This is a genomic window from Nitrosococcus halophilus Nc 4, assembly GCF_000024725.1.
GTDB lineage: Bacteria > Pseudomonadota > Gammaproteobacteria > Nitrosococcales > Nitrosococcaceae > Nitrosococcus > Nitrosococcus halophilus.
The window spans coordinates 3,002,342-3,116,546 of the sequence record NC_013960.1 but is presented as its reverse complement, the minus strand read 5'-3'; the positions used below and the strand labels follow the sequence as shown (position 1 = coordinate 3,116,546).

Sequence of the window (114,205 nt, the reverse complement as noted above, 5' to 3'; positions counted from 1 at the left end):
CCAAAGGCGCTAAGCTCGGCGACAATCCCTAAGATAGTTGCCGTGACAGGGTTTTGCATGAAATAAATCAGTATGGCTAATCAGGAGTGCCGATCAGAAAATCGAGGCAGTCGTATGCATTACACCGGGATGGATTTAGGGTCATAACTTATATTTAGTTGAGTATACGCCCTTCAGTTTAGACGATAATTTTGGTTTAGGATAAGAATTCGGGCAGAACCGGAAGTCGCGTTCAACTTACTAGCGCTCTTTAAATGTTCACTGAAGCCATCCCCAAAATGTTCCTTAACTAGGCCTCTTCCCCACAATACCGTATTTCTACCAACACCATAGCCATTACTGTTGTTTTTCAGCACACACCCCCCTTTTCAATAGGCAACGAAAAAGGGTGAAACGCTCTCGCACCAAAATTTCTATAACATTAAAAAACAGATACTTGTGCTTTTTTACCCCTTATTAAGGGCATTTGGCACAGGAACTGCAATCTGTTGGATGAGCGCCGGAAAAGTTATCCCGGTTCGAGTTTGAAACTAAATTCACCATCCCATGATTGAGGAGTAAAGACCATGAGCAAATTGATGATTATTGACCTGAGCGAGAGCAAAACCCTAGATGGGGAAGCCATGAGCAGCGTCCGTGGCGGCATGAAAGCCATGACCAGCCTATCCTGGTACCCCTACGGCGGAGACCGCTACCTGGAAGTCAGCCCTACCCAAGCTATCTCACAGTTCCAAGGGCTAGAGAACATGGTGGGCAACAACGTAGCGAACTTTGGCCACTACAATGTTCACAACACCAATACCCAGAACCAAGACGCCTACAACAACGTCAATGTGGGCAGACTTTGGTAAGTCAACAGGTGGAAGGGGTCTGCGGACCCCTTCTTTCTTTATCTACCCAATCTACCCATTTAACTGCCACAGCTTCCAATTTAAAACTGCGGCAAACGACACCCACACCAAATAGGGCAGGAGAATCGCCCCCGCCAACCATGTCTTCTTCCAAAACAGGAAAATGGTCACGAGAATGGCCATCCATAGCAGCAAAATCTCGCCAAAGGCGATGCCGGGCCTATGGAGGCCGAAAAAAAGCCAGGACCAAGTCCCATTCAAGACCAATTGCAGAGCGAACGCCGAGAAGGCCGCCGGGGCAGCCGAAAAACCAGCACGTCGCCAAACAAGCCAGCCGCTGACCCCCATCAGCACATAAAGCAGCGTCCAAACGGGGGCAAACACCCAATTTGGCGGAGTCCAGGGAGGCTTAACGAGCTGTTCATACCAAGAACCGGGAGGAAATAATGCACCGAAGGCTGCCGCGCCAAAGGCGGCCACAAGAAAGAGAACGAGCACTGCTACCGATTTCATGACTGCCTCCTGCCTCGAATGATTTCGTATTTCAAACACTGGGGTGCCTATCGCCATGGGGTCCCCCAATCAGCCCCTTTTTCCAGCGTGAAGGAATATCTATAAGTTTGTTTAAGTATCATTGTGGTTCAACACTTGTTTTCTACTGTTACCATCGTCAACCGTTAAACCTGCTTTACAGAACGACTAGAAACGTAGCGCGGTATTTTCTATGCTTTCTTTTATGTAATAAGAGAAAGCAACGTGAATTGAAAGTTGACAACCTCCCATAACGTCGAATTATCAAAAATAGCGCTAACTTAGGATTCATGAATGACACAGGTTGAACATCTGGCTGAATTTGTCACCCAGGCATCCTATGAAGACCTCTCAGAAGCAGCCCGCCAACAGCTCAAAATTCGGGTTCTAGATTCCCTGGCTTGCGGAATCGGCGCCCTGGAAGGCGAGCCTATTCAGATGCTGCGCGCCTATTTACGTGAAGTGGGAGGGACGGAACACTGCACTTTAATGGCGACTAAGGCACGGACTTCTCCCGATCGGGCTGCTTTTTACAACGGGGCCTTAATTCGTTATCTCGATTACAACGATAGTTATCTAGCCTCCGGCGAGACTTGCCATCCCAGCGACAACTTAGGCGCCGTATTGGCGGCGGCTGAATCCGCTGACCGCCATGGCCGGGAATTGCTGGAAGCCCTAGCAGTGGCTTACCAAGTTCAGTGCCGACTCAGCGATGTCGCCCCCGTTCGGGCGCACGGTTTCGACCACACCACTCAAGGAAGCTATGCCGTCGCCGCAGGAGTTTCCAAAGCACTGGGCCTCGAGGGGAATAAAACCGCTCACGCGATTGCCATCAGCGGCACCGCATTCAATGCCCTGCGGGTAACCCGAACCGGGACCTTGTCCCACTGGAAAGGTCTGGCTTATCCCAATACCGCCTTTGGCGGTACCCACGCCGCCCTGCTCGCTAAACAAGGGATCACAGGCCCACCGGAAGTGTTTGAAGGCAACAAAGGATTCATGGACTCCATTGCGGGACAGTTCTCCCTGGACTGGTCAAAAGAAGACCTGGAGCGAGTCACCCAAACCATTATCAAGAAATACAATGCTGAAATCCATTCCCAATCGGCAACCGAAGGGGTGCTGGAACTGCAACAGGAACACGGCTTCTCCACGGAAGACATCAAGCGGATAAACATTGATATCTTTGATGTGGCCTATCACATCATCGGCGGGGGTGAAGAAGGGACCAAAACAGAGGTGCATACCAAAGAACAAGCCGATCACAGCCTGCCCTATATTGTGTCGGTGGCCCTGCTTGATGGCAATGTACTTCCCGAACAGTATTTACCCCAACGCATCCAACAACCTGATATCCAAAGCTTGCTGCAAAAAGTGACCGTGCGGCCTATAGAATCCTTGAGCCAACGCTTTCCACAAGAAATGCCCTGCCGGTTGACCATCACCCTCCAAGACGGGCGGGAACTGGTGAAAGAAAAACAGGATTACGAAGGGTTCCATACCCGCCCCATGACGTGGGAGACGATTACCCAAAAATTCCACCGGCTCACACAATCTTACACGGATACCTCGCTCCGTGAGACCATTATCCAAGCGGTCGGTAACCTTGAAACCATCAAGGTAAAAGAATTAACCGAATTGCTAACGCAGATCCAAACACCCGAAGGAGGCATCCACCATGGCAAATGAACGCGGATACCCGTTTCTACGGCTCAACCAACGTCAGACCAAGCCGAGAACCCAAGGTATCACCGAAATCCGGGGCCCCTACTACAGCGTCATGGGAAAGCGCTATTTACGGGACGTCTTGGAAACCATGGGCGCTTATGTGGACTCCGTTAAATTTGCCGGAGGCTCCTTTACCCTTATGCCCCGCTCCGCCCTAGAGGAAATTATTGCCACCGCCCACGAGTTTGACGCCTTGGTATCAACAGGCGGATTTATCGAGCATGTCTTGACCCAAGGGCCCGAAGCGGTTGAAAAATACATCCAGGAATGCAAAGCCGTAGGCTTCGATATCATCGAGATATCCTGCGGTTTTATCACCATTCCCACCGACGACTGGTTACGCTTGGTAGAGAAAGTCCAACAAGCCGGTTTAAAAGCCAAACCTGAGGTAGGAATTCAATTCGGCGCCGGTGGTGCTACTACCGCCGAAGCGCTGGAAGCTGCCGGAACCCAAGATCCCGAATGGATGATCCAGCAAGCAAAACGGTTCATTGACGCCGGTGCTTATATGATCATGATCGAGTCTGAGGGAATCACGGAAAGCGTCAAGAGCTGGCGCACTGATGTGGTGGCTAAGATTATTAATGAACTGGGTTTGGAAAAAATCATGTTCGAAGCCGCCGAACCAGAAGTCTTTTCCTGGTATATCAAAAATTATGGCCCCGAGGTGAATTTGTTTGTGGATCACAGCCAGATCGTCCAACTTGAGTGCCTGCGGGCCGGAATCTGGGGGACCCAGGAAATTTGGGGCCGGGTACTCACCTACAAAGAAAAATAACCAAAAAGAAATTAAATTTCTGAGTATCCACCCCCTGCATTCTGGGAAAGATGATCGAAATCAATATCACGAAAAATAATTTTAATGGGCTATAGGAGCTACAATTTATCAATGTAAGCTCAATTTAGGAGTCAATCCCATGACTGAGCCACATGACCGAGACCCACGAGTATTTTCCAGCGAACCGAAACTCAACTGCGAGATTTGCTTTAAAGAAATTCCTGAGTCAGAAGCCAAAAGCCATGAAGCAGACGAATATATTCTCTGGTTTTGTGGCTTAGAATGCTATGACGAATGGAGAAAAGCTCAAGAGAAAACAGAGGAAAAAAAGGAGCCTTAATCTCGACTTTGTATAAAAGGTATTCTACACGCTAATAAACAGATTGGTCATTATCCCTAATTTCCAGGGATTTTCTTCTCGAATAGCAGAATGGAATCGTATGCCCGTTGCCGAATGCCGGCATCAATTTCAGCTGTCACCTTCTCAGCGAGGGTCTTGTCATCTGGCTTTTCTTTCGCCTTTTCATCAGCCTTCTTGAATCCCTCTTTAATTCCGACAGAAAGCTTCTTTTGTATATCCTGACACATATTCTTCACTTTGTCGTCGGAGATTAGGCGGCGACGAACGATCGCCGGCCCAAAGTCTCGGTCCTTGGCCCATTCCTCCACTCTTCCCCTGGCTTCATCTTTGCCAATCGAAAAGACAAAGAAAGCGATTACCCCTGCAGCCACTTGACCAAATAAGGGAAGGTGAAGAAGGGCCACTCCACTCCCCCCCACAATCAGCGCCACTACCGTTGAGACAATCAGATTAAGGACGTCGGCAAAATCATCAAAGTCTTTTCCTAGGAATGTGCTAGTAAGTCCTTCGAGTTCTGGCATATCACTCGAAAGATGGGTCTCGGGCTTAAGCTCCAGGGCCGCAGTGTCCAACCCATAACGTAGACAAATGGGATCGGTAAGGGTCTTAATGTCGGGGATAAGTCTTTTAAGCCAATCGGCAACCACCTTCGTGATGCGCTCCTTGGTCCTGCTACCCTTGAGCCAAGCCTTAGCATCGGCCTCGATTTGATTCTCGAGCTGCCGCATCGTTTTGATATGGTTATTACGCCATTTCTCCACCTTGCTGTATATGACCTCTTGAACGATGCCCTCGGCAAGGGTTGTCGCCAGCTTGGAATAAAGCAAAGGAATGGCGGACAATACGAGGTCGTCGACCTTATTTTCTTTGATTAACTTAGTAACATCGTTTTGAAAACGACTGGAACGGAGATGGGCCCGTCCAAAATACGCAAGTCCGCGCGAGATAGCTAACTCGGGCTGCTTACCCATAACTATCTTAGCCTCTGGGAACATCGCTTTCACCAGATCCTGAACGATAGGCATGCGGGCAGCCCCCCCCGTCACGATGATGTGGTCGGGCGATCCTCCCATGCTCTCTCGCGCCTTGTTTAAGTACTGGCGGAAGGAGGACCTCCAGGAGAGGCCACCGAGCTTGTCGATCGGCGCCTCCAACAACTCTGCCATAACTGCATCATTCAGGACGATAACAAGAGGGGTTTGGTCGGCTAAGAAGACGTCGTTGACACTCTCACCTGTGCCGGCGAATTCATTAAAGTACTCGTGTTTAGCCTGTCGGCACTTCACATCAAGTTCCACGCCCTTGACTGGATGGGTCTCCAGATAGTTTTTGATCTCATCAGGATTCGGGCTCTGAACCACCACCCGATCAAAAATGAGCTGATCGAGCAGACCGGCACCCAGCACATTATGTCCGAGATCGATTGGATGCTCGTTGAGTCCATCGCTGACCGTGAGATCGGTAGTTGATGAACCCACATCGATAAGCAACACCTTTTGTAACAACTCCTCTTCATCGAGTTCCCCCACCTCACGGGAAAACATGAAGGCCGCCCGCGATTCCGGTACCACCTTGACATTTGGAAGCCCGCTCTCCTTCAGCAACGCACGGTACTTCTTTTGTGTACGGTTGCTCCATTCCGACGGGCAGCCGACATAGAAAAGGGCCTGATCGAAATTGGATAGCTTGGCCGAACCGTCCCTCAGCTTTTCAGCGATGCCGCTGACGAAGAGGCGCGTCGCCTTTCCAGCAGTGGGGTGATTATCGAGTTCAGGATCTTTGAATCGTACATAGCTCTCTACAAGCTGGTGCGCCAACCTTATGGCTTGGTTTCCTAAGCGAATTTCTCCCTTTTCCGTGCGTCCGACGGCGGTAATCATATTGTCGGTATTAGTGACTTGCAGCGGCATCGGTTCACTCTCTTGCGACATTCGCGTGACTGTCAGCGCACTCTCGCCGTGGCCTAGATCAAAACCGATGATCTCAGGATCATTTGACATGCCGTACCTCTCACTTCCTCACCGCTCACCTAGTTCCTGGAAACCGTCAAAGTTTTTAATAGTCGTTATGTCCTAACCCCCGATCTTGCGAGAAAGCGCCATTAGCTCACCTGTCTAGCGTAACCAGGCAGTAAGCATTCACCATCGCGCATGATTGCTGGTTTGATAGTCTGGGTACCTGGTATTTCGCCTTCCCCGCTCATGGCGGTATCCACTACGAAGCATGCCGCTATCTCGGGCGAATACTCACAGAGGTCGAGATGGAGGCTCGAAGCCACTGCTCCGAGCCGACTGTGCACCAACTGCAGCGCAAAGGCCCCATTCTCTTGTTGTGCCGCCTCCGCCAAGTCCTGCATGAATTGCAAGGTCGTCTCGCTTACAGGGATTGACGCCCTTAACGAAGGCGTAGGAACAGCCTTGTGTATCATCTCCAGTATGACATCCATCCTCCGCAACAGACTCTCAAATCCTGCGATATAAGCGCGAATCTGAGCCTCCCGTTCATCTTGCTCTTGCTCGGCATCTAGATTATTTGCGAAGGTTTTCCTCGATGTTTTACGCTTTATCATAAGGTTGAAAGGCCAACTCTTGACTACCTCCGACCACTTTCCAGACAAAACAAGATAAGCCGTTAAGGCGATGACAATAGCTAAAAGGGCGCTGAGCACCGTGAGCTCAAGGAGGATAGAGAGAAATAACGCGCTTGCCATGGCGAACGTTGCCTTCCATAGCAGGCCTTCCCCCTCGCTAAGGGGAGCTTCCATTCTAGATGATGCCGCCTGATCCTCTGCGAGCATGTCTTCAGAAGGGCGATCACGCTCAGACTGATTTACAAGATTCGAGAGGGTGGATGCATTCTGTACCGCGTCAGCCACAAGGCCAAAAAACACCTTGATTATATTTTCAAACGCAGGCGATTGCTCCTCTTGAGAAAGGTAATCATTGTATAAAACCCACAACGTCTCTTGCGTAACCTGAGGAATTTCCTTCGGATCAGCCGATAAGATAGCATTATGAAAGCCCTGTTTTCTGGACACGAAAAGCGTGGAAATTGTTTCCATCATGCTATAAAAACCGAAAAAAATGTAAATAGCTTCTCATCGCCTAGAGTATCTTAACCAGAGTCTTCAATCAACTAACTTTCGCCGCAGGACGGCCGAATGAGAAGTAGAGCGAATGCAATGAATTATGTAACTTAACTCTCAAGTGATAAAATGATGCAAGGTCCGAAGCCGCAATGGCGGAGTTACTTCAATACCCCGTCTCGAAACTTTCTAGTTGAACTGCGTGATATTCGTCACGGTCAAAAAATTTACAAGCCCACTGCCAGTGAGCACCACCGATGAGCGTACAACTCAATCACACCCTTGTTTTGTGCTATGACAAGCAAAGGTCGGCCACGTTCCTCACTGAAATCCTTGGCCTGCCGGTCCCCCACCCCTTTGGACCATTCCTCGTCGTTGAACTTAGCAATGGCGTTTCACTTGATTTCTATGAAACCCAAGGCGAGATCGCAGGGCAGCACTATGCCTTTCTCGTCAGTGAAGATGAGTTCGACCCGATTTTTGATCGTATCCGCAAGCATGGGCTCCAATACTGGGCCGACCCCGGCCAGCACCGTCCGGGCGAGATCAATCACAACGACGGCGGTCGCGGGATGTACTTCAAAGATCCTAATGGTCATCTTCTTGAAATCATCACCCGTCCTTATGGCAGCGGTGGATAGCACAGCGATGAGGGGGTTATCCCCTCCTGGCAGACGGCTAGCCACTGACCAACATGTTTAAGAGTAAGGATACCCCTACCTAGGCCATGGGATAGGCTTCAAATCCTGAGCCGAAGGGAAGGTTGGGGGCGGCGTTGTCCCGGTGGAATTTACGCTTGCGGGAGGGCCGGGCGGCGTGGCCCTTGAGGGCCGCCTGGGGAGCAAAGTATTCCACCAATTTATCGATGGGATTCAAAATTGTAGGCCATGTTGACAATGACCCCTTGGCGGGTCTTGTTCATCACCAGAAACCAGGAATACTTGGACAGCCGGCGCTGGAAGTCGAGCACATCGTTGACCAGCGGCATTTCCGACTCTTGCTTGGTGATGCTCCTGTCCTCCTAATGGTGAGCTTGCCGAACTTATCCTGATAAACCTTCAGCCGCAGGCCCTCATAATGATAGCAAAATATGCTATCATTTTTACCATGAACACAAAGCACCGCAAGACCCTAGAAGCTATTTTCCACAATCCAGTCAACAGCAATCTGGAATGGAAAAAAATAGAAGCGTTACTGGTGGCGCTAGGGGCTAAAGTGGTGGAGGGAAACGGTTCTCAGGTGTCTTTTTACCTGGGCGGCAAGCGCCTTGATGTTCATAGGCCACACCCGAGAAAAGAGGCGCTGAAATATCGGGTAAAACTCGTCCGACAGTTTTTAGAAAATGCAGGAGTCAACCCATGAGCGTGATGACATACAAAGGCTATGTTGCCCGCATCGAGTACGACCCCGACGATCGTATCTTCGTCGGGAGATTGGTGGGAATCACCGATATCGTCGGTTTCCATGGTTCTACCGTGGATGAGCTGGAGGAGAGCTTTAAAAAAACCGTTGAGGGCTATCTTGAGCTTAGTGAAAAGGCAGGCGTAAAACCACAGAAGCCCTACTCCGGAAACTTGATGTTGCGTATCCCGCCAGAAGTCCATGCCCATTGTGCGATGATGGCGGAGGCGCACGGGAAAAGCATCAACCAGTGGGTGACCGAGGTCCTGAGGAATGCGAAATAGGATTTTGAAATGCCCCGCCGCGTGGGCGGCGGGGCTGGTTTGTCAAACAGTTTGGGTTTTGTCAAGCAAGCGACCCCGCCGCCCACGCGGCGAGGGCCGCCTGTTCATCAGTAGTGCAAGTACACTTTAGTCTGGAAGATACTCCATGTCCTGCACCTGCTCCCAGGTCCAGCCCGTTTCCTCGAAGGTGGCGGGGAAGGCGCTCTCATCCAAGCCGGTCTCCCGTGCCGCGGCAACCACCGCGACCAAATAAGCATCTTCTCCAAGTTCAGGCAATCGCGGCTTTAGGCTCGGGCTTTTTTTGAGGCGGATCTTTATTTTCAGCCGCTGCTCTTTGAGGGTTAGCTGCCAACTCCGTCCTCTGTAGTTCGGCTGATACTTCCACTTGAGCAGGTGCATCAGTAGCACGGTCAAACGGTTCTCTAGCTCGTTGCGCTCGCTGCCCCCCATATCTTCTAATTCCTCGATCAAGTCCTCCATATTGACCTCGCTAAACTTGCCCTGGCGTAGCTTCTCAATAGTCTCTTGGGTCCAGGCATAATAGTCTTGGGTAGGATTTGTCATCATCCCTCCAGTCAGTTTTTCAGTATTACGGTGGAAGTATAACTATTATATTAGCCCCACCACCGAAGCAGCGGGGCCGGAGTGGAGGGATTTTAGTTTTCCTCGGCTTGGCGCAGTAGTTTTTCGCGCATCAACAGCCAATCGGGGCGGGGCGGCACGGCCTGCTTCAGCTCCGCTTCCAATTGCTTGACCAAATGGGGAGTCCAAGGCATGCCTCCACCGATAATCTCCTGGCAAAGAATCTTCCGCTGCTTGGCGCGAAAGCTACAATAGCCGGAGACGTCTTGCTTCAACTGTTTCACTTCCGTCATGGCCTCGGGAAATTGGTCCGGGTGCATGTCCTCGCTGTGGCGAAGGTGCAACTTTATCCGCAGCCGGTTGTAAACCCATTGCTCGGCGCTCTTATTGCCGAATTCATAGCCCGTTCCCGCGAGGGCTAGGCCAATGGCTTCATGGAGTTCCTGGCGTTGGGCGTGGGAGATGCGAGGTTCGGGATCAGGATAAGGGGCGTCATCCTTGCCGATGTACTCCCCTTCCAGAACCACCCGCTCCAGGATTTCCCCCACCAGGGTCATGGCCTTGGGGATTTGCTCCAGGGTGAGGGCCTCCACACTGTCCACGCCCATTTTCAGATTGATGATGCTGTGGGCGTCCTCAAAGCTGAGGGGCTTGCCCTTGGCGTGGGAGACGCTGACCAGACGGCGCACGGCTTTGATGAGGGGTTTGCGTTGTTCTTTGGTGGCGTAGGTCAGGTGGGGTGGTTCGGGTTGGGTTGCTTCGGCTTTGCGGGTGAAGTAGAAGGCTTCCAGTTTATCTTGCACTTCCCAGGCTTTGTCCGTGCCTAGCATCTTGGCATAGCGTACCGTGCCCCGTTCTGTCCAAAGCGTTAAGTGATGCGCAAATTTACCAACTTATAGGTAAATCGAAAATTTCGACTTTGCTCCTAAATTCCTTTAAATCTGAGCCGGTTAGCTTAAAATGGTGGATGCCTTCAACAAATCGGTCGGCATTGTTGTTGAAGTTTTGGCGGATTTGGTGTCCTTCAACGCCATACACCGACGCCAGTAATTCACTGGTGATGACCGGCTGGTTTTTCCAGCAAATCAGAGGAAGGGTTTCGACGGTTTGAGCACGAGAGTTCATAGCGGACTCCTTCTGGTTGGGTTAGGAGCCGTCGCTTCCGGTTCTGACGCCGGAAAGTGGCGACGGACTGCACGGGGGTCAGAAACCGGCCCAAAAGGCAACCGGCCACCCCGAAGGGTGCCCCGCACAGCCCGCCATAAATCGTGGGCACAAAAAAAGCGCCTGTGGCGCTGCGCGCCTTCCGGTATTGCGGGTTCTGACGCCCGGCAACGGATTTTGCCGTTGCGCTTTTAAAGCTAGTCGAGAGTGGAGATGGTGTCAACTGCGTCGGAGGGTTAAAGATGGTAGTGGGGGAGTCGATAGGGTACCAGTAAAATGGCGAACACGGACGGTTTGACGAACCTGCTCTAAAAAAGGGGATTTAGCCATGCAGAAATTAAGCTGTGTTATTGGAATAAATAATTCGTATTATATGGAGAAAAACTTTCTGTTATAAGGGAGATTTTTTATATCTACTCTATGTTAGCCATTTGATGGAAAGCTTGTGGATACGGCAAAGATCGCAGCGCCAATCTCGGGGGACAAGCTCTATCAGACTAGAGCGAGGGCGGTGCTTCCGATTTTGGTGCGCCAAGCTGAGGCTGGCACACCCATCGTTTACTCCGCATTAGCGGAAGAAGTCGGAATTCCGAATCCAAGAAACCTGAACTTCGTGCTTGGCAGCATCGGTACTACGCTCGAAAATCTGTCCAAGGCATGGAAGCAGAAAATCCCTCCTATTCAATGCTTGGTCGTTAACAAGAGCACGGGGCTGCCTGGTGAGGGCATTGGCTGGTTTCTTGTCAAGAAAGAGGCATTCTCATCCCTCAGTAGGCGCCAGCAACGAGCTATCGTCGAGGCAGAGTTGCAGCACGTATATGCATACAAGCGTTGGCGCGAGGTGCTGTCTGTCCTTTCTCTAGCACCTACAGAGGTAGATTTCTCAGTTCAACTCAAGAAGGCCGCAGCCTTCGGAGGTGGCGGCGAGAGCGACACCCACAGGCGCCTCAAAGAATATGTCGCTAAGAATCCCTCTATTGTCGGCTTGCCCACTGGCACACCAACTGGTGTCACCGAGTTCGCGCTCGCATCAGGAGACGCTGCCGACATTCACTTCCAAGATAAGAAAGATTGGGTAGCAGTGGAGGTCAAGTCAGCAATCTCAAACCACGCAGACATTACAAGGGGGCTTTTTCAGTGCGTGAAGTACAAGGCTGTGCTGGAGGCAATGCAGTTGTCTTCCGGGCTGCCGCAGAATGCACGCGCTATCCTGGCACTTGAGTCTGAGCTACCTTCAAGGCTTATTCCGCTCAAGAACGTGCTAGGCATCGAAGTTGTCGAGTCGGTGCGAGAAAATGGCTAAACATCGCATCCAGCCGACGTATTTACCTTCGCTTCGCTGCGGTAAATCCGCGGCTGATGCGGAGCGTTATACGGCCCCAGAAACGCTACAATGCTCAATGCCCGATTTCGTATGAAGACAGTTTCGATTGAGTACAAAGTCGAGCTGAGATCTCATTGATTCAAGATTGCTCATGACGCCACTAACTATTGAACAAAAACGGAAAGAAGCGGTTGCCAATCTAATAAAAAATATGGAAACAACTGCTGCCGATATGCGTGCCTTAATAGTAGGCATGCCTCCTGAAGATCTTCTTGGATACATCTACGCACAACGCTTTATGAAAATGATGGCCGGCAGCGGTGATGCTACAGCAGAACAAGACACTAATGGTCCAGATGACACGATTAATGAAACCCAGTTTCTGCTTGAGTACGTTCATGCCGTTCTAGCATCAGATGTAGCCCCAGACAAAGTTGAATTCGATGAAGCGAAATGCGCAGAATTGTTCGCAAAGAGTTGTAAGCTGAAAGAACAAGCCATGTTTTTCGCCATGGGCTCATCTGCTGATACAGACAATGAGGAATTTGGGCCTGACACGGCGGATATAGAATTCCACATAAAATCGACATGGGTTTTGCTCAGAGGTAACCGTTACCAGGTTTTAGAAGGTGAATTTTACAACTACGTACTTGCGCCCCACAATGATGTCTTGAAAGAGGTCTATGGAGTCGGAGCCACTGAGATTGCAGAAGGCTTCCAAGATATGGCTAATGCTACCCGTGCGGGTCACGCGAACGCCATGGAAGAAATGATGAAACAGTTTGAAGCTGTTCAGAATTTTGCTATGGAGCAGGAAAAACCTCTTGAAGATGTTATGGAGGCGTGGGTTGCGGCAAATGCAGATCAATCTCGAGCCGCTGGACAAGCGATGGACGATATGCTCCGAGCTGGTATTGCCAATGTCAGTCGTCACACGAAATTACCACCAGATCTATTAGCTGATCTGGCGTATCAACGTGGTGAAGAGACTGAGTTTTTCGCTAAAGGCGACTTCGCAGGAACCCCTTACAGGACACTACCCGCCCGTAAAAAGCCCTTAATCCAACTTGGATCGGACTACTACGCTGTTGACCCCTGTTTTACCCGCGACGCAGGGTATCGTGCACTTCTTTTTAATCTGTTGCAGAGAAAACCGGACTATAAGAAATCTTTCGAAGACCGTCAGAAGATAATGAGTGAGGGAGCGTTTCCAGACATTCTCTCCGATCAGCTGCCGGGAGCGACAGTCTACCAAGAGGTTTATTATAAGGACCCAGTGACTAAACAGTGGTCCGAAAATGACACCCTAGTACTAGTTGATGATGTGCTCTACCTCGTTGAAGCTAAAGCGGGTGCAGTAGCAACTATTGCTTCGCCTGCACTCGATTTTAAGCGGCACGCCCAGTCAGTGCAGGACTTGGTTCTTAAGGCTTACAGACAGTGCGAGCGTTTCTTTAATTATCTAAATTCTGCGGATGAGGTTCCGCTCTACAAGCGTGCGGACGGCAAATATGAAGAGTGTGGTCGAATTCGTCACTCTGACTATCGTGTAATGTTGCCCATTGGATTGACAGTCGAGTCATTCTCGCCATTTTCTTCTTTTTGCAAGGAATTGCCTCAGGTTGAACCGCTTCTCGGAAAACATGCTTTTGTATCAATGTCTATTGATGATCTGTTTGTCCTAAAGCGTATTCTGCCTACACCTGGGATGTTTGCACACTACATGGAAGTGCGCCAGGCTGTTGCTGGAATTAGGCGCGCTCATCTGTTTGACGAGTTTGATCATCTTGGCGCGTACATAACCAAGAACCGCTTTGATGAGGACATTGCTGACCAATTTAGGCACGGCGAAGCTAACTTGGTGGTGTGGGATGGTATGAGTAATGTTATCGATAGAAGCTTCGAGGGTGAGAGTTGGGAAGACAATCCAATTCCAACACAGAAGTTTCCGAAAGAGTTGTTGAATCTGCTTGGAGCACTCGATGCTACCCGTGCGCAGGGATGGCTTTTAGCCGAAAGTCTTATCCGTAACTATGGTGAGCAAGCACGTAATGACCTTGCCAAGTTGTTGTCGGATTTAGGAAAAACTATAGGACAGCACCCTGAACGCTACTTCGCATTTGCTGGCGATGGTCAGCCGCTATTCGTTTGGATGCAAAGCTCAAAGCACCCTATCGAATGGAAAAAGATCAATGACAAAGCAAGCGCAATTGCACTGTGTACTGAGTCTCCTGATGTTGTAGGCGTGCTTATTGAAGTTGGTAATGGATGTACCTATGAAAAGGCTCAATACTTCAAGGTTGATACCCCTTCTAAGCAGTCTAAGGAAAATCGGTCGTAATGAACCTTGCCCGTGTGGAAGTGGTGTGAAGTACAAGAAATGCCATGGTCGCTAGCGAATGACGAATTCAATCGGGAGAGAGTTAGAATTGTTCCCTAAATTAAATGGATTTAGAGCCGCTATTTTTGTTTCATTAGGGAAAATCAGGCATATCAAGATGCCGAAACAAAGGGGTCAGATCTTGGATCTTGTGCCGAAACAAAGGGGTCAGCCGAAACAACAAAGGGGTCAGATCTTGTGTTGTCGAACAAAGGGGTCATCCATCGAACAAAGGGGTCATCCATCGAACAAAGGGGTCATCCATCGCATCGAACAAAGGGGTCAGATCTTGTCTATTGCTATCTAAACATCAAGCTCCCAGAGAAACTCTGAACAAGGCTAGGCCCTTTACCTATGCAGGGTCCAGGATGTACAGATTTAGTATCGGAAAGGGAGGGGGTTGTCAACTGGAAAAGACGCGAAACCACAGCGCCGAATTAAGCATACATCAGCCTTCCCTTCGGCTCAGGAATAGCGCGGCCTAACGCTTGAGCCGTTTCGATCCACTCCTGGATGACCGTTTCAGCATTGGCAACGGCTTCTTGGTAAGTGGAGCCATCGGCCATACAACCGGGCAGCTCTGGCACTTCCACAATGAAGGCGTTATCTTCATTGCTCCAGTAGATAATCATTTCGTATTTAATCGACATCTTGTTCACCAAGCCGGTATTTGAGAATCCTTGCCATATTTTCCCAATAATTAAATCCCCGCCCTTAGCAGCAAAAACAGCACGGCGACCGACAACGCCAGGTTAAAGCCGAGCATCCATTGGAGCAGCCGTTGCGTACCCTTGACCTCCATGATTTGCTTGTCGGTGTCATTAAAGCGGCGATCCATCTCCCGCTCTATCGCGTTAAACCGCTGATCGACTTCATGGAAGCGCTGATCCACTTGGTTGAATCGGCGATCCATTTCCCGCTCCATCTCGTTGAAACGCTGACCCACCTCATTGAAGCGACGGTCCATTTCCCGCTCCACATCATGGAACCTGTCGCCATAGCCGGTGAGCGCCTCCGCGGCGCTTCGAGCGCTTTCCTCGCTGACCCCCGCTTCCTTGAAAGCGGTGTACACTTCCTGGACGATGACCGTCATCACACACCTACCGAAGTATCCAAAAAATCAAGCTCTTGCCTTCAATCTGGAAAACAGTCCTCAGCTAACACTTGCTCCAAGGTCCAACCGGTTTCCTTGAAGGTGCTCGGAAAGGCTTTTTTGCTCATATTGGTTTCTTCCACGGCTTTCTGTATGCCTCTTTTGTAGGCTTTTTCTAGGTAGTCAGGAAGATCGGGCTTAAGGCTGGGGTTTTCTTCCAGTAATTCTTGAAGGTCGCTTCGTTGCCCGTTGATTGTCCCTTCCCAACTGTAGCTTCGCTCCTTAGGTTGGTATTGCCATTTGAGCAGATGAGCCAGCAATATAGCTAATCTATTTTTAAGCTCCCTCCTTTCGCTTTTTGCCATATCCTCCAGTTCCTCAGCCACTTGCTCCAGCTCCTGCGGGGTTAATAGACCAGCTCTAGCCCGTTGGGCAGCGTTCAATGCCCAGGCATGGAAGTCCTGCTCAGGGGAAAGCTCTTGGTGTGCCATATCTGCTCTCCTTAACATTAAGTCACCAATGACTAGTATAAAGGTAATTCCCCTCCCGGTGGGCGTGGAGTCCCTCCAGTTGGATTTGCGGCCATACCCCACTCTACCCCAAAATCCGATAGAACTGCCTTTTTGATATCCCATGCCGGCGGCATTGCGACCATTGAACTGCTCCCGAATGGCGGCATTGCGCCGTTGCCGGTCCAATTTGGGCACGTATAGCACCTTTATGGCCCTAATTAATGTATATACAATTATTCTATGAGCACGAAATATACCTGGGATGAAGTCAAGCGGCAGGCTAATTTGGAGAAGCATGGCCTTGATTTCATTGATGCCGATCTCGTGCTCGAGCACCCCTACCGTCTGGAGATCGACACCGAACGCAATGGGGAGAGGCGTAAGCAAGCGTTCGCCTATGTGTTCGACATTCTGATGGTATTGACCGTGGCGTATTTGCCGGGCGAGACAACGCGCATCATCAGCTTCCGCCCGGCTAAACGTAGAGAAAAAGAGGCTTACTATGACTGGCTCGAAAACGACTACGATGACAGTTGAGGAAATGCGTGCAGCACGCGAACGCGGCGAAAGCCAATCGGACTGGAAGACTGTCCGAGAGCGTATTGAGGCGGGAATCGAACCCGAGGAAGATGAGGATTCCCCAGAGGGTACGGGGGCAATACGCGAGGCGATCGCTAAGCGCCGGGCTGGACGACCCGCCGGATCGAGCACCAAGGAGCAGGTATCGTTACGCATCGATCGTGACGTACTCGCTGCTTTCCGCGCGACTGGCCCGGGCTGGCAAACCCGCCTCAATGCAGCCTTGAGAGATTGGCTGGAAACACATTCTTCAGCCCCCTAATCCGCCAGAGGCAGCGGCCCCTACCCCAAAATCCGATAGAACTGTCTTTTCGATATCCCATAGCGTGTACAGGGTCCAGAGTACACCCGCCCCGCTAAACCCCAAGCGGGTTGCAAGTAGGAGGATACCAATCGCCTTGTTAAGGCTGGTGATGGGTTGCCGATAGGCTACCCATATATTTTTACTAGGGGCGAAATAGCTCTTGTTTTTGAAGAAAGGTGAGGGCCGCCGGCGCAAATGCGCGGGTAGGAGGAAAATCGACGGCCCTCAAAAGGGAAACGCTTTTTTAATTGTAGAAGGTGGTAAACGCTGAGAGCCCCCTTTTTTTGAGAACTCGTTCACATTTTGGTTGATCGCTCGACGCTATATTGCCCTTTATCACGTCCTTAACGACTTCTTCCGTTCATTGCTTCATCTTGTGGTGGGGGGCCAAGGATACCCGTGCCGCTATATCCCAACGCTGGTTGCAGGCGGATGGTGCCTATAGGCTATAATCTTTGCAAATTTTTAATAAGGTAGCGTTTAAGCTAGGCGTCCACCTCATGGCGTCCCCATATTAAGGCGCTTCTCTCTCGTCGCGACGTCTCGCGGACACTGCGTCGTGATTGTGCCTTGTGCTGGCGGTACGCTCATTCTGATTGCCTGATCCTCCGCCTAGGGTGCCCGCTTAGCTCCTGGCCGTTGGGAATATAAGAAGTGGATATATGCAAGTGTTCAGTGATATTAAGTGATGGCCTGGTAGTGATCTGCGATGGAATAGTCTACGAAGGGAAGCTTTGGCTCGTTCCAAAGTGGGTTAGATATCCGAGCAAACCCGTGGTCATACCCGAGCGAATAATCCGCTTCGATTCGTTCCCGCATCAGAAGACAGAAGGGGGTGATCTGGATTACCAAAATATCCAACTCCCCATATCCAAGCCCGCCCTTCGTGGCAAAATGCCGCCAGGTATCGAATACATCGATCGCCCACAAAACCTTCAGGTTTCAATTCACTTACTATGCCGTAAGCGGTAATACTCGGCTCATGCACCTAGGGCTCAAGTTGCATCTTGCCACTTGCATAAGGAATAAACAACAACACCAAGCCCCCAGGAAAATACAGCTTTAAGTATCTGTTTATAAAATATTTAAATGGTGCCGGATATAGGATTCGAACCTACGACCTTCGCATTACGAATGCGCTGCTCTACCAACTGAGCTAATCCGGCAAAATACTCTAAACCGAATAGGGTACTAAGCCAGTTCGGGCTTAGTATAAAGAAATTTTCCTCTTGCTGTCACGGTGATATTCACCCCCACAACAATCGGGATATCTTAGGACTTACCTCTAAACCACGATGACTTCGGGCCTTTCCTTAAAAAATATAAGGAAAGGCCCGATCTCTTACAGCAAGGGCGCGATGGTCAAACTCACAATAGCCATCACATTGATGAGAATGTTCATAGAAGGTCCTGAGGTATCCTTGAAGGGATCTCCTACAGTATCCCCCACGACACAGGCTTTATGAACATCGGAGCCTTTACCGCCTAGATTTCCTTTCTCCACGTACTTTTTGGCGTTGTCCCAGGCCCCTCCGGCATTAGCCATCGTCAAAGCCAAGAGCACGCAGCCTAAAAGGGCCCCGCCTAGCATCCCCCCTAAGGACTCTGGCCCCAGTCCAAAGCCCACAACAACGGGGGCAAACACTGCAATCACGCCAGGAATGATCATCCGCCTCAAAGCCGCCGTGGTGGCAATATCCACACAGCGGGCCGTATCCGGTTTTCCGGTGCCTTCCAATAGCCCCGGTATCTCCTTAAATTGGCGCCGGATTTCTTTGATCATATCAAAGGCCGCATCGCCTACCGCAGTCATGGTAATGGAGCCAATAAGAAAGGGAATAACCCCCCCAATCAGCAACCCTATCAATACCTGGGGGCTGTTAAGATTGAGCAGAAATTCTGGGTTATTATGGCCCACGGTTTGAACATAGGCGGTGATAATGGTTAAGGCCGCCAGTGCCGCCGCGCCAATGGCAAAGCCCTTTCCAATAGCTGCGGTGGTATTCCCCAGCTCATCCAGGGAGTCGGTAATTTTTCGGGTATCCGGTCCTAGTTCCGCCATTTCTGCAATACCGCCAGCATTATCGGCGACCGGTCCGTAGGCATCAATCGCCATAGTGATCCCCACCGTAGCCAGCATACCTACCGCGGCAATTCCCACGCCATAGAGCCCGGCAATCTCACTGGCAAAAAAGATAATTGCCGCAATGGTCAGCAATGGCACGACAACCGACTGCATACCGACGGACAGGCCCGAGATCATTACCGTAGCAGCGCCAGTCTCACCAGAATCAGCAATTTTACGGATGGGGGCTCCCCCGGTGTAATATTCGGTAATCAATCCAATAATGATTCCGCCCACGGCCCCGGTGATGACGGCGCCCCATACTTGAGTATCCACCCCCACGATGAGAATCACCAAATAAGCAACGAGGATAAACAAAACCGAAGCCCCAATGGTTCCTAGGCGTAAAGCCACATCCGGAGATTTATCAGAGAAACGCCGGACCAGAGCAATCCCCCCAATGGAGCAAAGCAACCCGACCGAGGACAGAGCTAGGGGTAAAAACATCAGCCCCCCTTGATCTCCCCCCAATGACTCAATTTCGACCAAAGTCAAAGTCGCGGCAATGGCGATGGTGGCAATCATGGCGCCGCAGTAGGATTCGAAAATATCGGAACCCATACCGGCCACGTCCCCCACATTATCGCCCACGTTGTCCGCAATCACGCCAGGGTTGCGAGGATCGTCTTCGGGAATTCCCGCCTCGACTTTACCTACCAAATCAGCCCCCACATCGGCGCTCTTGGTATAGATACCCCCGCCCACGCGGGAGAATAAAGCGACCGAGGAAGCCCCTACACCAAACCCGTGAATGGCATGGGCAGTCTCCGGATCGCCCCCGAAGAACAGATAGAGAATACCAAGGCCCAGAAGCCCCATGGAAGCCACCGTAAGCCCCATGACGGAACCGCCAAAGAAGGCGACCGTCAAAGCAGCAGCGGCCCCCTCCTTGTTAGCCGCCACGGTGGTACGGACATTAGCCCGCGTCGCCGCGTACATCCCCGCATAACCCGCCACCGATGAGCTCAGTGCGCCGATCAGAAAGGCAAAAGCTGTGCCTACCCCTAAGTAAATATAAAGCAGCACTAAGACCACCGCGGAAAAAATCCCGAGGGTCATATACTCACGCTTCAGGAACACCATGGCGCCAAGCTGGATTTGCTCGGCAATTTCGGTAACCCGCCCTTCACCAGCAGGCCGTTCCATGATCATCCCATACAAGCGATAAGCGGCATAAAGTCCCAACCCACCCAGTAAAGGCGGAATTAGATATGCAACCGACATTAACTCCTCCCCGAATTTGTACTCGAATTTGACGGCATGTGATTTATTAAGAGGGCGAAATAGATAAGTTTTCTGCCGTCGGCGCATGGTACAGGGCTACCGCTGGGCCTGCAAGCACAAACCAGTGTAGGGTTCGTTAAAATGGCCCTATTCAGAACTTGGGCATTCATTCATGAGCCGTAAAAAAAAATCGATTTCCATTCACGATAGAGAACTTTTCCGAGAGGCGGTGAAAGATGTCTTGCCGTTAAATCAGGATAAGGTGATGCCCTTTCAGCATCGCCTCCCCCCCATACCCCAACAGCGGGAGCGGGACGAAGCCCTCGTGATTCGGGACATGATGTCCGAGACCTTTGAGGCGGCTGAATTGGAAACCGGCGAGGAATTACTCTACCTTCGACCCGGGGTGCCAAAGCGGCTGCTCCGCCAATTACGGCAGGGAAAGTATAGTATTGGCGCCGAACTTGACCTCCATGGCATGAATGTTCCCATGGCCCGCCAGGCCCTCGCTAGTTTCCTAAGAGAGTGCGAGAGAAACGACATTCGTAGCCTCCGCATCATTCACGGCAAAGGGCGGGGCTCCTACCAAAAGGAACCTATTCTTAAGGGGAAAGTGAACGCCTGGCTGCAACAAAAGGACGAAGTGCTGGCCTTTTGCTCAGCCCGATCTACTGATGGGGGCACAGGGGCGATTTATGTTCTCCTCAAACGGCGCCGATAACCCCCTTTTTAATCTACCCACCGGCGAGCATTTCGGAACATTCGCAACCAGGGGCCTTCCTCCCCCCAATCTAAGGGGTGCCAAGAATGCTGAACGCTCAGGAAAACCCGCTCGGGGTGGGGCATCATGATGGTGAAGCGCCCATCCTCGCTGGTCAGGCCGGTAATCCCTCCCGGCGAACCATTGGGATTGGCAGGATAGTGCTCAGTAGGTTGGCCGTAGTTATCAACAAAACGTAACCCTGCAATGCCAGCAGTAAAGGCTTCTTCAGCCGCACCGGTCTCCCCAAAATAAGCTTGCCCCTCCCCATGGGCCACTGCGATAGGAAGACGGGAACCGGCCATTCCTTGCCAGAACAAAGAAGGAGAGTTGAGCACTTCCACCGTCACCAAGCGGGCTTCAAACTGCTCTGATTGGTTACGCAAAAACTTTGGCCATAGGTGAGTTCCAGGAATCAGCTCTCTCAAGTGAGAGAGCATCTGGCAGCCATTACACACCCCCAGGGCGAAACTATCCTGACGGGAAAAAAAGCCGGTAAACTCATCCCGGGCACGGGGGTTCATCAGCACCGTGCTCGCCCAGCCACGCCCTGCTCCAAGGACATCCCCATAGGAAAACCCGCCGCAGGCCACTAAGCCCTTGATCTCAGCCAAGCTCACCCGTCCCGCCAAAATATCGCTCATGTGGACATCCATGGCCGCAAAACCAGCCCGTTCAAAAACCGCAGCCATCTCCACCTGACCATTCACTCCTTGCTCTCTCAAGATCGCCACTGGAGGACGGACCCCGGTGGCAATATAAGGGGCGGCAATGTCTTCCGCAGGGTCAAAGGCCAGGGAGGGATTAATGCCAGGATCGGCCTTATCCAGCAGGACCTCAAATTCCTGTTGAGCACACTCCGGGTTGTCCCTCAATGATTGCAGCCGATAGCTGGTCTCTGACCATAGCCGTTGATAGTAGGTCCGACTTTCCGCCAACAGCTCTTGATCCTGAAACGAGACCCGGATCTGATCCTGACAGTCTAGCCCCCCAAGGACATGGCAATAGCGGCCTAATCCGGCCCCCTGGAAGCAAGCCAAAACTTGTTCCTGATCTTGGCGCCGCACTTGAATCACCGCCCCCAACTCCTCACTAAACAAGGCAGCGAGGGGATCGGCGCCCAGGGCATCTAAATCCACCTGGATTCCGCAATGGCCCGCAAAAGCCATCTCGCAAAGAGTCACCCACAACCCGCCATCGGCACGATCATGATAGGCCAGTAAGAGACCATCCCCATTCAACCCTTGAATCGCCGTGAAGAAACGAACCAAGGCCTCCGGATCATCCAAATCGGGAGGGTGGTGGCCCAACTGCTGATAAACCTGGGCTAAGGCCGTTCCCCCCAGGCGATTTTTGCCTTTTCCCAAGTCGATCAGGATCAAGACGGTCTCCCCCACATCGGTGCGCAGCTGAGGAGTCAAGGAGCGGCGAACATCCAGCACCGGGGCAAAGGCGCTGACGATCAAAGAAAGGGGAGCCGTCATCACCTGTTCTTCGTCCCCTTCCTGCCAGACGGTCTTCATGGACAGGGAGTCCTTCCCTACCGGGATGGCAATCCCCAGCCGGGGACAAAGCTCCATGGCCACGGCCTTGACCGTATCGAACAAAGCCGCATCTTCACCGGGATGACCGCAAGCAGCCATCCAATTCGCCGACAGTTTTACCTCCCCCAGGGATTGAATAGGGGCACTGGCAATATTGGTAATCGCCTCCCCCACCGCCATGCGTCCGGAAGCCACCGGGTGGATGAGCGCCAAGGGGGGACGTTCTCCCATGGCCATGGCCTCACCTTCATAGGAACGATAGCCAGAAAGCGTTACCGCACAGTCGGCCACCGGGACCTGCCACGGACCTACCATTTGGTCACGGGCAACCAGCCCCGTAATAGAGCGATCCCCAATGGTGATCAAAAAATTCTTGCTGGCCACCGCCGGCAAACCCAATACCCGCTCGGCGGCTTGAGGCAGGGTTATGTCTTTACAGTCCAAATCCGGCTTATGAAAAGGCCGATGCTGAACTTCCTTGAGCAGCTTGGGGGGTTTGCCAAAAAGGAGCTCCATGGAGATGTCCACGGGCAGATTATCAAAATAGCCGTCCCCGACGATCAGTTGTCCCTCCTCCGTGGCTTCACCCACCACCGCCCAGGGACAGCGCTCCCGCTCACAGAGGGCTTGGAAGAGTGACAATCCCTGGGGATCAACGGCCAAAACATAGCGTTCCTGGGCCTCATTAGACCAAATCTCCATGGGGGAAAGTCCTGGCTCGTCGCTGGGAATGACCCGCAACTCAAACCGGCCACCGCAGCCGCTATCGTGGACCAGCTCCGGTAGGGCATTAGAAAGTCCCCCCGCCCCCACATCGTGAATAGAAAGGATGGGACTCCCCTCCCCCAAGGCGAGACAACGGTCAATGACCTCTTGGCAGCGCCGCTGCATCTCCGGATTACCCCGCTGCACCGAAGCAAAATCCAGCGCCTCCTCACTCTCCCCCGAGGCCACACTAGAGGCGGCTCCCCCTCCTAAGCCAATGAGCATGGCAGGGCCGCCGATCACCAATAGCGGTGTTCTCGGCGCTAAAAGGGTCTTTTTGACCTGCCCAGGGCGGATATTGCCCAGGCCTCCCGCAATCATGATGGGCTTATGATAGCCCCGCAACTCCCAACCCCTAGGCCCCGGCACCCGGGCTTCATAGGTACGGAAATAGCCGCACAGATTAGGACGCCCAAATTCATTGTTGAAAGCAGCGGCACCAATCGGCCCCTCCACCATGATCTCCAAGGCCGAGGCTATCCGTCCGGGTTTGCCATGATCCTGCTCCCAAGGCTGTTCAAATCCTGGTATCCGCAGGTTAGAGACGCTAAATCCAACCAATCCGGCTTTGGGTTTCCCTCCCCGTCCGGTAGCTCCTTCGTCTCGGATCTCTCCCCCCGCCCCGGTCGCCGCTCCTGGAAAGGGGGAAATGGCCGTAGGATGATTATGAGTCTCCACCTTCATCAACAGGTGGCGCTCTTCCTCCCAATAACCATAACCCGAATCACCACCGACACCGGTCATAAAATGGGCCACCCGAGGACCCGCGGTGACTGCCGCGTTATCCCGATAAGCGGACAAAATGCCCGCCGGGTGACTCTCATAAGTGTGGCGGATCATGGCAAACAGGCTGCGGTCTTGAGCTTTGCCATCGATGATCCAGCTAGCATTGAAGATCTTATGACGGCAATGCTCCGAGTTGGCCTGGGCAAACATCATCAATTCCACATCCGTGGGATTACGGCCCAAAGCCTGGAAGTTCTCTACCAAGTAGTTGATTTCGTCCTCCGCCAAAGCCAGCCCCATTTGGCTATTGGCCAGATCCAGGGCCACCCGCCCTCCACCTAAGATATCCACTGTGGTCAAGGGAGCCGGTTCCTGGTGGTAAAAAAGAGCCTCCGCTTCCTCTAGGCGCTCGAGGGTTTTTTCCGTCATCCGGTCATAAACACAGGGCGCAAGACCCTGGCGCTCAGTGGCTGAAAGAGCACCACCATTGCGCTTGCGGATCCAATAGCCCACGCCGCGTTCCACGCGCTTGATTCTTTTCAGACCACAGAGATGAGCAATATCGGTCGCCTTGCTTGACCAGGGGGAAATGGTGCCGGGACGAGGCACTACCAACAATAAATTGTCTTCGGGCGTCTCCTTGGAGGTGAGATGGTCAGCCTCCAAGAGATGGGCTAAGGAGCGGGATTCTTCCGGGGCAAGGGACTGACTCAAATCCACGAAATAAAAATTATCCGCCTCCACGGAGACCACTTCCGCCACCGCCCCTTGCAATCGGGTAAGCAACCTTTTAAGCCGAAAAGAGGATAAAGCCGACTGGCCACGTAACTGCAACATCTTTACTATACGGTTTCCTTAATTAACAGGCATGATACTTTACCCTCATGAAAGCCACCAGCCATCCCCCATCCTCCCCAGCAGGACTATTCCGTCGCCTAGGAGCCATTTTCTACGACAGCTTATTACTCGTGGCCACCTGGTTTTTACTCACCATCTTTGCCTTGCCCCTCACCGCGGGCCAGGCTATTCCTGCAGGCAACGCTATCTACCGCTTTTATCTTCTACTGATAGCTATAGCCTTTTTTGGAGGCTTCTGGACCCATGGGGGACAAACGCTGGGAATGCGCGCCTGGCGCATCAAGGTCCAACAACCCAATGGCCAAACCGTTACCTGGCGCCAAGCACTGCTTCGCTTCGGATTCGCTATAGTTTCTTGGCTTCCCCTGGGCGCGGGCTTTTGGTGGGCGCTCATCGATAAAGAAGGCAAAACCTGGCATGACCGTTTCTCAGAAACCGAACTCGTCCTGGTGCCAAAAAAAGCTCAGAAACCTCAATAAATCCGGCGCAGCATCACCATACCAAGACCAAAAAACAGGAGTGAGGGAAAAGCCGCCGCTAACCAGGAAGAAAATTCAAAGACCAATCCTAACTGATTAAAAAGCCGATTAAAAAGAAAAAAACCAATGCCCACCAAGGCACCAACTAAGATCCGCTGCCCCATACTGACCGAGCGCAGCGGACCAAAGATAAAGGGAATGGCCAAAAACATCATGATCAAAGTATTGAAAGGGGCAAATACCTTACTCCAAAAGGCCTGTTGGTATTGCTCCGTGGCTTGTTTATTCTCCTCCAAATAGTCGATGTAGCGGTATAACCCCCAAGCAGAAAGCTGCTGGGGGTCCACCATGACCACATCCAACATTTCCGGGCTTAGGCTTGACTCCCAAAGGGCCTCAGGCAATCTGCGGGTGGTAATGCCTTGGCTGCTAATAATCCGCTGGGTAATATCACTCAAATGCCAACCATCCCTATGATAGGTCGCGCCGGCAGCTCGGCTGATGACCCGAAGGCGATGTTGTTCATCAAACTCAAAAATTTCAATGTCTTGGTATTGTCCATTGGGCAATACCCGGCCGATGCGATTAAAATTGTTATTATTGCGGGTCCAGAAACCTCGCTCTGCTTGCTCACTCAAATGCCCCGTTTTAGCCAAGGAACGGAGCGTATTGGCCGCCTGCTTTGCGGGCGGCGCCAGGACTTCCCCCATGAGAATCGTCACCACCACAAAGATCATTCCCGTTGCCAAGGCGGAACGGGTAATACGACCCACGGAAAAACCGGCGGCTCGCATGGCCACCAATTCACTTTGACCGGCCAGGGAGCCCAACCCCAGCACACTCCCTAGCAGGGCAGCCACGGGCAATAAGTCATAGATATATTGAGGGATGGAATAGGCGGTATAACGCAGTGCATCCATTACTCCGTAGTTCCCTTCCCCCACTTCCTCCAGCTCAGTGATAAACTCCACAAAGGTATAAAGGGCAATTAAGACCAGCAGCACCAGCAAGGTATTGCTGATCACCGCTTTCGCCACATAACGGTCTAAAATTTTCATCGCTTCACCCAAGCAAGGAGCCGGCGCAGTTGGTGTAACACCCGCCACAAAGGCTGAGGCCAGAGCAAGACCAGCACCACCAAGAGCATCTGCCCATGGACCCACCATAAACCAAGGGAGGCCGGGATCACTTCATGCTCCACCCAGTTACGGGATATCCCGAGCATGTTGCTATAAATCACATACACCAGGACGGCGGGTACCAACCCTGCATAGCGCCCTTGACGGGGTTCCAATCGGGCCAAGGGGACCGCCAGCATCACTAATAGGAGGGTCGCAATGGGCATGGAAACTCGCCACTGCACTTCTGCAATATCTTTGGGAGCTCCCATCTCCCAAAGGGTCAAGGTGGGAAGGGTTTTATGGCGGATGCGGAATTCTTGCGCCCCCCCCTTTTTCACCAAAATGCCATGGCGCTCAAAGCGAGAGATCCGTATCCCCACGTCATTACCAACCAGGTCATAACGGTAACCTTCCTCCAGTATCAAGTGCTTGTCACCGGTGATCCCATCTGTTTGAAGGCGGCCTCTCGAAGATCGGAAAAGAATTTTCTGGGTGGGCTCTCGCACCTGGATAAAGACATTTCTCATTCCCAGTCGATCTTCCGTTAAGCTCTCGGCATAAAATACCCATTGTCCTCCCTTGGTTTTCTTGAAATTGCCGGCCACCAAACCACTGGTCTCAGCGGCAAGTATGGCCTCTTGCTTGAGACGATAGCCCTCTGCCGAAGCCAAAGGCCCCAGATACAAGGAAATGCAGCCTACACCTATGGCCAATACCAACCCAAAGGCCAACACCACCCGCAACAAATGGCCCCGGCTTATGCCGCAGGCAAATAAGACGACAATTTCACTGTCATTAGCCATCCGGCCCAGCACCAGAATCACCGCCAGGAAGGCGGCTAACGGCAGCAGCAATACCAAAGCCCCTATGGCCTCGTACGTGGAAAGCGCTAAAATGGTCTCCCCTGGGACCTTCCCTTCCGTTGCCTGGCCTAAAAAACGGATGAAGCGAATCCCACCAAAAATAAGCAACAAGACTAAAGTGATTGCCGTCACATTGAGGCTCAATTCCTTGAGAATGTAACGATCAACAATACGAAATTTGAACATCCGTTCCATCATCTATCCGGATAAATTACGAGATCACCACAAAGACACGCAGGATACAAAAAAATCACATTTTAAAGGGTATCGCAAAAACTTGGGGCAGAGCGCTGGCGAGGGGGGCGCCATCTGAGAAAATCAGTGGAACAACCTAGATTCGGTTTTTAGCCGCAAATGCACGCGAATAAACGCTTACAGAGGCGAGTTTTGCCGTACCCAATTCATCCTAAAAGAATTTTCTAACGGCTTCTGAGGCCTTTAGCTCCCTGTCCCTTCATCCCTAGCGGGAGAAGGCTGAGAACCTTCAACTCCCCGTTCCTTCTCCCCTGGCGGGAGAAGGCTAGGATGAGGGGGAAATAGAAAACGTTATCTACAGAACCTACGCAAAAGGCCCGGAGTTGTCATACCTCCGGAGGCGGGTATCCAGTTTTTTCAGGCAGCGACTAGACTCCCACCTACGTAGGAATGACAAACGGCGTAAGTCCAGTTTGTTCAGATGGATATTATCCCTGTGCCCTTGCCACAACCCCAAAAAATGAAAAACTATGCGAGCAATTCCTCGCCACCAGGTTTTTATCAGCTACAGCCACCAGGATAAGGAATGGCTGAGAAAGTTGCGGACCATGTTAAAGCCCTTGATCCGAAAAGGCAAAATATCAGTCTGGGATGATACCCATATCCAACCCAGCCAACAGTGGCGAAATGAAATCAAACAGGCTCTGGCCCAGGCCAAAGTGGCTGTGCTCCTAGTCAGTCCAGATTTTCTCGCCTCTGATTTTATCGCGGAGGAAGAACTGCCTCCCCTATTGGATGCGGCCGAGAAAGAAGGTTTGAAAATCCTCTGGATACCTATCAGAGCGAGTTGGTATGAAGAAACCGAGATTGAGAAATATCAAGCCGCCCACGATCCGGCCAACCCCTTGGCCAGTTTGAATCCGGCCGAACAAGAAATGGCCTTAGTCAAAATTGCTAAAGTCATAAAGGCCGCCTGCGAACCCTCAGCAACAGAGGCGTTGCAGCCCATGGCTCCGCGCCCCTTACCCCAAAAAGCCACCGGCGCCCGGTTGCAATTTTTGAAAGGCTCCTCGGTGTCGCTGACCCGCCTTTTTGCTCGTCCCCAAATCATTTTAGGCCGGCCCAAGCTCACCGCCGACCTTTGGCTGGCCCTGTTTCCCCTGGATGAACCCGACAACCAAACCCGGATGGATAGCTTTAGTGAGACTCATGCTGTGGTGAGTATGAATGCACAGGCTAAGATTCGGGATGACCACTCCAAAGGCGGCACCAAGGTCAATGGCACTACCCTTAAGGGCGGGAAGTGGCAAGCCTTACACAATGGAGATCTCATTAGCTTCTGTCATGAGGCATTACAACTGCGGGTCCGCCTTGAACCTACTCGGTGGTTGAGGCTGGATCGGGTCAATGACAGTCCCCAGGTGGAAAATTATCTATTTCTTCGGGGTACTGGTACTGCAATGATGGGAAACAGTGAAGAGGCCGCTATCAAAGTAAGTGAGACGGATGAAAACCATCTTGCTGAGCTAAGCTACCAGGAAGGGGGTTTTGTAATTGTAGGACAAAACACGCCTGTGACGATTAATGGCCAGTCTATCTCACCGGGAATGAGAGTTGGGCTTCGGCAGGGCGACTTGGTAGAAGTGGGTCCATTGCTATTTGAGTTCCAAATAGGGGCCTATCCGGGAGAGCAAGTAGGCTAATACCAAGTTGGGCATCAATCCATATGCTTCACATGGCAATCACCGGATGATCTAGATGGCGGGTGGCGTACCGAAGACATGCTTGGATATCTTCCGCCTCCAGATCGGGCATTTCATCGAGTATCTGTTGCTGAGACAGCCCTGAAGCCAGGAACTCCAACACATCCGTTACGCGAATCCTCATACCACGAATACACGGCCTGCCCCCGCACTGCTCGGGATCTATAGTAATGCGTTCGGCTATTTCTACCATTTCAGTTTCCTCGTAAAGGGTAAAAGAATAAAACCCGAAGGGTTACATAGCGTTTCCCGAATAAATTAGGACACAAATATCAACCTACCAGGATCTTAACCTCTTAATCTAACTGTATCTCTCCTAATAAGGGAAACGCTATAGGACGCGACCAGGGGGCTTCGCCCCCTGGACCCCCGTAAAGGGTAAAAGCATAAAGAACAAAGGGTTATAAATCCCTGGCAAGACGAAACCCCAGGTCGTTGTTCCGGTAGTCTGGCCAGTCCCCGAATCGGTTAGCTGAACGCACATTGTGCGGGAAGCTGTCCCAGGAACCGCCCCAGAACACCCGAGGGCCGGCATGATTTTTGCTTATACATCGAGTCTCTGCACCAGAATAATTCTCATCATACTCAGAGCACGTCCACTCCCACACGTTGCCTAAGGCATCGTGCAACCCAAAATTATTAGCACGAAAACTCCCCACACGAGCCGTATAAACATAGCCATCTTGACAGTCCATCACCGACCATCCTGAAAATTTCTCTTTTGCCGTCCGATCCGCTGCATTAGCATATTCACACCCTTCACCAGAATTCTCCCCCCAATAGCGCGCCGTAACCGTCCCCGCACGCGCCGCATATTCCCATTCTGCTTCCGTCGGCAGGCGGTACTTTTGTCCTGTCTGCTCCGATAACCACGCCGCATACGCCGTGGCATCATGCCAGCTCACGTTAATTACGGGCCGCCGGCCACGGCCCCAACCTTCATCATCAGGTTTATCCCGCCCTGTCGCTACTGCAAAGCGATCATAGTCTTCAAAGGTAACTTCGTAGCGGCCTATGGCAAAAGGCCGTGTAATCTGGACACTATGCTGCTCTTCACCATCATCTCGACCTGCTTCACTCTCTGGCGAACCCATTAAGAACTCCCCCGCCGGGATGATGACCATCTCCGGACCACGACTGCCGTCCCCCAACCGGTCTTGAAACACCACCGGCTGCTCTAAGGCTTCCGCAGTCTGCCGCTGCAACGCCTCAACCTTGGCTGACGACCAACCATGGATGTTTTGCATCGGCGGCAGTTTGGGTTCGGCAGAGGACCTTGGCGCTTTCTCTTCCCGCTGTTGCCGAGCCGCCGCCATCAACTGTTCATAGGTGGCTTGTGTAAGATCCCCGGTAGGTTCTAATCCCTCGGCTCGCTGCCAGGAACGAATCGCGTCCTCTGTCTTGGGCCCAAAAATTCCATCCACCCCCTGTGGATCATGACCGAGTATATCGAGCGCACGTTGCACCTGTACTCGTTGAGAAGTACTGAGATCAAACTCGGCTTCCACTTTTTGCGGAGAGGGCAGTTCGGGCTTTGACGGCACCTTTGGCTTCGGTTCCTCCCTCTCCCTTGGTGGTGATACAGGAGGGGGACTAGGCGCTTCCGGTTCCCAAAGGTAAAAAACCCCTCCTCCCATCACCAGAAGCACTAACCCAATCAGCCAAGGCCGACCACTGCCCCCAGGAGAATGTTCGGGGGCTTTCTCTGATGGCGATTCAGGAGCGGCTGTCTCTCGAGCTGGCGCTTCCTCCGGCTCTCCGGTTTCTGGGGTGATGGCTTGTGCTGCTTCCAAACGCTGCACCAACTCCCCCGCACTTTCGGGACGATTTTCCTTATGGTAAGCCAATCCCGATTGGAGCACTTCCCAGGCCGCGTCGGTTAATCCTTCCGGCTTACCGGGCATCAAATCCGGCTGGCGCTGCACCGCCGCCTGGGGGTTATAGGGCGGCTCGCCAGTGAGCATCTCATAAGTCAAACAGGCTAGGGCATAAATGTCCCGGCTCTTATCCGGCTCTCCTGCCACAAAAGCTTCCGGGGGCATATATTCTGGGGTGCCGCTAGTATCGGGTTCCTCCACCTTCATTAAGGTGCTAGCCTGATGCAAGCGATAGGCCAGGCCAAAGTCCAATAACTTCACCTGGCCTTCATGGGTGATAAACACATTACCCGGCTTGAGATCCCGGTGCAGAACTCCCTGGGTATGGGCATAATCCAGCCCCTCGGCCAGAGGCTTGAGAAGTTCCCGAGTCCGTTCCCAGGACAACCCTGGCTTTCCGTCCTCTAGCAGCAACCGGTCCAAATCTCGGCCTTCCAAATAGTCCATGACTACGAACAGCCAGCCGTCTTTCCCCTGCCGGCAGCCGCGAACATTGATAATATTGGGATGGGTCAATTGGGAGGCCCGCACCGCTTCCCGCTTGAGCATCTTCAAGGCACGGGCTAAGTCCTGCAATTGGGGATGGATGACTTTTAGCGCCTTATAGCGCTCGCCGCCCTCCAGTTCTTCTTCGACCAGATCGTGGGCTTGCCATACCTGCCCCATGGCCCCTCCGCCAATTTTGCACACCAACCGAAACCGGTGGTCTTCGGGGCCTATCTCCAGCCCGGGCGCCAAGTTCGTCAGTCGGGTAGAAGGGGGCGGGTGATAAACTGGAGTCTCAAAAGGATCAGCAGACTGGCCCTGACCAGCGGATTCCTCCAGGCGCTGCCGTTCCTTTTCATACTCGGCTGGCGTCATCTCGCCCCGTTCCAGGCGCTCTTTTAAGCGCTGATGTTCTTGGTTGAGGGGGTCCATTGTCATCGCCCGGTCTCTGCTCCTACAGAACCCTTATCATAAAATTGAATCCCCAATTCTTGAACTATTGGTCGTCAATCCCTTTAAAATGTCTTACCATCCTGAGCTTTTATTTTGTGAAGACAAAACACCAATGATAATCCCTCTTCAGGAGTCGCTATGAATTACACCGTTGCCAGTGGTACCCCGGAAAAACAACGCACCGGTGCCCTTGTGGTGGGCATCTACGAAGGGGGGAAATTGTCCCCTTCCGCCCAACGAATTGACAAAGCCAGTGAAGGCTATTTGTCTAAACTCATCAAGCAAGGTGATTTTTCCGGCAAAAAAGGACAAACCCTCCTGCTCTTCGCCCTTCCCGGAGTTAAAGCCGAACGAATCTTATTGATGGGGTGTGGCCAGGAAGAGAAACTGGAGGCCAAACATCTGCGCCAGAGTTGGTCGAGCGCTGTTAAGGTATTACAAGAGTGTGGCACTACCGATGCGGTAGTCTGCCTGCTGGATCTTAAACTCAAGGAGGATGAGGATATCGCCCAGCAGGCGCGGCTCCTGGTAGAGACCGCTGAACAGGCCTCCTATCGCTATGATCAAACCAAGAGCAAAAAAGAACCGCCCCCACAGCCCCTTAAGAAGCTCACCTTGCTGCTAGAGCAACGCTCCCAACAGCCGGCGGCAGAACAGGGGACCCACTGGGGCCAAGCCATAGCCAAGGGAGTGAGTCTAGCCCGAGATCTGGGCAACCTGCCTGGAAACGTTTGTACGCCCACCTACTTGGCCGATGAGGCCCGTAAGTTAGCCAAGGAATATAAACCCCTAAAGGTGAAAATCCTGGAACAGGAAGACATGGAAAAATTGGGGATGGGGGCGCTGCTTGCCGTGGCCCGGGGTAGCCGGCAACCACCTAAACTCATCACCCTGGAGTACAAAGGGGCTTCCAACAAACAAAAACCCATCGTCCTAGTAGGAAAAGGATTAACTTTCGACTCAGGAGGTATTTCTATTAAACCTTCTGAGCGCATGGATGAAATGAAATATGACATGTGCGGTGGGGCGGGTGTTCTCGGAACCATGAAAGCTTGCGCCGAGCTGGAATTGCCCCTCAATGTGGTCGCGGTCGTGCCTAGTTCAGAAAATCTCCCCGATGGTGCCGCCAACAAACCTGGAGATGTCATCACCAGCTTATCGGGCCAAACCATTGAGGTCCTGAATACGGACGCGGAAGGTCGTTTGATTCTTTGTGATGCCCTCACCTACAGCAAACGCTACAGTCCGGAAGTGGTCATTGATGTGGCCACGCTGACAGGAGCTTGTGTCATCGCCCTAGGCGCCCAAGCCACTGGCCTGTTGAGTAATGATCAAACCCTGGCGGAGAGCTTGCTTGCCGCCGGACAAACCAGCAATGACCGGGCTTGGCAACTCCCCCTATGGGAAGAGTACCAGCAGCAACTGGACAGCAATTTTGCGGACATGGCCAATATTGGTGGAAGGGAAGCCGGCACCATTACCGGCGCTTGTTTCCTGGCCCGCTTTACGGAAGAGTTTTCCTGGGCCCACTTGGACATTGCCGGCACCGCCTGGCTCAGCGGCAAGGAGAAAGGGGCCACTGGACGCCCCGTGCCCCTCCTTACCCAATACCTGATTCAGCGCGCCGAGGGAGCAGAAAGTTAGAATTCATCGCCCCTTTCCAATGTTTCTAAACGGTCAACTGCCGTTTCCAGGATAATGACCCATGGCAAAGGTTGATTTTTATTTACTTACGAGCCGTCAGCCTCAAATCCGGGAGCGATTTGCCTGCAAGTTAACGGAAAAGGCCTATCGGCTTGGCCATCGGATCTATATCCAGGTGGAAGATCAGGAGCAAGCGCAGAAAATGGACGACCTCCTATGGACCTTCCGTCAAGGTAGTTTCGTCCCCCATGCCCTGATGAATACCGAGGAAGCATCCGAAACCCCCGTGCTCATTGGCTATGGGGGCGAACCGGAGAGTGAGATGGATCTCTTGATTAATCTCTGCGCGGAAGTGCCGCGGTTTTTTTCTCATTTTCCACGGGTGGCGGAAATTATCGACCAAGATGAGAACAATCGACATGCCGGACGGCAACGTTATCGTGACTACCGTGACCAAGGTTGTTCACTGGAAACTCACGAACTCAGCATTTAACGCCCTGAGGTCAAGAAGAGGCTTGTTGTTATGGGGGAAATAGCCATCAAAGCCTATTTCCCCCTAGCTGCTCATTTACAGGGTAATTATCGAGACTCAAGGTGTTCTTAAAGCCGACTGTAATAAATTAGCCATCGCTTGCCCGCTCGTGTTCCTCACATAGTCCGTCACTACGGGAATAAATTGGCCAACCATATCGGGAGAAAGGTTCAATTGCTTAAACGAAGCGGCCAATGAAGCCATGCTTCCCAGCGCATTATTCGCATCTCCCATCATGGAAGAAATGCCACTGGTCACATTAGACATCTTAGGCGCTGCGCTCAGCATCTCATTCATTCCCGGCACCGATTGAGATAAATTTGTGAACGCTTTGGAGTCCATGTTGGTTTTCGCCGCTTGGAAAATAGCGCCGGCACCTCCTAAGGCTTGTTGCTGGGAGACGCCTAATTGATTCATCAAAATATCCGTCAAACCCGTTTGGCTAGTCCCCATACTTCTAGCGGCAGTCGTCCCTGCTTCAATCGCTTGCCTCCCGCTTTGCGCTGTTTGTTCAACCGTTGCTAAGCCACTATCCACGGAGCCAACGACATTTCCACTTCCCCCATTGGTCGCGCATCCCATGCCGGAGAGGGTCAATATTAAAATACCCATTTTTATGTAATTTATTTTTTTCATCTGCACCTCTATGCGTAAAAGGAATCCATTGGGTAAACCCATTATAGTATGCTTGCTCCAACTCAACCCCAAACACCCGATTAAAGTTTAGACTAGTGGCAAGCTCTGTTCATCAATGCAAAGAATGACCCTTTCGAAGATTATTTCAGGAGGACAAACCGGCGTTGACCGTGGGGCTTTGGACGCGGCCCTCGACAATCATTTCCCCTGTGGAGGCTGGTGTCCTGCCGGACGGGCCGCAGAGGACGGACCGATTCCTGCTCGATACCCCCTTATTGAACTCCCAGAGGGCGGCTACCGAGAACGGACCCTGAAAAATGTTGAAGACAGTGACGCCACAGCAATCATCTATTTCGGTGAACTTGAGGGAGGGACCGAACAGACTCTTTTGCATTGCCTCCGGCGGAAAAAGCCCTACAAGCTCATTGACGCGACTGAAGTTATGGCTAGCCGGGCGGCCACTTTAATCGTTGAATTTATCGCAGATCATGGTGTCATCAGCTTAAATGTGGCCGGTCCACGGCTTAGCAAAGCCCCCCAGGCCCATACCTACGCCTATGAGTGTGTCACAAACTTGTTGCGACAACAAACCCCTTCAGCTGATGCCCCACAGCGTCCCGGTTAAACCCTGTCCTAGACTGTGATCAGGCAGAAAGGTATTTTCTGATTTCTAGCTTGCTCAATAGTATCTCCGGCCATATCAAGGACATTTGCTCTCAATTCTGTTTGTGACATTTCTACATAGACATTCAGGTTTGCAGGAACTTAATTGGTATTCATTTTTTTCTACCCAAAGGAATGAGGCCACGACCGTAGAGAGCGACAGCATGCGAGTGCAGCGCGAAACAAGTGTCCCCTATAGGCACCTAACAAGACCTGACCCTTTAATTCCCCCTCCCCTTGCGGGAGGGGGTTAGGGGGAGGGGATATATAATCAGCTTTCGAAATCGTATCTTCTACCCTCCTCTCTGCAATAGAATTGAGCCGTAGTTTCAGCAGCCATTTATCCCCAATTGGGTGGTCATCTCTCTACAAGGACGTTTCAACATACGCATGGCAGGCATCGCAGATGGCTTCCACATGTCGGTGATCGGTACCGCAGCAACCGCCAAGCACGGTCAAACGCGGCAGCAAAGTACGTAGCGCACAGTATTGCTCACCCAGTTCCTGGGGATTGCCAATATCCAGCTCCGTGCTTTCATCCAGTTCTGCATGGCTGCGTTTGGAGGCGTTGGCGCGCAAGCCGCGAATGCGCTCGCGCCAGTGGCCACCTTCCTGCAATACCTGTTCGAAATGCGTGGGATGCGCACAGTTGATCATATAATAGGCAGCATAGGCATTAGTTTCGTCATCGGTGCGTTGAATGGCCTCAGCCAGTTGGTCACCAGAGGGCAGGCGACCATCAGTCTCCACTGTGAAGGAAATCGCCACCGGCATGGCGGCGTCCCGAGCCGCCTGGACGATACCGATCGCTTCCTCCACATAGTTCAGCGTCAACGCCGACACCATGTCAGCATCGGTCTGCGCAAAGGTCTCCATCTGGGGCCTATGGTACTCCCGTGCTACCTCTATACTCATGCGGGAAGCGGCGAGATAACCATCGCCCCGTGGACCGAGATTGCCACTGATAACTACCGGCGTCTCCAGTGTCTCATAAGCCGCGCGGATCTCGAGCAACAGACCGATGGCTTTACGATTGGCGTCAGCGAGGGTTACAGCATCGTAACCCAGCTTTGCTCCCCAATCCGGGTTTGCGCGCCAGGTGGGGGCCTCCAGCACAATGCCAAACCCCCACCGGCGCGCGATCTTGACATAACGGGCGAAATAGTGATGCAGTGTATCAAACCCGGCATCGTCCTTAAGCAGATGGAAAGCAGCAAAGTAAGGCAGGTCAATGCCCTCGTGAAAGACCAACGTAGTTTCGAGGCCGCCATCAGTGATGAACAAATCTTCCCGGAGTTGCGGCAGTCGATTACGGTATTGACTCATCATGTACTCCTTGGTGTTGCGTGATCATGATTAATTTCCAGCCTGACAAGTGAGCTGGGCGCCGCCAGGGCTGTGGCTTATCTGTTAAGATACCTATTTCCTTTCAGCTACAATCAGTTAAAATTAAAATGACGTTCAGAAAGGTACTCCCAATCTGCCCCCTTCACTAAAGCCATTTGTGCAAAAAACCGGACAAATCGGCCATGACTACGGCGCCCGTCAACATCGCGATCCTGGTATTCCCTGAGACTACGGGGTCGGTGGTTTACGGCATGTACGACTTGTTTCTATCAGCCGGGCGGGATTGGAGCATCGTCACGGAGGGCCGCCCTGGCCCCGAATTGATTCGGCCGCTACTGGTCGCCAAGCAGCAAGAACCTTTCGCTGCGGGCAATGGGGTGTATATGTCACCCCATACCACAATGGCCCAGTGCCCGGAGAATGCGCTCATCTGCGTGCCGGAAGTTAACCTACCTCCAGGCGCCCCCCTTGCCGGCCGTTATCATGACGAGATTGGTTGGCTCAAACAGCGTTACGCGGAAGGTGCCGTACTCGCCTCGGCCTGCTCAGGGGCGATGTTGTTTGCCGAGGCAGGACTGTTGGATGGCTGCGAAGCCACCACCCATTGGGCCTGGTGCGACGTGATGCGTCATCGTTTCCCGAAAATCAAGGTACATCCCCAACGCGCACTTGTGGTCTCCAGTGAAGGCCAACGCTTGATCATGGCAGGGGGCGGCACCTCCTGGACAGAAGCCAAAGTAAGCCTTCCATCCCCTCAGGTACCTCGCCAGCCGATCGACCCGCTCCTCCAGGCTGATGCTCCAGTTCCGCTTCGTCAACTGACGGACTCGTGCTTTGAACCGTTGGAGAGATTCGGGAGCGATTTTGCGTCGGTTCGGCCACCGTCCCGCCGTGAAAATAAAGCCCAGAAATTGCCGTTTCTGCGGGACATCAACCGCACTCTTCGCCTCATTGACCTTGAGCTTCAGCCGTCCCGTAATGAAGCGCCTAAGGCTATCCATCACCCGCTCCCCGGCCCGTTGGCTTTTGACATAGACATTACAGTCATCGCCGTAACGCACGAAGTAGTGCCCGCGCCGTTCCAGCTCCTGATCCAACTCATCCAGCACCACATTCGATAAAAATGGCGACAATACCCTTCCCACAATGTTGCCTAAAAGGGGTATTTCCCGGTGGAAGCGTCCCCTCATCGACACGAAATACCACGTTGATACGCTCCTGGTCAATCTCAATCCGTTTAACCAGGGTGCGGATCAACGCCCGGCGGCCGCCCCAATCGAGCTGTTCCAGCCCCATTTTAACCTGGGCACTGAACGCCTCCAGCCGGCCGATGACAAGCTGTAAATCGGCCTGCTGCTGGGCCTGGGCGCGCAATTGCTCGGCTTGAGCTTCGAGCGCCTGCAGTCGCTCCTTAAAGCGCCGGATGCGCGGTTCAGCTTCGCTCTTGTCCAGGTAGCCCTCGGCATAGCCGTCGATCAGTCGGGCAATGCCCTGTCGCACTTTGGTGAGGCTCTTCTCCACCCACGCAGCATCGGCTTCACCAGGCGAGAGCTGAACCGCTTCCAACCGACGCTGGTATTCCTCGGTTAACCGCTGGGGATCTTCGAGTAGCCGGCAGACTTGCGACCAGACCGCCTGCTCCAGCCGATCGGTACGCACCGGTTTGTTGTAGCAGAGCCGCTGGCCGCCGAAGCGGTAGGCATCGCTGCCCACACACCGGTAGTAGGCGTACTCGCGCGGATGGTATTTGCGGGCGCTCGGGCTGAGTGGCTTGCCGTAGAAAGCATAGCCGCAGCAGCTGCAGACCAACAATCCTTGTAGTAAATACTTCGCCCCCCGCTGGCCACTACGTGCCCGGCGGCGGTTCTCTTCCAGCTGGGCCTGCACGGCCTCAAACAGCGCCTCATCAACGAGCGGGGGGACGGGAATCGATAGCCATTGGTTAACGGGTAGGTCATAGGTGGAGCGTGCCCGCCGTGGCTGCAGCGTGCGCCCACGCTGTTCGCGCAGCCGGGGACGCAGCTCACCGGCGCGGGTCTTGCCAAACGCTGCCTGGCCTTTATAGGCGGGATTTTTCAAAATGCCCCAGAGCGTGCTGCGATCCCACCAGGTCTTGCCCGCCGGAGTCAAGGTGGGGGCTTCGCTCAGGCGGCGCTGCACCTCGCCGATACTGAGCCGCTCGCGGCCCACCCAGTCGAAGATCTGGCGCACCACCTGGGCCTGCTCATCAACGATCTCATAGCACGCCTCGCCACTTCCTTCGATCCGGGTGATATAGCGATAACCGTAGGGTGCACCGCAGAGCACGTTGACTGAACCCTGCTGGGCTTTATGACGTTTGCCCCGGCGGCTGCGCTCGAGCATCTGCGCGCGCTCGTATTCGGCAATCATACCCTGCATCTGCAGCAGCAGATCATCTTCCGGCGACTGGCCCAGCGGGCGGTTGCAAAATACCAGCTCCACGCCCACGCGCTGAAACTCATCGACCAGCATCACTTGATAGGCGTACTTTCGTGCCAGGCGATCCGGCGAGTACACATACACCCGCTCGACTTCGCCGCCCGCAACGGCATCTCGCAGCCGCTCCAACGCCGGGCGGATCAGCGTCGAGCCGCTGTAGCCGGCATCGATAAATTCATGCTCGGGGCAGAGCCGCTCCCCATCGCCCTCAATGCGCTCACGGAGCGCCGCCAGCTGGCTTTGAATAGTTTGCGCCTGGGCCTGGTGCTCAGACGAGACTCGGGCGTATAAGGCGACGGATCGTGTGCTCATGGCCGCTGCTTCCTCATCGGGGCTACCGCGTTGGGATCAGACCCGCTCTGGGGGCCAGCGCATGCCCTCTTACGACCTCGTAGCGGCACCAACTGAGCATACGCATCGGCCAGATGCGCGCTGGCCAATCGAGGGTGTCAAGTTTTTTGTGTAACTAATTTTCACTTGGGCATCCGCTCAGCGAAGAGGATGACGAATTGATTGAGGGCGGCCTTCCAGTCCCGAATGGGTTGAGTCCATTTTTTGGTGATATTGTTCAGGGCCAGATAGGCAATCCCTCTCGCCTCATCCACTGCACCGCGCTGCACAGGCCCGCGGTAGTCCTGATCCGTGTACAACTGCCATTCCACCGCACCCAAGCCCGGTTTCTCCGGGGAGCAGGCGGCCACCAGAATACTGCACGTGATGAACGCCAACAGCGCCAGCATGCGCTTTCTGCTCATTCTAACCTCCTTATTTATCTGAAGTGATGCTCTGTTCGGCACCAGGCTTGAACGGATGGGTTAGACTCATAATCTAGATCTAGCACATGGGCGTCCACATATCTGGACTTTATTGCTAAGGGACGGAACTGGTTATCATTGAAGGGATTAAAACCATTTTGAGGGTCGGCAACGATTCGTGCGATAAACAGCCACACGGTGGCCCATTTGTTTCACCTGACCTTTTGTATCCCGGCCCCGGCGACTCAGTCGTTCCAAAAATCCTTGAACCGGTCAGTGGATAGCGGACGGTGCGCTGGATATTTTTATGACCCAGATAGTATTGTATGGTGCGGGTATACTGACCCTCGTTAGTAGGTAGGTGTGTAGAGAGGAGAGTGATATTCATAACTCCTCGCTCGTTAGGAGCGAAGGGTTGGATTATGCGCTGATATTAAAGCTGATTACCAACGAACGTGTCATAAACCGCAATAAGAAATTCACCTACTCCAGAAAACGGTAGTGATTTTTTTGATAAATTGCCGTGATTTCCTCTCCATTCCATACATAGCAATAGTGTGGGCCTTGTCGCACAGGTGATAAAACCCGTGGTCGGAAAATGGCGACGCATTCCCCGCCAGGGGAACGTACACTCTCATAAGTAAGGCCATTTGAACCCGTATGGCGTAATGCTTTTGCCAGCGCTTGAGCATGGACATAGCCCCGCGGATCGGGCGTATAAACGTCCGGCATCACGGCTTGCATTTTCCGGATATCATGTAAGTCGGCGTCCAAATCAGACGCGTAGCTTCGCATATCTATTTCGATGGGGAGTTCTTTTGTTGCTGCCAAAAATCGTGCCCGGTGGAATCGAGTCTCCGCTATTGCCGTATCGATAGTATCAGCCGCATAGTAAACTCCATAGGTTCCGTCCGTGAATCGGCTCCCTTCAGGATTAAGATGGGTAAAGGCCGCCATAATCGGCGTCGTTCCAGGTCCAGAAACGCGCTCTTCAGGAGGCACAAGCGCTATATCACCGGCTTCGTCACGCAAACGATCATTGGTGAGCGCTTCAATTTTGAACACAATCTCCAGGTCTTCGGGTTCGGCGACACGATCAAATAGGCCAACGGGTGGAAAGCGGCTGGGAACCAATCTCCAACAAGGTGCCCATTGGGCACGGCTTACCGGCGGTGGGAAAGTCACGACCAGCCGCGTTGGCCATCGAGATATTGCCGAACCACATACAGATCAGCCACATGGCCTTTCAGCATTCGCTCAAGCGCAGATTGACCGTGAAAAGGAAAGGCTGAGTTAGGGCGTTTTATCCATCGATCAGCAGAGGCGGGGTTTGGCAACAGCACCTGCAGTGCTTTATAGATACCAAAAATATAAGAGAGCCTCTCCAATTTGTCTGTATTAAGCTTCGCTAATTCAGGAGTCTTCTTCCATTTAAAATAGGTGCTCCGAGAATCCAAACCCAATAGAGTCATCGCTTCATCGGTATTAAGTTCCCAAGCGTTTGCGATATTAAAGAAAGTTCGCAAAGCACTTTTAGACACCTTGGCGCTATCGACCTGGAGCGGAGTGTGTGCAATCCCCATTATTGACCTCCTCGATAGTCTATTTATAGCTATATTTTAATTTTAAGTCCATAAATAGACTTTATCAAGAAAAGGGATTTCTCCTTTCGGCAAAGGAAGGATTGCCCGCGCGGGCGATGCGTGTCCATCAGCAGTGTAAAAATGGAGGCAGGTGCTGATTTCAGGCACGCTGTGGGATTGGGTATCCCGATTGGAGCCCGAATTGACCAATGCTTTCATAAACCTCTTCCCTAGAACTCTATTTATGCCTAATATTTTTACATGTCGGGTGCTGCTTTCTTGTGTCTAGCCACTTCACATTGATTGTATCGAAAGGTCCAAGCGACACTCTATAGAAGGCAGCATCTGCCTCTCCTTAGCTGTAGCGACCCATGGGTCACCTCAGTCAAAGCTTCTTCTAGCACTTCTTCGCTGATCCCTCGGCGCCTTAGGCTGGCCACTAAGGCGGTGACCGTATCGTGATCGAGCCGCTCTAAATCCTCTCTGAGACCTTGGCCAATGTAAGCCCGCATCAACGGCTGATAACCTGAAAAGCCGAGTAAGGGCGCAATGCGCTTTAGATCCTCCACCACATCTTCTGGCATGCGAAGGGTCACCGTGGTCATCGGCCGGTTCCGATCGAGCCGTTTTTTCAGTTTTTCAATCTTCATAACATTGCCTTTCCGTCCAGGTCGCTTTACGCGCAGGAATGATTCTGACCTGATCTTCTTACAGAAGCACATGCACGACAAACAGCAGATTCCATCGCTTATCCATCCCAAAGGGAGGACTCAACGCGCGAAGCCGCCGAGCTGGCCGACCAGATGCAGCAGGAGATCGAGGCCATGATCGTGGAACGGGACCGGCTTCAGGAAACCCCGGAGCAAGCCCGTGACCAGGTCGCCGGCTTAGAAAAAGCCGCTATTGCCCGGAATCAACAACTGGCCGAGGCCCATGAACGGATCCAAGATCTGGCTTCCCGCTGGGTAGCGTCTTTGAAGGAGGCCAGAGAAGAGGCCCAAGCAGCCGCGAAGCGGGTCACGGCACTGGAGCGGGAAAACGCCGCCCACTCCCAGCGCTTAGAGGACACCACCAGCCAAATGGAAGACCTAAAACAGCGGTTAGAGGCCGCCGAGGCCCGCGAGCGGCAGGCCCTAGCTGAGGCCTCAGAGCTGCGAGGGAGGCTGGAAGGGGCCCAGGCCGATCAGCAGGCTGCCGGAAGGCGGAAAGCCCAAAAAGCCTCCTCAAGAGGAGAAAAAAAATAGCATCGCTCAGCTATTGAGCTCCGCTTCCAATTCATGCTGCAGTTGTTCATTAGCCTGACGCAAAGCCTCACTAACCGTCACCGGATACCCCTGTTTCAAGGATTGCAAAGCATGAAATTCAGGAGGTAAAGCCTCCATTTGCTTCCGGGCATGCTCACGAGCTTGTTCCAGGGAGACCTGTCCCCGTTCAAGCCGTTTGCCTTGATTCATCACCTGCTCAAGCAAGGGCTGACCCTCTAAAGTTTCATCAAATCGAGCGATCACGTCCCGCTTCATCTGGCCTGCTTCAAAGAATCTGAACACTTGCTTGCGGCCAGGCAAGAGTTCCTTGCTAGAAGACAACTTGGTCCGCGGTTGGTTGGCGTATTCGACTAATTTATAAGAGAAATCGAGCTCCGGCGCATCGCCCGAGACAGCCAGTTGGGTTCCCACCCCAAACCCATCGATAGGCGCTCCCTCTTCCAGCAGCGCTTGGATTTTATATTCATCTAATCCGCTGGAAGCCACGATCTTTACCTGATTCAGTCCGGCTTCATCAAGCAACCGGCGTGATTCCTTGGCTAATTTGCCCAAATCCCCTGAGTCAAGCCGGATAGCTTTAACCTTAAAGTCCTGGCCCAAAGCCTCTGCCAACGCAATGACCTTACGAACCCCTGCCAAAGTATCATAAGTATCCACTAGCAAGGTGGTTTCTGGAAATTCCTGAACAAAAGCCTTTAGGGCGGTATATTCATCAGGATGGGCTTGGATGAAACTATGGGCCATTGTCCCTGTAGCCGGAATATTATAATGGCGGCTGGCAAAAACATTGGAAGTAGCGCTAGCTCCAGCAAGATAACTGGTGCGGGCGACCTTTAGGGCCGCATCCGTCCCATGGGCACGCCGTGAACCGAAATCCACCACCCGATGACCCCGAGCTGCGCTCACCACCCTCGCCGCCTTGGTGGCCACAACACTCTGTAAATGAATTTGATTGAGTAGGTAGGTTTCCACCAATTGAGCTTCTGGAAGCGGCGCAATCACCTGTACGACAGGTTCATTTTCAAACACCAGAGTGCCTTCCGGTACGGCAAACACATCACCGGTAAACCGGAAACCCTGTAACTGCTCCAAAAACTGCTGGCTAAATCCCCCTTGTGCCTTAAGCCAGTCCCGCTCCTGGTCCGTAAAACGGAGATGTTCAAGATAATTCAGAATATCATCGAGCCCTGCTGCCATCACAAAATTGCGATGGTGAGGCAATTTGCGGAAGAATAATTCAAACACGGAAACGGCATTCATCCCTTCCGCATAATAAGACTGCATCATGGTCAGTTCATAAAGATCGGTAAACAACGCGCTTTGATGGGGCATATTACCCTGTTGCTCAGACATCACTCTCCGCTAATACCTTTTAAACTATTTTTATTCGCCTAAACTTAAATTATAGCCATTACAGTTGATATTCCAGACACTGAGTAAAGCTTACTTTATAATCCATATTCAGGAGATTTTGGTGTTGTCACTTGCAATACTTTCTCTTATCGTGGCTATTGTGGCCGCATTATTAGCAGTTTTGGGCATTGCAGGGGCTCAATTTACAGAAGCCTTTGTCCTCATTTTTATCATTGCCTTTGTCACTGCATTTATATTGTGGAGGCAATCACCCCGTAAATAAGCATTAGCAGTGAGTTTTGAGGATCTTTATCGCCCCCTATTGGAAGAGAGGCTGGGAGCCGCGCTGGGGAATACCTTTAAAGGGGGGAGCCGCTTCCTCCGGCCGCATGAGGTAATAGCGCGCCGGAGAAAGCCCTCTGTTGAACTTATATCATCTTACATAGGAACACAGCCCCTAAAATTACACATGGGGGCGCATAGCAGGAAGCAGATCATTGAAAGTCCTTCCGCTTGCATTTTCACCAATAGCGTGCATCTTCCACTCATTATTATGACGGTAGACTTTGGCCATGATTTGGGCGCTGTGATCACCCTGGCAGCTTAAATCGTAACGGGCGATTTCAGCATTGTTGCTGCGATTAACCAGGCGGCAAAAGGCATTTTGAACCTGGCTAAAGTTTTGGCCGGTAAAGCTATTGACAACAAACATCAAACTTTTGACATTTGCGGGTACGCGAGTCAAGTCTACAATGATTTGTTCATCATCGCCTTCCCCTTCCCCGGTAAGATTATCTCCCGTATGGGTGATGCTTCCATCTTTACTTTGCAACTGCCGGAACCAGACCGTATCAACGACATTGCCTGCCTCGTCAAAAAGCACGCAAGAGGCGTCTAAATCAATTTGCTGACCGCCACCAAAACCAAAAAATCCCTTTTTCCCTGCGGCATCCCAACCCAACCCCATCACCACCTGACTTAAGGCCCCACCACTTTCTTTTTCAAGAGAGATTTTCTGGCCTTTGACTAGCTTAACTGGCATATACCCTCCTATAGAGCAAATTCGCTGTGGATAAATTTACTTTTGTTTAAACAAAGGGAGATCTTTATGAATTCCCCTTCAGATCTTTGTTTCTTGTGATTGATGTTTATTTCTATAGCGAACAGAAGAAACCAAAGACAAACCAATAAAAGCCGCTCCAATCAAACCGGTAATCACTTCAGGGATATGGACTTTAGTGCTTGCGAGCATGATGAAAGCTAAGGCACCGATAGCATAATGGGCACCATGTTCAAGGAAAACGTACTCATCCAAGGTTCCCTTACGTACCAGGTATACGGTGATAGAGCGCACAAACATGGCGCCAACAGCCAAGCCCAGCATAATAATGATGACATCTTTGGTAATCGCAAAAGCCCCAATGACACCATCAAAAGAGAAAGAGGCATCCAATACCTCAAGATAAAGAAAACCCATCAATCCACTATGCCTTGCCGCATGGACGACCGCTTCTCCTTTTTCCTCCTCCTCAAATAGTCCAGAGGCACTGCCCACCAGCACGAAGAGCATGATGCCACTGATCCCTGACAACAGGGCGCTCAGTTTTTCCTCCGGAGGCAAGACCCCCTGTAGGCCCCACAACACCGCCAATGCGATCACGATCTCAATGGATTCTAACTTGCCGATACCGGCTAATTTCTCTTCAACAATGCCCAACCAGTGCAGCTCTTTGGTCTCATCGAGCAAAAAGGATAGAAAGACCATCAGCAAGAACATACCGCCAAAAGCGGAGATCTCCACATGGGAGGCGAGCAAATGGGTTGAATAGGTCTCTGGATCATTGAGCGCCATCTGCGTCACTTCTAACATTTCAATGTCTGCTACCACGGCGACAATAGCAATGGGAAAGACCAAACGCATGCCAAACACAGCAATGAGAATCCCCCAAGTCAGAAAACGGGCTTGCCATTTGGGGTCCATGTCCTTAAGCACGGAAGCATTAACCACCGCATTATCAAAGGACAGGCTCACCTCAAGAATGCTTAAGATAGCCGCAATAAATAAACCGGTGGGGCCTCCCCATAGAAAAGCCGCAATCAGCCCCACTGCGGTCACTAAGAAGGAATACTTAAAATGTCGCATAAGCTATTTAATAAGTTAATAATTTTCTTTGCCGTATAATAAATACGAGGTGCCGTTAAAAAGATTTCTGAGGACAGAGACAACCATTTGGCTGCTCACAGCACGCGCCATAAAGCTCCGCTTGCAGCAATAACTGTTCCGCCCAAGCGCAGTGGGTAGCCGGTTCGACCATTTGGCTATTGAGCTTGAACACTGCCGGAGCCCCTTCTTTTAGAACCTGTTGCGCCAAATCCATGTCTTTTTGACAGACCCGATAAGCCGCTTCTATCACAGGAACTTGGGTGGGATGGATTGCCGTTTTGGTGAGCAACCCATGAACGATATCCAACGCCACTTCACGCTGCAAAGTATCATGATTATCCAGATATTCAAAAACAGGGGAAGAGAGCGCATAGCCAGCCGGACGAAAAGTTAGAATGATATCATTGATCACGTTTCGCAGCGGCGTATCATATATGGTCAAGTGCTTAGGTCGCCTTAGCCCTAATAAGCGCAGGAGATCATTACCACCAATCCGAAGACACAAGATGGGGTTGCCCACTTCAGCCAATTTATGACGCAATGCCTCAAGCCGTTTTCGGCTAAAGGCCACCTCAGTCTCAAGGGTAGGCATTAACAGCAGATCTGGAATCCGAGCGGCAATTTCCGCATATAAGGGTAGATTTTGCTCATTGACCTTGGGCAGCACAAAGCCATCAATCCTCCTAATTTCAGGAATACGTATTAATTGAGACAACACCTCAGGGTTACGAGGGCGAATAAACCGTAGCATGGAAGAAGAACGCAGTTGCTCCAATACTAACTGTAGATGATTAAGTGCAGGAGCCAACTCTTGTTCCAAGATAGAATCTTCAGTACAAACAACGGCCGAACGGAGGCCGGTGAGTTTTTGTTGATTAAGAATTTTTCCAACATCCTGCCGGGTGGCGGGCATATAAAGAGTGGCACCCAATTCCATGTAACAAGGTATTTGGGCCCGCACCGGATAGGGCTTAGCCGGTTGACTCCTCTGAAGTTGCGACGGATACATGGCTTTTCTCTAGGGTTTATGGGATAGCCTAAGTTGTTTTTATCGTTTTGATAAAAGCCACAGCATTAAAAGGCATATTGGGCTGATGCTCGACAATTACCCCCTTTTCTTCAGCCAATATCAATAAGTGAGCGATGTCCTCTGCCTCTGGATCCCGCAACAAAAGCCTTTCTGGAACTCGGCGCAGCATGACCCGCGTCGCTTCGGCAATACCCGGTTTGATATGGTTAATATTCTTGACCCCATAACGCTTTATCCATCGATCCAGGTAAACCCGGGTTTGGGCATAACGCTGCTCCCGAGGGGCAGAGGGAAGTGGCGCAACCATTTTAGCGTCCATCTCCGCTTCCACCTCGTCTAGGAACCAATGACTGACATCATATTGCCGTAAATGCTCGTAAAGAACACAGCCATGAAATTGCCCTGGCTGAATCTGGTGATTTAATATTGAGCGAGAAACCAATCCTGAAACCGGAGCATTGAGAATACCAGAAGGGATCACATAATCTTCGTAGGTCGCAGCCACACCCGCCACTCCACCAATATCAGAAATGACATAAAGGGTGTCTTTGAGCTGCTCCGGGTGGCGGGCATTCCAGCGGGCAATTGAACGTTTTAGCTCTTCCGTGATCACTCCCTTGGCCGTCCAAGCATCCACGAAGACCATTCCGTCCGCCGGACGCTGATCCTCTCTCAATAAAAACGCCAAAGCTTGTTCATCAATTCCCCGATCCCGAATAATGGAGATCGAATAGTGCCGAGAGTCTACCTGGAGATGACCACTCAAGGCCCGTTGGAGCAAAGCCCCAATGGGTGTGCCCGCCCGGGCCAGTGACACTAAAGTGATGGGCGCTGGCCGCGTGTTTGCAATACTATGGGCCAGCCTCATCACCTCAGCGGCTAAGCGACTCTTATATCGCTCAGTCATGTTTCGGAATAGGGCCAAGTAAGCCTCACTAGGGGGTGACTCAAAGCTGATCATTTCCGAATAATGCTTCTCGCCCGATTGAATGAGGCGCTCCTTCTCCTGGATAGAGAAAAATTTGGCCTGTAGTGGCGTCAGTAAAAATTGGCAATCGGCCTGACGATAGCTACCTGTCAAAGGCTGAAAACAGGATTCAAGCTCGGCGGGATTCTTTACCGTCCTGCTCACTCCCAGATCTCCTGATGAATTTGGCTATTCTGCGGGGTAACCGCATAGTGGCAAGCGCGCAGGAAAGGAATATCGGTCAAACTGTCTCCCATGCCAACAAAAAGAGGCGGCTGAGCACAATGCTCGCGAATAAGCGCCATGAGGTATTTCACCGCCTTGCCCTTATCTGCATAAGGAGGCAGAAGTGCCATATTATGATCATTGCGGTGAACTGCCCCCCCCATTTCCCGGACCCAAAGGGGAGTCACCACTTTCTCAACCTCAGAAAGCTGTTCGGGGCTGCCTTTGATAGAAAGGTAGACCGGTATCTCGGCGTCATAAATAATACGAAATCGTAAATCCACTAAATTTTCCGCCCTCTGACAATCCTCAATTATGGTGAGGAGATGCTGCATCCGGGGCTCCCATAGGACAACCTCTTGCCTAATGCCTCTCTCCCAATCCGGGATTAGAGTATCATCAGCATTCCAGACCAAGGCGCCGTGACTGGTGATCCGGTAACTGGAAAAAGAGGGTGAACGAATTCTGCCTAACGCCGCTAAATTGCGTCCCGTCACAGGAATCAAAGTGCAGGATTCGAGTATCTGCAACAACAGCAGTTGCTCCTGGGAATGGAAAGACAAAGGACGCCCTTCCTTATCTACCGCAGCTTCCGTTAACGGACCGGGGGTGAGACACTTACGCTGGGTCTGCAACAAAGTGTCATCTAGATCAGAAAAAACGAATACGGAGTGCTTCATTCAGCGGTCCTGCGAGGCGCTGCGGTCAACCCCCCAAACACTTCCTCCAAGCTGTTCTGGAAGGTTGTGATTCCGTGCCAGTTCGGCATGTTCATAAGCGATAATAACGTCCCCGCTACGGGGAGGATTATGAAGGTAATTGTCAACACCTTCTCCATATTCGTCTTTAAAGCTAAGGCTTTCGCCAATCGGGCCACCCAACTGAACGGGCGAACGGGTTGTACTCTGAAATAAGACGTCAAACCCCCTTTTTTCTAACCATTCGGCCCATAAAAAGGGTTGAAATTGAAACTCGCCGGTCCCCACAACGGAAACTTTATGCTCTTTTGGGTAAGGACCACTTGGGATAAGGGATTTCTCTCCCATACCTATTCCCCGCCGCCCCGTCTGTGGCAGAGCTTGTAAAGCCGGCTGAATCGACTCGACTTTTCCAGGCAGGGAAGGTCTAAATGCTGGACTAGGGGTAAAGGAAAATGTTCCTTCCAATAAACTGATAAAAGACACAGGCCTGCCAATTTTTTCTTGAACTGCTTGTTTTTGCTCAGGGGAAAGCCAATCGACAATCGACACCAGTATAACTTGGCGAATATTGGATAACTTCTGTGACAATTTATAGCCCAGTTGTGCCAATGTCCTCCCGGTACTGACTTCATCATCCACGAGAACCAAGGTTTGGGCCTCGGCAAATCTTTGCTGGAAAGCAGGCAATGGCCTATAGAGGATATGGTCAGGGGCATGGCTATGCACTTCATCAAAACATACCCACTCACTGACCGGCAGCCTATGGCGGGTAGTATGCTGAAAAATCACATCACGGCGCTTTGCTTTCCGGGCCAAACTATCCGCAACGCCTGCCCCTAGGCCCGTAGCCGTTTCCGCCATACCGATGAAAATTACCGAACCTGGCACCTCCAAAAGAGGCGTCGCTAACCGATGGTAAATGTCTCGCATTGTTGAGGGTTTACAGGGAATATGCTTACCAAGGACCTTGGAAACAAACAAATACCCTCGCTTAGGATTAGCTCGGCTGGCAAAATCTAATAAATCATTCAGGGGAAGATGGGCTTTATGGACTTCAATGTTTAGAGTTCCCGCAGCAAGATGGATGGTCTGGCTCATAAGGAGTCCAACCATTGTTGAATGCGCCAGCGAAGGGCTGGCGCATTCCTTCAATGGATTGTTCAACCGATATTAACACCGAAATCCCTAGCCACACCGGCCAATCCTCCCGAATAACCTTGGCCTACTGCTTTGAACTTCCATTCCTCGCCATGGCGGTAAAATTCCCCGAAGATCATGGCAGTTTCGATGCTGGCATCCTCCGATAAATCGTAGCGGGCAAGTTCCGCGTTGTCGGCGTTATTAATCGCTCGGATAAAGGCATTACTCACTTGACCAAAATTTTGGTTACGGGACTCAGCTTCATGGATGGTGACGACAAAAACGACCTTTTTGGCTTCTGCCGGCATTTTAGAAACATCCACGACAATTCTTTCATCATCCCCTTCACCCTCGCCGGTACGATTATCCCCCGTATGGGTTACGGCACTACTAGGATCAGTCGCATTGTTATAGAAAATAAAATGGTTATCGCTCAACACCTTGTTGTCTTCGCCCAAGATAAGCGCGCTGGCATCCAAATCAAAATCCGCACCATCAGTCGAACGAGCATCCCACCCCAGTCCAAAAGCAACCTCTTTCAGTCCAGGGGCTTCTTTGCTCAGAGATACATTTTGTCCTTTCTGCAAAGTTACCGCCATTGTTTTACTCCTTTCAATCAGTCTCTAAAGATCAAAATCAGCGGGATTCAGTCCCAGTTCTGAACAGATTTTGCTTACCATTTTTCTTTCAGAGTTGTCAAAATCCCCGTCCGATGCACCGATAGCACAACAGACACGTACTAAAAGCCGAGCTTCTCCTTCTCTCTTTTTGACCTTACTTACTGCCTGAAGCGCATTAGCTTCGCCAATGGCAAGATCAAACTCAAATTGATCGGAAAATTTCTCAAATAACTTGATGACGTCCCCGGTATCAAAGACCGATAACACATCGGAGGTTTTCAGAAACCCCATCATCTTCTGCTTCTCTTCAGGTTTGACGACGCCATCGGCATAGGCTACTAGGGCGCATCCCGCCACAACCCCTTCAAGAAAATCCCTATTCTTGATCTTCGTCACCTCATTTTTCAGATTGGTAGAGACTTCGTCAAATTTACCCTTTAACCAACTCAAAGCCATTATATGTGAACCTCTTAAATTTGCGTGGCATTCTGAGGAAAGTTGACATGAAAGACCCTGAATGCCAAACTTGCGGTTAATATACTCTTTCGATCCTTGTTTAGACCTGTATCGTTTCCCGTCTACCTGTATCGTTTCCCGTCTAGATGACTTTAGGGCATCTAATGTAATGAGCGAGCAGCTCAGCAGCAATAAGCTAGCATACCTATGCCGCCACAAAAAGCAAGCTTCATTTGGCGGCAGAAAATCGCTATCCCAACTCAATCGCTATTTATTAATATAACTAAAAATCAATGAGTTATCTATATGAAAGCGTTTTTAAGAACGATAATAGGGGCGATGTTGGCTTTCTTTGCCTGGAGTCAACCGATACTGGCAGAGGAGACTCAACGCCCTCCCTTTAGTATCGGTGACATCGAATTCCTTGGCAATGAACCGAGCTACTTGGATCTTGGGGCTGGAGCTTTTGACTTTAATGATGATGAAACCTCCGCCGCGGGCTATATTGAATACCGGTATGGGAAAAAGCTGTTTTTCATCGGCCCCGTCCTTGGGATCATGGCAAACACGGACGGGGGGGTTTTTGGTTACGGCGGTCTTTACGCCAATATTAAGTACCAAAAATTAATCGTTACTCCACTGGTTACCCTCGGGGGATACCACCAAGGGGGCAGCAAAGATCTTGGAGGAACCTTCCAGTTTAGAACTGGCATCAATTTTGCTTATCAGTTCGATAGGGGTTCCCGCCTGGGTATACGACTCGCTCACGTCTCTAATGCTAGCATCCATGACCGTAATCCGGGCGAAAATGAAATATTTTTGACCTATGCGCTCCCCTTAGCTTTTTAGCCATTAGTTTTTTTCAATCACTCTCTAATTTAAAGAGCAGCAACCATGACTAGCTTTGTCACTGGAGCGACGGGCTTTGTGGGCTCGGCGGTAGTAAAGCAGCTCCTCAATGCAGGAGAGACCGTCCGAGTATTAGCGCGACCCAATAGCAATCGGCGTAATCTGGAAGAACTCCCTGTAGAAATTTTTGAAGGCGATCTCCAGGATCAGCGGCTATTAGAAAAAGCGCTCCATGGCTGTCAAGCCCTATTTCATGTGGCGGCTGATTACCGATTATGGGCGCGCCGTTCCCAAGACTTTTATGACACCAATGTCCAAGGCTCCCAAAACATCCTCCTGGCTGGGGCCGAAGCTGGGGTTAAACGTATTGTTTACACCAGTAGCGTCGCCACCCTGGGATTGAATACCGATGGCACGCCGGCCGATGAGGAAACGCCCTCCAGCCTTGAAACCATGATCGGCCATTATAAACGCTCTAAGTTTTTAGCCGAGGAAGCCGTCAAGGACCTGGGAGACAGACTAGGATTGGACATCGTCATTGTGAACCCTTCTACCCCCATCGGCCCCCGGGATATCAAACCCACCCCTACCGGCAAGGTGATTGTCATGGCTGCTGCGGGAGGCATGCCTGCCTATGTCAACACCGGTCTTAACGTCGTCCATGTGGACGATGTCGCCACAGGGCACCTCTTAGCCTTTGAAAAGGGTGAAACCGGTAACCGTTATATTCTTGGAGGCGAGAACCTTACCCTTCGGGAAATTCTGGAAAGCGTTGCCCACCTCACCCAGAGACGCCCTCCTAAAATCCGCCTTTCCCCCCATGCCGTCATGCCCATCGCCTATCTTGCCCAAGGCTGGGCACAGCTGACTGGAGGTAAGGAACCCATGACCACTGTGGACGGCGTACGGATGGCCAAGAAATATATGTTTTTCTCCAGCGCTAGGGCGGAGCAAATGCTAGGATATAAGTTCCGGCCCGCTCAGGAAGCGCTTCATGATGCGATTACCTGGTTTCGGGCCAATCACTACCTATAGGGCTTTTCCTGCTCCTCAATCAGAGGAAAGGAGATGGTATGTCCAATTCGTTTCGATTTGTCGTTTGCACCCATAACCTATGGAAGGATGAACGCTGGTCGGATCGTCAAGAACCCCTGCGGCAATTCATCACCCTCCATCAGCCGGACATTCTCTGTGTACAGGAGCTGCGCCCCCAGAGTCGCGCCCTACTCGATCAAGTGTTGAAAACCCATCAACGGGTGGATGACTCCTTTGGGGGCTGGATAAAGGAGGGCAATATTTACTGGAATCAGGCACTTTTCAATCTGATAGAATACGGAGCGGAGGACATTGGGATCCTGGAGCAGTGGCGCCGTCTATTTTGGGTACGGTTACAGCCCCTAGCCACCGCCGGGCCGCCACTCTTAGTTGCCACCGCCCACTACACTTGGCCTGGCAACCGCAAAGAGCGCAGCGACGGCATCAATGTACGAATCGGGCAAGCGCTAAGCACTGTCAAGGCCCTGAACCGGCTAGTCGATCCGTCTTCACCGCTATTGTTCATGGGGGATCTTAACGATCACTATTTACCGCTGAAAGTGCTCCGGGAAGCCGGCCTCACTGATTGCTTTACTGCCTTGAACCGCATTCCCCATGTGACCCGTCCCACCTTTCCCACCCATGATCATACCCCTGAGGTTGTCGACTGGATGCTCCACCGGGGGCCGCTACAACCCATGACCTGCGATGTGGTGGATTTCTTTGTAGAAGACGTCGCTCCCTCTGATCACAAACCCCTGCTTACCACTTATCGGTGGACATAAAAAATCCAGTCATCTAGCTTGGGGATGAACCAGCCCATCAATCACCCATTGAGCTTGCCTGACTAATCCCAAACAGCTAACAGCCTTCCTGTTTTAATTCTATTCTGCCCTTGATATGAATAAATATTCAAATAAAATTTGATTCATATAAGGGCGTATTAATGAGCGACTACTTTCCAAAAAATACCCGCGCTGCTTTAGCCAAAGAAACGCTGTCGTGTGCAAATCTACTCAAGGTGCTGGCAGATGAAACCCGTTTAGCTATTGTTGAACAGCTTTTGAATGGCCCCAAGCATGTGAGCACAATGAATGAAACACTAAGGGTGGAACAGAGTCTATTGTCCCATCACTTGAAGGTATTACGTAAGGCAGGCTTTGTTTTGGCTGAACGGGATGGCAAAAGTATTCGGTATCGGCTGGCTCCCCATGTTGCCTTAGCGTCTAAAAGCAAAGCCATCAACTTAGGATGCTGTTTTCTTTCATTTGACTGAGTTGCTGAGAAACCGCCATGAAATCTTGGAATCGGAGTACTTTTACCCTGTGGCTCCTCACTATCTTCACCGCTCTGCCTGGCTGCGACTCCCCGGATCGCCCGCTGACCTTAACCTTAACCGGCTCTAGCACTATTGCGCCACTGGCTTCAGAGATCGGTAAACGGTTTGAGCGCCAGCACCCAGAGGTTCGAATTGACGTGCAAACGGGAGGATCATCACGGGGAATTGCCGACGCCCAAAATGGGCTGGCCGATATCGGCATGGTCTCCCGAGGTCTCCGGCCTGAAGAAAATAATTTATATGGGTTTACCCTGGCCCGAGACGGGATTGCCGTCATCACTCATAAAGACAATCCGGTTCAACAACTGACCGATCAACAAATCATTGCAATCTACACAGGCCAAGTCACCAACTGGAAAGAGGTGGGTGGGCAAGACGCTCCCATTACCGTCGTCAATAAAGCTGAAGGCCGTTCCACCTTAGCGCTATTTCTGCAACACTTTTCATTGAAAAGTCAGGATATCGCCGCCGATGTCATCATTGGCGATAATGAGCAAGGCATTAAAACCGTAGCCGGCAATCCTGATGCCATCGGATATGTTTCCATTGGCACGGCCGAATTCGATGCCCAACAAAGCATTCCCATTAAACTGCTCCCCCTGGGATCAGTCCCGGCCACAATTGAAAATGTGCGGAAAGGCAGTTTCCCTCTCTCTCGCCCTTTAAATCTAGTCACAGGAACGCCCCCTGAAGGCTGGGTTAAGGAATTCATTAGCTTTGCCCAATCCGCCCAAGTGCATGATCTCATCAAGGAACAATATTTTGTCCCTCTGGAGAAATGACAAACTGCTGGCTTGGTGCCTGCGTGGATGCGCGAGCATTGCAGGTTTAATCATCCTGTTAATTATTGTTTTTTTGGCCCTTGAAGCAATACCGGCCCTCCAGCAGGTGGGGGCGAGCAAATTTTTCTTTGATAGGGGCTGGCATCCCTCCCCCCTGGCGTCAGAAGGGCACTTTAATCTAGCGCCAATGTTGGTTGGAACTCTAATGGCCACTGGGGGGGCTATCCTTCTGGCCACACCGTTAGGGATTGGCGCCGCTCTTTTCTGCCACTATTACGCTCCCCCGTTTTTGGCCCGGCTCTATCGTCGGTTGATTGAACTGCTGGCAGGAATCCCCTCCGTTATCTATGGCCTCTGGGGTCTGGTGGTCCTAGTGCCGCTTATTCGCCAACTAGAGCCCCCCGGCCCTAGTCTGCTGGCAGGGATTTTGATCCTCGCTCTTATGATCTTGCCCACCATCGCTCTGCTTGCCGACGCTGCCTTGGCGGGGCTTCCTAGAGAATATACGCAGGGAGCAGCGGCCCTGGGTTTTTCCCGCTTTAGCCTCATTTGGCATGTGGCTCTGCCTGCGGCGAAATCGGGCCTGTTGACGGGAATCTTGTTAGGCACAATGCGGGCTCTCGGAGAAACCATGGCGGTATTAATGGTCTGTGGTAACGTGGTGCAAGTACCGGGAAATATCTTTGACCCCATCCGGACTCTCACGGCTAATATCGCCCTGGAGATGGCCTACGCCATGGGAGATCACCGCTCAGCCCTGTTTGTGAGCGGATTACTACTCATGGCATTGGTGATGGCTTTGATTGCCACAGTAGAAATCTTAAAACCCAAAAGCAGTCCATGATTAACCCCCGCAATGCTCCTTCCCTTCCCCTCAGCTCCCGCTGGCCAGAGCGAATGGCTACGGTCATCATCTGGGCCATGGCCCTACTGGTTACTGCTTTTTTTGCTTGGTTATTCATCGATCTTATTTGGCGCAGTTTAGATCGGATTTCCTGGTCTTTTTTGACTGATCTTCCCCAAAATGCCGGTCGTGAAGGCGGCATTAGCTCGATCCTGGTTTCAACAGGGCTGATTTTATTAGTCTGTCTAGCTGTCGCAGTGCCCATCAGCGTTGGAGCGGCTATCTTTTTGGCTGAATTTACCCGGGCTGATAACCCCTTTGGCCGGCTAGTAGGTCGCAGTCTCGATGTCCTGGCCGGTGTCCCCTCGATTGTATTTGGGCTATTTGGGAATGCTTTTTTTTGCATTTATCTTGGTATGGGCTTCTCAATTCTGTCGGGGGGACTCACCCTGGCCTGCATGGTATTGCCACTGCTCATTCGCGCCACCGAAGAAGGATTTCGCAGCGTGCCCTTGGAATACCGTCTCGGTGCCGCAGCCCTGGGAATGAGCCGGATGAGCACTCTTTGGCACCTATTGCTACCTACAGCAACCCCTGGCCTTGTGGTGGGCCTAATCTTGGGGATTGGTCGGGCCATGGCTGAAACGGCAGCCCTCATCTTCACCAGTGGTTATGTGGATCGAATGCCCAGTTCTTTGCATGATTCTGGGCGAGCACTTTCACTGCATATTTATGATCTCACCATGAACGTACCCGGCGGGACTTCAACCGCCTATGCTTCAGCATTCGTGCTCATTACGCTGCTGGTACTCATCAATGGAACGGCAAATTGGCTGACTCACCGCTGGTTACAGCGAAAGGTTATCCTCCCCTAAATGCCCCTAAGCTTGTTATCCTCTTCCTAGTGAACCCAAAAACTGGAAGCCTCTTCCCAAAGCCTGCTGAACAGGACCAGCCTGCAAACACCTTTGAACCTTTCCTTGAGGTTAAATCCCTGTCCGTTTATTACGGCCCCAAACCGGCCCTCAAAGATGTGGCCCTCGCCATCCCCAAAGGCGGGATCACGGCTTTGATTGGCCCCTCTGGTTGTGGCAAAACCAGCTTTCTAAACTCCCTGAATCGGATCACGGATTTAATTCCAGGATGCCAGGTCAAAGGACATGTTCGCTTTGACCGTGGCGATGTTCATGCACCCACAACTGATCTGCTCACCTTGCGCCGACGTATTGGCATGATCTTTCAAAAACCCAACCCCTTTCCCCTTTCTATTATTAAAAATATGGAATTGCCTCTAAAGGAGCACGGGATAACCCAGCGCAGGCAAAGGGAAGAAAGAATAGAGAAGGTGCTCAAAGAAGTCGGCCTGTGGGAAGAAGTCAAAGAACGATTAAACGCCCCCGCCCACTCTTTATCCGGGGGCCAACAGCAGCGACTATGCATCGCCCGGGCCCTAGCGCTGCAACCGGAGATACTGCTTATGGATGAACCCTGTAGCGCGCTAGATCCACTTGCTAGCCAGATTGTTGAAGACCAAATTGTCAAACTAGGTCAACAAATGACCATCCTGATTGTCACCCACAATCTGGCTCAAGCCCGCCGCATCGCTGATAATGTCGCCCTTTTCTGGGTTCAAGAAGGGGCGGGTCGATTAATTGAAATGGACAATGCAGCAAAAATCTTTAATTCACCTAAAAATCCCATTACCGCCTCCTATGTCAGTGGGGCAAGGGGCTAACAGCTATTGTAGGACTCTCATTTTCTAGGCCTTTATACCGTGGTTCTCATTTCGAGCTTCTAGAGGTGAATTGACAACGTGTCTTCACGCCGATCCCAAGCGGCTTGGGTCTCATTTAAACGAAAAATGCGATAGACTGGACATTAATCCCCTCAGTTAGTCCAATGAAGCCCCCCCTCCACTCAGAAACTCCACCCGAATTTCTCACTGGTGCTGTAGAACGCGTCACTTTCCATAGTGAGGAAAATGGATTTTGTGTCCTACGAATTAAAGTGCGTGGTGAGCGGGATCTCATCACCGTGGTCGGCAATACCCCAACGGTCACGCCGGGTGAGTATGTTGAATGCCACGGTGAGTGGGTCAACGACCGCACCCATGGTCTCCAATTTAAGACCAAGCATTTAAGAGTTATCCCTCCTAGCACCCTAGAAGGAATCGAAAAATATCTAGGCTCAGGAATGGTCAAAGGAATCGGTCCCCACTTTGCCAAGAAATTGGTACAAGCCTTTGGCGAACAGGTTTTCGAAGTCATCGAGCACGAGTCTGAGCGCCTCACCGAATTAGACGGTATCGGCCCCAAACGCAAAGAACAAGTCATTCAGGCCTGGGCAGAACAGAGGGTCATTCGAGCCATCATGGTGTTTCTACAATCCCATGGAGTGGGTAGCGCCAGGGCAGTCCGTATTTATAAAACCTATGGCGACAAAGCCATCGAGCGGGTTCGCGAAAACCCCTACCGACTTGCACTCGATATCCATGGCATTGGCTTTAAAACTGCCGATAGGATTGCCCAACGGCTGGGAATCCCTGCCGATTCTCTCATCCGCGCCCAGGCGGGGGTTCGTCATGTGCTCCAGGAATTTGCTAATGAAGGACACTGTGCCATGGAACAGGGACGATTAGTGGAAACGGCTAGCCAATTGCTGGAAATCCCCGCCCCTATCATTGAACAAGCCATTACTCAAGAAGTCGCTGAAGGACAACTAATAGCCGAGATCATTGCGGGCAAACCCTGCCTATTTCTAGCTCCACTTTATCGATCAGAAATAGGCGTGGCCAAACATTTGCAGCGGCTTCTCCGAGGGGTACCCCCCTGGGGACAAATTAATGCCGATAAAGCGATCCCCTGGGTTGAAGCCAAAACAGGATTGTTACTCTCCCCCTCTCAACGGGTTGCCCTTATTCAAACAATCAACAACAAGATCACCGTCATCACCGGGGGACCTGGTGTCGGCAAAACCACCGTCGTCAACAGCATTCTCCGAATTGTTCGGGCCAAGCAAACCCAGGTACTCCTGGGGGCCCCGACCGGGCGGGCGGCAAAACGGCTAGCCGAATCCACTGGCCTGGAAGCCAAAACGATCCATCGTCTGCTTGAATTCGATCCCCATGCAATGGGTTTCAAGCACCATGCGGCCAACCCCCTTCAAGCCGATCTCATCGTCATTGATGAGGTTTCCATGGTAGACGTGGGGTTGATGAATCAATTGCTCCAAGCTATTCCTAATCATGCAGCATGCATACTGATAGGCGATAAAGACCAGTTACCTTCGGTGGGACCCGGGCAGATACTCGCGGATATTATCGCCTCCCAAAAAATCTCCACCGTTCACCTCAGCGAAGTCTTTCGCCAGGCAGCCAGTTCCAAGATCGTCGTCAATGCGCACCGAATCAATCAAGGAAAAATGCCAGAGAAAGCCGATGAAGCGGCCACACTTAGCGACTTCTACTTCATTCCCACCAAATCTCCAGAAACTATCCAGGATAGGGTGCTGGAATTGGTAACCAGCCGTATTCCCAAGCGTTTCGGATTTGATTCTACTCGCGACATTCAAGTCCTTACCCCCATGAATCGGGGCAGTCTCGGTGCGCGAGCACTGAATGGGCTCTTGCAACAACAACTCAATGGACAATCTCAACCCAAGATCAATCGCTTTGGTTGGAGCTTTGCCCCCGGCGATAAGGTCATTCAAACTGTCAATAATTATGACAAAGAAGTGTTTAATGGGGATATTGGAAGGATAACCAGGATAGCCCTTGAGGAAGGACTCGTACATATCGACTTCGATGGCCGAGAGATAGAATACGAATTAGGCGAACTTGACGAAATTGCTTTGGCCTATGCCACCTCGGTGCACAAGAGCCAAGGCTCGGAATATCCCGCGGTCGTCATTCCCCTCGCCATTCAACATTACACCCTGTTACAAAGAAACCTGCTTTACACCGGCATTACCCGGGGCAAACGGCTAGTGGTACTTGTGGGACAACCTAAGGCCCTCGCCATTGCCGTCAAAAGGATCAATTCAACCGCTCGGCTGACCCATCTTTCAGCCCGATTAGCTAACAGTCAAATTTAAGATCTCAACAAAAATCGACTAAAATGATAGGGGGATAAGCTCCCTGGCTGTAAAATTTTTATCCCTATCTTAATTTCTCAAAAGAAAGCACCAAATAGCGCAACAGCCTGAGACGACTTGCCCACTCCACTATCCAGGTTTCAAACTTTGCGGAAGGATCCCTAATATTAAGTTCCGTCCCCATAGCACGGAGAAAAGGGTAGGTCGGAAGCGTGTTTTCCGTAATATCCTTCTCTACTCGCAGTTTAAACCCCGTATCCTTGGCCAGGGATCTATATTGGGCTATAGTGCATTGCAGATTGCAACGGCCAAAAAACCCCTTTGAAAAAGGCCATCTCTTACTTAATGCCGCCAGGGGTAAAAGAAAAGCTCGGGGCACAAAATCAGACAGGGCCAGACGCCCCCCTGGTTTAAGCACCCGAGATGCTTCTTCAAAAAATTTTCTCCGCTGAGGGAAGTGAAAAATACACTCCACCGCCAAAACCACCTCAAAGAACTGGCCAGGAAAAGGCAGCCAACAGGCATTGCCCTCTGTAAAGTGAATGAGATTGCCTGAACGGGCCTTAACTTTTTCTTGGGCCCGAATCAATTGACGGGGATCGATATTCAATCCGATCAGTTCTACTCCAGAAAAATTTTCATTCAGGCTGGCAATAGTGCCACCAAGGCCACAACCTACATCCAGGACACGCTGACCGTTTTCCATACCAGCGGCACCATAAACCTCTCTAGTGAGATTTTCAGCCGCCCAGGCAAAATCCGCCGGTGACACTACCCCCTGAGGCACTTGGGGCCAATAACCCCAGTGGACGTGGCGCCCAAAGGCAAGTTCTAGCCTAGCATTGCCCTGATCCAGTTGCGCCAACAGTAAATCAAAATAAGGGAGTTGGATATCTTTAACTGCCATCAGTTATTTCTATTGATTTCTCCATAATTATGGTGAACACATTTTGAAAAATCACGCGTTAATGTCAAGGACAAATCCGTATAAAAAACGATTGAAGTATTTTTATTCAATTTAACCTCTATTTTGTTTGGCAGTTGCTTAATCTCTGCGCTATCCTTGCTATATGTTCCACCGAAATTTTAAATTTTAAGATTATGGCAAAACGAACGACAAAAAAGAAAACCGTCAAAAGTGCACGCAAGCAAGCCCCCATGGTGAGCGGATCGATAACCCGCGCCGAGAAGGCAATTGCTCTGGCTGAGAAAAAATTGGAAAGAGTAACACAGCGGGTCGATAAGGCAAAAGAGCGCGTAACGCAGGCAACCGCTAAAGCTAAAGAAACCAAACGCGCTACCGCCATAGCGGCTGCCGAACGAGCTCGCGAGTCCTTAGCTAAGGCAAAAGAGGACAAGCGAGAAGCCACAGCCGCATTGCGGCAAGCAAAGATAGACCTCAGAGCTGTGGTCAAGGCAGAACGGGAGCGCACCAAGCTTGAGGAGCAAGAAAAACGGCTGGCAGAAAAAAAGGCAGCCGCTAAAGCTCGTGCTATGGCCGCTTTCGAAAAAAAATGGGAACGGCAATGGGAGCGCAAGCAGCGCGCAAAAAAGGCTGCCAAACATAGCCGACGCAAAGGGAAAAAACGTGCTCAGGAAAACAAAGGAGGTACTTTAAAGGAAGCCGATGCGGAAGTAACCACCCCATAAGCCTACACCCTGTCCTAGATGAGTGCTTGCTCCGAAAAAGTTGATAAAAAAATATTTATGGCTCTGTGCAAGCCTAATACTCTTACTTAATGGTTGCGTCCCTCAGCGCAGCTATGAAGCAGCACTCATACTTGCCGACACTGCAGCCAGGGAAGCCCCTTCACGCTGGAAATCAACCACTCCCACTCCAAGCCAAGCAGGAGTCACTTATACGGTTGCGGGCCGCACCCATCAGGGAACGCTTTATCTACCTGCCGCCGCGCCACCTCGGGCAGGAATCGTATTAGTCCCTGGGGTAGTCCCCCTTGGTAAAGATGACCCCCGCCTGGTCGCCTTTGCCAATACCCTAGCACGGGCCCGCTTTGCCGTACTTACACCGGAGCTAAAAGAATTTCAGCATCTTCAGGTCAGAACTCGACACCCTCGGGTCATCGCCGATGCCCTGGCCTATCTTGCTGATCGCCCCGATCTTGTGCCCTCAGATCATCTGGGATTTGGTGCCTTTAGTTTTTCTGTAGGTTTAGCAGTCATTGCCTCCCTAGAGGAGGATATTCGCGCTCAAGTGCAATTTATCTTCGGGGTAGGCGGCTATTATGATTTGGAAACGGCTATCCGTTTTTTTACCACGGGATATCTTTCAGAAAGCGAACATGACCTAGAACCCAGTCAATATGGAAAATTGATCTTTGCGGCCACCAGCCTGAAATACCTGACCAATCCAGCGGATCGTGCTGTACTGAAGGAAATGATAAACATTAAAATCCGTAACCCAGACGCAGATATTACTTTTCTCGCTCCCCGTCTAGGCCCCCAGGGCAAGGCGGTATATTCTCTTTTGAACAACACCGATCCGGCCCAGGTTTCCCCACTCATCCAAGCCCTACCCCAGGGACTCCGACAGCTTATTGAGAACTTAAGTTTAAGCAACCAAGATTTGACCCCGATTCAAGCGCAGGTCATTCTCGTCCATGGCAAAGATGATCCCCTGATTCCCTATACTGAAAGCATCGCCTTAGCTAACGCTTTGCCCCCTAAACAAGCTAAGCTTTATATCATAGAACAGACGCTCACTCATGTGGACTTTAAGTTTCGGAGCTTCTTTACCCCTGCTTTTTGGAGTCATGAACTACCGGATCTTTGGCGAATGTATCGGGCTATCTACTTACTGCTCGGAAAACGAGCCCCAACAGATCCCTAATTCATGGCACCCATAGAAACCCATTTTGTCTCCGCCAACGGTCTTCGCTTTGAAGTTGAGCAATGCGGCAGCGGCGACCGGCTTGCCCTTTGCCTACACGGTTTCCCTGAATGCAGCTATTCATGGCGCTATCAGATGCCGCTACTCGCAGAGCAAGGTTATCGAGTTTGGGCACCCAACTTGCGCGGCTATGGGCGCAGTTCGCGTCCTCCAAAAATAGCCGATTACCGCACCGACCTCCTCCTGGCGGATATTGCCGCCCTCATAGAGGCTTCCCACTGCCAATCGGTTCTGCTTATCGGTCATGACTGGGGGGCTGCGCTGGCTTGGCTGTTCGCCATCGGCAAAGTCCATCCTCTTGAAGGCCTTATTATTATGAATGTACCCCACCCTGTCCCCTTTCTTAAATGCCTAAAAACCTGGAAACAACTGGGGAGATCTTGGTATATATTATTTTTCCAGATTCCTTGGCTTCCAGAATGGTTACTGAGCAGGGGGAATGGTTGGCTCCTCGGCAAAGCCATGCGCTACATGGCAATGGATAATAACCGTTTTCCCGATGAAGTCATCAATGTTTATCGTCATCATGCAGTCCAGCCTGGCGCACTCCGGGCAATGGTAAACTACTACCGGGCCCTGTTCCGAGAAGCACCCTGGCGGAAGTCTCATGACTATGAACCTGCTATTGAAGTTCCCACCCTCATGATCTGGGGTGAAGAAGATCTCGCTCTGGGAAAAGAAACCACCTACGGAACAGAACATTATGTAAACGATCTCTCTTTGCATTATCTTCCCGGTGTCTCTCACTGGGTTCAACAGGAGGCCCCGGAACAGGTCAATAATCTGATTCTCGAATGGCTTTCCAAAAAGATCAAAACCCATTCAACCCCTTCATGAGTACTTTTTTCACCCCCAAGCACAATCCATTAAGTTATTTTGCAAGAGGCAACCAATGACTTCAGGGAATCCCAAAAGGACTCACGACTCCTTGTTTTCTCCCTTCAAGTTTGAGAAAAATCCACGGGCCTGCCGCATTATCTGCACCATCGGACCGTCCAGCCAATCCCCAGCCATCCTGGAGAAAATGCTGCTGTCAGGGATGAACGTCGCCCGCCTAAATTTTTCCCATGGTAGCCAGGAAAGCCATGGGACAATAGTCCATGAGATCCGAAAAACTGCGCAACGCCTCATGAAACCAATCGCCATTCTCCAAGATCTTCAAGGACACAAGGTTCGGGTCGGCAGCATTCAACACTCGCCGTCCCTTTGCCTAAATGAGGATCAGGAAATTCTTTTGGGCCATGGTGAGACCGTCTCCAATAAGCGGATCGGCATTGATTATCAGGGCATTACCGATTATGTCGCCCCGGGCCAGCATATCTTTCTCGATGATGGCTCCATTGAGTTGGAGGTTCTCTCTACTCGAGGGGACGACCTTCATTGCCGAGTCAAGCTTGGCGGAGAACTGAGCAGCCGGAAAGGGGTTATCTTTCCCGACTCTCACCTCAGCTTTCCTCTTCTCAATGAAAAAGATGAAAATGATGCCCACTTTGGCGTCTTCCTTAATGTAGACATGGTGGCCATGTCCTTCGTACGCTCGGCGACAGAGATTATCGAGATGCGCCTGCGCCTTGCCGCGTGGGGCAAAAGGGATTCATTCATTGTTGCCAAAATCGAAGATCGCAAGGGCATCGACAATCTCGACGAAATCTTGCATGTGGCTGATGCTGTCCTCATCGCCCGGGGCGATCTAGGCGTGACATTACCGCGGGAGAAAGTCCCTGGCATCCAAAAAACCATTATCCAAAAAACCAACGCCTTTGGTGTTCCGGTAATTACGGCTACCCAAATGCTGGAGAGCATGATCTACCATGACAAACCTACCCGGGCTGAAGTCAATGATGTTTATAGTGCCGTCATGGGTGGCTCCGATGCCGTCATGTTATCCGGGGAAACCGCTTCAGGCCGCTACCCCCTCCATGCGGTTCGGGAAATGGATCGTATTTGCCGTGAGGCGGAAAAAGAACTCCGCAGTTTTAAGGGTGAAATCCCGGTACGGGGCAGGCGAGACATGCATGACAAAATGGCTGCTTCAGCCGTTAACCTAGCCCGCAACACCAAGGCGCGTTGCATCCTTGCTTTCTCCCTTTCCGGCGCAACCCTAAAAGCACTTTCCACGGCTCGCAGCAATGTTCCTGTCTATGGAGTAGTGGTCGAAGAACGGGTGCTGCGGCAATTGCTCCTGCACTGGGGGCATTCTCTCATCACCATGCCCCATGAGGAAAAGCTAGAAGATCTCATCGGCCCTGTCCTTAAGCAACTTCAAGAACAGGGCATTGTCCGTACCAATGATCGGATAGTCGTGATGGCTAGCGAGGCAGAGCCTGGCGCGAAGGAGACTTATCTTTTCAAACTCTATCTTCTAAAGTAGCGCCTTATTTCACTTGAAAAACGACTCTGAAAAATTCCCCTTCGCGCCTGTGCCGGTATAAAAAGGCCTTTCCCGCAGCCTTCCCTTGCCGCTGTTTAGAAACTTTTAACCGAAATAATCCGGTTCATTCCCCGCCTTCCATTTAATATTGCAACCCATGCTGGGCCGCTGCTCACTGGGAACGGGCTGACCGCTGAGCACCGCCTCAACTGCTGCCCGGAGATCTTTACCAGTCACCGGTAAGTCATTACGGGGCCGACTGTCATCAAATTGTCCCCGGTAAACCAGTTTGCAGTCCTTATCGAAGAGAAAAAAATCCGGGGTACAGGCCGCCTTATACGACTTCGCGACTTCCTGGGTATCATCATAAAGATAGGGAAAGACATATCCCTGCGCTTTAACCTCTTCCGCCATCTTCTCCGGGCTATCATCTGGGTAGTGCTCCACATCATTGGCGTTGATAGCCACAATAGCGAGCCCTTTAGACTGATATTCACGGGCAAATTGGGCTAGCCCATCACTGATATGTTTTACATAGGGACAGTGGTTGCACATGAAAATCACCAGCAATCCAGGAGCGTCTTTAAAATCCGCCAATGACACAGTACGCCCTGTCGCCGGCTCAGGGAGTTGAAAATCTGGCGCCTGGGTACCCAAGTCCAACATCATGGATTCAGTTCGAACCATCGTTTCCTCCTTATAGAGAACAAAATCAACTCAGCACTTACTACTCATCCCAGAAATTAAGGCTCCCTTCTCCCCCTTCCCCCCACATGGAGAAGGTGAGGATGAGGGGATTAATAAAGAAGACTATTCTTGGGATGGATACTATTTACTTAAGCACTCACTTTCGACTTTCGTCAAAATGAGATTCGGATTATCTGCGCGTTGATAGTAGGGGGGTTGCTGCTGTAGTTTTTCAAACGCTTTATTTCGCTCTTCGGCGGTCCGGTACCATCGATAAGATTCCCAATCTTCACCAAGCAAATGGGGCGCCCGCATGGTATCACTCGGTTGTAAGGTAATACGTATGCCAAATTGTTTCATTTCTTTACGCTCTTCATACCTTTGTGATGATCTTTTGAACTCTCCGGGTTAGACCAGCTCCACTCTCGCCAACCGCATAGTTGAGGATAATAAAGTCCCAATCGTATCTTCTGGGTCTCAGGCTCTTTAAGGGCCACTAGAGCCCCATAACTCTCAAGTTGGAGACGATAGCGTTCCTGTTCCCTATCCAAAAACGCCTCCCTATCGCTCCCTTCATGGCTACCGGTTTTGTAATCTACAATCCAACGAACCCCCTCCTGATCGACAAAGGTGCGGTCGATGACAGCCCGGATGATCCGACCATTTAGAATACCACTTAAAGGATATTCATTCAGCGCTTGTCGATGGTCCGAGGAGAGGATCCAACGCCCCCGAGGATCTTCAAGAGTTTGCTTGAGTACCTCCTGGGTACGCTCCAGCGCATTTTCCAACTCATTAGCGGCGACTCCCTGCCCCATAAGCGCTCGGCGAAGAGCAGGCCCAAGCCCCGTGATCCGGGCTGGGTTCCAGTGTTCGAGACCTTCTTGGGCAATGAGTTGAAGATAGCGATGAACCACCGTACCCATATAACGGGCGGTCTCTCCGGCCCAATCAAATTCAATGGGATCCAAAGCAGAAGCCGCCTCCGGGAGACCCCCAATATCCGTCTTTACTCCCGGCATAGGCTCCGGGCATTGCCACTGGATACTTAGCCGGGAAAAGAGCCCCCCTTCCGAAAAGCTCAGGGAATCTTCCCTTTCTTCCTGGGTACAGGTTTCCCTCCTAGAAGGTGCTGCAACTTCAAATTCTTCTTTGACCGCAGGCCACAGGGATGCAAGGAGGGAGCGCTTCGGGGGCGCCTTAGGTTGATCTGTTTTATCAAGCACCACCTGCCCGAGCAGATGTAATTGGTGTTTAGCCCGGGTTACCGCCACATAGAGCAAACGACCATTTTCGAAACTAGCCTTTTCCTCATGGAGTCCCTTAATATAGTGATAGATGGCATCGGGCTGCTGCCCCGTCTCGGCGATGGGCGCCAACAATAGCTGGTTGTCGTTTCCTGACGGGCTATCAGAGGCTGGACGCTCCGCCCAAAGGAGCAATTGATGACTTTCATAACGAGGGGAACGTCCCAGGCCGGGCACAATCACCGTATCGAACTCCAACCCCTTAGCTCGATGAATGGTCATGATCTGAAGGGTTTCATCCGCGAGTTTATCCGGCGGAGCAAATAGCCGTCCTACCCCCTCATCCAGGGCTCTGAAATCGAGGATCTCATCCGCCACCGCCTCTTGCTCTAGCAAATCCAGATAAACGGAAGCCTCCTCAAGCGCCGTGGATTCAGGAACACAGGCGGGGCCACCGAGGGCTAACCAGGCCCCTTCCACCCACCGGCGAGGCGAGACCCGCCGCCGCCCCGCAAAGGCCTTGGCCAACACCCGGCGAACTCTGGCAAGGCGCTGCCGACCCTCCCCGCTTAGACGCTGAATACAATCCTCATCTTGGATTCGATCCCAAATCGCGGCTTGCTGATCTTCGCCTGCCAGAATATAGAGATCGGCCAAGGTCAAACCGCACCAGGGCGCGCGCAGTATTGTCAGCCAACTAAGGCGATCTCCCAAATGAAACAGGGCTTTAGTCAAGGCCAACAAATCTTGCACTACTGGACGGCTACCCAAGGGCTCAATCTCCAAGGCCCGGAAACGCAACCCCGCTTCCCTCAGCAGAGGCACTATCTCAGCCAAATGTCCCCGGCTACGCACTAGAATGGCGATGGTAGAATTTAGCGCGGCCTGCTTTATCTTCTCAACCAAACGGACCACCACTTCGGCCTCTTCCGCCAAGTCTTTCCCGAAAAAGGGGTGGACCTGGACCGCCTGCTCCGCTCGGGGCGGATGAAAAGCATGGGAGGCACTATAGGGAACGGCGCCGGTAGCGATCTCCTCGGTCGCCGGCAAAATCTGGCGGAAGGCGTGATTGACCCAGTCCACAACGCCCTGATGGGAGCGAAAGTTCACCGATAAAGTTAAAGGCACCAGCGGCAACTGTCCTACGCCTTGCCGCCAAGCCTGCAAATAAAGTCCCACTTCAGCCTCACGAAAACGATAAATGGACTGCATGGGATCGCCAACGACCAGCAAGGTCCGTCCATCGCCCGGTTCCCAGCCCGTCGTTAACCGTTCCAGCAAAATATATTGGCTGAGGCTGGTATCTTGGAACTCATCCATTAATAAATGCCGAATCTGGTAATCCAGAGTCAGGGCCAGATCAGTGGGGGCCTCAGCCTCCCCTAGGGCAACCACCGCCCGCTGGGCAACCTCGGTAAAGTCCACTTCGCCTCGCTCCTGAAACACCAATTGCAATTGGGCCACGGCTAAGGGTAAGAGCTGAAACAGGGCCTCCATAAGGGCCCACTGGGCCTCCGTGTAGTGGGCGGGAGGTAATGAACGCAAGCTATGCAGCGCCTGGCGAAAGTCCTCTTTTTCCCCCAAGCGCCCAAGAAAATTTAAAAAAGATTGTTTTTGCGCCTTGAGGAATTGCTTTTCTTCTTGATTACGGGCGGCACTAGGGGCAGGGAACCCAATTGCCTTGGTTGCTTGCCTGCGCCATTCTCCCTCACAGGTCAATAAAAGCTGAGCCAGTCCCAGCCATTGGGGTAATGACTCAATTTGGATTCCAGGTCGGGCCCAAAGATCTCGACAAATCCCGATGGGGGAAGTGGGGTCAAGGGTGGCCAAATTATCGGCGGCGAAGCGGGCAAACCCTAACCCCTCCTCCAGCACCGACTCAGGGCAACAATGGCTCACCTTCTGCAATCCAGCCCGGATAGCAGCCTGCAACACCTCTTCTAAGCTCTCCTGCTGCAACCGTTTATCATCCGTAAGATGTCGCAGCCATTGATCCCGGCGGGCGAGCATCGCCGAGAGCAGCGTTTCAATTTTGCCCCAATCATTATTCAAATGACGTAGCAAGACCTCCACACTTGCAGACCACTCTGCACCGCTTTCCACCTCCGTCAAGGTGGCACGGGCAGCCTGGCGGTAGAGATTCTCCGACTCTTCTGTAATTCCCGGTTGAGCACCAAACCGGGACAATAGGGGCATCTGCCGAGTCAAACTGGCGCAGAGGGAATCAATAGTCTGAATGCGCAAACGGCTGGGATGGCGCTCCAACTCCCAGCCCTTATCTGCGTCGCGGCGGCCTACCGCACGGGCCAACTCCCAAGTAGTTCTAGCAGGCTCGGCCTGGGGCGGCTGGTTCTCCCGGGCGCTGATTAAAGCCTCCACAATCCGGTAACGCATCTCCGCGGCGGCCTTGCGGGTAAAGGTGATGGCAACGATTTCCTCCGGGGCCTCCACTCGCGCTAACAACACCAAATAACGTTGGGTCAACAGTTCTGTCTTGCCGGAACCCGCTGGCGCCTGGACAATGAAAGACTGATGAGGGTTTAGGGCCTGCCGACGGGCGGCAGCATCCGGGATACTAGGGTTGACCATCACCGTTGTTCTTGTTTTTATTGTAAGTGATTTTGCTTCCTAACTCGCCAATCCGGCACAATCCAGGCAAGGCACAATAGTCGCAACTCTTAGTGTCCCTTGGCGCCACGGCCGCATACCCCGCCATCAATTCCTCGGCAAGGGCATGGAGGACTTGTGACCACTGGTCTAGCAGCCCTTCCCAATTTTCTGGACCTTCAGCAACGTGTGTAAAGTCAGAAATCCCTGGCACACTCCCCGCTGCTTTGGTCACGCCTAGATATTTCATCTCCCCTCGGCGAACTTGGGCAAACAATACCGCCACCACCGGTTCCTTGTGAGCGATACAATATAAAGGAAGCTGAGGCTCCTCGGGGCGCTCGCCAAACCAATGGTGGGGATCGGGTCGTCCGGTTTTATAATCGATAATCACCCGCTCACCATTTTCCAACCGATCAATTCGATCCGCCCGGGTGATTAAACCGATCCCGCCAAGGTTTAAAGGCTGAGACTTTTCTTGATGCAGTACCGTAAAAGGAGGCCGCTGCTTATCCTGCTCCAACCACTCCAGCAACAACAGCTCCAAACGCTCCTGTTCTATGGCCGTAAACCGCTCGGTAAAGGTCTGGGGACGGACTGCCATTTGCCCGGCAATGGCTTGTTTCGCCGCTTCCGCCACCAGCGTCTGTAGCTCCTCGGCAGTATGGGTTAAAAGTATTTGCTGGTCTTCTAAACGTTCCCATAAATAGTGCAAAGCACTGTGGATTAAAATCCCCTGGTCCAAAGCCGCTAGGCCTACACTAGGTTCTTCAAGCCCTTGGGCGCCTAGACGATACTCGGCAAAGGCGCGGAAAGGACAGGCCGCCTGGGCTTTTAATAAGGCGGTACCGCCTTCCACCTGAGTCCCTTTTGCCAAGGGCGGCCCTTGACGGTCGGCCAGAGTTTCCCCCATAGCGGTAAGCTGGATCTGGTGCGTATAGGGCTCAATTGAAGCCAGCTCCAGCGCCTCAGGGGGGATAGGAGGCAACTCGGCAATGAGGGGACTCGGCCGCAGATCACTATCCCCCTCGCGGCAAGGATGGCTGACAATCACGGTAGGCGCGCTAGCAAGCAAGCGCGCCGTCACCATCCGGGCATAAGCCAGCTCCCGCTCGGCAGAGGCATGGGGCAAACGATGGTGGCGTTGCAGCTCCACCGGCAATAACGGATTAGGACGGGGTGCTGGGGGCCAAACCCCGTCATGGAGTCCCAATATCCAAACCCCATCAAACCGCTCACCGGCCGCCTCCAGAGTTCCCATCACCTGGACCGGCACGGGAGGGCTTTCAGGTTGAAAGAGAGTGTCGGCTAGGAGGCGCCGGAATTTTCCAATGGCCGCCGATTGCTTTAACGATGGCACCACGCCGTCCAAGCTAGCAAAAGACTGCACTCCCTTGCGCCAGGCAGAAACAGCCTGCTGTTCTTCACTATTGAGGGAACGTTCTCCTGGCCAGCCCAGCAATTGAAGCCAGCGGGCAAAGCTTCGGGCCCAACCACTTGGGGATTGCCTTGCCGGCAGCTGGGCCAGCTCGGCTTTAAACTGTTGGAGCCGCTCACCCAAGGCCGGACAGCAGTAGGCAGCACCCTCCGCCCCCTCTGAAACGGCGGCCGCCCCTAAACGCCCCAAGGATACCCTGGCCTCCCGAGTCTTGCGAAGATAAGCATCCAATAGGGCACGACGAGAAAATTCCCGCTCAGCTTCTCCCAAAAAAGGTGATCTCAGGAGCGCCCCCATCTCCACTAAGGAAAGTTCTCCTTTGGTAAGCTCTAAAATCAATAGGGCCGTATGAACCAAAGGATTGTGGGCTAAAGGCTGAGCCAAAGAAATATTATAGGCCCGTTCTATTCCTTCGCGCCCTGGCAATACAGCTTCAGGATGAAAGATTTCATCAAAAATGCGCACCACCTGGGCCCGTAGAAATTCCAGTTGGGGAACAATGACTCCAATCTTCTCCCGGGGTGCACCTTCCAGCCTCCTCCGAGCCCACCGGGCCGCCGATGTGATTTCCTCTACCCCATCAACCAACGGCACACGCATTACTCTTTCCGGCTTGCCCTGGGAAGCCAACGCTTGTAGCATGACTCCCTGCTCGACAAGGGCGACAAAGAATTCCTGCTGCTGGGGAGTGTATTCATCAAATCCTACGAGGATGACCGTTGCCGGCAAAGAGATCTGCCTAGCCCCTAGCATTTGAATCACCGCCTCAGGCAAACGAGCATGGTCCAACCAATGGCCCACCTGGCAATGGTGTTCAAAGGCCCGGGCCCACTCTAAAAAAGCTTGGGTATCTTCCGTAACAAAGAGAGACTGATCCTGCAGCGGTAAGCGCCAGGCATGCCAAAGTTGCCAAGCCTCCTGGGCGGTGCGGGCAGTTGCAGGAACTTGCAACAACGCCCCACTATAAGACGAATCATAGATCACCCGCTCCCACAAACTTTGTTCCTGCAACGGACTCAGCAGGGTAGGATTACGGTCGTCGGGTTCGGTGAGGGTCAGCCTCTGATAACAATGCTGTAACCAAGTTAGCCAAGGAAAAATCCGCGGCGCCTCCCAGACAGCTAGCCCCTTCGACTGTTGGAAAAAATCATAGCGGCCTTGAAACTCCCGTGCTAGGCGGTTATTAATTGTCAGCAGGAGTGCCCCAGCCTCCAACGCCGCAAACATATCATCTTCGCTAATCAAAGGAAGAGGCTGAGCAATTTTCATTATTATTTATCTAGCGCTTCCTATACTCGAGCGGGTTTACCCATTTATCCATGCCCCCTTCTCACTGGAGAGTATCCTCGCAAGCAAATTATAGCCCGTCCCGCATTCAATTAAACTCGGAAGCCTCTGTGCCTAGAGTTTTGCGAAAAAAGGGGATTCTGAGCAACAGGAGGCGGCCCGCGATAATGAGGCTACTTTAGGAATAGCGGCGGGTCTTTTGCTGACGCGCAATTTCATCTTGCTGAGGACGAGGTAATAGTGCTCGCCCGGTGGATGTCCTGCACCATACAGAGGGAGAGCCTGCTTGGACTTCGCCAATATCAGCACAAGGAATACCCTCCTCCTTCAGAGCAGAACAAATAGCGGCGACCTCTTCAGGCGGCGCCGTCAGCAGTAATGCCCCAGAGGCAATAGCCGCCAGAGGATCCAACTCTAGGGCCTGGCATACCCGCGCAGCAATAGGGGGCACCGCCACCCGTGCAGAGTCAATATAAAGCGAACAACCACTTGCCTCGGCCAACTCCCAAAGGGCTGTGGCCACCCCTCCCTCAGTGGGATCATGCATGGCAGTGACCCTGCCTGCCTGGAGAGCCACTTGCGCATCGCGGAGTACGCAGATACCCGGATCATGGAGAAAATTCCGCGCCTGCTCAAGCTCCTTTCTGCTTAATGCGCTTGCCAGCATCTCTGGAAATTCCCGAGCCAGAATTGCAGTGGCTTCAATAGGCACCCCTTTGGTCAACAAAATCCGATCATGGGGGGCCGCGCCGCGGGGAGTGATGAGATGCTCTCGGCTGACCTCACCAATCATAGTCCCCACCCCAATAGGACGCTCTAAACCCTGAGTAATTTCGGTATGCCCCCCAATCACTGCCACATTTATATGGCGGCATGCGGCGTAAATCTGGCCTATGATGGTTTCTACAGAATCAACGGTTGTTCTTCCTTCAGGGAGTAACAGGGTGACCATGAACCAACGGGGCACTGCGCCGGTGGTGGCAATATCATTAACATTAACTTGAACTAAATAATCACCAATTTCATCCGTCGCGAAGGTGATGGGATCAGACTTATAGACCAAAAGTGTGTCACCTACGGCCACCACTGCACAATCTAGCCCAATTCCAGGCCCCAACAATACCGCTGGATCCCCTGCCGGCGCCTTTTCTAAAAGACGTGCTAACAAGGGGGCAGGTAGCTTGCCAACAGGAAAAAACTTCTCCATCTCCATCAGCCCGGCGCCAACATGCCAAAATGCCCTCCGTGGCGATCCGCCATAAATCCTGTTATAGCACTAAACTTCGGCTTCTTCCTCTTGGCCAACAAATGCCGGCTTTTTGTTTGAAGCCGTAGTTTTTCCTTCCGCAAATTTCTCCCATTGAGGCTCACCCCCTTTTGCTCTGGCAGAGGTCTTTGTTTTCTTCCTGCGCCGATATTTACGGGGCTTGGCCGCTTTTTTCTCAAGCTTTTGGATCGCCTTCTCAATTGTTTGGAACTGCCGGGAACGTTTCTTGAGATCAGAAATTTCTTTCCTCAATACAGCAATCTCAGCACGGAGCTCGGCAATACTCTCCTTTAATTCTGCTACCGCTAGCTGAGCTTTCTCAAGCCGGGTTTGTACTGCCGCAGTAACCTTGATTTTTTTCTGCTCACGGGCCTTTGTTAGCCGTTCCGTCGCCTTTGCAAGGCGGCCTTTTAAGGTCTCTAGATTTTTAAGCCTGGAAGCTAAAGTCCGCTCTGTCGCCGAAATCGCCTTTTCATATTCAGCAGGTAATTTTTGCCGTACCGTATCAAATTCAGCTTCGAACATCGTGACGGCATCTTCTGCCTGTACCTGAGGGCTTTTAGTCCTAGGGGTTTTTCTTGCTCTAGCCATGTAAACTCCTCTCAATCTATTTCGGTTTTAAATATGTTCGCTAATTTTAACGATAATAGACTAATAATTAAATGCTATTATGATGATCTAATCGTAAAAATGAAATTATCACACTAGTTTAATGCAATTATTAACAAAAGGCGTTATCTAAACTTTTAGAAATGTTTCCAAGAAATTCACTAATGCCTCAATATCGTATCGGCCCAAAACTAATTTTTTGAATAAAATAGATCGTTGCAAATACTAGTCTTTTATTGACATCAGCTATAAGGGTAGCCGTCATGAAAAGAATACATATTCTCCTTCTCTCTCTGACCTTGTCGATTTCTAATACGATTCTTGCCGAGGACAGTGAAAAAAAAGGGTTTGATCCCAAGACCTTCACTAAACCCAATCCGCAAGAAATAAGCGCCAGGCTCACCCCCCGGCAATATGAGGTAACCCAGGAAGATGGGACGGAGCCACCTTTTAACAATACCTACTGGAATAATAAAAAACCTGGAATCTATGTAGATATTATTTCCGGGGAGCCTCTTTTTAGTTCGACGGATAAATATTCCTCGGGAACAGGTTGGCCAAGTTTTACCAAACCGCTTAATGAAAAATATATTGTCACCGAAGAAGATTGGTCCTTTTTCATGAAAAGGACTGAGGTAAGGTCAAAATATGCCGATTCCCATCTAGGCCATATCTTTAACGATGGTCCCCCTCCGACAGGGCTGCGCTACTGTATCAACTCTGCAGCACTTCGGTTTATTCCAGTGGAAAAATTGCAGGAAGAGGGTTATGGGGAATATTTACCCCTCTTTGAGAAAGACACTCAATGAACGCAGAAAACCCACTCTCGCCCCGGGGGGAGGGATTACGTAAAGCCCTACGCTGGCTATTGGAAGAGGGTGAAATTACAGGGAAAACTATCGAACAAGCTAGCCGGCAATATAATCTCTCCCCTCTGGAAGAGGATTTCCTCATCAGAAAATTTCTGCAAAAAAGGAAGCCTCAGGATTAGCCTTGAATAGAGGGGAACGCTGCTGATGCCACTCCTATGGCGGGTTGCTTTACTGGCAAAAGGGCCAAAATTGATAAAATTTTCGACACTTGAAGCGGCTTTCACAGCCACGCAATTGGGTCCCATACTCCCGAGCTTGCCATGCTACCCGTTTGGCTACCCGTAGCAAGCGGGGTTTTCGCCGCCAAACCTCCTGCCGATAGCCCCTATGGCCTTCATGGTAGGCGAAATAGAGATGTTTGGGATCCCGCTTGGAGATTCCTAACCGTCGAGCACTCCTATGATTATACCAACCGATGAAATCAAGGACGTCTTCCATATCAGTACGACTTTTAAACCAACCGCCGTTGGCGCGCTGATAATCTTCCCAAGCGGGATCCTGGATCTGGCCATAACCATACGCTGAAGAAGCACGGGGCAAAGGAATAAAACCCAAAAACCAACTCCGAGGCGGGCGGGCATCTCCTCGGAAGCCGGACTCGTAGTGGATAAAGGCCATAAGAATAGACGTTGGAGTACCCCACTTTTCCTCCGCCTCCTTGGCATAATCGTACCACTGCGGCTGCTCCTCGAAGATAGCACAGAGATTTGTGGTACGACTGGGTGGCGACATGCTCGCACAGCCATTTAGCAGACTGACAAGGAAAAGGATGATAAAAAAGACACCTGACAGGGTAGGAAAGTATCTAATGGGATATTTCAAAGCCCACCTGCTTCCCAAGTTAAGAAACTAATGGAAAACCTTGCTTTTGGCGAAGGGTGGGTCAAAGCCGAAAGATGGTCTCCCCATTAAGCGTTCAGATTTTTGTGGATACGGCGCCAGCACGCCTTAATCCACCCTACTCAAAAAGGGGGCTTCCAACAGTTTCTAGGCATCTAACAGCTCAACAATTGATTCCCCTGAGTGAATGCATTGAATGGCATCCGCGAATAGCCCTGCCGAATCGACAACCTGCAGTTTCTCCCCAATGATCTCTTCATTCAATCGAAAAGGAGGAATGGTATCCGTAATGATCATCTTTTCCAAAGCAGGCTCTGCAAGAATTTGATTAGCCTGCCCCACGAACAGACCGTGAGTGGCTGCAGCGTAGATCTTGTTGGCTCCCCGCTCCTGGCAAGCCTTGGCCGCTCGAGCCAAGGTGGTACCGGTACTCACCAAATCATCGATAATGATAGCAACCCGATCTTTAACCTCACCAACCATAGCTTCGCCACTGACCACACCACCGCTACGTTGCTTCTCCATAAAAGCCGTGGTGACTTCTTTTCCCAGCGCCTCACTCAAGGCCTCTCGAAACTGCTCTGCCCGCTTCATTCCACCCACATCCGGTGACACCACGACCACTTTACCCTCTTCTGATAGGGCCGATAACGACGAAAAATAGTTGATGAACAGTTTTTTTGCTTCCAAATGGTCAGTCCGACAATTAAAGGCATTCTGGAAAGCAGCTAGATTATGGACATCTATGGTCACTACCCGGTCCGCCTGGACCGCTTCTAGTAAATTGGCCACATAACGGGTCGTCACCGGATCGCGGGATTTGGTTTTTCGATCCTTGCGGGCATAACATAGGTAAGGAATCACCACCGTCACCCGCTTGGCCGAAGCATCTTTCAAGGCACCAATGAAAAACAGCAAACGGCATAGTTTATCATTAACACTCTGCCGGGGATCACTATAAAGGGACTGAATGACAAAGACATCTTTTTCCCTCACACTGACCAAAGGGCGGGTCTTATGCTCGCCGTCCTCAAAATCCCTTTCTTCATGCTTGGACAAGGGCACGTCCAGCCTTTCACTCACTTTTTGGCCAAAGGCATGACTCGTACTGAGGGCGAATAGACATAAATCATTATGGCTCATTTAAAATAATTTCATCCTTTTTATCAGGCCAGACGATCCATTAATATTGCTTCAACAGGCAAAACTTAAGGGGTCGCATACCCTTTCATGACGGCCTGGCACTTTTCCTTCAGGGCCGACAGCAACTGCTCATAAGCGCGAAGATGGGCTTCTATCCTTTCTTTTTGTAATTCCTCCATCAACCTCTCAAATCCCACCCCTATCGCTTCCAAATCTTTAAAATCTCGCTCAGCCTCGCCAAGAGGGTCCTCCAAGGTCGTTCGGATCTCACCCTGGTGCTCAAAGGCATCCAACATTTCCGGACTCATGCTCACTACGGTATCTTGCCCAATTAATCCCTCTACATAGCCCAGATCGGAATAGCCAGGCAGCTCCATGCGGGGATTCGGCCAAAGCAATCGCTGCACCCGGGCGCCGCGTTGTTGTTGCTCAAGAAAAAAGTCGGATTTAATGAATTTCCGAAAACCCTGGTAGGACAACCGGGCATTGGCAAGGGCTATTTTACCCTTAAGACTAAGAGCTTCAGGAGTCCCCCTTCTTTCCAATTGCGCCCCTATCTTGCTATCCACTGCACTGATCAGGAAAGAGGCCACGGAAGCCACTTTTTCAGGGTTTGGGTTCATGGCAACGCCACGGGCATATGCTGCCGCCGCTGCCTCATAACCAGACACTGAACACAGCAAGGTCACATTGACGTTAATGCCTTCTGCAAGTAGACGCTCGATGGCGGGAAACCCTTCCTGGGTACCCGGCACCCCAATCATAAGGTTAGGACGATTGATCTCTTTCCACAGATGGCGAGCGGCTTCAAGGGTTCCTTGAGTATCGTAAGCAAACTGGGGGGAAACGTCGATACTCACATAGCCGTCTTCCCCCTGGCTGCTCTCATAAACAGGATGCAGAATATCTGCCGCTATTTGGGTATCCTGAATGAGCAGCCACTGGTAGAGCTTGGCTTCCTCAATCCCATGGTCTGCTTGCACTAAATCACGAAGGGTGTCATCGTAATGATGGGTATTGTTGATAGTGTCACCCCACCGGGTCGAATTGTGGGTAGCTCCCCTTAACCCTCCGGTAACGAGTTGCTTTAAGCTATCATTGACTAGCAAATCCCGGCCTGCATAGGCTAACCACAGCGACTGGCCATGCTCAAAAAGTACTAAGATATTAGACATCTCTCTCGCTTCCTCTTCATTGATCGTTCAACAAGGTAAGCACTGCCAATATCCCATCCCGTCAACCCGCTTGCTTAATCACTTCCCAGAATTTGCTCTCCCCTCTAAGTAACGGTGCCACCCTTTTGATAACTGGCAGTTCTACAGCGCATTTGCAAATAAGAGGACAATCTGTTCATCCCGGTATTTTTTTTGATCGCAAGCGAAGCGTATCACACGAAACTTTAATTCCTAATGGGTGACAGTCAATAAGGCTTCCACTCCAAAGAGAGTTAATTCAAAAAAAGAAAACCTATTTTAGCCAACCATAGTTCATGGTCATTCAATATTCCAATAAAGCCGGTATTACCGGATTAACGAGAGGAAATTACCCGGTTTCCAAGTTTTTTTATCATCAGCCGCATATAATCCTTATAGTCGATTTCACCTGCTAAGAGATCGAGATATTTTCTCACCATACTCTTGCTATGGGGAATCAAGCTCACAAATAACCGCTGCATCGGCTGGGGAAAAACTAAGTACCGCATCATTCTCGCTTGGAAAAACAAACTAACTATTTGCTGATACTCTAAAAGATAGTGCTGCAAGGCGGTTTCAGGCTGACCGGCATTAGCCGCTGCGGCAATGGCCTTGGCCGCTAATCGACCACTTTGCATGGCAAAAGCAATTCCTTCCCCCGTCACCGGCTCGACCAGGCCGGCGGCATCCCCCACTAAAAGGATATTGGCCCGTCCTGGCTTTCGTTTATAGCTCCCAAAGGGAAGATGATATCCCTTGCAGCGAATATCGGGGAGCGGATCATAATGTTGGCGAAGAAACGCACCGAAGGCGCTTTTTAGATTGGGATTCTTACTCAACAATCCCCCCACACCCACCGTTTGGGTTTCTTTTTTGGGAAAGATCCAACCATAACCCCACTTCACTACGCCTAGGTAAATTTCGGGATCCGCAACCACCCTGGTGGCTTGCTCAAGGGGGACTTCAATTTCTAACCCTAAGGCAAGGTTCTTTTTAGAAGCGGTGTGCAGTAAGATAGCTTCAGCGACACGGCTGCGGACCCCATCCGCACCCACGATAAAATCCGCCTTAAGCAGCTTTCCATTGTGAAGACGAACCGTCTTGCCATCGTCTGCCAACGAGATCATGGAAGTTCCTTCCATAAGATGAGCCCCTGCCTCCTTAGCTAATGTCGCCAGATGGGCATCAAAGTGAGTGCGGGAAGTGAAAAAAAAAGGCTGATGGTCATGGACCCCATTGAGGTAATGGTCCTGGTAATAAAAACTGGCCCCCCGCGCGGTCCTTTCCACAATGGCCTGCCATTTGTCCTCTGCGAATATCTGAGCAAACTCCCTTCGAGCGCGGGCGCTTAACAGGCCGCCACAGAGCTTTTCACGGGGAAAAGTCTTTTTTTCGACTAAAGCCACTTTGAGACCCAAGGCGGTAAGCGCATGGGCGGCGGCAGAGCCTCCAGGCCCAGCACCTACGACGATGACATCAAATGTCTTCACAGTCAGGATACCTATGAGAACAATATACGTTATCTATTCTAGCCAGCAGTTGTCAGCACAACCCTCAGGTTAGAATATTGCCTGGTCAGTCAACGGGACGAAAGGAGTAACATCCAATGACAGAATCAAAGCCCTCATTTTTTATTAGCCGGCTATTCCTTGCCTTTAGTACTTTCTGGAGCATCCTCCTAAACAAGGAATTCGCCGCCGCCATGCTCCGCTTTCGCCATGGCGAAATTTCCCCCTCGGCCGAGCCCGTCGAGCTTCCCCCTGAGCCGCCGGCGTTGAAAGAGGCCAGCCCAGATGCCGCCCTCCAACTCCTAGGATTGCTGCAAAGGGAAGGACGACTTATCGATTTTCTTGAAGAAGAGATGGACCACTATTCCGATGCCGAAATCGGTGCGGCTGCACGTATCGTGCATAGAGGCTGCCGCAAAGTACTCCATGAACACTTTAGCATTGCTCCAGTGCGCACTGAAACTGAGGGAACGCGGATTACCCTAAATCGAGGATTTGATGCCTCCACCATCCGGCTCACGGGCAATGTAGTGGGAGAACCTCCCTTCAATGGGCGATTGACTCATCCCGGGTGGCAAGCCCAGGATATCAAACTCCCCAAGATCGCTGCTGACCATAAGGTTGAAGTGTTGGCACCCGCAGAGGTAGAACTATGACCATGCCCCGCTACGCCATTGGTATTGACCTGGGAACCACCCATTGCGCCTTATCCTATGTGGATCTCCACGCCAGTGAGGGAGAACAGATCAACCAACAAGTGATGTTATTGCCACAAATCAGGGGACCGGGAGAAATCGAGGAGCGCACGCTACTCCCCTCTTTTCTTTATTTACCCCATCCCGATGAAATGGCACCTGGGGATTTGACCTTGCCCTGGACCGATCAACGGCACTTTGTGGTGGGAGAACTGGCTCGAGAACGAGGGGCACAAACCCCAATTCGCTTGGTTTCCAGCGCCAAAAGTTGGCTCTGCCATCCAGGGGTCGATCGCCGTGCCCCTCTTTTGCCACTGGATGCCCCGGCTGAAGTCCCCCGGGTCTCTCCCCTTGAGGCCTCAACCCGTTATCTGGAACATGTCCGGGATGCCTGGAATTTTGCTTATCCGGAATTCCCTCTCCAGCAGCAGGAGGTCACTGTGACTATTCCTGCTTCCTTCGACCCGGCAGCCCGGGAACTCACCTTAGAGGCGGCGGAAGCAGCCGGTTACCAGCAACCCACCTTACTTGAAGAACCCCAAGCCGCCCTCTATAGCTGGATTCAAAACAGTGCCGGCGGCTGGCGCAATCAAGTCCAGGTGGGAGACATCATCTTAGTGGTGGATGTGGGGGGAGGCACCGCCGACCTCTCCCTAGTGGCCGTCATCGAGCGGGAAGGATGGCTGGAGCCCCACCGCATCGCCGTGGGTGATCACATTCTGCTGGGGGGAGACAACATGGATTTGGCCCTGGCCCATCTCATCGCCAGAAAACTCGCTGCTCAGGACACTCAGCTGGATCCCTGGCAATTACGGGCACTCACCCATGGCTGCCGGATTGGCAAAGAAACTCTCCTCCACCAGGCGGATCAAGAGGCCGTTCCCATCGTGGTCCCAAGCCGGGGTTCCAATCTGATCGGGGGCTCGATCCGCACGGAATTGACCCGCTCCGAGGTGACAGAAACCCTCTTAGAAGGCTTTTTCCCCCAAGTGGAAGCCTCCCACCGCCCCGCCAGCCGAGCACGCGCCGCTCTAACTCAATTGGGGTTACCCTATGCCCAAGATGCGGCCATTACCCGTCATTTGGCCGCCTTTCTCGGCCGCCAGACCCAAGCCATCAGTGACCTGGAGGGTTTCGCCAAAGCCCTTCCGGAAGACGCCACCTTTCTTCATCCCACCGCCGTACTGTTCAATGGCGGCGTCTTCAAGTCTTCCTTGTTGGTGGAGCGCACCATGGAAACCCTCAACGCCTGGCTTGCCGCCGAAGGCGCCCCTCCGGTCCGCCTGCTAGAAGGCTCCGATCTGGATCTCGCCGTGGCTCGTGGGGCTGCTTATTACGGTTATGTCCGTCATGGCGGTGGCGTCCGTATCCGGGGAGGAACCGCTTGCGCCTACTATGTGGGGGTGGAATCCGCCATGCCCGCGGTGCCCGGTTTGGAGCCCCCCATCCAGGCCTTGTGCGTGGCTCCCTTTGGCATGGAAGAGGGCACGGAAGGGGACTTGCCGCCCCATGAATTTGGTTTAGTGGTTGGTGAACCGGTTCGGTTTCGCTTCTTCAGCTCTTCAGTACGACGCCATGACACGGTGGGAATGGTGCTTGAACAGTGGTCACCGGAGGAACTTCAAGAACTGGGGGATATCGAAGCGACGCTGCCGGCAGACGGACGCCCAGCGGGTGAAATTGTGCCCGTCCGCCTCCGCTCTGCCTATACAGAGACCGGCATTTTAAGATTGGAAGCGTTGACTCGCGAAGGTGACGAACGTTGGAAAGTAGAATTTGATGCCCGTGGTGAAAAGGACTAGGAAGGCTTAAGGTGTCCCATTATCTGGTTGGTATTGACCTAGGCACTACCCATACCGTCGTCGCCTACGGGGAAAAGAACGACCAGGGGCAGGTGCCTCTCATTCAGCTGTTTGAAATCGAGCAATTGGTGGCTTTGGGGGAGGTCGCCGCCCGGCCGGCGCTGCCGTCGGTACGTTATCACCCGGCCCCAGGAGAACTGAATGAGGCCGATATTCAGCTTCCCTGGCCTCGGGCTGATGTGGTCGACATCCCTCAAGCAGTAGTGGGAAGTTTGGCCCAGGACCTTGGCGCTCAAGTCCCAGGCCGGCTCGTGGCCAGCGCCAAAAGCTGGCTCTCCCATCATGGCGTGGACCGCACCGCGCCCATCCTGCCTTGGGGAGCGGCGCCCGAGGTGCCCAAGATCTCCCCCCTCAATGCCAGCGCCAGCTACCTGGCGCATATACGAGCGGCTTGGAATTGGCGTTTTCCCAAAGCCCCCCTGGAACAGCAGGAAGTGGTGCTCACCGTGCCGGCTTCCTTTGATGAAGCAGCCCGAACCCTCACCGTCCAGGCAGCTAACGTCGCCGGCCTCAACCACATCCGCTTGCTGGAAGAACCCCAAGCCGCTTTCTATGACTGGCTTTTTCGACACCAAGATGAGCTTGACCCCGCACTCCAGGATACCCGTTTAGCGCTAGTCTGCGACGTGGGTGGGGGGACCACGGATCTGACCTTGATCCGGGTAGCGCCGGGCCAGGCAGAACCGGAACTGACCCGGGTAGGCGTCGGCGACCATCTCATGCTGGGGGGAGATAATATGGATCTGGGGTTAGCCCACGTGGCGGAAGGACGCCTCGCGGCCTCCGGGGCTTCGCTCGGGACTGCCCGCCTGTCCCAACTGACTCAGCAATGCCGCGTCGCCAAGGAACGCTTGCTAACCCCCCAGGCCCCCGAGGCGGCGACCGTGACCCTCCTCGGGGCAGGCACCCAATTGATTGGTGGTGCCCGCTCCACCGAGCTTACTCAAAATGAAGTCAACCGCATGGTCCTCGACGGCTTTTTTCCCCGGGTGGGACCCGAGGAACGGCCCCAGCGGGTGCGCGGCGGTATTGTCGAATTTGGGTTACCTTATGTGGCCGATCCGGCCATTACTCGCCATGTGGCGGCATTTCTAGCCCAACATGCCCAAGTCTCCCGGGAAGCCCTGGGGGACCGAGCCCCTTCCGGTGAGGCCCTGCCCATCCCCGACGCCGTGCTGCTTAATGGCGGAGTATTCCGTAGCCAACTCCTGGCCGAGCGGCTGCTTGAGGTGTTAGCTCAATGGCGCCAGACGCCCCTGAAAGTGCTCCACAACGAAAATCCTGAGGTAGCGGTAGCCCGAGGTGCCGTCGCCTATGGCTTAGCCCGTGCAGGGACTGCGCCCCGGATTGGCGGCGGCTCGGCACGGAGCTATTTTTTGATGCTAGAAGAGGAAAAAGAGACCCACCGCGGCGTTTGCGTGCTCCCCCGAGGGACTGAAGAAGGGCGGGAAATCCAACTCAAAGAACGCACCTTCTCTCTGCGCCTCGGCCAACCGGTCCGCTTTCATCTGGTTTCCTCTACTGCCGATACGGCTTACCAACCGGGGGAGCTAACCACGGTCCAAATTCCCCCCTTTACCTCCCTTCCCCCTATCGCCACGGTGATCAAGCCCACCTCCCAAACCTCAGTACCGGAAATTCCGGTACAACTGGCCACCACTCTCACCGAGGTGGGAACTTTGGAAATGCACTGTGTCAGCGTTGAGAAAGAGGGAGCCCGCTGGAAATTAGAGTTCCAACTGCGCGCCGAGGCGGCGGAACCCCAACCCACCCCTGAGCCTCTCACCTCACTCCATCCTCGATTTGGCGAGGCCGCCCAACAGCTTGACCGCATTTACGGAAGCCGCTCCCAAGCCGTGTCCCCCAAGGAAACCAAACGGCTGCGCAGCGACTTGGAGAAGCGCCTAGGACCTCGTGACCACTGGGATACCGCCTTATTACGGGAATTATTCGGTCTCCTTTGGGAGCGGGCGCGGCGGCGACGGCGCTCAGCAGATCATGAACGGGTATGGTTCAACCTCACCGGCTATTGTTTGCGGCCGGGTTTCGGCTATCCTCTTGATGATTGGCGAGTCCAACAAGTATGGACTCTCTTTGAGCAAGGCATTCAATTTGTGCCCGTCACTCAAGTCTGGGCCGAATGGTGGACTCTCTGGCGGCGCATTGCCGGCGGTTTAGAGGAAGCCGCTCAAATCCATATTTTCGAGGATATCGCTTTCTATCTGCAGCCACCCGGCAAGCAGCAAGGGAAGCGACCTGCCGGGCCTAAGAAGCAGGGCTATGACGACATGGTTCGCCTCGCTGGTTCTTTAGAACGCCTTTCCGTGTCCCACAAGATAGAAGTAGGTGAATGGCTGCTAGAACGGTTACGCAAGCCTAGCGAAAATCCCCACTCCTGGTGGGCCGTGGGCCGTATTGGGGCACGGGTGCCCTTTTATGGCAGTGCCCATAACGTGGTTCCCAAGGAAGTGGTTGCACAATGGGTGGAGCAGCTCTTAGAGGTCGATTGGAAAACGGTCACCCCGGCACCTTTTGCCGCAGCCTTAATGGCTCGCAGAAGCGGGGACCGGGAAAGAGACCTGGAGCCAGAACTTCGGACCCGGATCATCGAGCGGCTCATAGGGGTAAAGGCTCCCCCCGCTTGGGCAGGAATGGTTCGAGAAGTGGTAGAATTGGATGAGGCCGACGAACGCCGAGTTTTTGGAGATTCCCTGCCGCCAGCGCTGAAACTCATCGACTAATGAAGGAGGTCACCTCCATGGGCAAAGATCGGGGAAAACCCTACATTGGCACTTCAGGGTATCAGTACGATCATTGGCAAGGAATCTTTTATCCTGAAGCGTTGCCCAAACGACGTTGGTTTGAAGAATACGCCAAACATTTCGATACGGTCGAAATCAATAATACTTTTTATCGCCTCCCCGAAGCGGAAGTTTTTGATTCCTGGCGGGAACAAGCTCTCCCCAATTTCTGCTATGCTTTAAAATTTAGCCGTTATGGCAGCCATCTCAAGCGGCTTAAAGATCCTCAAAACACCGTTCACCACTTCCTAGAGCGGGCCGATCATCTCCACTCCTTTCTCGGCCCCATCTTAGTTCAACTCCCCCCCCACTGGAATCGGAACCTCCCCCGCTTGACCGCCTTTTTAAAAGCCCTGCCAAGCCCTTACCGCTGGGCCATGGAGTTTCGGGATCCGAGTTGGTTATGCGAGGAAGTTTTTCAGCTACTGGAGAAGCACGGGGTAGCCCTTTGCATTCACGACATGCTCCCGGAACACCCGCGTCGCATCACTAGCCACTGGGTCTACCTCCGCTTTCACGGCGATCATTACCAGGGCAGCTACTCTCCCCAGTTTCTCACCGCAGAAGCCCGCCGCTTTGAAAGTTATCTTCAAAAAGGCTTTGATGTCTACGCCTATTTCAATAACGACCAACAAGGCTATGCCGTCCAGAATGCTGTTGATCTCAAGCGTTATCTACAAAATTAATCTATATAGATTCATCTATGACTATGAGAAATAAATTTGGTGATTTGAGCCTATGGCAACTCTCAATCAGCTAGAGCGGGTCACGGAGACCATTTGGGAACTTCCTCTTTCCTTTAAAGCGGGAATGCGGGTCCCGGCCCGAATCTATGGCACGGAAAAGATTATCCGCGCCATGGATGAGACCGTGTATGACCAGATCAGCAATGTGGCCTGTCTTCCGGGCATCACCCAATACGCCTTCTGTATGCCTGATGGGCATTTCGGCTATGGGTTCCCCATTGGCGGGGTGGCTGCCATGGATGTGGATAACGGCGGTGTCATCTCACCCGGAGGGATTGGCTTCGACATTAACTGTGGCATGCGCCTCATTAAAACCCATCTCAGCTATAAAGAAGTTAAACCCCACTTGAAAACCCTGGTAGACCGGCTTTTCAAGCAAATACCGGCGGGAGTGGGAAGCAGCGGTCTACTCAAGGTCTCCCGGTCTGAATTCCGCCAGGTCTGTCAACAGGGTGCCCGCTGGTGCGTACAACAAGGCCTGGGATGGGAAGAAGACCTAGAACGCACCGAAGAAGGGGGACTCATTGGCGGTGCGGATCCGGCTAAGATCAGCGAACGGGCCATTGATCGGGGACTCAACCAACTAGGGACTCTAGGCTCAGGCAATCATTATCTTGAAATCCAGGTCATCCATCCAGAAAATATTTATGATCCAGCACTCGCCCGTTTTTTTGGACTGGATCTGCCAGAACAAGTGGTAATCATGTTCCATTGTGGCAGCCGGGGTTTTGGCCATCAGGTGGCGACCGATTACCTGCAACGATTCCTCAAAGTGATGACCAGCAAATACGGCTTAGAAGTCCGGGACCGGGAACTCGCCTGCGCCCCCTTCCATTCACCGGAAGGCCAGGACTATTTTGCAGCGATGAAATGCGCCCTCAATATGTCCTTCGCCAATCGACAAGTTATTCTACATCGAGTTCGGGAGGTCTTTTCAGAGGTTTTGGGACGCTCGGCAGAAGATCTCGGCATGCACATGATTTATGACGTCGCCCATAACACAGCAAAATTAGAACCCCATCAAGTCAACGGCAAACAGCGGACCTTACTGGTCCATCGCAAAGGAGCCACCCGGGCCTTTGGCCCTGGCAGACCCGAACTTCCGGAGCTCTATCGCCAAGTGGGCCAGCCTGTCATCATTGGGGGCAGCATGGAAACCGGCTCTTATTTGCTGATTGGCACTCCGGACGGCGCCCAAACCTTTTTTAGTACCGCCCACGGCAGTGGCCGCACCATGAGCCGCCGCAAAGCACGAAAACAATGGCAGGGCGAGGCCTTGCTCAGTCAACTGGAAGAACGGGGCATTTATATTCGTAGCGTCTCCAAACGAGGGGTGGCTGAAGAAGCAGGTGGAGCTTACAAGGATATTGATGAGGTGGTGACAGCCACGGATCTCGCCGGCCTCAGCAAACCGGTAGTGCGGTTTATCCCTATTGGCAACATCAAAGGATAATCGTGCCATTCCAAACTCCCCTCATTCTCCTCACTGGACCTTTAGGTTCCGGCAAAACCACACTGCTGCAACACATGGTCCAATCTTCTGCCCTACGCCTTGCCCTCCTCATCAATGAATTTGGAGAATTCGGTATCGATGGCAAGCTAGTCAAAGGCAAGAACTTACAAATTATCGAGCTGGAGGGGGGCTGTGTATGTTGTTCGCTGATTGGAGAATTCGAGGCCGCCCTCGAAGAAATTATTGAAACTGCGGCGCCGGAGGCCATTGTGGTGGAAGCCACCGGTGTCGCTGAACCGGATGCCCTGGTCTTTGATGTCTCGGACCTGATCCCTCAAGTCCGGATGGACGGCGTCATTACTATCATGGATGCCGATGCGATGGTGGCATTTCCAGATCTGGGCCACACGATCCAAATCCAAGTCAAAGAAGCTGATTTGCTGCTGCTGAACAAGTCCGATCTGGTATCTCCCAACCAGCAGCAATCGCTCCAAACTAAGTTACGCACCCTCAATTCAAACGCCCCCATTATTCCCACCACTTATTGCCAGGTGGATCCTGAGCTGCTATTCGGGCTTGTTCATCATCAGAGAGTGCAGCCCCAAGAACATTCCCACCAGCTTGAATACCAGTCTTTCAGCTATCGTCCAATAGCCCCCCTGCAGCGAAGCTGCTTTGAGCGCCTTGTCAAGAAACTTGGGCCTGAAGTTTACCGGGCTAAAGGATTCGTGCCTTTTCCAGACGGAAACTATCTTTTTAATTATGTCAATGGACGATGGACACTGGAATCTTTGCCCGAAGAAGAAGCCGGACTTCTAGTATTTATCGGCCAAGATATCAAATCCAAGGAAGCTCAGATTATGGAGTCACTACGGGCCTGCGAAATCTCGCAAGTGGCGCCGAGACCTTTCAATCATACGGCAAGCTAAGGAAGAAGTCCCCCATCCCATGCCTTACCAATTTCTCGATGAAGTCGCAGTAGCCGATGTGGAGTTTCGGGCTTGGGGTCAAGATCTCGCCGAAGTTTTCAGCTCAGCAGCTGACGCCACCATGAACGTGATGATCGAGGACTTAAATTCCATCAAACCTAAACAACACTGCTCAATTGCTTTAGAGAACGAGGCTGCTGATATGCTGCTTTTCGACTTTTTGCAAGAGCTAATTTATTACAAAGATTCAGAACAATTACTGCTACGTGCACCCAAGGTGGCCATTCGAGAAAAACAGGGGAACTATTACTTACAAGCTGACGCAGCAGGGGAAAAGCTCAACCCTCAACGTCATGAACAAGGAGTCGACGTTAAGGCAGTCACCCTGCACCGCTTTAGCTTGGAGCAAGATGAAAACGGCTGGACAGCTAATGTAATTCTTGACATTTAGCGGCGCATTGGCATGTAGGGATATTGTGTCCACTCAACCAACGCCCAGGGGCGCTTTAGCAATATTGACTGAATGGCTATTGAAGCTGCTCAACCTTCCCTACAAACCGACAAATAATGTACCCTGTACGCACCAAAAAGAGGGCAAAACCTTTTCACTAGGGGACTAACAGTCGCCTTGGAACCCAAAACAGAGCCCCATGAAACTCCATGTTACAAAATCCAAAGAGCGGCATGCCAATAGATCCCTCTCCTCCTAACGAGGAGGACTTGGTAAAGCGCTTACTCGCCCGCGATGGGGAGGCGTTCGTATGGGCAGTCCGCACCTATCAAGGCAAAATGCTCAGTTTAGCCCGAGCCATAGTCGGAGAGCCTTTTGCTGAGGAAGTGGTCCAAGACGCTTGGCTAGCGGTCATTCGAGGATTACCCAATTTTGAAGGTCGCGCCCGCCTAGAAACATGGATTCTACGCATCCTCAGCAATACTGCAAAAACACGCCTAAAGCGTGAAATACGCCATAGACATGCCCACATCACGTGGGAAGAAAATCCACCCTTTCCAGAAAGAGAGCGTTTCGGTGCCCGTGGCCACTGGTCATCCCCTCCTTTGCCTTGGCATGAGGAAACACCCGAGGCGCTTCTCACTAGCGAGGAACTCCAACACTGCTTAACCAAGGCGGTTGCCGCCTTGCCGCCTGCGCAACGAGCTGTGCTCACTTTGCGTGATAGCGAAGGCCTCGAGATGGAAGAGATCTGTAACATTCTTGAAATCTCCGCCACTAATGGCAGAGTACTGCTTCATCGAGCGCGAGCGCGGCTGCGTACCGTCGTCGAAAATTACGAAAAGGGAAAAGGATGCTAAGCTGCCGGGAAGTGACCGAAAAAGCGAGCGATTATTTGGAAAACACACTGCCCTGGCAGCAACGCCTCGGTATACGCTTGCATCTTTTTCTTTGCCATCATTGCCGCCGTTATCTACGCCAGCTCCGTGCAGTGACTATAGCCTTTAGAGAAATGCCCAAGCCTGAAATTTCCGAGGAAGCCATCAATAAGCAGATCGACAATCTCAAGACCCATTTTTCACGTCCAGAAGATCGCGATAATTGTTAATTCACATTTTTATTGGATATCTTCCAAATAAGAGATATTCATTCTATGACCATTAAAGATTAAGGCTCCCACTAAAAGCAGGATAGCAATGGGAATAAGCCATCCAAAGAAGGCTATTAAGGCCGCAGAGGCCTGAATCCCAAGCACAATCAATATTAGAGGGCCACAGCAAGCTGAGCCCACAAGCAGCGCAGGTAGAGAAGCCAAAATTCCTGCCGTTGGTTTTCCATAACAGACTTTAGGCTGGGTGAAGGCAAGATAACTAAGAGTAATATTGAAGCCAACCAAACAAGAAAGCACCAATGCCAAGAAAAGATTGATGGGAGAAAATAAATAGACCAAAAAGAACAGTTTTATCAAGGCAATGGCCTCAAAATAAAAAGGCGAGATAGGTTTAAAAATCAAAGAAAAAGGCTGTTCACTCCAGCGAATCGCAAAATTATAAGGTGCAGTATCAAAACTGAGATCACCAATGGCAAAAAGATAAAGTAAAAAATAAAGTATGCCGGAAAGTAAAAAAATCCGCCTTGTTCGCCTCTTTTTGATGATTAATCGGGTAGCGGTTAAAGTGTTCGCCAACATGCTACTCATAGGCATCGGTTTCTGGATAGAACGCGGCCCAGGCAAACCACATGGCGTCGAAAGCATTCACCTTCTCTAATGGCAAATCCCCAGCTTCCCACTTTCCATCGGCGTTGGTATATTGGCCATTCTCATAAACAAACAGCTTCCTCTCCGGGTTTTTATAGATATATCCGGTATCAAGGACCGGGTCATAAAAGGCAATGTACTGCTTTCCGCTTAATGTCCCCTCCATGATTTTTTTTGCCCGTAAGGAATTCTTTTTAAAGGCAACCACCCCATCCCTCGTTCTTGCACCAAGCACGACTGCCTTGGGATCAAAACGCCGGTCTCGATGCAATACCGGGAAAAGAGGTGGCGAACCCTCGGCATAATAGCCACCAAGAGGATGGTACGAACCATAGGGATCGCGCTGATAATTTCTGATATAGCCTGTGTTTTCCGAAAGCACCTCCGTCTCAGGATATCTTTGCTTCCAGCGCCCCCAGGCGGTCCAGATCACTCTAAATTCTTCTAAGGATTTTCCTTTAAAAGAACCACTGACGGCGGTACCCAAAATCTGAGGCCAGCGACTATCTGTTGCCCGGTCATACATGATGAGGTTATTATTTACCAATCGGCCTGAAACCCCAAAGGTGGTCTCTCCCCGCTTAAAGCCAATGGCAGTACCAGTCAAAGGGCAATAGGTCACACTGACATTTTCATGGCCAAGGCGATCATTGACAATCTCATGCCAAACTAAAATTTTCTGGGGATAGGCTTTGACTTCATCGTTCAATACTACTCCAAAAACAATATCTTCTGGTCCAAGGAACGATTCAGCCCTGCCCGCAGAAACAAACCGAGGCGTATCAATGGCCGGAATACCATCTTTTCCAGGTCCTCCAGAGACCGTATTTTGTGCATATTTCTCAAGTGAATAAAAAAGCGGAACAAATTGCGGCGTTACAGGAAGGTGGGTTTCTACTTCCCTGTCACGATACTCCGCTATGGAAAAGGAATTAGAGAAACCTAGAAGAAACAATGCGATACTGCTGGCAGCGAATATTTTCAGCAATTGCCTTGGATGGAGCCATTTAACCGATTGCATTGTCCCCTCACCGTTAAAAATATGAAACATTGCCTACTGTTCTAGACTCATATCAGGAAGGGGTTGTTACAGTTTAATTTGAAAATTGAGTCCCAGCAGAAATTATTTTTTATGGACTACAAATTCCCTATCCAGATCCCGTAATAGATTAAGTACAGTACAGGCTGCTAGCATGGGCCAAGCAGCCAAAAAAAGAGGAAATAACCCATGACATCCGCCTCTGTCCCAACCAAAGATCGCTTTGATGTGCTCGTGCTCGGCGGGGGTACCGCCGGCAGCAACGCGGCCCAGGCAGCTTGCGAGGCGGGCGCCTCCCGGGTGGGGATGATCTATACCCCCGAGATGTTCAACACCTGTGTACAAGAGGGCTGCATGCCTTCCAAAAGCGTGCTGGCTTCATCTACCCAGGGGCATCCATTTTCAGAAGCAATATACCGCAAAGACGTCCATCTTACCCGCCTCGCTCGCGCCCTCAAAGGAAAAATGCAACGGGCGCCCTATGCCCTCATTGAGGGGAGCGCGCGGTTTTTGCCGGGTCCTGAAGGAGTGGAGGTCACCCACGAGGGAAAAGTGCGGCATCTGTGCGCTAGAAACTATGTGATTGCCACCGGAGCGCACGCCTGGGTTCCGCCCATAGAGGGGCTTGAGCGCTTACCTTCAGGACAGGTGCTCATCAGCGACGATATTGTGGGCATAGAGACTCTCCTAGGCGAGGCACCTAAACGTCTGCTGGTGCTTGGCGGCGGACCCATTGGCTTGGAGCTGGCCACTTTTTTTGCACGGGTGGAAACAGAAGTGCTTGTAGTTGATATCAGTGGCCTCTTGGAACCCTTTGATCCAGAGTTTGGCCAAGCCCGGCTTCGTGCCCTGCGGGCCACACCCCACATGGACGCCCTGGTGCCTGGGGAACTCCAATCGGTGACCGATACAGCGAACGGAGTGTTATGCCGCATTGCCCATAAAGGCACCCTACTCGAGCGCTGCGTTGACAGGCTATTAATTGCTATCGGCCGGAAACCGAATATTGAGACCCTGGCCCTGGAAAACGCCCATGTGCGGGTAGAAAACTCCACTATATGGCATGATGAGCACCTCCAAACCAGCAATCCCCAGATCTATGTCGCGGGCGATGTGGTCAACCATCACCAGATACTGCATTATGCGGCGGAAATGGGCCGAGTGGCCGGTATCAATGCGGCCCGCAGCGAACCCACAATGGCCATGGATTATCAGAAAAATGCCCTAGCGGTTACCTTCGACGAATACCCTTCGGCCTTGATCGGCTTAACGGAGAAAGAGGCCAAAGCACAAGGATACGATGTCATCTCAGCTACCCAGGATTTATCCTCCCTAGGCGTGGGTATTCTTGAGGATCTTCCTTGGGGCCTTTGGAAACTGGTGGCTGATCAGGCAGAGGGCCGTATCCTGGGATCCCAAATTTTTGGCCCTTCTTCCGCACCGGAGCTGATCCATCTTCTGGCCCCCATTCTCTATTACCGAGGGACCCTGCAAGATATAGTGCACATGACCTGGTATCATCCCACCTATGCGGAACTCCTCCGCTCTCTAGCCCGTAAGCTCTGCTCGGAAACCGGGATTGAATGCCCTGGTGCCTAGGCCTAATCCAACTTTTAAAGGAAAGCCTCCATAATGTAGATGCAGGTATCCTCTTCGCCTGGAATACCGAAAATGTACTCAATGCCTTCCTTTTCAATACACCGGGCCTAGCAGCTTGGCGCCGTTTCTCTCTTTAATCCCCTCGGATTATTGCCGCCTCCTATGAGGGAAATTAATAATGGTGTCTAAAACGGTAATGGCCACCAAAGTGATGCCCGTGCCGATGATGAAAACGGAAACCATAACTATGACGGGGACGGTAGTGATGGCCATGATGGGGACGGTAATAATGACCATGATGGTATCCTCGAGAGTAACCACCTCCATAATAAGCGCACCCAGAAAGGTTTGCAGCCACTAGAACTAGTATCAGTGCACAAATCAAAATAACTCGTCTTGCTAAAACATTCATCGCCGCCGATCTCCTCATCTTAGGGTCAAGCCCAAGAAAAGATCTTGAAGCAGTTAAATTAAATATAAGAAGTTATTAAAGTCCGACCCCGAAGGGATCTCGAGGTTCAATAAACTAATTCTGGTGCTCGCTAGCCTTGGAATAAAACATCACTTTTTTAATTTTTATGAATTGCGAATTTTCTATCCCAATCGCGCAGTAGATAAAGCGCAGCGCAGGCCGCTAACATGGGCCAGGCGGCAAAGAATAAAAGGTTCGGCTCCAGATACTGTTTCCAAGATGATAAGGTCGAAATACCATGCACGACTAGCACAAAACCATAGGTAAACCGCTTCCATAATCCGGCCAGAAAGGCAAGGATGATTAACATTTCCACAAGGCCAACCCCCATCATGATCTCCGACCTAAGCCCACTAATAAAATAAAAATTCTCGAAGACCTTGGCCGCATGATCTGGTGAAATAATTTTATCGATTGTCCACATCGCCATCACCACGAAAACCCCCAGTCGTAGTAAAAACAGCGACCATTCAATGCGGTTTTTTTCGTTCATCCCAGTTCTCCTCTTCGTAGTATCGAGAAACGCTTTCGATGCAGCCAATAGGCAGGCCTTCATAGCATAAAACCACTTTGTTCTATTGCAAAGTCTCCTAGATTCTGGCTGGCATTTTCGCAGGGTCTAGCAAATTCAAGCTCTTTCAGGGGAAATAACAACCTCTATAATTGTTATTGGTTAGTTGCGGAGATCTCCAGAATGTTACGGTTTTTCCTTCTATTTCAGATAAGCCGTTGTCATCTACATCGACCAAAGATGAAGCCATTGGCAAAGTTTTTTTCCGAGAAAACGCTTGTAACGAAAAGCGCTCTGTAATAATCCCCTGTCCCAGGCGACAAAAGGCAATAAGGGTGATAGCTATGCCTAATATTCAGAAGTTTGACATCCTCATCATCGGAGGAGGCTCGGGCCTGACCGCAGCTTACTATGCCGGGAAAGACGGGAAGTCCGTGGCATTGGTGGAACAGCGGTCGGACGCCCTAGGAGGTACCTGCGTCAATCGCGGCTGCATTCCTACTAAGGGGCTTATCCAGTCGGCGGAAGTGATGAAAACGATCCGCGAAGCGGAAAAGTTCGGAATCCACCTCAACCAGTCGTCGGTTCAGGTAGATTTCAAGGCCATCATGGACACGATCCGCAAACGGCGTACCGACAGCGCCGACAGCATCAAGTCCTGGGTAGACGGAACGTTCACACCCTTCTACGGGCGGGCACACTTCATGTCCGACAAGGTCCTTGAGATGGAAGACGGCACTCGCCTCACGGGAGATAAAATTTTTATCGCCAGCGGAGCTCGTCCGGCGATTCCTCCGATCCCAGGTCTAGAAAAAAGCGGCTATTGGACCAACGAAACGGTGCTTGAGCAGGACGAGCAGCCCGACAGTCTCATTATTCTAGGCGGCGGCTACATCGGCTGCGAGTTCGGACATTTCTTTGCCACGCTGGGCACTCGGGTCACCGTGATCGATCACTCCGAGTGTTTGCTACGGGAGGACGACGACGTCCGGGCACTTTTTACGCAAGAATTCGGTAACAAGGTTGAGCTGCTCTTGGAGACCGAAGCAACGGAGGCGGTACGAACGGAGGGCCAACGCGGATTCATAGTTAAACAAAAGGACGGCGCTACGCGGACCTTGCTAGCCGGGGGGTGTACAAATAACTGTGTAACTGGTGATCTGTAATTAACAACAAGGAGAAAGCACTGATGACCAGTATTGAAAAAAAGACCGATGAGTTGCTGGATGAACTTCTGAAGGAGTGCAATAGCCCGAAAGAGGTTCTGGGCGAGCATGGGTTATTGAAGCAGCTGAGCAAGCGCTTGGTGGAGCGGGTTTTGGAGGCTGAGCTGACTGAGCACCTAGGGTACGCGCCCCATGCTCAGGAAGGTCGGGGCAGTGGCAACAGCCGCAACGGCAAGAGCAAGAAGCGGGTTCAGAGCGAGGCGGGGCAATTGGAAATCGAGGTGCCACGGGACCGCAATGGGAATTTTGAGCCGCAATTGGTCAAGAAACGTCAGCGTCGGCTGGAGGGCTTTGATGAGAAGGTGCTAGCGCTGTATGCCCGGGGGCTCTCGACCCGAGAGATTGAGGCGCAGCTGGAAGAGCTCTATGGGGTGGAGGTCTCCCCGGCGCTGATTTCCCAGGTGACCGATGCGGTGTTGGAGGAGGTGCGGGCCTGGCAAAGCCGGCCCCTATCGGCCGTCTATCCCATCCTATATTTTGATGCCTTGTTTGTGAAATCACGCCAGGAGGGCATGGTGAAAACGAAAGCAGTGTACTTAGCCCTGGGGGTCAATCTAGAGGGAGAGAAAGAGCTGTTAGGGATGTGGATGAGTGAAAACGAAGGGGCTAAATTCTGGCTGTCGGTATTCAATGAGCTGAAAAACCGGGGGGTCGAGGATTGCTTTATTGCCTGCGTGGACGGGCTCAAGGGCCTGCCTGAGGCCATCGAGGCGGTGTTTCCACAGGCCCAGGTTCAGCTGTGCATCGTGCACAAGGTGCGCGGCTCGCTGAAGTATGTCCCCTGGAAACAGCGCCGGGCCGTGGCGGCCGACCTGCGGGCCATCTATGGCGCCGCGACCCTGGCCGAGGCCGAACAGGCCCTAGAGCGCTTCTCAGCGCGTTGGGATGAGACATATCCGGCCATCAGCCCCAGCTGGCGGGCCGATTGGTCACGGCTGACGGTCTTCTTTGATTACCCACCCCAGATCCGGCGAGCCATTTATACCACCAACGCCATCGAATCATTGAACTATTCACTACGAAAAGTCTTGAAAAACCGGGGCGCTTTTCCCACGGATGAAGCCATTTTCAAGGTGCTCTATCTGGCCCTGAACAATATCACCAAAAAATGGACTCAACCCATTCGGGACTGGAAGGCCGCCCTCAATCAATTCGTCATCCTCTTCGCTGAGCGGATGCCCAAGTGAAAATTAGTTACACAAAAAACTTGACACCCTCGCTAGCCGATGCGCTACTGGTGGCGACCGGACGCCGCCCCAACACCGAGGACCTCGCACTCAGCAGGACCGGTGTCGAAACCGATGAAAAAGGATGGGTCCAGGTCGACGCGCACCTGCGAACCACCCACCCTGACATCTATGCCTACGGCGACGTGACGGGGCAGGCCATGTTCAAACACACCTCAAGCTATGAGGGCGAACTCGCCTACAAGAATTCCCAAGGAGCAAACCTCGAGATCTCCTACGGAGCTAACCCCCATGCGATCTTCAGCGATCCTCAGGTCGGCTCGGTGGGCTTGACAGAGCGCGCTTGCAAGGCGAAAGGCTTACGCTACAAGGCTATCAAGAAAGACTACGCAGGCATCGCCAAGGGGCAAATCATCGGCTCACCACCAGGTTTTGCCAAACTCCTGGTCGAGGAAGGCACCGACCGTATCCTTGGCTTTCATATGATCGGCCCCCAAGCGGCCGATCTCGTCCACGAGGTAGTCGTAGCTATGAGCACTAGAGAGGGCACCGCCCATCTCATTCGCAGAACGATCCACATTCACCCGACTTTGCCGGAGCTCATCCGGCAGGTTTTCGATGAGGCTGGCCAATAAAGGAGAAAATAGTGTTCTATCATGCGCTTGTTCTAAACTGCACTCTCAAGAAGAGTCCGGAGATATCCCACACGGAAGCCCTGATTCGCAAGGTAACGGAGTTGATGGAGCCCCTCGGAGTGGAGGCGGAAATCCTTCGGCCGGTGGACTACTCGATCTGCTTCGGGGTATCCTCGGACGAGGGTGAAGGCGACCAGTGGCCCCAAATTCTCAATAAGGTCAAGGCCGCCGACATACTGATTATCGGCACCAATCTGCGCCAACTCACGGAGCATGTACGGGACAATGGTTGATGTTGGCGCTGTCGCAGAAGCATGCAAAGAAGTGGCTCCAGATCCAATCGCTTTTAACAATCAGTGGCGAGCCAAGCAGCTTGAGTATACTTTTCTGCGGACGCTGATGGGAAAATACCGTGATTTCTGGAAAGTGACCGAAAAAGATCGGAACAACCTCATAGCGACTCATCCCTAGCCAATGCGCCAGCGATGAAAGCGCTCTAGCCAGCGCAATACCTTCTCAGGGGCATGGGCTTTCTTCCACTCCCCCGCTGTGAACTTGACTGCTTCATTCCAGGTGGGATAGGGATGGATAGTTCCCAGAATCTTATTGAGGCCAATCTTGTGCTTCATAGCAAGAATGAATTCCGTCAACAATTCAGCCCCATGGGGACCGACAATGGTCGCGCCCAGAATGCGATCCTTGCCCGGCGGCGTCAGCACTTTGATATAGCCGTAGGCTTCGCTTTCGGCAATGGCCCTATCCAGATCCTCAAGACCATAGCGGGTCACCTCATATTCCACCCCTTGCTCCTTGGCCTCCGTTTCATTGAGGCCGACCCGGCCCACTTCAGGGGAAGTAAAGGTGACCCAGGGAATCACCGAATAATCCACCCTAAAGCGCTTGAAGTTGCCGAACAGGGCGTTGGCTGCCGCAAACCAGGCCTGGTGAGCCGCCACATGGGTAAACTGATAAGGGCCGGCGGCATCGCCGCAGGCGAACAGATTCGGATAACAGACGCTCATGTCCTCCTCCACCGGCAAAGTACCGCCTTTGCCGGTTTTGAGACCCAGGTTCTCTAAGCCCAAATTCTCGGTATTGGCCGTGCGGCCCACGGCCACCAAAACCTGATCGAAGGGAATCCCCAACTCCCCGTCGGCGTGCTCGCAGTAGGCCACTTTCTCGCCCTCCTCAATTCCAAACCGAGCGACCTTGTACTGGAGCTTCACTTCAATGCCTTCCTTGCCAAAATGCCTCAGAACCTCGGCACTGGCATCTGGATCCTCCTTGGATAGCAATTGCTCGCCCATTTCCACTAGGGTGACCCGCGCGCCTAACCGAGCAAAAGCCTGGGCTAACTCGCAGCCGATAGGACCGCCCCCTAGCACCAGCAGCCGTTGGGGAAGTTTTCTCAGTTGCCAAATGGTATCGGAAGTCAGCGGCTCAACTTGGTCGATGCCTTCGATAGGCGGCACAAAGGGGCGGCCGCCGGTGGCGATGATAGTGGCCTTGGCGGTGACCCGGCGGGTGGAACCCTCGGCTCCTTTCACTTCTACTTCCCAGGGCGAAATGAGAGTCGCCTCCCCTTGGATGCAATCCACACCCAGACGGGTATAGCGCTCCACCGAATCATGGGGCTCGACTTGCTTGATCACCTTTTGAATGCGCTCCATCACCGGCGCAAAAGGGATCTGTGGACTCACCACGGGCAAGCCGTAACGGTCAGCCTGACGCATGGCCTCAGCGATCCGCGACGATTGAATCAATGCTTTGGAGGGGACGCAGCCGGTATTGAGGCAGTCGCCGCCCATCTTATCCCGCTCAATCAAGGCGACTTTGGCTTTTACCGTGGCGCCGATATAAGCCGAGACCAAACCCGCCGAACCGGCGCCGATCACCAACAAATTGTAGTCAAAGCGCTTAGGCTTAGTGAACTGCTTATACAGGCGGGCACGCTGGAGAAGCGCCAGCAAGAATTTGGCAATCAGAGGAAACAACGCCAGCAATAAGAAGGAAAAAAGCAACGGGAGCGACAAAATATCACCTACCTTCTTGATCGCTGCCAACTGGGTCCCCGCATTCACATAGACGAGCGTACCGGGGAGCATGGCCAACTGACTCACCCAATAAAAAGTCCAAGTGCGAATTCCGGTCAGCCCCATGACGATATTGATCACAAAAAAGGGAAAGACCGGCACCAACCGTAGGCTAGCCAGATAAAAGGGGCCGTCGACCACCATCCGCTCATCTACCCGTTGGACGGTCTTGTCATACCGTTGGCGAAGCGATTCTCGAAATAAAAAGCGGGAAGACCAAAAAGCCAGTGTCGCTCCCAATGTAGATGCGAAGGAAACGATGAGAGTACCGGCTAGCAGGCCGAATAAGGCGCCCCCCGCAATGGTCATCACCGCGGCCCCCGGCAAGGAGAGGGCGGTGACCAAAACATAAGCGATGAAGAATACCGTCACTGAAACTACCGGTGCCCCTGCAATGGTCTGCTGGAGCCGCTCTTGCTGCGCTTTCAAAACATCGAGATCAAGGTATTGAGGGCCTTCAAAGTAAAAAAAGGCGCCGACCAGAATCAAAATTAGAACGATAAGCCCTAGGCGCTTCATTGAAAATATTCCCATCCACTTGTTCCTGCTGTGCTGAGTAATACATTTATAGCCATTTCATCTCATTTTGTAGGATATAGGTTCATTCTAAACAATCCTATAGCGCCTTAATAAAGGAGTATGGTGATATTGACGCCCCGGTACGGCCATTATTACATCCGTGCCTACCTAAAGATGAAACCAATTGAAAAACTTTTTTCCGAAAAAATTGCCCTATAAAACCAGATACGTTGTAATAATCCACCTTCCCAAACGACAAAAAAACAAAAGGCAAGAAAGGTCACCCACCATGTTTACTGAATTATTGTTTGGGAATAAAGAGAATTTGTTAAGGACGGCTTTCGCCGGTTTATGGGTCCTAACCGCAGGGATGGCTCCTGTTCAGGCTGAAGATGTCCAACTTGGATTTCAGAATGCAGCCGCATGGACCCAATGGGAGAAAATCACTTTCCCCCGAACAGCAGAAACCCAGTATATCTTCGAGGAGAAAACCCAAACTGTTTGCACACTGGCTGAAGACTCAGCGTCGGGAATGGCTATTGAGTTCCCTGGCACACTGGAAGAATATCCACTGTTAAGCTGGGAATGGAAAATCGACCGTGTGCTTGCAAAAGGAGACGCACGGAAGAAGGAAGGAGACGATTACGCCGCCCGGATATACATTAATTTTGAACGGGATGCCCGGCTAAGCTGGTGGGAACGGACCAAGGCGGCGGTATTTGAAACCTTCTATGGCCAGGATATCCCAGGACAAACATTAAATTTTATTTGGGCGAATCAACTTGAGATAGGAAAAATCGTGCCCAGCCCTTACACTGAACATGCCCGAATGGTAGCGCTTCAAAGGGGAAATGACCGGGCTGGAGAATGGATTCAGCAGGAAGTGAATATTCTGCAGTGGCACTATCAAGCCTTTGAAGCCGATCCCCCACCGGTCCATTCCGTGGCCATAATGACCGACAGTGATGATACGGGTGAAACAGTCAGGGCCTGTTTCCGCAATATCGTGGTTAAGTCAAATACCGCTCTGCCCAGGCCGCCAATACATTAGCGACAAAAATGGCATCTTTTTTTCGGGACAGTAAATGATCCGCATCATCCAACGACACAAAGCTCTTGGGATGTTTCGCAGCCTCGAAAATATGCCGGGCATGCTCAATGCCAACTATCGTATCTTTAGGTCCATGGAAAATCATCAATGCCTTCCGAAGCGACTTGACTTTCTGAAGCAGATTATGCTCGGCAATATCATCCAAAAATTGCTTTTGAATTCGGAAAGAACGCCCCGCCAATTGGACTTCAATTTCACCCTGCTCTTCAAGCTCAGATATCGATTTGGCAAATAAGTGGCTAACATGGGCGGGATCGCTAGGGGCGCTGATCGTAGCCACGGCCAGGATTTCAGGAATTTCTTCTGCGGCAGCCAATACCGCCGCTCCCCCTAAGCTGTGCCCAATCAGTAACCGAGGGGCTTGGTAGTGCTCTTCCATGAAAGAAGCCGCTTGCACCAGATCCGCAATATTGGAAGAAAAGTTAGTATTGGCAAAATCCCCCCCGCTACTGCCCAATCCCGTAAAATCAAATCTCAAGACCGCTATCCCCCGCTCCGCCAAAGTATTGCTAATCCGGGTTACTGCAAAGAAGTCCTTAGAACAGGTAAAACAATGGGCAAACAACGCATAGCCTAGGGGAATATCCTGGGGTCGATCTAATCGAGCCGCCAATTCATCCCCCTGGTGACCGGAAAAATTCACTCGTTCGACTTTCACAGCAGGCATTTTTATCCCCTCACTCTATCCACTATGAACCTGTAGCGATTACCACTCAGAATGTCACTGCTTGAAGCATTTGTCTAATGGGTAGATCTGGTCAGCCATTAAGAAGAACGGCTAACCCCAAGCAAAGACAGAAGATATGCAACCAATCCCGGTACAATAGAGTCTAAATAGTCGTTCGAGAAAAGGAAACAAACATGATTCCAGTCAGTGATAACTATCCCGTCCAACGCCCCCCTATTATTAACTGGATTCTGATTGCAACCTGCGTACTAGTGTTCTTCTGGCAGTTAAGCCTACCCCGGGAGGGCTTTCAAGCCTCAGTTTTCCTATTTGGGGTCATCCCTCGGGCTTTGGTTGACGCCCCCCTAGGCCACCCTCAATTGCTGATTCCTCCCGTACTCAGTCTGTTTACCTCTATGTTTTTGCACGGCAGCTTCATGCACCTGCTAGGCAATATGCTCTACCTCCATGTATTTGGTAACAACGTAGAAGACTCCATGGGGCGCGGCCGCTTTATCGTCTTTTACCTACTTTGCGGCGCAGCCGCGGCGCTGTCACAGATCTTTATCGCCCCTTCTTCCACTATCCCCATGGTGGGAGCCAGCGGCGCCATCTCAGGCATCCTTGGCGCCTATTTGCTTTTGCATCCCTTTGCTCAGATCAAAATGCTGGTACCCTATTTCATCCTCTTCTTCGTTTGGGTGCCGGCCTGGCTAATGCTAGGCATCTGGTTTCTGTTCCAGCTACTGCAATCCGTAGTGACTCCCAGTGATCAAGCCGGGATAGCTTTTGCCGCCCATGCCGGTGGGTTTGTGGCTGGTATGGTTCTGTTGCCTTTATTCAAACGCTCCGATGTGAAGCTATTCCACCAGCGTTAACCAATGCCCTGTTCCGATTCGAGAACACCGTCGCATTCCAAGCCGGATGCGGATGTACATTCAGCCGCACCCAGGAATTAGCGGCTTATTGCTCCATCTCCTGCTTCGACTTCCGGGCGGTCTCTTCAGAGACGGGCTCTATGCCATCTTGACGGGAACGCCTTTCATATTCCGGAAGCGCGCTGTCGAGAGCCACCCCCCGCGCTTCCTCGCCCGCATTCTTGAGTTCCGCCCAAGGCTCAACGGGAGGCTGGGTGCGTACGCCGGGTAAGGGAGCAAACACTTCGGTACGCAGGGCGCGCAGTGTTCCCACAAGCATGACGAGGATGACCCCCGAAAACGGCAGGGCGGCTGCAATAACCGCCGACCGCAAGGTTTCCAGTCCGCCGGCAACCAGCAGTATCCCGGTTAATAGCGTTATCACTCCCCCCCAGAGGATGCGATGGGCGGTGGGCGGCTCCGGATCGCCACCAGCGAGAATTGTGCTGACCACCAATGTCCCGGCATTGGCCGAGGTAATGAGATAGATTCCAATCAGGAGCGTCATGACCCCACTGAGGACAATGCTTAGGGGGCCGAGGCCCATCCCTTCGATCATATGAAACAAGGCCACGGTAACATCTTGGTTGACGGCTTCGACCCCGCCCCCGGCCCCAAAGAGCTCCTGGTATAGAGCCGTCCCGCCGACCACGCCAATCCAAATTAGGGTCATCGTCGTCGGCACGAGCAATACCCCCATGACGAACTCCCGCAGGGTCCGCCCCCGTGAGATCCGGGCAATGAACATCCCGACGAAGGGAGACCAGGCTATCGCCCAGCCCCAAAAAAACACCGTCCATTCCGACTGCCAATCGCTATTATGGTTAGCATGGGTATAAAAGGCCATGGGCAGCAGATTCTGAAGATATCCTCCGGTCGCTTGGATTGTCGCCCCGATCAGATACTGAGTCGGACCAAAGCCCAACACAAACAGGAGCACCCCCAGGCTGAGCCAAAAGTTCATTTCCGAAAGCCGACGGATACCCCGGCTAACTCCCGAGACCAGCGTGGCGATGGCAATGCACATCAGCGCACCGACAATGACAAGCTCTCCTTCCCGCGTTGCCGGAAAGCCGAAGACACGGCCTAAACCCGTACTCATCTGCTGCACACCCAGGCCGAGCGTGGTGGCAATTCCAAAGACAGTGCCGAACACCGCCAAAGTATCCACCAGATCACCCACAGGCCCTTCGATGCGCTGGCCGAGAAAGGGGTATAAAGCCGAGCGGATCGTCAGAGGCAGTTTGCGGCGATAAGCAAAATAGGCCAGCACCATGGCCATGAAGGAGAAAATCGCCCAGGCATGCAACCCCCAATGAAAGAAGGAAATCTGCATGGCCACTGTCGCCGCTTCAGGCGTCAATGTCTGGTCGAGAAAGGGATTGGATTGAAACATAAGGAGGGGTTGAGCGACCGCCCAGAAAAGGATCCCGACCCCGGTGCCCGCAGCAAACAACATGGTTATCCAAGAGAAGAACGTGAACTCCGGCAGCTCACCATCGCCGCCAAGCCGCACATTCTTGTATCGCCCCGTGCCCATCCAAACCATGAACAGCAACAGAAAAGCCACGAGAAGCACGTAATACCATTCCAGGAAGGGATTGAGCGTAGCGCGCACCACCTTAAAAACCACCCCAGCTTCCGTCGAGAAGGTGGCACCGGCCATCAGCGCCAGCAGCATGATAATGGTTGAAATCAACGTCACCCGCGGGTTCATTCCCTTCAACAGGCCGGCAGAGGCAGGTTCGAGCATTCACCGTCTCCTTGATCGTTTATTTTGAAACCGCCGAAAAATACGGCTCCCTTCTTGGAAAAATCCGGTTGATAAGTAGCGTACACCCCCCTCCATGAAATTTTTTATAATCGCTAACGACGCCACTCGCGCCTTGGCTACCTGGCCCCAGCTGTATTTGCTCAAAACTTCTACAAACAACAGGGGGTTGGTTGCTTGAAACAAGAGCGTCTACTATTGCCAGGACACCTCAGGTCGATAGGACATAGTTTGAGTCGTATTAGGTATGGCCAGGTTGGGGGAAAAACGAAAATAAATGGTACCCGAGAGGAGCCATGTGACTGCTCTGCGCCCTATCGGACGGAGCTTCCCACTTCTTAGGCAGCAACCGGTGACATGCCGGATTTACGCGAGCCTCGATGGGCAGAGACGGACAGCCCTTCCGCCTTCAACTTCAAAATGCCTTGATGCTTGATGTTCAGCGCCGCATTGATGTCGCGGTCGTGGTGCGTGTCGCAGCTCGGGCACGTCCAGTCGCGCTCATTCAGCGCCATGCTGTCCATCTTGTGCTGGCAGAGAGGGCACGTCTTGGAGCTGGGGAACCACGGCTCGATCTTGACCAAAGGTTTGCCCTGCTCCTTGGCCTTATACTCCAGCTTTTCGGTCAAGGCATGCCAGGATGCGTCGCCGATGTGCTTGGCGAGCTTGGCATTTTTCATCATGTTTTTGACTTTCAGCGTCTCGACGACCACCGCTTGGTTATCGTCAACGATCTGCCGAGAGAGCTTGTGCTGGAAGTCATTGCGGGCATGGGCAACCCGCTCGTGAGCCTTGGCGAGCCGTAGGCGTGCCTTGGCCCCTTTGGCACTGCCTTTGCTCTTGCGAGACAGCCCCTGTTGTTTGCGCTTGAGATTCTTCTGCGCCTTCTTGAGAAAGCGCGGGTTGGCGATCTTGCGCCCGGCGGAGTCAATCGCCAGGTGCGAGAGGCCCATATCGAGGCCGACGACCTTGGCCACATCTACATCCATCAGCGGCGGCGGGGCTACTTGCTCCGTCTCATACAGGAGCGAGGCGTAGTGCTTGCCGGTAACGGTGCGAGATAGCGTGATGCTTTTCAGCTTGCCGTCGATAGGCCGGTGGACTTTGGCCTTGATCGGTCCGAGTTTAGCCACCTTGATCCAGTCCTCGCCCACCTTCACACTCATGCAATGGTAGCTCGACTGCTTGCCGCGCTTGCTTTTGAAGCGCGGGTAGCCAGCCTTCTGCTTGGGATCAAAGAACCGCTGAAACGCCTGGTCGAGGTGGAGGCATGCTTGAGCCAAGGCGACAGAATCAGCCTCTTTCAGCCAGCCATACTGGCGTGACTTCTTGGCGACCGGCAACAGCTTCTTGATGTCGCCCTTGGCACTCAGGGATTGCCCATGGCGCTTGTAGCGGTGAGATATGATGCGAAGACCCGTGTTATACGCAAAACGAACCGCGCCGAACTGGCGATTCAGGAACGCCGCCTGCTCGGCCCTTGGATAGAGGCGTATCTTGGTGGCTTTCAGCATGTCAGTGCTCGCTGCTACAATGACTATAATTTAAGCCATGGCGTGAGTAAAATCAAGTGAGTGTGAATGACGATTATAGGCGCGGACGGCACAGCGTCACGCGACTGCTGGCGCATCTGGTATTCACGACAAAATACCGTAGAAAGGTATTTGACGGTGTCATGATCGGCCAGCTTCGTGAAGCGTTCGATTCGGCCTGCGAGAAGCTCGACTGCCGCATCCTAGAGTTCGATGGCGAGGAAGATCATGTCCACCTGCTGGTGGAATACCCTCCGAAGCTGTCAATCAGCGTATTGGTCAACAACTTGAAGTCCACCTCTTCGCGTCGCATACGATTCTTGAACACCCACATCCCACGTTTAAGCAAAAGCGCCGCGCTGTGGTCAAGATCGTATTTCGCGTGCAGCGCCGGCGGAGCTACCATTAAAACTCTCAAGGCATACGTGAATGGACAGAAAACACCGCACTAGAACTGCTTCGCAGTTCCCGCTTGTATCTCCGCCCGAGTGGGCGGAGGTTTACGCGGATTTTTGCTAAATACTTAGCTAAAATTAAAATCGATAAAAAATTGTTATCACCCCTATGCAAAAATACTATACTGGTTATTGGTGACGTTTTTCTTTGATTTACTGACTGGAGATAAGGCTCTTTATCACGTAGGAGCGCATGGAGTGTTAGACACTTTCAATGTCCATGAACTCCTCTACAGGAATTTGAATCTTCTTTTTTGGCTCTTTTCCAGAAAAATAGATCTTATTGAAATCTGCTTCAATTTTCTTTAATGATTGAGCTTCAAAATACTGTTCACCGCAGTATTCACATTCCTCACAAGGTACATTATCAACAATAAGGTATTTTCCATTATGTTTATAAATATACTGAACCTTCTTCATTCTAAAATTTTTATTACCACAAAAATTACAAACCTTATCCATCTCTATGCTCTCTCATAAGGAGATTTGAACTTCGGAGGCATTGGAATATATACGGTCACAATCACTAACCAGGTACCACGATGCCCACATACTACGTGAATAGGTTTACCATTATTAGAAAAACCTGCTACTAAACAACTTTTACCTCTTCCTGTATCCGTGTATTGCTCCAGTACTCTTCCTGTAAGAAGCGCCTCTTCCACCTCAGCGATAGAAAGATTGTCATTTTGTCTTTCTTGATCTCCATGCTTAGAGAGGTAATATTCATTGTTTTTGATTCTTTCTTTTATCCAACTATGTCAAACATGGATTATTTTTTTAACGACATGTCTAGCGATGCTTAACATCTACGGATCACCGGGTGGGAGCAAAGCGATCGTTCCAGCATATTCGTAAGCTAGCTTACACAGAAACTGATAATTCCGGTTCCAAGCAGCTTCACTTTTCACAATCTAGAAGGTCATATTTTCAAACAAAAGTTTGCAATACCCTTCAGCCTGCCGCAATACCTTCCCGGGCTGCAATGTCAACGCCAAAAGCACGAGACAAGCGATTACCCCTATGTGGTCTATGCAACCTCAGTCTGTTTTTTTGGGTTTCTGGTGTCAATAGGCACATCCAAAACGATATCGGAATAAAGAACCCGAGGCATGACTTTACCTCCCTTCCCTTTCTCCAAGCGCACTAGGCCATAATGCTCCATGGTCTTCAAAGTCCGGGAGGGATTGGACTTGGCTCGGCCCGAAAGGCTAGCCAGCTCGGTCAGGGAATGGGGTTGTACCTCCACAATCAATGAAAGCAGTGCTCTGTTCTGGTCCGAGAGTACTTTTGCAAAACTCGCTATCGAGGCGAACCAGATCTTCGGTTCACCTTTTCTCGGCGTGTACTCGCCCTGGGCAATTGCCAGGGTACGGGCTTTCATGCCTTCATAGTTTGCAATGCCCACCTTGAGTATTTTCATGGGATCACCCCTCTTTACTTTAAGCACCGCGTCCACCTCAGCCCAGAAATCTGCCAGCAGCGTCGCCGCATCCCGGTACTCATAGGGTCGGATCGTTCGGAAGCGGTGTCTATGGTCATACTGCTTTAGAGTGCGTCCACCTGGCCCCTTGGAATGCCGTACCGGGTGGGCGTTGTCGAAACCAATCAGCCGCTCACTGTTCTGGTCAGTGAATAGCTCCATCCGTGCGGCTTTTCGGGCGATAGCTCTACCTGTTTGACCACGAACTTAACCCGGTGCCTTCCCGAGGGATCGACCATCAACACCTGCCATCCAGGTTAAGAAGTGTGTCCAAATTGGAGTCACGCGCCTGCTCCTTCATTCAAAAAGATTATCACTTACTGATAACACAAACAATCAAATCCTGCCTACTTGACTGGCTAACATCCCCCCCTTTACCAGGACGCCAAACCTTGTTCGGTATCCAACCCTTTTGCAACAGCCGCCATCTAGTTAAGCCCCTAGGAACAAGCTCATGGGTAACCCCTTCAGCACGCATTATCTTGGCAGTGTGAAAAGCCCAAGGGTAACTTGCTCTCTTGGAAACCTGATCCCGCCTCGATCAGCCCCAATGAATAACCAAAGTGTTGGCCTCTTCAGTACTATAATGCACTTTGCAAGGCCTGACCTTTTTACTTCCTATAGTCTCATAACCCCTTATAGGGATTCGTAACCAGCACTCGATAGACAAATGGATGGGATTCCCTGATGCTCATAACCCCTTATAGGGATTCGTAACGCTTAAGCTTGTTCATGTAAGCCTGATTCTGGAGCCCTCATAACCCCTTATAGGGATTCGTAACTTAAATGATGGATACAGCAAGCGCTCCTGTTTCTTTGGCTCATAACCCCTTATAGGAATTCGTAACATAGAAGATAATAATAAATATAATACGCGCGCGCGCGACTCATAACCCCTTATAGGGATTCGTAACGCGGCTATATAGCAATTCCCGTTTTTATTAGGCACAATATTAGAGTTATCTATTTTTTCAACCAAATTAGATGGGTTTAAATGTTATGCCTGCGCCTTACTCATTGGACCTACGCCAAAAAGTCATTGAAGCCTATGCGAACAAAGAGGGTTCGATTCGTCAGTTGGCGACACGATTTAAACTGTCGAAGAACACGGTCAGTGGTTTTCTGAAGCGCCTTCGGGAGACGGGGACGGTCCATCCCAAGCGCGGGGAAGGAGTGGGACATCCGGCAAAGATTGATGAGCCGAGGGCCCAGTATTTGACCGAGGTGTTGCAGTGCGAACCCGATTTAACGCTCCAGGAATTGTGTCAGCGATTTGAAGTGCGCTTTGGCGAAACGATAAGCACCTCGGCCATGGACCGAGGGCTGAAAAAGCACCGGATCACGCGAAAAAAAAAACGTTCTACGATCCCCAAAAACACACCCCCCGGGTCCAACAACGCTGGCTTGAGTATTGGATCAAAGTAAGCCTGTGTTCCCCCGAAGACTTCATTGTGCTCGATGAAACCGGGGCGGTATTGAATCTGACCCCCACCTATGGACGGGCGCCTCAAGGGCAAAGAGCCTACGGGGAAAAACCGACCACCCAAGGCGAACGCATCAGCACCATCGGCGCCCTATCCCTGACGGGTGCGCTTCCCGCGATGTGCTTTGAGGGCACGCTCAATGGCCCGGTTTTCCTCTATTATGTCGAACATTTCCTCTGGTCTCACCTCCAGGAAGGGAAAGTAGTCATTTTAGACAATGCCGCTGCGCACCGATATGAAGAGGCGATCGAGAAGATCGAGCAGACCGGCGCCAAAGTGGTCTTTTTACCGCCCTATCACCCTGAACTCAATCCCATTGAGTACGCCTGGTCTAAGCTAAAACATGTCCTGAAGAAAAAAGCGGCCCGGACAAAAGAGCAGCTTTATGAGGCCCTCAGCGAAGCGCTCACGCTGATTTCACCCCAAAACTGTCAAGCCTACTTTAAGCATTGTGGACTCTGTCCCTAACTTAAATGAGAACAGCTATACAGGAGCAAGGCCATTTGCAACAATCCTCATAACCCCTTATAGGGATTCGTAACCGGCACCGCCCTGACCGAAAGCTCGGACGCCAATGGCTCATAACCCCTTATAGGGATTCGTAACTAGAACTGTCAAAAGGGCAATCCCCGCTGATGAACGACTCATAACCCCTTATAGGGATTCGTAACTGTCGATATAATCCATAACTTCAGCAATATTCGCAGCCTCATAACCCCTTATAGGGATTCGTAACACCTACACATTCCGTTACGAGTACCAAGTTTTTGACCTCATAACCCCTTATAGGGATTCGTAACCACGCTAAAAGTTACCGAGCCGGATGTCTCGGTCAACTCATAACCCCTTATAGGGATTCGTAACACGAAATATAAATCTCCCGATCCTAGAAACCCTGACATCTCATAACCCCTTATAGGGATTCGTAACATTTGCTGACCGAGTGCTGCTCAACCTATCAAGCAACTCATAACCCCTTATAGGGATTCGTAACCAAATCCCAGAGATAAGCATTCCCGGAACCGTCCTTCTCATAACCCCTTATAGGGATTCGTAACCTTTGCTATAAGTCAGCGATACGGCCAAGTTTTTGTTCTCATAACCCCTTATAGGGATTCGTAACCGCCAGGAACGCGTCCGCGTCTGAGGTCACGTCGATCTCATAACCCCTTATAGGGATTCGTAACCAACTCGACGGGACCAAGGTGCAAATGCTCAACCCGCCTCATAACCCCTTATAGGGATTCGTAACGAGATAGCGTTATCCATATTGTTGAGATTAACGCTCTCATAACCCCTTATAGGGATTCGTAACCTTCCTAATTGAGCCGATGATGCGTATAGCGCAAATCTCATAACCCCTTATAGGGATTCGTAACTCGTGCACTTGCAGCAGTTATCAAAACTATACTACCGCTCATAACCCCTTATAGGGATTCGTAACTGTATTCGGTGTTGTGGCATCGAGCTATCTTCCCTCCTCATAACCCCTTATAGGGATTCGTAACACTATTTGGACGCGCCAATTTCTGGGGCGTTGACGACCTCATAACCCCTTATAGGGATTCGTAACCGGTATTTTCGTGCCGGGTGCGTGGACTACAGGAAGGGCTCATAACCCCTTATAGGGATTCGTAACGTCTCCAGAATGGACGGATGACCAAATATTTGAATTCTCATAACCCCTTATAGGGATTCGTAACGCTAAAAAATATATTGAGAAATTGGCTGAGGGGAGGCTCATAACCCCTTATAGGGATTCGTAACTGGACTAGCGGGGCCACATTTCTATCGCTTAGGCAGCTCATAACCCCTTATAGGGATTCGTAACGGGCGTCTGCCCCTTTGGTCTGCTCCCACCATCGCCCTCATAACCCCTTATAGGGATTCGTAACCTGAAAATTTCTTTAGGTGGCACGCCAACAGAAATCTCATAACCCCTTATAGGGATTCGTAACTGGACTAGCGGGGCCACATTTCTATCGCTTAGGCAGCTCATAACCCCTTATAGGGATTCGTAACATTGGACGCGCCACAAAGTGGTAATAGGTCTATCCACTCATAACCCCTTATAGGGATTCGTAACATCTAGCGGTGATTCCTACACGTTCACGAACATCAACTCATAACCCCTTATAGGGATTCGTAACCTCCGTTAGAGCTGATGCTGAAGTTTAGCGGTGAGCCTCATAACCCCTTATAGGGATTCGTAACTTTTACGGGCAATTGAAGCAATACGCGAAAGAGAAGCTCATAACCCCTTATAGGGATTCGTAACCTATGGAAGCGTTTATAGAGGATGTCACCATGGACGGCTCATAACCCCTTATAGGGATTCGTAACCCGCCATTGGTCAGGTGATGGGCAAGATCACCAAAGCTCATAACCCCTTATAGGGATTCGTAACCATTTAGAAAACTTGATATCTGACCCGCTAATCCTTGCTCATAACCCCTTATAGGGATTCGTAACCCGCTACGGATAGCTAACCATATCTTTTGGAGGTAGACTCATAACCCCTTATAGGGATTCGTAACCATGATTTTTTACTCCTGTAAAAGTGGCCCGGCAAACTCATAACCCCTTATAGGGATTCGTAACCTCTGGTTCAGAGGCTTCTTTTGCTGGATCAAAGCCCTCATAACCCCTTATAGGGATTCGTAACTCTCAAGCGTCGTGAAATCAAGCGTGGCGCTACTGTTCTCATAACCCCTTATAGGGATTCGTAACCTGGGCAGAGACGATTCGCAAGCAAAAGATAGAAGCCTCATAACCCCTTATAGGGATTCGTAACCCCTCTATATTAGGGCTTGGAATAACCTTCCAACATTATAATAAAGGAAAAATAACCGGCTATTCCAGATAAAGATGCGTCGATCCTAATAGTATTCAACTTCATTGGAGGTCGAAGTTCCCAGCAAATTACCATTATGTCATAAAACAGAAAAATCTCGTCGGTGATCCTCTACAGGTACCCTTTTCATCTCACCCTTCCCAGAATCACTCTTAGATAGGTGAGTCACATTAATATTGCGGCGGTTAGCTGCCGTAACTTCAGTGACCCGATCGCCTGGAACCATTAATCGACTCAGCTCACGATGCAGCCTGATTGCCTCGGCTTCGGTGATGTCTCCAGAAAATACTGAGTATTGATCGTGATTCAGATAACGCCGTAACAGTTTTTTAAACTTCTCAGTGCGCTTAGCATCCACATCGTAGGTTATCAACATATACATAATTATTTATACTTTTCGCTTGAACGATTCATACTCAGCCACCCCTAAAAAGTGGCGCTCAATAGCCAATGCCTCTCTGTAGATCCATTCCCGAAAGCTGCGATCCTGATACCGTTCTTCCAGACGGATGGAAAATTGCTCTGCAATATTGCGGCGGCCTGTTTCGCTCAGCAGGCACACCCCTTCATACTGCTCAAACCAACTTGCATCGAGCATCTTGCGGCCCAACATACGGAAAATAAGGCTATCTGCAAGTATGGGTTTAAAAGGTTCTGCAAGATCCAAACTTAAAGATGAACGACCGTTACCTGGACTGTGAAGCAAGCTAAAGGTTTCCTCCAGATGAGTTTTGAATAGCTCGTGGCGAACGATCGTATAGGTCAACTGGTTAAGAAAAGATAATAAGCAATTAATGGGATTGTTGGGAGGCCGTCGTACTCGGGGTGTAAAGTCAAGAACAGGATCAATCAGCTTCCATGCTTTGTAATACCATTGATGCAGATTGCCCTCAATTCCCATCAGGGTGGAGGAATCTTGGGCCTTAGGGATAAGATTCACTAAGCGTTTCATTTCCTTGAGCATAGCTTCCAACCCCGTTTTACCTCGATAGCGATAGTACAGTAGGTTAGCCTGCATATTATGGGCAGCTCCACGGACGAGTTCCCGTGCAAGCGCCATCCGTTGAGTTTCATTTAACAGTATTTCAGCTTGGGCCAGTTTGACCTGTCCCGAAGGGTTACGGTTGAAGGGCTCGAAGGAGCCCTTGAAATAGCCGTAATAATCGAATACCGATAATCTAACCCCATGCTTTCCACATAAAGTCAGCAGCTTGGAATTGAGGGTGCTTTCAGCGAGCAGGACGAGATGGCCAATGGTTTCAATAGGAAAGGCCCGGGTCTTGCCTTCTATCGTGATTG

Annotated in this window: 114 protein-coding genes, 1 tRNA gene, 1 pseudogene and 2 CRISPR repeat arrays (2 of these 118 cut by a window edge); of the genes and pseudogenes, 55 read left to right on the top strand and 61 right to left on the bottom strand. The window is 51.7% G+C overall.

The genetic code is table 11. The annotated features are described in order from the left end of the window. Window positions 1-59 carry the beginning of a cytochrome c oxidase subunit II gene (coxB, locus tag NHAL_RS14745; RefSeq protein WP_013033945.1) on the bottom strand. The gene continues 1,084 nt to the left of window position 1, outside the view, so only the first 59 of its 1,143 coding nucleotides appear in the window; the start codon lies at window positions 57-59; its stop codon lies beyond the left edge, outside the window. Between the two features lie 507 nt (window positions 60-566). On the opposite strand from coxB, the gene NHAL_RS14740 reads away from it, so the two are divergent. Beyond that, window positions 567-851 carry a hypothetical protein gene (locus NHAL_RS14740; protein WP_013033944.1) on the top strand — a complete coding sequence of 95 codons (285 nt, stop codon included), beginning with the start codon at window positions 567-569 and terminating at the stop codon, window positions 849-851. A 51-nt stretch (window positions 852-902) separates the two neighbouring features. Here NHAL_RS14740 and NHAL_RS14735 read toward each other — a convergent pair whose 3' ends face one another. Then, the gene (locus NHAL_RS14735; protein ID WP_013033943.1) at window positions 903-1,364 is read right to left on the bottom strand and encodes a TspO/MBR family protein; all 462 of its coding nucleotides are present in this window, start codon (window positions 1,362-1,364) and stop codon (window positions 903-905) included. Window positions 1,365-1,676: 312 nt separating this feature from the next. On the opposite strand from NHAL_RS14735, the gene NHAL_RS14730 reads away from it, so the two are divergent. The 3 genes from NHAL_RS14730 to NHAL_RS14720 all read left to right on the top strand — a co-directional run bounded on the left by NHAL_RS14730 (window position 1,677) and on the right by NHAL_RS14720 (window position 4,228). Next, window positions 1,677-3,071: an MmgE/PrpD family protein gene (locus NHAL_RS14730; protein ID WP_013033942.1), complete on the top strand. Its 1,395-nt coding sequence runs from the start codon at window positions 1,677-1,679 to the stop codon at window positions 3,069-3,071. After that, on the top strand, window positions 3,061-3,888 hold the full coding sequence (locus tag NHAL_RS14725; RefSeq protein WP_013033941.1) for a phosphosulfolactate synthase: 828 nt from the start codon (window positions 3,061-3,063) through the stop codon (window positions 3,886-3,888). The genes NHAL_RS14730 and NHAL_RS14725 overlap by 11 nt, the downstream gene beginning before the upstream one ends. Before the next feature lie 139 nt (window positions 3,889-4,027). Continuing rightward, window positions 4,028-4,228 carry a DUF3330 domain-containing protein gene (locus NHAL_RS14720; protein WP_013033940.1) on the top strand — a complete coding sequence of 67 codons (201 nt, stop codon included), beginning with the start codon at window positions 4,028-4,030 and terminating at the stop codon, window positions 4,226-4,228. A gap of 56 nt (window positions 4,229-4,284) precedes the next feature. On the opposite strand, the gene NHAL_RS14715 is transcribed toward NHAL_RS14720, so the two are convergent. Both NHAL_RS14715 and NHAL_RS14710 read right to left on the bottom strand, forming a co-directional pair. Continuing rightward, window positions 4,285-6,249, bottom strand: a complete 1,965-nt coding sequence (locus NHAL_RS14715) for an Hsp70 family protein (protein WP_013033939.1) — start codon at window positions 6,247-6,249, stop codon at window positions 4,285-4,287. Window positions 6,250-6,350: 101 nt separating this feature from the next. Then, window positions 6,351-7,313 (bottom strand): hypothetical protein, encoded by a 963-nt coding sequence (locus tag NHAL_RS14710; RefSeq protein ID WP_013033938.1) that lies wholly within the window; start codon window positions 7,311-7,313, stop codon window positions 6,351-6,353. A gap of 278 nt (window positions 7,314-7,591) precedes the next feature. Between NHAL_RS14710 and NHAL_RS20655 the strand changes: the two genes are divergently transcribed. Further along, window positions 7,592-7,975 carry a VOC family protein gene (locus NHAL_RS20655; protein WP_013033937.1) on the top strand — a complete coding sequence of 128 codons (384 nt, stop codon included), beginning with the start codon at window positions 7,592-7,594 and terminating at the stop codon, window positions 7,973-7,975. Between the two features lie 79 nt (window positions 7,976-8,054). Here the strand turns inward: NHAL_RS20655 and NHAL_RS21400 are convergent, their stop codons facing one another. Both NHAL_RS21400 and NHAL_RS22265 read right to left on the bottom strand, forming a co-directional pair. Then, window positions 8,055-8,210 carry a hypothetical protein gene (locus tag NHAL_RS21400; protein ID WP_162010830.1) on the bottom strand — a complete coding sequence of 52 codons (156 nt, stop codon included), beginning with the start codon at window positions 8,208-8,210 and terminating at the stop codon, window positions 8,055-8,057. Beyond that, window positions 8,194-8,322 carry a hypothetical protein gene (locus tag NHAL_RS22265; RefSeq protein ID WP_275260988.1) on the bottom strand — a complete coding sequence of 43 codons (129 nt, stop codon included), beginning with the start codon at window positions 8,320-8,322 and terminating at the stop codon, window positions 8,194-8,196. Before NHAL_RS22265 ends, NHAL_RS21400 begins: the two co-directional genes overlap by 17 nt. A 119-nt stretch (window positions 8,323-8,441) precedes the next feature. On the opposite strand from NHAL_RS22265, the gene NHAL_RS14700 reads away from it, so the two are divergent. Both NHAL_RS14700 and NHAL_RS14695 read left to right on the top strand, forming a co-directional pair. Then, window positions 8,442-8,696: a type II toxin-antitoxin system HicA family toxin gene (locus tag NHAL_RS14700; protein WP_013033936.1), complete on the top strand. Its 255-nt coding sequence runs from the start codon at window positions 8,442-8,444 to the stop codon at window positions 8,694-8,696. A 5-nt stretch (window positions 8,697-8,701) separates the two neighbouring features. Then, the gene (locus NHAL_RS14695; RefSeq protein WP_238985518.1) at window positions 8,702-9,019 is read left to right on the top strand and encodes a type II toxin-antitoxin system HicB family antitoxin; all 318 of its coding nucleotides are present in this window, start codon (window positions 8,702-8,704) and stop codon (window positions 9,017-9,019) included. Between the two features lie 126 nt (window positions 9,020-9,145). Here the strand turns inward: NHAL_RS14695 and NHAL_RS14690 are convergent, their stop codons facing one another. The 3 genes from NHAL_RS14690 to NHAL_RS19905 form a co-directional block, all read right to left on the bottom strand. After that, window positions 9,146-9,583, bottom strand: coding sequence for a DUF29 domain-containing protein (locus NHAL_RS14690; protein WP_013033934.1), 438 nt, complete (start codon window positions 9,581-9,583; stop codon window positions 9,146-9,148). Between the two features lie 92 nt (window positions 9,584-9,675). Continuing rightward, complete coding sequence (locus NHAL_RS19910) at window positions 9,676-10,404, bottom strand: hypothetical protein (protein ID WP_157862579.1); 729 nt, start codon at window positions 10,402-10,404, stop codon at window positions 9,676-9,678. 82 nt (window positions 10,405-10,486) lie between these two features. After that, on the bottom strand, window positions 10,487-10,726 hold the full coding sequence (locus NHAL_RS19905; protein WP_049780668.1) for an ORF6N domain-containing protein: 240 nt from the start codon (window positions 10,724-10,726) through the stop codon (window positions 10,487-10,489). A 565-nt stretch (window positions 10,727-11,291) separates the two neighbouring features. Between NHAL_RS19905 and NHAL_RS14680 the strand changes: the two genes are divergently transcribed. The 3 genes from NHAL_RS14680 to NHAL_RS22530 all read left to right on the top strand — a co-directional run bounded on the left by NHAL_RS14680 (window position 11,292) and on the right by NHAL_RS22530 (window position 14,485). Then, window positions 11,292-12,068, top strand: a complete 777-nt coding sequence (locus NHAL_RS14680; protein ID WP_420804797.1) for a hypothetical protein — start codon at window positions 11,292-11,294, stop codon at window positions 12,066-12,068. Window positions 12,069-12,240: 172 nt separating this feature from the next. Beyond that, window positions 12,241-14,430 (top strand): hypothetical protein, encoded by a 2,190-nt coding sequence (locus NHAL_RS14675; RefSeq protein WP_013033932.1) that lies wholly within the window; start codon window positions 12,241-12,243, stop codon window positions 14,428-14,430. Next, complete coding sequence (locus tag NHAL_RS22530; protein ID WP_203434328.1) at window positions 14,390-14,485, top strand: SEC-C metal-binding domain-containing protein; 96 nt, start codon at window positions 14,390-14,392, stop codon at window positions 14,483-14,485. Before NHAL_RS14675 ends, NHAL_RS22530 begins: the two co-directional genes overlap by 41 nt. 421 nt (window positions 14,486-14,906) lie before the next feature. On the opposite strand, the gene NHAL_RS14665 is transcribed toward NHAL_RS22530, so the two are convergent. The 3 genes from NHAL_RS14665 to NHAL_RS14655 are packed head-to-tail and all read right to left on the bottom strand — an operon-like array spanning window position 14,907 to window position 16,269. After that, window positions 14,907-15,119 (bottom strand): type II toxin-antitoxin system HicB family antitoxin, encoded by a 213-nt coding sequence (locus NHAL_RS14665; protein WP_013033931.1) that lies wholly within the window; start codon window positions 15,117-15,119, stop codon window positions 14,907-14,909. A 50-nt stretch (window positions 15,120-15,169) separates the two neighbouring features. Beyond that, complete coding sequence (locus tag NHAL_RS19900) at window positions 15,170-15,562, bottom strand: hypothetical protein (RefSeq protein ID WP_013033930.1); 393 nt, start codon at window positions 15,560-15,562, stop codon at window positions 15,170-15,172. Window positions 15,563-15,603: 41 nt separating this feature from the next. After that, complete coding sequence (locus tag NHAL_RS14655; RefSeq protein WP_238985364.1) at window positions 15,604-16,269, bottom strand: DUF29 domain-containing protein; 666 nt, start codon at window positions 16,267-16,269, stop codon at window positions 15,604-15,606. 45 nt (window positions 16,270-16,314) lie between these two features. Here NHAL_RS14655 and NHAL_RS14650 point away from each other — a divergent pair, with 45 nt between their 5' ends. Both NHAL_RS14650 and NHAL_RS14645 read left to right on the top strand, forming a co-directional pair. Then, window positions 16,315-16,611, top strand: coding sequence for a BrnT family toxin (locus NHAL_RS14650; RefSeq protein WP_013033928.1), 297 nt, complete (start codon window positions 16,315-16,317; stop codon window positions 16,609-16,611). Window positions 16,612-16,615: 4 nt separating this feature from the next. After that, window positions 16,616-16,915, top strand: a complete 300-nt coding sequence (locus tag NHAL_RS14645; RefSeq protein WP_203434327.1) for a BrnA antitoxin family protein — start codon at window positions 16,616-16,618, stop codon at window positions 16,913-16,915. Between the two features lie 723 nt (window positions 16,916-17,638). Here NHAL_RS14645 and NHAL_RS14635 read toward each other — a convergent pair. The 3 genes from NHAL_RS14635 to NHAL_RS14625 all read right to left on the bottom strand — a co-directional run bounded on the left by NHAL_RS14635 (window position 17,639) and on the right by NHAL_RS14625 (window position 20,306). After that, the gene (locus NHAL_RS14635) at window positions 17,639-17,887 is read right to left on the bottom strand and encodes a hypothetical protein (RefSeq protein WP_041355029.1); all 249 of its coding nucleotides are present in this window, start codon (window positions 17,885-17,887) and stop codon (window positions 17,639-17,641) included. Between the two features lie 160 nt (window positions 17,888-18,047). Then, a tRNA-Thr gene (locus NHAL_RS14630) sits at window positions 18,048-18,123 on the bottom strand. Window positions 18,124-18,299: 176 nt separating this feature from the next. Then, window positions 18,300-20,306, bottom strand: a complete 2,007-nt coding sequence (locus NHAL_RS14625) for a sodium-translocating pyrophosphatase (RefSeq protein ID WP_013033926.1) — start codon at window positions 20,304-20,306, stop codon at window positions 18,300-18,302. Window positions 20,307-20,478: 172 nt separating this feature from the next. Between NHAL_RS14625 and NHAL_RS14620 the strand changes: the two genes are divergently transcribed. Further along, window positions 20,479-21,027: a Smr/MutS family protein gene (locus NHAL_RS14620; RefSeq protein ID WP_013033925.1), complete on the top strand. Its 549-nt coding sequence runs from the start codon at window positions 20,479-20,481 to the stop codon at window positions 21,025-21,027. 8 nt (window positions 21,028-21,035) lie between these two features. On the opposite strand, the gene purL is transcribed toward NHAL_RS14620, so the two are convergent. Beyond that, on the bottom strand, window positions 21,036-24,938 hold the full coding sequence (gene purL / locus NHAL_RS14615) for a phosphoribosylformylglycinamidine synthase (protein ID WP_013033924.1): 3,903 nt from the start codon (window positions 24,936-24,938) through the stop codon (window positions 21,036-21,038). A gap of 47 nt (window positions 24,939-24,985) precedes the next feature. On the opposite strand from purL, the gene NHAL_RS14610 reads away from it, so the two are divergent. Further along, a complete protein-coding gene (locus NHAL_RS14610) occupies window positions 24,986-25,438 on the top strand; it encodes an RDD family protein (RefSeq protein ID WP_013033923.1) in 453 nt (150 codons plus the stop codon). Here the strand turns inward: NHAL_RS14610 and lptG are convergent. Further along, window positions 25,432-26,496: an LPS export ABC transporter permease LptG gene (gene lptG / locus NHAL_RS14605; protein WP_013033922.1), complete on the bottom strand. Its 1,065-nt coding sequence runs from the start codon at window positions 26,494-26,496 to the stop codon at window positions 25,432-25,434. The two genes, NHAL_RS14610 and lptG, sit on opposite strands and share 7 nt — an antisense overlap. Further along, window positions 26,493-27,608 (bottom strand): LPS export ABC transporter permease LptF, encoded by a 1,116-nt coding sequence (gene lptF, locus NHAL_RS14600; RefSeq protein WP_041355819.1) that lies wholly within the window; start codon window positions 27,606-27,608, stop codon window positions 26,493-26,495. Before lptF ends, lptG begins: the two co-directional genes overlap by 4 nt. 539 nt (window positions 27,609-28,147) lie before the next feature. On the opposite strand from lptF, the gene NHAL_RS19895 reads away from it, so the two are divergent. Further along, entirely contained in the window at window positions 28,148-29,320 is a 1,173-nt protein-coding gene (locus tag NHAL_RS19895; RefSeq protein ID WP_013033920.1) for a TIR domain-containing protein, read from the top strand. 28 nt (window positions 29,321-29,348) lie between these two features. Here the strand turns inward: NHAL_RS19895 and NHAL_RS14590 are convergent, their stop codons facing one another. Next, window positions 29,349-29,573 (bottom strand): DUF433 domain-containing protein, encoded by a 225-nt coding sequence (locus tag NHAL_RS14590; protein WP_013033919.1) that lies wholly within the window; start codon window positions 29,571-29,573, stop codon window positions 29,349-29,351. A 208-nt stretch (window positions 29,574-29,781) separates the two neighbouring features. Continuing rightward, complete coding sequence (locus tag NHAL_RS20650; protein WP_013033918.1) at window positions 29,782-32,181, bottom strand: SUMF1/EgtB/PvdO family nonheme iron enzyme; 2,400 nt, start codon at window positions 32,179-32,181, stop codon at window positions 29,782-29,784. Between the two features lie 153 nt (window positions 32,182-32,334). Here NHAL_RS20650 and NHAL_RS14580 point away from each other — a divergent pair, with 153 nt between their 5' ends. Continuing rightward, window positions 32,335-33,840 carry a leucyl aminopeptidase gene (locus tag NHAL_RS14580; RefSeq protein ID WP_013033917.1) on the top strand — a complete coding sequence of 502 codons (1,506 nt, stop codon included), beginning with the start codon at window positions 32,335-32,337 and terminating at the stop codon, window positions 33,838-33,840. Window positions 33,841-33,901: 61 nt separating this feature from the next. Next, window positions 33,902-34,333 (top strand): DNA polymerase III subunit chi, encoded by a 432-nt coding sequence (locus NHAL_RS14575; RefSeq protein WP_013033916.1) that lies wholly within the window; start codon window positions 33,902-33,904, stop codon window positions 34,331-34,333. Between the two features lie 96 nt (window positions 34,334-34,429). Here the strand turns inward: NHAL_RS14575 and NHAL_RS14570 are convergent, their stop codons facing one another. After that, window positions 34,430-35,050: a DUF2780 domain-containing protein gene (locus NHAL_RS14570; protein ID WP_041355027.1), complete on the bottom strand. Its 621-nt coding sequence runs from the start codon at window positions 35,048-35,050 to the stop codon at window positions 34,430-34,432. 73 nt (window positions 35,051-35,123) lie between these two features. Here NHAL_RS14570 and NHAL_RS14565 point away from each other — a divergent pair, with 73 nt between their 5' ends. Continuing rightward, window positions 35,124-35,633, top strand: coding sequence for a putative molybdenum carrier protein (locus NHAL_RS14565; protein WP_203434326.1), 510 nt, complete (start codon window positions 35,124-35,126; stop codon window positions 35,631-35,633). Window positions 35,634-36,037: 404 nt separating this feature from the next. Here NHAL_RS14565 and NHAL_RS14560 read toward each other — a convergent pair whose 3' ends face one another. The 7 genes from NHAL_RS14560 to NHAL_RS14530 all read right to left on the bottom strand — a co-directional run bounded on the left by NHAL_RS14560 (window position 36,038) and on the right by NHAL_RS14530 (window position 42,466). After that, on the bottom strand, window positions 36,038-37,000 hold the full coding sequence (locus tag NHAL_RS14560) for a homocysteine S-methyltransferase family protein (protein ID WP_203434325.1): 963 nt from the start codon (window positions 36,998-37,000) through the stop codon (window positions 36,038-36,040). A 563-nt stretch (window positions 37,001-37,563) separates the two neighbouring features. Further along, window positions 37,564-38,208 (bottom strand): reverse transcriptase domain-containing protein, encoded by a 645-nt coding sequence (locus NHAL_RS22525; RefSeq protein ID WP_083761410.1) that lies wholly within the window; start codon window positions 38,206-38,208, stop codon window positions 37,564-37,566. Then, on the bottom strand, window positions 38,117-39,790 hold the full coding sequence (locus tag NHAL_RS14550; protein WP_013033911.1) for a recombinase family protein: 1,674 nt from the start codon (window positions 39,788-39,790) through the stop codon (window positions 38,117-38,119). Before NHAL_RS14550 ends, NHAL_RS22525 begins: the two co-directional genes overlap by 92 nt. A 161-nt stretch (window positions 39,791-39,951) precedes the next feature. After that, entirely contained in the window at window positions 39,952-40,233 is a 282-nt protein-coding gene (locus NHAL_RS22020) for a hypothetical protein (RefSeq protein ID WP_083761409.1), read from the bottom strand. 483 nt (window positions 40,234-40,716) lie between these two features. After that, on the bottom strand, window positions 40,717-41,418 hold the full coding sequence (locus tag NHAL_RS14540) for an RES family NAD+ phosphorylase (RefSeq protein ID WP_013033910.1): 702 nt from the start codon (window positions 41,416-41,418) through the stop codon (window positions 40,717-40,719). Continuing rightward, a complete protein-coding gene (locus NHAL_RS14535) occupies window positions 41,415-41,816 on the bottom strand; it encodes an MbcA/ParS/Xre antitoxin family protein (protein WP_013033909.1) in 402 nt (133 codons plus the stop codon). The genes NHAL_RS14540 and NHAL_RS14535 overlap by 4 nt, the downstream gene beginning before the upstream one ends. A 329-nt stretch (window positions 41,817-42,145) precedes the next feature. After that, the gene (locus NHAL_RS14530; RefSeq protein ID WP_013033907.1) at window positions 42,146-42,466 is read right to left on the bottom strand and encodes a hypothetical protein; all 321 of its coding nucleotides are present in this window, start codon (window positions 42,464-42,466) and stop codon (window positions 42,146-42,148) included. 153 nt (window positions 42,467-42,619) lie between these two features. On the opposite strand from NHAL_RS14530, the gene NHAL_RS14525 reads away from it, so the two are divergent. Next, window positions 42,620-43,060, top strand: a complete 441-nt coding sequence (locus NHAL_RS14525; protein ID WP_157862577.1) for a hypothetical protein — start codon at window positions 42,620-42,622, stop codon at window positions 43,058-43,060. A 6-nt stretch (window positions 43,061-43,066) separates the two neighbouring features. Here NHAL_RS14525 and NHAL_RS14520 read toward each other — a convergent pair whose 3' ends face one another. After that, complete coding sequence (locus NHAL_RS14520; protein WP_013033905.1) at window positions 43,067-44,434, bottom strand: nicotinate phosphoribosyltransferase; 1,368 nt, start codon at window positions 44,432-44,434, stop codon at window positions 43,067-43,069. Window positions 44,435-44,555: 121 nt separating this feature from the next. Here NHAL_RS14520 and NHAL_RS21650 point away from each other — a divergent pair, with 121 nt between their 5' ends. Then, complete coding sequence (locus NHAL_RS21650) at window positions 44,556-44,717, top strand: hypothetical protein (protein WP_013033904.1); 162 nt, start codon at window positions 44,556-44,558, stop codon at window positions 44,715-44,717. A 180-nt stretch (window positions 44,718-44,897) separates the two neighbouring features. Here the strand turns inward: NHAL_RS21650 and NHAL_RS14515 are convergent, their stop codons facing one another. The 8 genes from NHAL_RS14515 to NHAL_RS14480 all read right to left on the bottom strand — a co-directional run bounded on the left by NHAL_RS14515 (window position 44,898) and on the right by NHAL_RS14480 (window position 51,737). Further along, entirely contained in the window at window positions 44,898-45,476 is a 579-nt protein-coding gene (locus NHAL_RS14515) for a TerD family protein (protein WP_013033903.1), read from the bottom strand. Window positions 45,477-45,554: 78 nt separating this feature from the next. Further along, window positions 45,555-46,577, bottom strand: a complete 1,023-nt coding sequence (locus NHAL_RS14510) for a DUF475 domain-containing protein (protein ID WP_013033902.1) — start codon at window positions 46,575-46,577, stop codon at window positions 45,555-45,557. A gap of 55 nt (window positions 46,578-46,632) precedes the next feature. After that, window positions 46,633-47,607 (bottom strand): HpcH/HpaI aldolase/citrate lyase family protein, encoded by a 975-nt coding sequence (locus tag NHAL_RS14505; RefSeq protein ID WP_013033901.1) that lies wholly within the window; start codon window positions 47,605-47,607, stop codon window positions 46,633-46,635. A 28-nt stretch (window positions 47,608-47,635) separates the two neighbouring features. Beyond that, entirely contained in the window at window positions 47,636-48,760 is a 1,125-nt protein-coding gene (locus NHAL_RS14500; RefSeq protein ID WP_013033900.1) for a cysteine protease StiP family protein, read from the bottom strand. After that, a complete protein-coding gene (locus NHAL_RS14495) occupies window positions 48,757-49,500 on the bottom strand; it encodes an HAD-IIB family hydrolase (protein WP_013033899.1) in 744 nt (247 codons plus the stop codon). Before NHAL_RS14495 ends, NHAL_RS14500 begins: the two co-directional genes overlap by 4 nt. Next, on the bottom strand, window positions 49,501-50,619 hold the full coding sequence (locus tag NHAL_RS14490) for a phosphoribosyltransferase domain-containing protein (RefSeq protein WP_013033898.1): 1,119 nt from the start codon (window positions 50,617-50,619) through the stop codon (window positions 49,501-49,503). Between the two features lie 62 nt (window positions 50,620-50,681). After that, window positions 50,682-51,260, bottom strand: coding sequence for a TerD family protein (locus NHAL_RS14485; protein WP_013033897.1), 579 nt, complete (start codon window positions 51,258-51,260; stop codon window positions 50,682-50,684). 24 nt (window positions 51,261-51,284) lie between these two features. Next, on the bottom strand, window positions 51,285-51,737 hold the full coding sequence (locus NHAL_RS14480) for a tellurite resistance TerB family protein (protein WP_013033896.1): 453 nt from the start codon (window positions 51,735-51,737) through the stop codon (window positions 51,285-51,287). A gap of 306 nt (window positions 51,738-52,043) precedes the next feature. On the opposite strand from NHAL_RS14480, the gene NHAL_RS14475 reads away from it, so the two are divergent. The 9 genes from NHAL_RS14475 (at window position 52,044) to recD2 (ending at window position 60,678) form a co-directional block, all read left to right on the top strand. After that, window positions 52,044-52,586, top strand: a complete 543-nt coding sequence (locus NHAL_RS14475) for an acyloxyacyl hydrolase (protein ID WP_013033895.1) — start codon at window positions 52,044-52,046, stop codon at window positions 52,584-52,586. 45 nt (window positions 52,587-52,631) lie between these two features. Further along, complete coding sequence (hpnA, locus tag NHAL_RS14470) at window positions 52,632-53,621, top strand: hopanoid-associated sugar epimerase (RefSeq protein WP_013033894.1); 990 nt, start codon at window positions 52,632-52,634, stop codon at window positions 53,619-53,621. Between the two features lie 38 nt (window positions 53,622-53,659). Continuing rightward, window positions 53,660-54,406: an endonuclease/exonuclease/phosphatase family protein gene (locus NHAL_RS14465; RefSeq protein WP_013033893.1), complete on the top strand. Its 747-nt coding sequence runs from the start codon at window positions 53,660-53,662 to the stop codon at window positions 54,404-54,406. A gap of 161 nt (window positions 54,407-54,567) precedes the next feature. Beyond that, entirely contained in the window at window positions 54,568-54,897 is a 330-nt protein-coding gene (locus tag NHAL_RS14460) for an ArsR/SmtB family transcription factor (protein ID WP_013033892.1), read from the top strand. A gap of 17 nt (window positions 54,898-54,914) precedes the next feature. Next, window positions 54,915-55,742 carry a phosphate ABC transporter substrate-binding protein gene (locus tag NHAL_RS14455; RefSeq protein ID WP_013033891.1) on the top strand — a complete coding sequence of 276 codons (828 nt, stop codon included), beginning with the start codon at window positions 54,915-54,917 and terminating at the stop codon, window positions 55,740-55,742. Further along, window positions 55,723-56,586 (top strand): phosphate ABC transporter permease subunit PstC, encoded by an 864-nt coding sequence (gene pstC / locus NHAL_RS14450; protein WP_203434324.1) that lies wholly within the window; start codon window positions 55,723-55,725, stop codon window positions 56,584-56,586. The genes NHAL_RS14455 and pstC overlap by 20 nt, the downstream gene beginning before the upstream one ends. Further along, a complete protein-coding gene (gene pstA, locus NHAL_RS14445) occupies window positions 56,583-57,461 on the top strand; it encodes a phosphate ABC transporter permease PstA (protein WP_013033889.1) in 879 nt (292 codons plus the stop codon). The genes pstC and pstA overlap by 4 nt, the downstream gene beginning before the upstream one ends. Then, window positions 57,416-58,321 carry a phosphate ABC transporter ATP-binding protein gene (locus NHAL_RS14440; RefSeq protein WP_013033888.1) on the top strand — a complete coding sequence of 302 codons (906 nt, stop codon included), beginning with the start codon at window positions 57,416-57,418 and terminating at the stop codon, window positions 58,319-58,321. Before pstA ends, NHAL_RS14440 begins: the two co-directional genes overlap by 46 nt. Before the next feature lie 164 nt (window positions 58,322-58,485). Then, complete coding sequence (gene recD2 / locus NHAL_RS14435; RefSeq protein ID WP_013033887.1) at window positions 58,486-60,678, top strand: SF1B family DNA helicase RecD2; 2,193 nt, start codon at window positions 58,486-58,488, stop codon at window positions 60,676-60,678. A gap of 64 nt (window positions 60,679-60,742) precedes the next feature. On the opposite strand, the gene NHAL_RS14430 is transcribed toward recD2, so the two are convergent. Beyond that, window positions 60,743-61,585 carry a class I SAM-dependent methyltransferase gene (locus NHAL_RS14430; RefSeq protein WP_013033886.1) on the bottom strand — a complete coding sequence of 281 codons (843 nt, stop codon included), beginning with the start codon at window positions 61,583-61,585 and terminating at the stop codon, window positions 60,743-60,745. Window positions 61,586-61,779: 194 nt separating this feature from the next. On the opposite strand from NHAL_RS14430, the gene NHAL_RS14425 reads away from it, so the two are divergent. Genes NHAL_RS14425 through pyk form a run of 4 tightly spaced genes read left to right on the top strand, consistent with a single transcriptional unit; the run spans window position 61,780 to window position 65,957 of the window. Next, window positions 61,780-62,328, top strand: coding sequence for a hypothetical protein (locus NHAL_RS14425; RefSeq protein WP_013033885.1), 549 nt, complete (start codon window positions 61,780-61,782; stop codon window positions 62,326-62,328). 40 nt (window positions 62,329-62,368) lie between these two features. Then, window positions 62,369-63,526, top strand: coding sequence for a dienelactone hydrolase family protein (locus NHAL_RS14420; RefSeq protein WP_238985363.1), 1,158 nt, complete (start codon window positions 62,369-62,371; stop codon window positions 63,524-63,526). A 3-nt stretch (window positions 63,527-63,529) separates the two neighbouring features. Then, window positions 63,530-64,423 carry an alpha/beta fold hydrolase gene (locus NHAL_RS14415; RefSeq protein ID WP_013033883.1) on the top strand — a complete coding sequence of 298 codons (894 nt, stop codon included), beginning with the start codon at window positions 63,530-63,532 and terminating at the stop codon, window positions 64,421-64,423. Window positions 64,424-64,478: 55 nt separating this feature from the next. Continuing rightward, window positions 64,479-65,957: a pyruvate kinase gene (gene pyk / locus NHAL_RS14410; RefSeq protein ID WP_013033882.1), complete on the top strand. Its 1,479-nt coding sequence runs from the start codon at window positions 64,479-64,481 to the stop codon at window positions 65,955-65,957. A gap of 105 nt (window positions 65,958-66,062) precedes the next feature. Here the strand turns inward: pyk and NHAL_RS14405 are convergent, their stop codons facing one another. From NHAL_RS14405 to NHAL_RS14380, 6 genes are all read right to left on the bottom strand, one after another. Next, window positions 66,063-66,644: a thioredoxin family protein gene (locus NHAL_RS14405; protein WP_013033881.1), complete on the bottom strand. Its 582-nt coding sequence runs from the start codon at window positions 66,642-66,644 to the stop codon at window positions 66,063-66,065. 141 nt (window positions 66,645-66,785) lie between these two features. Beyond that, window positions 66,786-67,004 (bottom strand): hypothetical protein, encoded by a 219-nt coding sequence (locus NHAL_RS21395; protein ID WP_013033880.1) that lies wholly within the window; start codon window positions 67,002-67,004, stop codon window positions 66,786-66,788. Beyond that, window positions 67,001-70,480: a UvrD-helicase domain-containing protein gene (locus tag NHAL_RS14395; RefSeq protein ID WP_013033879.1), complete on the bottom strand. Its 3,480-nt coding sequence runs from the start codon at window positions 70,478-70,480 to the stop codon at window positions 67,001-67,003. Before NHAL_RS14395 ends, NHAL_RS21395 begins: the two co-directional genes overlap by 4 nt. Beyond that, window positions 70,467-73,205: a PD-(D/E)XK nuclease family protein gene (locus NHAL_RS14390; protein WP_013033878.1), complete on the bottom strand. Its 2,739-nt coding sequence runs from the start codon at window positions 73,203-73,205 to the stop codon at window positions 70,467-70,469. The genes NHAL_RS14395 and NHAL_RS14390 overlap by 14 nt, the downstream gene beginning before the upstream one ends. Window positions 73,206-73,401: 196 nt before the next feature. Further along, on the bottom strand, window positions 73,402-74,430 hold the full coding sequence (locus NHAL_RS14385) for an AIR synthase family protein (RefSeq protein ID WP_041355801.1): 1,029 nt from the start codon (window positions 74,428-74,430) through the stop codon (window positions 73,402-73,404). 69 nt (window positions 74,431-74,499) lie between these two features. Further along, complete coding sequence (locus NHAL_RS14380; protein WP_013033876.1) at window positions 74,500-75,081, bottom strand: hypothetical protein; 582 nt, start codon at window positions 75,079-75,081, stop codon at window positions 74,500-74,502. 281 nt (window positions 75,082-75,362) lie between these two features. On the opposite strand from NHAL_RS14380, the gene msrB reads away from it, so the two are divergent. Then, complete coding sequence (gene msrB, locus NHAL_RS14375; RefSeq protein ID WP_013033875.1) at window positions 75,363-75,908, top strand: peptide-methionine (R)-S-oxide reductase MsrB; 546 nt, start codon at window positions 75,363-75,365, stop codon at window positions 75,906-75,908. Beyond that, complete coding sequence (locus NHAL_RS14370; protein WP_013033874.1) at window positions 75,905-76,090, top strand: hypothetical protein; 186 nt, start codon at window positions 75,905-75,907, stop codon at window positions 76,088-76,090. The genes msrB and NHAL_RS14370 overlap by 4 nt, the downstream gene beginning before the upstream one ends. Window positions 76,091-76,139: 49 nt before the next feature. Here the strand turns inward: NHAL_RS14370 and NHAL_RS14365 are convergent, their stop codons facing one another. From NHAL_RS14365 to NHAL_RS14350, 4 genes are all read right to left on the bottom strand, one after another. After that, the gene (locus NHAL_RS14365) at window positions 76,140-76,793 is read right to left on the bottom strand and encodes a transglycosylase SLT domain-containing protein (protein ID WP_013033873.1); all 654 of its coding nucleotides are present in this window, start codon (window positions 76,791-76,793) and stop codon (window positions 76,140-76,142) included. Window positions 76,794-76,958: 165 nt separating this feature from the next. Further along, window positions 76,959-77,954 carry a ribose-phosphate diphosphokinase gene (locus NHAL_RS14360; protein ID WP_013033872.1) on the bottom strand — a complete coding sequence of 332 codons (996 nt, stop codon included), beginning with the start codon at window positions 77,952-77,954 and terminating at the stop codon, window positions 76,959-76,961. A 65-nt stretch (window positions 77,955-78,019) separates the two neighbouring features. Continuing rightward, the gene (locus tag NHAL_RS14355; protein WP_013033871.1) at window positions 78,020-79,129 is read right to left on the bottom strand and encodes a transaldolase family protein; all 1,110 of its coding nucleotides are present in this window, start codon (window positions 79,127-79,129) and stop codon (window positions 78,020-78,022) included. A gap of 353 nt (window positions 79,130-79,482) precedes the next feature. Continuing rightward, window positions 79,483-80,637, bottom strand: a complete 1,155-nt coding sequence (locus NHAL_RS14350; protein ID WP_013033870.1) for an NAD(P)/FAD-dependent oxidoreductase — start codon at window positions 80,635-80,637, stop codon at window positions 79,483-79,485. Between the two features lie 116 nt (window positions 80,638-80,753). On the opposite strand from NHAL_RS14350, the gene NHAL_RS14345 reads away from it, so the two are divergent. The 9 genes from NHAL_RS14345 to NHAL_RS14305 all read left to right on the top strand — a co-directional run bounded on the left by NHAL_RS14345 (window position 80,754) and on the right by NHAL_RS14305 (window position 90,700). Next, window positions 80,754-81,311, top strand: coding sequence for a DUF2760 domain-containing protein (locus tag NHAL_RS14345; protein ID WP_013033869.1), 558 nt, complete (start codon window positions 80,754-80,756; stop codon window positions 81,309-81,311). Further along, window positions 81,308-83,152 carry an Hsp70 family protein gene (locus tag NHAL_RS14340; RefSeq protein ID WP_013033868.1) on the top strand — a complete coding sequence of 615 codons (1,845 nt, stop codon included), beginning with the start codon at window positions 81,308-81,310 and terminating at the stop codon, window positions 83,150-83,152. The genes NHAL_RS14345 and NHAL_RS14340 overlap by 4 nt, the downstream gene beginning before the upstream one ends. A gap of 11 nt (window positions 83,153-83,163) precedes the next feature. Next, a complete protein-coding gene (locus NHAL_RS14335; protein ID WP_013033867.1) occupies window positions 83,164-85,953 on the top strand; it encodes an Hsp70 family protein in 2,790 nt (929 codons plus the stop codon). A gap of 17 nt (window positions 85,954-85,970) precedes the next feature. Then, entirely contained in the window at window positions 85,971-86,699 is a 729-nt protein-coding gene (locus NHAL_RS14330; RefSeq protein ID WP_013033866.1) for a DUF72 domain-containing protein, read from the top strand. Window positions 86,700-86,751: 52 nt separating this feature from the next. Further along, entirely contained in the window at window positions 86,752-88,212 is a 1,461-nt protein-coding gene (locus NHAL_RS14325; protein WP_013033865.1) for an RtcB family protein, read from the top strand. Between the two features lie 2 nt (window positions 88,213-88,214). Next, window positions 88,215-89,141, top strand: a complete 927-nt coding sequence (locus NHAL_RS14320) for a CobW family GTP-binding protein (protein ID WP_013033864.1) — start codon at window positions 88,215-88,217, stop codon at window positions 89,139-89,141. Window positions 89,142-89,160: 19 nt separating this feature from the next. Beyond that, a complete protein-coding gene (locus NHAL_RS14315) occupies window positions 89,161-89,592 on the top strand; it encodes an archease (protein ID WP_013033863.1) in 432 nt (143 codons plus the stop codon). Between the two features lie 233 nt (window positions 89,593-89,825). Then, window positions 89,826-90,452, top strand: coding sequence for an RNA polymerase sigma factor (locus NHAL_RS14310; protein WP_041355799.1), 627 nt, complete (start codon window positions 89,826-89,828; stop codon window positions 90,450-90,452). Next, window positions 90,446-90,700 carry a zf-HC2 domain-containing protein gene (locus tag NHAL_RS14305; protein WP_013033861.1) on the top strand — a complete coding sequence of 85 codons (255 nt, stop codon included), beginning with the start codon at window positions 90,446-90,448 and terminating at the stop codon, window positions 90,698-90,700. The genes NHAL_RS14310 and NHAL_RS14305 overlap by 7 nt, the downstream gene beginning before the upstream one ends. 9 nt (window positions 90,701-90,709) lie before the next feature. On the opposite strand, the gene NHAL_RS14300 is transcribed toward NHAL_RS14305, so the two are convergent. Then, complete coding sequence (locus tag NHAL_RS14300) at window positions 90,710-91,282, bottom strand: hypothetical protein (protein ID WP_013033860.1); 573 nt, start codon at window positions 91,280-91,282, stop codon at window positions 90,710-90,712. Window position 91,283: 1 nt separating this feature from the next. After that, window positions 91,284-92,372, bottom strand: coding sequence for a DUF3179 domain-containing protein (locus NHAL_RS14295; RefSeq protein WP_013033859.1), 1,089 nt, complete (start codon window positions 92,370-92,372; stop codon window positions 91,284-91,286). Between the two features lie 207 nt (window positions 92,373-92,579). Here NHAL_RS14295 and NHAL_RS14290 point away from each other — a divergent pair, with 207 nt between their 5' ends. Further along, the gene (locus tag NHAL_RS14290) at window positions 92,580-93,989 is read left to right on the top strand and encodes a dihydrolipoyl dehydrogenase family protein (protein ID WP_013033858.1); all 1,410 of its coding nucleotides are present in this window, start codon (window positions 92,580-92,582) and stop codon (window positions 93,987-93,989) included. Between the two features lie 147 nt (window positions 93,990-94,136). On the opposite strand, the gene NHAL_RS14285 is transcribed toward NHAL_RS14290, so the two are convergent. Further along, on the bottom strand, window positions 94,137-94,316 hold the full coding sequence (locus tag NHAL_RS14285) for a hypothetical protein (RefSeq protein WP_013033857.1): 180 nt from the start codon (window positions 94,314-94,316) through the stop codon (window positions 94,137-94,139). A gap of 242 nt (window positions 94,317-94,558) precedes the next feature. After that, on the bottom strand, window positions 94,559-94,954 hold the full coding sequence (locus NHAL_RS14280; RefSeq protein WP_013033856.1) for a hypothetical protein: 396 nt from the start codon (window positions 94,952-94,954) through the stop codon (window positions 94,559-94,561). Between the two features lie 362 nt (window positions 94,955-95,316). Here NHAL_RS14280 and NHAL_RS14275 point away from each other — a divergent pair, with 362 nt between their 5' ends. The 5 genes from NHAL_RS14275 to NHAL_RS14255 are packed head-to-tail and all read left to right on the top strand — an operon-like array spanning window position 95,317 to window position 98,491. After that, window positions 95,317-96,138, top strand: a complete 822-nt coding sequence (locus tag NHAL_RS14275) for an FAD-dependent oxidoreductase (protein ID WP_049780665.1) — start codon at window positions 95,317-95,319, stop codon at window positions 96,136-96,138. Window positions 96,139-96,161: 23 nt separating this feature from the next. Beyond that, on the top strand, window positions 96,162-97,385 hold the full coding sequence (locus NHAL_RS14270) for an IS256 family transposase (RefSeq protein WP_013031487.1): 1,224 nt from the start codon (window positions 96,162-96,164) through the stop codon (window positions 97,383-97,385). Next, a complete protein-coding gene (locus tag NHAL_RS14265; protein WP_049780664.1) occupies window positions 97,382-98,020 on the top strand; it encodes an FAD-dependent oxidoreductase in 639 nt (212 codons plus the stop codon). Before NHAL_RS14270 ends, NHAL_RS14265 begins: the two co-directional genes overlap by 4 nt. Window positions 98,021-98,031: 11 nt before the next feature. Further along, entirely contained in the window at window positions 98,032-98,313 is a 282-nt protein-coding gene (locus NHAL_RS14260) for a flavodoxin family protein (protein ID WP_013033855.1), read from the top strand. Next, the gene (locus tag NHAL_RS14255) at window positions 98,306-98,491 is read left to right on the top strand and encodes an HAD family hydrolase (RefSeq protein WP_013033854.1); all 186 of its coding nucleotides are present in this window, start codon (window positions 98,306-98,308) and stop codon (window positions 98,489-98,491) included. Before NHAL_RS14260 ends, NHAL_RS14255 begins: the two co-directional genes overlap by 8 nt. Here NHAL_RS14255 and NHAL_RS14250 read toward each other — a convergent pair. Further along, window positions 98,488-100,647 carry an FAD-dependent oxidoreductase gene (locus NHAL_RS14250; RefSeq protein WP_013033853.1) on the bottom strand — a complete coding sequence of 720 codons (2,160 nt, stop codon included), beginning with the start codon at window positions 100,645-100,647 and terminating at the stop codon, window positions 98,488-98,490. The two genes, NHAL_RS14255 and NHAL_RS14250, sit on opposite strands and share 4 nt — an antisense overlap. 274 nt (window positions 100,648-100,921) lie before the next feature. Here NHAL_RS14250 and NHAL_RS14245 point away from each other — a divergent pair, with 274 nt between their 5' ends. Further along, window positions 100,922-101,683 (top strand): DUF3047 domain-containing protein, encoded by a 762-nt coding sequence (locus NHAL_RS14245; RefSeq protein ID WP_013033852.1) that lies wholly within the window; start codon window positions 100,922-100,924, stop codon window positions 101,681-101,683. Here the strand turns inward: NHAL_RS14245 and NHAL_RS14240 are convergent. After that, a complete protein-coding gene (locus NHAL_RS14240; protein WP_013033851.1) occupies window positions 101,643-102,410 on the bottom strand; it encodes an alpha/beta hydrolase family protein in 768 nt (255 codons plus the stop codon). The two genes, NHAL_RS14245 and NHAL_RS14240, sit on opposite strands and share 41 nt — an antisense overlap. Before the next feature lie 194 nt (window positions 102,411-102,604). Between NHAL_RS14240 and NHAL_RS14235 the strand changes: the two genes are divergently transcribed. After that, entirely contained in the window at window positions 102,605-103,288 is a 684-nt protein-coding gene (locus tag NHAL_RS14235) for a rhomboid family intramembrane serine protease (protein ID WP_013033850.1), read from the top strand. 85 nt (window positions 103,289-103,373) lie between these two features. On the opposite strand, the gene NHAL_RS14230 is transcribed toward NHAL_RS14235, so the two are convergent. Next, window positions 103,374-105,080: a BCCT family transporter gene (locus tag NHAL_RS14230; protein ID WP_013033849.1), complete on the bottom strand. Its 1,707-nt coding sequence runs from the start codon at window positions 105,078-105,080 to the stop codon at window positions 103,374-103,376. Between the two features lie 356 nt (window positions 105,081-105,436). Beyond that, window positions 105,437-106,612, bottom strand: coding sequence for an RNA-guided endonuclease InsQ/TnpB family protein (locus NHAL_RS14225; RefSeq protein ID WP_013033848.1), 1,176 nt, complete (start codon window positions 106,610-106,612; stop codon window positions 105,437-105,439). Window positions 106,613-106,668: 56 nt separating this feature from the next. Here NHAL_RS14225 and tnpA point away from each other — a divergent pair, with 56 nt between their 5' ends. Further along, window positions 106,669-107,082, top strand: coding sequence for an IS200/IS605 family transposase (gene tnpA, locus NHAL_RS20635; RefSeq protein WP_013032233.1), 414 nt, complete (start codon window positions 106,669-106,671; stop codon window positions 107,080-107,082). Between the two features lie 204 nt (window positions 107,083-107,286). Here tnpA and NHAL_RS14215 read toward each other — a convergent pair whose 3' ends face one another. From NHAL_RS14215 to NHAL_RS22015, 3 genes are all read right to left on the bottom strand, one after another. Beyond that, window positions 107,287-107,547: a YgiT-type zinc finger protein gene (locus NHAL_RS14215; RefSeq protein ID WP_013033847.1), complete on the bottom strand. Its 261-nt coding sequence runs from the start codon at window positions 107,545-107,547 to the stop codon at window positions 107,287-107,289. 2 nt (window positions 107,548-107,549) lie between these two features. Beyond that, window positions 107,550-107,825: a DUF4258 domain-containing protein gene (locus tag NHAL_RS22520; RefSeq protein ID WP_420804796.1), complete on the bottom strand. Its 276-nt coding sequence runs from the start codon at window positions 107,823-107,825 to the stop codon at window positions 107,550-107,552. Window positions 107,826-108,115: 290 nt separating this feature from the next. Then, the gene (locus NHAL_RS22015; RefSeq protein ID WP_013033846.1) at window positions 108,116-108,730 is read right to left on the bottom strand and encodes a toxin-antitoxin system TumE family protein; all 615 of its coding nucleotides are present in this window, start codon (window positions 108,728-108,730) and stop codon (window positions 108,116-108,118) included. A 463-nt stretch (window positions 108,731-109,193) separates the two neighbouring features. Continuing rightward, window positions 109,194-109,482: a CRISPR direct-repeat array (repeat unit 28 nt; unit sequence CTCATAACCCCTTATAGGGATTCGTAAC). A gap of 85 nt (window positions 109,483-109,567) precedes the next feature. On the opposite strand from NHAL_RS22015, the gene NHAL_RS14205 reads away from it, so the two are divergent. Both NHAL_RS14205 and NHAL_RS14200 read left to right on the top strand, forming a co-directional pair. Continuing rightward, the gene (locus NHAL_RS14205) at window positions 109,568-109,993 is read left to right on the top strand and encodes a helix-turn-helix domain-containing protein (protein ID WP_238985361.1); all 426 of its coding nucleotides are present in this window, start codon (window positions 109,568-109,570) and stop codon (window positions 109,991-109,993) included. Then, window positions 109,978-110,520: pseudogene (locus NHAL_RS14200) on the top strand (IS630 family transposase); the annotation flags it as partial. The gene NHAL_RS14205 and the pseudogene NHAL_RS14200, both read left to right, overlap by 16 nt. 45 nt (window positions 110,521-110,565) lie before the next feature. Beyond that, window positions 110,566-112,846: a CRISPR direct-repeat array (repeat unit 28 nt; unit sequence CTCATAACCCCTTATAGGGATTCGTAAC). 139 nt (window positions 112,847-112,985) lie between these two features. Here the strand turns inward: NHAL_RS14200 and cas2 are convergent. Then, the gene (gene cas2 / locus NHAL_RS14195; RefSeq protein WP_013033843.1) at window positions 112,986-113,288 is read right to left on the bottom strand and encodes a CRISPR-associated endonuclease Cas2; all 303 of its coding nucleotides are present in this window, start codon (window positions 113,286-113,288) and stop codon (window positions 112,986-112,988) included. Between the two features lie 6 nt (window positions 113,289-113,294). Continuing rightward, window positions 113,295-114,205: the 3' portion of a CRISPR-associated endonuclease Cas1 gene (gene cas1 / locus NHAL_RS14190; protein WP_013033842.1), read on the bottom strand. The gene runs 58 nt beyond the window's last position; only the last 911 of its 969 coding nucleotides appear in the window; its start codon lies beyond the right edge, outside the window — the gene reads right to left on this strand; the stop codon is at window positions 113,295-113,297.

Bases quoted from the DNA above. Each gene is read 5' to 3' on its own strand.
- NHAL_RS14710 (WP_013033938.1), bottom strand. From the start codon at position 7,313: ATGATGGAAACAATTTCCACGCTTTTCGTGTCCAGAAAACAGGGCTTT.
- NHAL_RS14610 (WP_013033923.1), top strand. From the start codon at position 24,986: ATGAAAGCCACCAGCCATCCCCCATCCTCCCCAGCAGGACTATTCCGT.
- hpnA (WP_013033894.1), top strand. From the start codon at position 52,632: ATGACTAGCTTTGTCACTGGAGCGACGGGCTTTGTGGGCTCGGCGGTA.
- NHAL_RS14230 (WP_013033849.1), bottom strand. From the start codon at position 105,080: ATGCTCGAACCTGCCTCTGCCGGCCTGTTGAAGGGAATGAACCCGCGG.
- lptF (WP_041355819.1), bottom strand. From the start codon at position 27,608: ATGTTCAAATTTCGTATTGTTGATCGTTACATTCTCAAGGAATTGAGC.
- NHAL_RS19900 (WP_013033930.1), bottom strand. From the start codon at position 15,562: ATGACGGTCATCGTCCAGGAAGTGTACACCGCTTTCAAGGAAGCGGGG.
- NHAL_RS14205 (WP_238985361.1), top strand. From the start codon at position 109,568: ATGCCTGCGCCTTACTCATTGGACCTACGCCAAAAAGTCATTGAAGCC.
- NHAL_RS14460 (WP_013033892.1), top strand. From the start codon at position 54,568: ATGAGCGACTACTTTCCAAAAAATACCCGCGCTGCTTTAGCCAAAGAA.
- NHAL_RS14305 (WP_013033861.1), top strand. From the start codon at position 90,446: ATGCTAAGCTGCCGGGAAGTGACCGAAAAAGCGAGCGATTATTTGGAA.
- NHAL_RS14455 (WP_013033891.1), top strand. From the start codon at position 54,915: ATGAAATCTTGGAATCGGAGTACTTTTACCCTGTGGCTCCTCACTATC.
- NHAL_RS14240 (WP_013033851.1), bottom strand. From the start codon at position 102,410: ATGCCTGCTGTGAAAGTCGAACGAGTGAATTTTTCCGGTCACCAGGGG.
- NHAL_RS14390 (WP_013033878.1), bottom strand. From the start codon at position 73,205: ATGAAAATTGCTCAGCCTCTTCCTTTGATTAGCGAAGATGATATGTTT.
- NHAL_RS14315 (WP_013033863.1), top strand. From the start codon at position 89,161: ATGCCTTACCAATTTCTCGATGAAGTCGCAGTAGCCGATGTGGAGTTT.
- cas2 (WP_013033843.1), bottom strand. From the start codon at position 113,288: ATGTATATGTTGATAACCTACGATGTGGATGCTAAGCGCACTGAGAAG.
- NHAL_RS22265 (WP_275260988.1), bottom strand. From the start codon at position 8,322: ATGCCGCTGGTCAACGATGTGCTCGACTTCCAGCGCCGGCTGTCCAAG.
- NHAL_RS14535 (WP_013033909.1), bottom strand. From the start codon at position 41,816: ATGGGGATTGCACACACTCCGCTCCAGGTCGATAGCGCCAAGGTGTCT.
- NHAL_RS14485 (WP_013033897.1), bottom strand. From the start codon at position 51,260: ATGGCGGTAACTTTGCAGAAAGGACAAAATGTATCTCTGAGCAAAGAA.
- NHAL_RS14725 (WP_013033941.1), top strand. From the start codon at position 3,061: ATGGCAAATGAACGCGGATACCCGTTTCTACGGCTCAACCAACGTCAG.
- NHAL_RS14225 (WP_013033848.1), bottom strand. From the start codon at position 106,612: ATGCTGAAAGCCACCAAGATACGCCTCTATCCAAGGGCCGAGCAGGCG.
- NHAL_RS14215 (WP_013033847.1), bottom strand. From the start codon at position 107,547: ATGGATAAGGTTTGTAATTTTTGTGGTAATAAAAATTTTAGAATGAAG.
- NHAL_RS14405 (WP_013033881.1), bottom strand. From the start codon at position 66,644: ATGGTTCGAACTGAATCCATGATGTTGGACTTGGGTACCCAGGCGCCA.
- NHAL_RS14310 (WP_041355799.1), top strand. From the start codon at position 89,826: ATGCCAATAGATCCCTCTCCTCCTAACGAGGAGGACTTGGTAAAGCGC.
- NHAL_RS14300 (WP_013033860.1), bottom strand. From the start codon at position 91,282: ATGTTGGCGAACACTTTAACCGCTACCCGATTAATCATCAAAAAGAGG.
- NHAL_RS14355 (WP_013033871.1), bottom strand. From the start codon at position 79,129: ATGTCTAATATCTTAGTACTTTTTGAGCATGGCCAGTCGCTGTGGTTA.
- NHAL_RS14650 (WP_013033928.1), top strand. From the start codon at position 16,315: ATGAGCACGAAATATACCTGGGATGAAGTCAAGCGGCAGGCTAATTTG.
- NHAL_RS14380 (WP_013033876.1), bottom strand. From the start codon at position 75,081: ATGGCTAGAGCAAGAAAAACCCCTAGGACTAAAAGCCCTCAGGTACAG.
- NHAL_RS14475 (WP_013033895.1), top strand. From the start codon at position 52,044: ATGAAAGCGTTTTTAAGAACGATAATAGGGGCGATGTTGGCTTTCTTT.
- NHAL_RS14480 (WP_013033896.1), bottom strand. From the start codon at position 51,737: ATGGCTTTGAGTTGGTTAAAGGGTAAATTTGACGAAGTCTCTACCAAT.
- NHAL_RS14385 (WP_041355801.1), bottom strand. From the start codon at position 74,430: ATGGAGAAGTTTTTTCCTGTTGGCAAGCTACCTGCCCCCTTGTTAGCA.
- NHAL_RS14690 (WP_013033934.1), bottom strand. From the start codon at position 9,583: ATGACAAATCCTACCCAAGACTATTATGCCTGGACCCAAGAGACTATT.
- NHAL_RS14395 (WP_013033879.1), bottom strand. From the start codon at position 70,480: ATGGTCAACCCTAGTATCCCGGATGCTGCCGCCCGTCGGCAGGCCCTA.
- NHAL_RS14590 (WP_013033919.1), bottom strand. From the start codon at position 29,573: ATGGTAGAAATAGCCGAACGCATTACTATAGATCCCGAGCAGTGCGGG.
- NHAL_RS14330 (WP_013033866.1), top strand. From the start codon at position 85,971: ATGGGCAAAGATCGGGGAAAACCCTACATTGGCACTTCAGGGTATCAG.
- NHAL_RS19895 (WP_013033920.1), top strand. From the start codon at position 28,148: ATGCGAGCAATTCCTCGCCACCAGGTTTTTATCAGCTACAGCCACCAG.
- NHAL_RS14515 (WP_013033903.1), bottom strand. From the start codon at position 45,476: ATGCCAGTTAAGCTAGTCAAAGGCCAGAAAATCTCTCTTGAAAAAGAA.
- NHAL_RS14465 (WP_013033893.1), top strand. From the start codon at position 53,660: ATGTCCAATTCGTTTCGATTTGTCGTTTGCACCCATAACCTATGGAAG.
- NHAL_RS14560 (WP_203434325.1), bottom strand. From the start codon at position 37,000: ATGATGAGTCAATACCGTAATCGACTGCCGCAACTCCGGGAAGATTTG.
- NHAL_RS14325 (WP_013033865.1), top strand. From the start codon at position 86,752: ATGGCAACTCTCAATCAGCTAGAGCGGGTCACGGAGACCATTTGGGAA.
- NHAL_RS14275 (WP_049780665.1), top strand. From the start codon at position 95,317: ATGCCTAATATTCAGAAGTTTGACATCCTCATCATCGGAGGAGGCTCG.
- NHAL_RS14505 (WP_013033901.1), bottom strand. From the start codon at position 47,607: ATGTATCCGTCGCAACTTCAGAGGAGTCAACCGGCTAAGCCCTATCCG.
- NHAL_RS14235 (WP_013033850.1), top strand. From the start codon at position 102,605: ATGATTCCAGTCAGTGATAACTATCCCGTCCAACGCCCCCCTATTATT.
- purL (WP_013033924.1), bottom strand. From the start codon at position 24,938: ATGTTGCAGTTACGTGGCCAGTCGGCTTTATCCTCTTTTCGGCTTAAA.
- NHAL_RS14620 (WP_013033925.1), top strand. From the start codon at position 20,479: ATGAGCCGTAAAAAAAAATCGATTTCCATTCACGATAGAGAACTTTTC.
- NHAL_RS14715 (WP_013033939.1), bottom strand. From the start codon at position 6,249: ATGTCAAATGATCCTGAGATCATCGGTTTTGATCTAGGCCACGGCGAG.
- NHAL_RS14525 (WP_157862577.1), top strand. From the start codon at position 42,620: ATGCAGCAGGAGATCGAGGCCATGATCGTGGAACGGGACCGGCTTCAG.
- NHAL_RS14290 (WP_013033858.1), top strand. From the start codon at position 92,580: ATGACATCCGCCTCTGTCCCAACCAAAGATCGCTTTGATGTGCTCGTG.
- NHAL_RS14735 (WP_013033943.1), bottom strand. From the start codon at position 1,364: ATGAAATCGGTAGCAGTGCTCGTTCTCTTTCTTGTGGCCGCCTTTGGC.
- lptG (WP_013033922.1), bottom strand. From the start codon at position 26,496: ATGAAAATTTTAGACCGTTATGTGGCGAAAGCGGTGATCAGCAATACC.
- NHAL_RS14730 (WP_013033942.1), top strand. From the start codon at position 1,677: ATGACACAGGTTGAACATCTGGCTGAATTTGTCACCCAGGCATCCTAT.
- msrB (WP_013033875.1), top strand. From the start codon at position 75,363: ATGAAAAGAATACATATTCTCCTTCTCTCTCTGACCTTGTCGATTTCT.
- NHAL_RS14245 (WP_013033852.1), top strand. From the start codon at position 100,922: ATGTTTACTGAATTATTGTTTGGGAATAAAGAGAATTTGTTAAGGACG.
- NHAL_RS14415 (WP_013033883.1), top strand. From the start codon at position 63,530: ATGGCACCCATAGAAACCCATTTTGTCTCCGCCAACGGTCTTCGCTTT.
- pyk (WP_013033882.1), top strand. From the start codon at position 64,479: ATGACTTCAGGGAATCCCAAAAGGACTCACGACTCCTTGTTTTCTCCC.
- NHAL_RS14665 (WP_013033931.1), bottom strand. From the start codon at position 15,119: ATGTCGATTAAATACGAAATGATTATCTACTGGAGCAATGAAGATAAC.
- NHAL_RS20650 (WP_013033918.1), bottom strand. From the start codon at position 32,181: ATGACAATGGACCCCCTCAACCAAGAACATCAGCGCTTAAAAGAGCGC.
- NHAL_RS14280 (WP_013033856.1), bottom strand. From the start codon at position 94,954: ATGAACGAAAAAAACCGCATTGAATGGTCGCTGTTTTTACTACGACTG.
- NHAL_RS14345 (WP_013033869.1), top strand. From the start codon at position 80,754: ATGACAGAATCAAAGCCCTCATTTTTTATTAGCCGGCTATTCCTTGCC.
- NHAL_RS14370 (WP_013033874.1), top strand. From the start codon at position 75,905: ATGAACGCAGAAAACCCACTCTCGCCCCGGGGGGAGGGATTACGTAAA.
- NHAL_RS14520 (WP_013033905.1), bottom strand. From the start codon at position 44,434: ATGTCTGAGCAACAGGGTAATATGCCCCATCAAAGCGCGTTGTTTACC.
- NHAL_RS14700 (WP_013033936.1), top strand. From the start codon at position 8,442: ATGAACACAAAGCACCGCAAGACCCTAGAAGCTATTTTCCACAATCCA.
- NHAL_RS14550 (WP_013033911.1), bottom strand. From the start codon at position 39,790: ATGAGCACACGATCCGTCGCCTTATACGCCCGAGTCTCGTCTGAGCAC.
- NHAL_RS14740 (WP_013033944.1), top strand. From the start codon at position 567: ATGAGCAAATTGATGATTATTGACCTGAGCGAGAGCAAAACCCTAGAT.
- NHAL_RS14340 (WP_013033868.1), top strand. From the start codon at position 81,308: ATGACCATGCCCCGCTACGCCATTGGTATTGACCTGGGAACCACCCAT.
- NHAL_RS14565 (WP_203434326.1), top strand. From the start codon at position 35,124: ATGCAAAGAATGACCCTTTCGAAGATTATTTCAGGAGGACAAACCGGC.
- NHAL_RS14570 (WP_041355027.1), bottom strand. From the start codon at position 35,050: ATGGGTTTACCCAATGGATTCCTTTTACGCATAGAGGTGCAGATGAAA.
- recD2 (WP_013033887.1), top strand. From the start codon at position 58,486: ATGAAGCCCCCCCTCCACTCAGAAACTCCACCCGAATTTCTCACTGGT.
- NHAL_RS14425 (WP_013033885.1), top strand. From the start codon at position 61,780: ATGGCAAAACGAACGACAAAAAAGAAAACCGTCAAAAGTGCACGCAAG.
- NHAL_RS14625 (WP_013033926.1), bottom strand. From the start codon at position 20,306: ATGTCGGTTGCATATCTAATTCCGCCTTTACTGGGTGGGTTGGGACTT.
- NHAL_RS14270 (WP_013031487.1), top strand. From the start codon at position 96,162: ATGACCAGTATTGAAAAAAAGACCGATGAGTTGCTGGATGAACTTCTG.
- NHAL_RS14250 (WP_013033853.1), bottom strand. From the start codon at position 100,647: ATGGGAATATTTTCAATGAAGCGCCTAGGGCTTATCGTTCTAATTTTG.
- NHAL_RS14510 (WP_013033902.1), bottom strand. From the start codon at position 46,577: ATGCGACATTTTAAGTATTCCTTCTTAGTGACCGCAGTGGGGCTGATT.
- NHAL_RS14720 (WP_013033940.1), top strand. From the start codon at position 4,028: ATGACTGAGCCACATGACCGAGACCCACGAGTATTTTCCAGCGAACCG.
- NHAL_RS14695 (WP_238985518.1), top strand. From the start codon at position 8,702: ATGACATACAAAGGCTATGTTGCCCGCATCGAGTACGACCCCGACGAT.
- NHAL_RS14580 (WP_013033917.1), top strand. From the start codon at position 32,335: ATGAATTACACCGTTGCCAGTGGTACCCCGGAAAAACAACGCACCGGT.
- NHAL_RS22525 (WP_083761410.1), bottom strand. From the start codon at position 38,208: ATGAGGGGACGCTTCCACCGGGAAATACCCCTTTTAGGCAACATTGTG.
- NHAL_RS14285 (WP_013033857.1), bottom strand. From the start codon at position 94,316: ATGGAGGTGGTTACTCTCGAGGATACCATCATGGTCATTATTACCGTC.
- NHAL_RS14430 (WP_013033886.1), bottom strand. From the start codon at position 61,585: ATGGCAGTTAAAGATATCCAACTCCCTTATTTTGATTTACTGTTGGCG.
- NHAL_RS14645 (WP_203434327.1), top strand. From the start codon at position 16,616: ATGCGTGCAGCACGCGAACGCGGCGAAAGCCAATCGGACTGGAAGACT.
- NHAL_RS19905 (WP_049780668.1), bottom strand. From the start codon at position 10,726: ATGAACTCTCGTGCTCAAACCGTCGAAACCCTTCCTCTGATTTGCTGG.
- NHAL_RS14295 (WP_013033859.1), bottom strand. From the start codon at position 92,372: ATGCAATCGGTTAAATGGCTCCATCCAAGGCAATTGCTGAAAATATTC.
- NHAL_RS14675 (WP_013033932.1), top strand. From the start codon at position 12,241: ATGACGCCACTAACTATTGAACAAAAACGGAAAGAAGCGGTTGCCAAT.
- NHAL_RS22015 (WP_013033846.1), bottom strand. From the start codon at position 108,730: ATGGAGCTATTCACTGACCAGAACAGTGAGCGGCTGATTGGTTTCGAC.
- NHAL_RS14490 (WP_013033898.1), bottom strand. From the start codon at position 50,619: ATGAGCCAGACCATCCATCTTGCTGCGGGAACTCTAAACATTGAAGTC.
- NHAL_RS22020 (WP_083761409.1), bottom strand. From the start codon at position 40,233: ATGAGCAGAAAGCGCATGCTGGCGCTGTTGGCGTTCATCACGTGCAGT.
- NHAL_RS14360 (WP_013033872.1), bottom strand. From the start codon at position 77,954: ATGAGCCATAATGATTTATGTCTATTCGCCCTCAGTACGAGTCATGCC.
- NHAL_RS21395 (WP_013033880.1), bottom strand. From the start codon at position 67,004: ATGAAACAATTTGGCATACGTATTACCTTACAACCGAGTGATACCATG.
- pstA (WP_013033889.1), top strand. From the start codon at position 56,583: ATGATTAACCCCCGCAATGCTCCTTCCCTTCCCCTCAGCTCCCGCTGG.
- NHAL_RS14530 (WP_013033907.1), bottom strand. From the start codon at position 42,466: ATGAAGATTGAAAAACTGAAAAAACGGCTCGATCGGAACCGGCCGATG.
- NHAL_RS20655 (WP_013033937.1), top strand. From the start codon at position 7,592: ATGAGCGTACAACTCAATCACACCCTTGTTTTGTGCTATGACAAGCAA.
- NHAL_RS14495 (WP_013033899.1), bottom strand. From the start codon at position 49,500: ATGAAGCACTCCGTATTCGTTTTTTCTGATCTAGATGACACTTTGTTG.
- NHAL_RS14255 (WP_013033854.1), top strand. From the start codon at position 98,306: ATGGTTGATGTTGGCGCTGTCGCAGAAGCATGCAAAGAAGTGGCTCCA.
- NHAL_RS14575 (WP_013033916.1), top strand. From the start codon at position 33,902: ATGGCAAAGGTTGATTTTTATTTACTTACGAGCCGTCAGCCTCAAATC.